The sequence below is a fragment of the Citrobacter sp. MGH104 genome, from assembly GCF_001034485.1.
GTDB lineage: Bacteria > Pseudomonadota > Gammaproteobacteria > Enterobacterales > Enterobacteriaceae > Citrobacter > Citrobacter freundii.
In genome coordinates this window covers 3,648,203-3,763,545 of record NZ_KQ089818.1, presented here as the reverse complement: position 1 = coordinate 3,763,545, position 115,343 = coordinate 3,648,203, and the positions used below count along the sequence as shown (strand labels likewise).

Below are 115,343 nucleotides of genomic sequence, written 5' to 3'. Positions count from 1 at the left end.
ATCTCTAGCCGAAAGTGGCATATAGGCGTATAAAATAATACAAATTGTATTATTTTATACAAAGTGAATCATTAGCTACAGGAGGTTTATTATGTCCGCGGACATTACACTGAACTCATCTGCTGGAAGCTTCCCGCCAGCAGGTCATTACTCGCACAGTACAACGGCTGGCGGTTTCGTCTTCATTTCTGGGCAATTGCCGGTCACTTTCGACGGCGAGAAAAAAGCGGATGCCTCTTTTGAAGATCAAACCCGGCTGGTGCTACAGAATATTGATGCTTGTCTGGCGGGTGCTGGAGTTTCCCGCCAGCATCTGGTGTCAGTTCGCGTCTATGTGACGGATATGAATCAGTGGCCGACGTTTAACAAAATCTATGGGGAGTGGATCGGTGATTTCCGTCCATCTCGTGCTGTAGCCGGTGTTGCGGAACTTCATTATGGTTTTGCGCTGGAAGTTGAAGCTATGGCGTTGGCCCCGCAAGCGTGACATTTAACAACATACAGGTGAACAACAATGACTGAAATGACACTGCCTGATTATAACGATGTTGCCGCTGCGGCAGCGCGCATCGCAGATTATGCTAACAAAACGCCGGTGATGACATCCCGAACGGTTAATGAAGAATTTGGCGCGGAAGTCTTCTTTAAGTGCGAAAACTTCCAGAGAATGGGCGCCTTCAAATTTCGCGGCGCTATGAATGCGCTACGCCAGTTCACACCACAACAACGTGCTGCGGGTGTCGTGACGTTTTCTTCCGGTAACCATGCGCAGGCCATTGCACTGTCGGCAAAATTATTGGGGATTCCAGCAACAATTATCATGCCGCATGATGCTCCGGTAGCTAAAGTTGCAGCAACAAAAGGCTATGGCGGAAAGGTGGTAACTTACGATCGCTATACTGAAGATCGTGAAAAAATTGGTCGGGACCTGGCAGAGAAACAGGGGTTAACGCTGATCCCCCCTTACGACCATCCGCACGTGATTGCAGGCCAGGGCACCGCCACAAAAGAGCTGATTGAAGAAGTGGGTCAGTTAGACGCCCTTTTCGTTTGTCTGGGCGGTGGCGGCCTGCTCTCAGGATCCGCTCTGGCGGCCAGACATCTGTCTCCTGACTGCATCGTCTATGGTGTTGAACCTGAGGCGGGTAACGATGGTCAACAGTCGTTTCGTAGCGGAAAAATTGTTCATATCGATACGCCCAAAACCATTGCTGACGGTGCTCAGACCCAACATCTCGGGAACTATACGTTTCAGATTATCCAGCAAAACGTGAACGATATTCTGACGGTTTCAGACGCTGAATTAATCACCTCAATGAAATTTATCGCTGAACGCATGAAAATCGTCGTAGAGCCGACCGGGTGTCTGGGTTTTGCTGCGGCCAGAGCGCGCAAAGCTGAACTTCGCGGCAAGAAAGTCGGCATTATCATCAGCGGCGGAAACGTGGATATCAGCCGCTACAGTGAATTTCTGGCCAGATGATAAACAGGGTATCTGTCATGCAGATACCCTAATGTTACTGTCTGTACATTGCCGTCTGGAAAAACGATCCCAGGTCACTGTAAACTGCTCGCAATCATGGCAACAGGCATCACCGCAGGAGACTGGCATGCCAAAAACCGACAATAACTCGCTTCTCAGCCAAATTGATACTATCGCCAGGGGATTGAGTGAGACCTTCTCTCCGTTTTGCGAAGTGGTGGTTCATGACCTCAAAAATCCTGAACATGCCATTTTATCCATCCATAATAATCTGTCCGGACGTCAACCCGGCCAGCCAGCAACCGAGCTTGGCCTGGCGAGAATCGCATCGCCTGACTTTCCCAGCATCATTGCGAACTACAGTAATCAGTTTGCCGATGGTCGCCCGGTGAAAAGTACCTCAATTGGCATCAAGGATGAAGAAGGCAGATACGTAGCAGCTCTCTGTCTGAATGTAGATATGACGCTGTTTCGTGGTATGCAGAGTGCTCTTGCGCGTTTTACTGAAACCGAAAACTCCCCCATTAAGGAACATATCGATCCCGGCAGTAACGAAGTCATCCGCCAGCGTATTGATGACTTTGCCGCTAAACGCGCTACGACGGCCCGAGCCCTTAAACCTCAAGACCGTAAGCTGCTGATTCAACAATTACGCCAGGACGGTTTGCTGAACGTACGCAAATCTATGGATACGGTGGCACAGCATCTGGGCGTATCAAGGGCCACCGCCTACCTGTATGCCCGCCAGTCAGTTCAGGCGGGTGAATAAACGGGTTCAGTTGAACTGCACCAGCCGCAGCATAAAAAGTCTGATCTTGATTACCGACACGAAGCGCTCCCGCTATACTTTGGCCCGCTTCGTATCCGATATAGCCACCAACCAGTAAACAACGCCCCGCCGCTGGGAAAAATAAACCTTTATTTTCGTAGGTATTTATTGGCACTGAGTCAATAAATGATTTATTTTTGTACATACATAGTGAGATTACGTTTTCCTCAAATAACACCATCAGCATTGATTAAACATCATAATAAAACAAACAAAATCTAACCCATTGATTTAGAGGAATAAAAATAAAGCTGAATTTATTGCATCAATAATACCTATGCAATATATATAAATAGAGTGATATCTAAATTATAATTCTTTTACATCCGGCTGATTGGTGAGGTAAGAATGCGGTTAATCGTAATGTTAGTAAGCTTTGTGCTCACCACCCAGCTCTGGGCAGGTGAACTTCCCCAGCCTTCCGGTACAGTTCTTTTAACGCTGTCCGGTAATATTGAAAATACAAATGCAGACGGGAAAGCCGTTTTTGATACCGCCAGCCTTGAGAAGCTGGGCATGGTCAGTTTCCAGACCACCTCCCCCTGGTATAATGGACGCACTACTTTTACGGGTATTCCACTACAAAAGCTCATGGATTACGTCGGCGCGAGCGGCTCGGTTGTAAAGGTCACTGCGCTCAATGACTACACCACCGTAATCCCTCTCAGTGATTTCAAAAAATACAATGCCATCCTTGCGTTAAAAATCAACGGAAAATATATGCGCATCCGTGATAAAGGTCCTTTATTCATTGTGTACCCCTATGACAGCATGCCGGAACTGAATAATCAGATTTATTATTCAAGGTCTGCATGGCAGGTCAGTAGTATGGATATTGAGTAAGCGTTCAGAGGAACATCATGAACAGAATACTGGCTGGCATCATCTTTTTTCTTTTTATATCTACCGGATATATCTCTTTCCTCGTGCATGAACGGCAACAAGAGTTACAGAAACTGACTCATTACACCGATTCCTGGTCTGCTGCTCAGCTGGTATCACAATATTACCGATTCGAGTCATTGCTGGGTCTTTACACTATCGATGATACGATGAATCTCGATGATGTACGCATGCGCCTCGACATTATGCTCAGCCAGAGTGATTTAATAAAAGAAGGTGACCTGGGGCGCTACATAGAAAGCAATATAGCCCACCGTGAGCTGGCGGTAAAACTTGAAAACACCCTTAGTTTTCTGGATGTTAATCTAGAGAAAATGAACCGTTCAGCACTCCAGGCTTATCTGAAAAAAATGCATACTCTGGATGCGCCACTGGGTCGTCTTTCATCTGGTGCGTTAAACAAAGATGTTAACTCGATCAATAACGCCAACCAAAAAATTCAAACGCTGTACTATATTTACTCAGCAACCTCGGTGCTGCTGATAATACTGAGTGCGATTCTGGGCGTGCTCATTTTCTATCAAAACAGAAATATTCTGCGGGCGCACCTGCAGGTCAAGAGTCTTGCCGAAGAACTGCAGAAATCTAAAGAAAAGCTGCAAATCCAGAATGCTAAACTGGAATATGACGTCTACCATGACTCTCTTACCGAGATGAATAATCGTCAACTATTCTGGAGCGATTTAAATAAAACAATTGAGATAGCAGAAAAAAATCACGATTCTGTGACTGTGATGTTGTTTGATTTAGATCGATTCAAAGAGGTAAATGATACGTATGGTCATGATGCCGGTGATATGTTGCTACGCCAGATATCAGACCGACTGGTTTCAATGAGTCTTACTTCGGATACGCTGTATCGCCTGGGTGGAGATGAATTTGCGTTTCTCTCAAGTGGCCTGACAGAAAGCCACGCCGTTTCGCGGGCCCAGAAAATATGTGAATTTATCAGCCAGCCCTACACTATTTATAACACGATTATCAACATAACCACCTGTGTTGGCATTGTTATCTCAGACACTGAACGCCGTTCCGACTATCTTTATAAATTTGCCGATCTGGCCCTTTATGAAGCCAAAGGTGAAGGCTCAGGTAAGATAAAAGTCTTCCGACAACGAATGTTAGAAAAGCTACAAGAAAGCAGAACGCTTGAGCATGATATGGCATTGGCAATAGTGAACAAAGAATTCGTGGTTTATTATCAGCCCATTGTTGACTCCTTCAGCCAGGAAATTTATAGCTATGAAGCCCTAATTCGTTGGCTCCATCCTCTAAAGGGCATCCTGTCGCCGGATAACTTTATTCCTGTTGCTGAAAAAACCGGAATGATTAATGAGATGGGGAAAGTAGTGCTTGAAATTGCCTGCAGGGAAGCTGCTTGTTGGGCGGTTCCTGCTAAAATTTCAGTAAATGTCTCCCCTGTCCAGCTAAGCAGCAAAGCCTTTGTCGGTATCGTACTGTCTATTCTGAAAGAAACTGGACTCCCAGCCGATCGTCTTGAACTGGAAGTAACAGAGTCCTCTCTCTTCACTGAGAGTACGACGCCGATGAATACGCTTAATAAGCTCAGAGCCCTGGGCGTAAAAATCTCCATCGATGATTTTGGTACCGGATATTCTTCTCTTTCGCGCCTGAGCAAGCTTGCCTTCGATAAAATTAAAATAGACAAGTCTTTTGTGCATTCAATATCCACACATGAAGATGCGCTTAATATCATCAAACTGATCACGGGCATGGCGAAATCCCTCAATATGAAGGCTGTTGCTGAAGGTGTTGAAACAAAGGAGCAACTAAAAAGCCTTCAGGCGCTGGGCTGCGATTTCGCCCAAGGATATCTGTTTGGTAAACCTCAACCTTGTGTCAATGAGGAAATCAGAAATGGTCAAGTTGTGCCAATAAACAACAGAAAAACGATGCCATGAAGATTTTCTATCAGGCTTCAACTGCCCGTAACGCGTTGAGCGGCAATGTCGACGCTAAACTCACCCTGACCTGAGGCTTAAAAAATGAGCACCTTTCATCAACTTACCGCCACCAGCCTGAATGGTCAGCTTATTTCAATGGCCGACTATGCAGGCAAACTGGTACTGGTGGTTAATACCGCCAGCCATTGTGGCTTTACGCCACAATATGCGGGCCTTGAAGCACTGTATAAGAAATACGACACACAGGGCCTGGTGGTGCTTGGTTTCCCCTGCAACCAGTTTGGTAAGCAGGAACCCGGTGGGGCGGACGAAATCGCGCAGACCTGCTACGTCAACTACGGCGTGAGTTTTCCAATGTTTGAGAAAGTGGAGGTTAACGGTGCCGCTACACACCCGGTATTTCGTTACCTGAAAGATGAATTACCCGGCATACTGGGTGGGAGGATCAAGTGGAACTTCACTAAATTTCTGGTCGGACGCGACGGAAAACCGCTTAAGCGTTTTGCCCCCTTCACCACTCCAGAAAAAATAGAAACCGTCATCCTTGATGCACTAAAAATCTAATGGTTGCTGTCATTCGAATATCACATTAATACTGTGGATATTCATTGGTTTTTATCTTCAGTAAGTCACCGTTTTAGCCAAAATAAGCGGCAATCTTCAGCTAAAGTTGGTAAATCCCCTGAACGGTTCTATAGTCTGGACTGCTTTTCATTACAGGGTTCACTAATGCGATTTAACGGACTGACTAAAGGTTTCTTCATTTTCATACTTGCCCTCGTGACCTGGGCGTTCTTCGATGTGCTGTCCCCCTACTTTTCCGCCATTTTGTGGGCCGCGATACTAACGACTATCTTTAACCCGGTAAAAAACAGACTGCGCAGCGCGCTTGGCGAACGCAACGGACTGGCATCGTTGATTACCATCGTCATTATCTGTCTGATTGTCTTTATCCCGCTGATGGTAATCCTGTCATCGCTGGCCATTGAACTGAACGTGGTGTACACCAAACTGCAACAGAATGACACGCAGTTCCCGGAGGTCGTCGCTTCTGTTCTTTCGTATCTTCCTGACTGGGCCAGAGGTTTTCTGGCAGAACACAATCTGGATGATGTCGCGCAGATCCAGAAAAAACTGTCCGATGTCGTGCTGCAGGGTGGACAATACCTCGCCGGCAGCGCGTTCCTGATTGGTAAAGGAACATTCGGCTTTGCTATTAGCTTTGGCATCATGCTGTATCTACTGTTCTTCTTACTGAAGGACGGACCGTACCTGGTGCGCCAGATTCTGGACTCATTACCGCTTTCTGATTTTGCCAAACAGCACCTGTTTGCAAAATTCGTCGGCGTGACGCGGGCAACCGTCAAGGGCACGGCGGTCGTCGCTTTGGTTCAGGGTATTCTTGGCGGCATCGCGTTTGCGATTGTAGATATCGACGGTAGCGTTCTGTGGGGCGCGTTGATGGCGTTTCTCTCCCTCGTGCCCGCCGTCGGTTCAGCGATCGTCTGGGTACCAGCAGCAATATTTCTGTTCGCCACGCATCAGCTATGGCAAGGGCTGTTTATCGTTGGCTTCTTCGTGATTATCGTCGGGCTGGTGGACAATATCCTGCGCCCGCTGCTGGTAGGTAAAGACACCAAAATGCCGGACTATCTGATTTTGATTACCACTCTCGGCGGCATGGAGATCTACGGTATTAACGGCTTTGTGATTGGCCCCCTGGTTGCCGCACTATTCATTACCTGCTGGAACCTGTTTTCCGGGCGTGACCATGAAGGTAACGTAGAAGGAATCGACGAAGCCTTTATGGAAGAAGGAAAAAATCCTCCAGATTTTTGATTGCAGGACGATAACAGAAGGCGGTTTAAGGACCGCCTTTTTTATTTTCACGCAAAATCATACGTTTCCTATAATTTCAATCATGCTTATTCATTAATCGTCGCAGAAGGAACTAATCAGTGCGAATAGCCACAATCACCAACTGGGCCTATAGCGCGACGGTATGTCTGACCATCGCTTCAGGCGTTGTCATGCTGATGGCATCCAGCGCCGATAACACAGAACGCCAGGTGGTAGAACAGCGTTATCAGTTCGATCAACTAACCGAAGAAGTCGAACTCGATGCCTGGTCGCTGTCCGACCTGGCGCGCGACTATGTTATTGCAAAAGACCCTGAGGTGCTCAACGCCTACCGTCAGAAAGAAGCGTCGCTGAAAGCCGTTGAGCATCGTCTTTCGAAGCTCAAAGACCTTGGTGCAACGGATGAAGAGCTGGCGCTATTGCATGAAGGGCTGCGGATTGCGGATGCTCTGCAGGATGAGCAGGCCGAGGCGCTTGCCAGCGTCGCGCGTGGAGAAGAGTCGCAGGCCATCGCCCTGCTGTACGGGAAAGCCTATGAACAGGAACTGGAGCGAGCCCAGGACCGGATAGATCATTTCCGCCAGTTACTCGATAGCCGCGTACGCAACACGATTGAAGATGCAACCCAGTCATCCCGCATGCTGCGGACGGCCTCTGAAGTGATGGTCGGTCTGACGGCGCTGCTGTTTTTATTCGTTCTCGGTTTCATTTTAAAGCGTCGTGTCCTGCGCCCCGTCGTGCGTTTGAGCGATGTCGTAAACCGTCTCGCATCGCAGGATTATGCCGTTGAGACGCCCAGCTTTAACCAGATAGACGAAATAGGCGACATGGCACAGGCGATCCGGATCTTCCGCGAGAACGGTCTGGCTCGTCAGAGACTGGAGAAGGAGCGAGATGCCGACTGGGCAATCCGCGATCTGCTGGCACGTATGACGCAGCGCCTGCAGGGTTGCGAGAATTTTGCCGATGTCATCAATGTGGCGGAACTGTTTGCACCAAATATTGCCCCTGGTATTGCCGGGCGGCTTTACATACTGGACCGGGAACCCTGGCAAATGCGCTGCGTTGCACAATGGCTCTCACCGCAGGGTAAAGCGGATGCGTTCCACCCGGACGAATGCTGGGCTGTGCGCCGCGGCCAGAGCCACCCTCCGGTACAAGGTGAACCCGATATCGCCTGCTACCATCTGCCGGATTCATGCCAGCAACATACCCTGTGCGTTCCGCTGATTGCCCAAGGAGAAGCCATCGGTCTGCTCTCATTCCAGAACCTTAGCGATGATTCCACCCCTTCTCGTGCGTATCTGGAGCTAATGGCAGAAGCACTCGGCCTCGCATTAGCCAACCAGCGTCTGCGTGACGCCCTGCTGGAGAAAGCGCTCTACGATCCGCTAACTGGTCTGCGTAACCGTCATCATCTGGAAGATACCTTACGCACTCAGATGAGCCAGGCCGTACGCAACAAGGAGCCGATCAGTTGCCTGATGATCGATATCGACCATTTTAAAAATATTAACGATCGCTTTGGTCACGAGGCGGGAGACAGCGTGATAAAAAGTATCGCCGCCACCATTCAGCGCGTGGTTCACGACAGCGGCATGGCCTTCCGCTATGGCGGTGAGGAGTTTCTGGTGCTGCTGGCCAATACGGATGAACAGGCCGCCAACCGCCTTGCGACGGATATTTATAACGGCGTACGCGAACTGTCGTTGCGCTTTGGCGTCTCTGAAATTGGTCACGTCGATGTTTCTATTGGCGTAGCCAGCTATCCGCAGCACGCCCAGAGCGACAACCTGCTGCGTGCTGCAGACGTGGCGCTGTATCGCGCTAAAGAGCTGGGACGTTCGCGCATCGTGAGCTTTGGCATGCTGGAGGCCAGTTGAACATGGCTTTACCTCAACGCCAGGCGGTGATATGTTAATTCAATGAACACAAAACACGATATCACCGCTTTTAATTACAACCTGTGGTGGCTGCCTTCTTAAAGGCGGTCAAAATGTGTTTTTCCCATTTTTAGATAACCGCCGAAAGGCGGTTATTTGCATTTAGAGACCCCTTTCGGTTTTATGACTAAGGAGTCTTACATGAACAATAAAACCATCATCCTCACTGGCGATCGTCCCACCGGCCCGCTGCATCTTGGCCATTATGTGGGGTCATTGCGCCAGCGCGCCGCGCTGCAACATGATTATCAGCAGTTTATATTGGTGGCTGACCTGCAAGGGCTAACCGATAACGGCAGCACACCGCAAAAGATCCGCGACAATATTCCCGAGGTACTTGCCGACTATCTTGCCGCAGGAATAGATCCTTCACTGACCACTATTTGTTTGCAATCGGCCCTGCCTGCCCTTGCGGAACTGACCGCGCTTTATATGAATATCGTCACCGTGGCTCGCGTAGAGCGTAATCCTACGGTTAAAAACGAAATTGCGCAGAAAGGGTTTGCCCGCTCGTTACCGGTTGGTTTTCTGGTTTATCCCATCAGTCAGGCGGCAGATATTACGGCCTTCAAAGCCGAAGTGGTTCCCGTCGGCGACGATCAGTTGCCAATGATTGAGCAGACTAATGAAATCGTGCACAAGATGAATAGCCTGTTACCGGCCCCCGTCTTATCGCACTGCAAAGCGCTGCTGAGTGAAACCAGCCGCCTACCAGGGATCGACGGGAATGCCAAAATGTCAAAATCGCTTGGTAACACATTGCTCCTGTCAGCCAGCGAAGAAACCATTCATCACGCGGTCAGTGCAATGTACACCGACCCCAATCATCTGAAAGTATCCGACCCGGGGCAAATCGACGGCAATATGGTATTCACTTACCTCGACGCTTTTCATCCGGATAAAGCAAAAGTGGCGGAAATGAAAGCGCATTACCAACGGGGTGGGCTGGGTGACCGGACATGCAAAAACGAGCTGGAGGTGTGCTTGCAGGAACTCATCGCCCCAATGCGCGAGCTGCGGGCAACCTACATTCAGGATAAAGGCATGCTGATGGCAATGCTCAAAAAAGGCAGCGAACAGGCGCACGAGATGACGCAGCAGACATTAAGAGAAGTGAAGCAAGGGCTGGGTTTGCCGGTGTTCTGAACTCGACCTATTACAGTCGGCCCAATAAATAAAGACAGCTCCCAACGAGTTACCTTCGCCGGGAGCTTTCAGAATCTTCCCCACGTTTTATCAGCAAAATGCACTAATGTTTTATTTCGAAATCAAAACCTCATTTCAGGCGATGGCCCCTCTGAGAAAAGGCATGGATTGTCGCCGAAGAGACTATGCTACTCAACGAGTGGCAAAAGGAAGCATTTCATCTGTATCTACAGACAAAGATGCCCGTTTTTCAATGTGAGTTAAACCAATGGAAAGTCGATCATTTATTCTCATATTAGTTCAAACTGGAGATGCTGTTATCATTACCCCTATAATAGGAGCATTAAATATATTATAACGCTCCTATTGAACCTACCGCTTTGGTTAGGTAATGCTTATAGTTTAAAACGTTAGAGAAATTTACTCGGCTAAATATCCACCATCAATTGGATAAACTCCTCCGGTACAGAATGCGGATTTGTCTGATAGCAAAAACAATATGAAGTCTGCTATTTCTTGCATTTTTGCCATCCTTTTCATAGGGTGGCTATTGGCGAAGCTATGTACGATATTTTCAGGAAGTGCACTCATTCGCGGGGTCTGGACATAACCAGGAGCGACTGCATTTACTCGAATTCCTTGACATGCAAATTCTAGCGCTGCGGTTTGGGTTAAACCAATTATACCATGCTTAGCCACGGTGTAAGGCGCTAATCCAGGAATGCCAACCAGGCCATTTACGGCAGATAAATTCACTATTGAGCCACCAAATTTCATCATCTGAGGTATTTCATATTTTAGGCAGTAAAAAACTCCGCTCAATGAGGTGGCAATAACCTTATCCCAGTTCTCAACTGTTTGCTCTGTTATGTTTTTACCATGATCACCTGTTAAGCCTGCATTATTTACAGCATAATCAAGTCTGCCGAAGCGTTCGATAACCTCATCGATCATTTGTCGTACTTGTTCGGGCTGTGATACATCACATCCGATCCCCATCGCTTGTTGACCCTGTGAAGATAATTGTTTCGCTTTTTGTTTAGCCTGCTCTGACGAACGGGCGACAATAATAACCTTAGCACCATGTATGTGTAATTGCTTTGCGACGGCCTCACCTATTCCTGTAGTGCTTCCTGTTATCACAGCAATTTTATTTTGGAAATTCATACGCCCCCCAAAGATGTAGAATTGAACCTTTCATCTGGGTTAGTATACAAATGAGCTGTGACAGTTTTTGTCAGTACTCTTTCTCCTCGCTAATCCCTTCTTTTACTCTCCATTTTTTCAATAAAACCGCCCTGCTTTCACTATAAAAGGAATCCAGTTGCTCAATTTCCTTAATTTTGTCAGTCCTAAAGTGGCGAAAATCATTTCTCATCTCACACCATGCAACCAAAAGCCAACATGACTCCATGTATACCAACCCAATGGGCCATATGACTCGAGAAGAGTAAGAGTCTTTCTTATCACAATACTTTATTTTGATTCTCTTTCGCTTTTTAATAGCATTGCGAATATCTTCAAAAAACATCTCATTTTTTTCTGAAGGACCAATCAGATAGGATTGACTTTCAATAAGATTTTTCAACTCACCGGAAATGACGGTATGTATTTTGGCAAGTGCATTCTTAGCGATAATTTTGAAATCATGGTCCGTATTATGAGAGACCCAATTCAATCCAAGCGTAATAGCATTGACTTCTTCATGAGACAGGTTTAAGGGTGGCAAATGAAAATCAGATTTAACGATATAACCAATTCCAGCACCACCTTCAATGCATACCCCTTGATGCTGCAGCGTTTTTATATCTCTGTAAAGGGAACGCACACTTATCCCTAATCTTTCTGAGAGTGTGGATGCAGTGATCGGATATCTTTGTGCCCTTAATATCTGTAGTAATTCGAGAAGCCTTTCTGTTCTAGTCATAGTGATAAATCCATCATGATCCTGAGACGATTTCTTAAAGCATCTATTAGATAAGCATCTTAGTACAAAGCAAGTGTAGATGGCTAAGTTGAACTGCCCCAAGGTCTGATACCGCGCTAAGTTCGTAATGCGTTCATCAGTGCGTCTGTTTTGAGGACACATTTCATCTCATTGCAGGTGGGTTGTAGCCATTCATCGCTTTTGTCGCCGGCAATACTGTGTCGGAAAGGCCACGGACTCCGACCAACTGCGGGGGATCTGTGGGGGATGAAATCAACGGCACGATCCGGAAAGAAGCGGAAAAGCAGCCCGTCCTGTGTCCACTCAGGCGCGGTACACTGGAGCCAACAATGGATATCCTTACGCATCACGCGATATGGACATGGAACCGCAAGGCGTCATTACAAAACATTCGTAAAGCTTTTCGGATAGTATATCGTGCTGTGGGTGTGAGTGAATTCAGGCAACGGGCAGATATCACCGCAATTTTTACTCTGAACTATCAATTATGAGTCCCCTTTAATCATCAATATTATTGTTGAGACCTGACAATGGTCATTACAGGCTTTATTTCTAATTTTCAGCACCAGATACCCGCTGATATTTATAGAACACATCTGTAATTTACTCCTTATTGGTGTAACGTGTAACTATATATTTCACGGAGTAACCAAATAATAGTAATTATGATTGCGTGTGAAACTATTAGTGTATTCATGACTGTGAGATAAGTAGATCGTTATCATATATTATCTTTATATTTCATGAAGATACAACCAAACCTCAAATTCATTTAATTTATTGAAACAATCGTTTAACCTGTTTTGATAGCTTTATTCTATTGATGATTTACTGACCGATCGATATTAACTTGTTTTAAGAGTAAAGGATGTTTGCAATACTTTTATGGCCGAAATATATTTCAACAAATAAATCAACATAAACAAATAGTAAACGGAGTCGCTAATGCACTTGAAATACAATATATCTAACGTTAACGCCAGAATCGGTCGATTCGTTCGTAGCAACCGACAAAAAATGAATATGAGCGCAGAAGAGTTAGCTGTTGAGTTAAATATATGTCAGCAGCATGTATCACGGTTTGAACGGGGGCAGTGCGCTTTTACGTTAGAGTTTATTCTGCGAATTCTGAACGTTTTTAACATAAGACTGAGTCATCTTGTCAGTGAAGTTTTCTATGAGGATTCACAGGTATTTAGCAAGGCCAGAAACATTATCCAAAACAATTCAATGACTAAGACCATTAATTAACGAGCTTGATTTTTTAAAAACAGCATTTACTGGACAATATTCTTCAAGAGAAACTAAATACAACATATTGCTTTTGTATTTCTCTAATTTTTACCGGGTGTGAATATCTAAAACCTGCTACGTGAAGAAAGTCATGCTCCGCATCGCCATGTTTACTTGAATAAAGTGAACATGGCGCTGCACAGGCGTTGTATTTTTAAATCCATAATTAGGAATATTACTTAAATGAAATTAAATAAACTACTGGTTGCTTTATCACTTACTTTTATTTCCGGCTCAGTCCTTGCGGCAGGTGGAGACACGGCCACGCTTAAAGTCACCGGAAAATTAGTGCCGGGCGCATGCGCCGTCAATCTGGATAACGCCGGTATTGTTGACTACGGAACAATGTTAATGACGAACCTGTCTGCAACTGAAGACAATCAACTGCCGGAAAAACGTATTAATATGGGTATTAAATGCAATTCCGAACGACTTGTTGCGTATACCCTTCATGATGAACGTCGAGATTCTCTCTATAATGGTGTGATTAAAAATGCCACCGTTGATGGCAGCGATATACCCGCAAGCAGCAATCAATTTGGTCTGGGGCTTACAAACGACGGTGAAACAAGACTGGGTGCATATACTGTTATTAACTGGTTCCCCGATATGACTTATTCGGGTAGCGCTGACAATCTGGTATTTATTGGGAAAAGAGGTAACAGCGACGACTGGTCACGCACGACTTCTGGCAGCACCGTAAACGGCGTGGATGTTGCGGCCAGATTACACACCTTAGGAAATCCTGATACATTAACCCCGGCAGCGTTCTCTGAATTGAAAATTCCATTATCTATTAAAGGAGTTCTTCGCAAAGGGGAAGAACTTAAGATTACGGACGAAACGAATCTCGACGGTGAGGCAACGATTTCTCTGGTTTACCTCTGATAATTCTCCGTAAATTAATACGATAAAATTAATTTTATCGACTCTGTTTATTACCGGGCCATGTTCTAATGGCCCGGTAAATATACTGGAATAACTACAATGCGTCAGCCATTTTTCTTCTGGAAAGTTCTTTTCATTCTTTCACTTTTCCTGATATGCGTCCCACAGGTTAGTATGGCCACCGGAATGCAGCCTGACAGTTCCCTTTTACTGATCCAGGAAAAGGAAAGCGGAGGCAGCATGAATGTCACCAATACAGACAATATCCCTTCCCTGCTTTACACACAGGTCATTAATGTTGACGGTGAGGATGACACGATTAAACTCCTGCCGACTCAGCCGGTAGTCCGGGTTGAAGGAGGTAAGACTCAGCAAGTTCGATTTATTCTTAAAACGGAAAAGCCGCTAATTACTGAGCATCTTAAACGTGTCATTTTCGAAGGTATCCCCCCAAAAATTCCCGGTAGTAACAAAATTGGTATTACCATACGTCAGAATTTACCCGTACTTATTCATCCAGAAGGATTACCGGAACGAAAAGATCCCTGGACGTTACTTACATGGCATAAAGAAGGCAATCAGCTGAAAGTTACTAATCCAGGCCCCTATGTCGTCCGCCTGGCCCAGCAGTTTGTCACACTACCGTCGAAGACACAATTTGACCTCGGGAGAACGTATTTACTGCCGGGCCAGCATATAACCTTATCATCAGCATCCTCGCTTACGGCTGATAACGAAGTACGTTTTGTTCCAGTCAGCCGTTACGGTGTTCAGGTGTCGGAGTTTATTGCTTCGCTAAATTGAAAGAAACTTTAGCGCCAGACCGGATGTCAGGTTTCAACGCTGAATATTTATTATAAAAACCTATTTCGCATCAGAACGATTTATATCCGAGCTCCTGCAAGGATAGCTATAAGGTTAATAAATGCCCTTTAATTTAATCAGAACATTGCCTGTTCACAGGTATGCATATTATTTATTTCTCGGTCTACTTGGTAGTTACAGTATGATGTTATCCGCCGAACCTTTACTATTTGATGACGGAAGATTAAAAAACCGTGGACTGGATGCTGGTCTGAGTCATTATTTTTCTCACGCCGCACGTTTTTCACCAGGCGAATATCCTGTTAGTTGGGTGATTAACGGGCGCAATAAACGTCAGCTTATGACGCGATTTAATGCGCAGGGCGAACCCTGTATAACCCCTGAAACATCCCGAAATCTCGGACTTGCGTATGAGTTTAATCAAGGATGTCTGGATTATCAGACGCTTTATCCCACAGCACAGTTAACGGCAGACCCGTATAAAAATCAGATTAGTTTTACAGTTCCGACATCTGCGCTGACGCCAGAAAGCATCTTATTACGGAAGGATATTATTCAGGGAGGCACATCGGGGCTGCTTAATTATAATCTGCAGTCGTCAACCACAGTTCAGTCCGGAAAGCACGAAACTTATCAACTGGGACTATTTGAATCAGGACTGAATCTGAATGACTGGCTGCTTCGCAGTCGTCATACGGTATCGTACAGTGACGGAACACGTCGTTCTCAGCGACTATATACTTATGTCCAGAAGACGTTTCAGTCGCTACAACAGACCTTTCAGGCAGGAGAGATATACGCTCGTCAGACGCTACTCGCCATTCCTGGATTAACGGGGCTTCAACTGTTTCCTGATAGTGCACTGCGTCCTGCTCGTAGCGGCGTTTCTGTTCAGGGAATAGCGCGTTCCGCGCAGGCTCGTGTTGAGGTTTATCAAAACGGACAGTTAATCGAGGCAACACAGGTTCCTGAAGGACCGTTTTCATTAGATAACATTTCCATGCTCAGCACGCAGTTTCCGCTGGATGTGAAAGTGACGGAACAGGATGGTCAGTTAACAACGTTTTCAGTACCTGTCACGGCCTTACAAACTCCGGCCGACGCTCCCCTTTATGGGTCTGTGGCACTCGGTAAAGTGCGCGAGACAGTTGCCAGCGATGAATCGGCCCCCTGGCTCATTACCGGAAGTCAGGGGATGCGGATTTCCCGACAGGCAACGCTAAGCGGTAGCGCTCTGGCCTCAGCACAGTATCAATCCGCGGCGGCATCCCTGAGTTTTATTCCGATACCGGCATGGTCACTGTCGCTGCAAACCACGATGGCACAGGAACAGTACACGCATCATGCGGGCAGCAAGGAAAGCCTCAGTCTCCGCTACCAGCTTAACCCTTCCGCCAGTATTCAGGCGGCCTGGACCACAACATCTGCGGGATTTCGTGAGCTCAGCGACGCTGTAAATCATACGACTTCCACAGCGAACAGTTACTACAATGTGGGAGGTAACTGGGCTCATGAACATTTAGGTCTGTTTTCGCTGAGTTACTCGACCTCCTCCGCGCGTGACCATGCCGCCACACCGAAATCATGGTATGCCTCATGGTCAAAAAACTGGCGCTGGGCTGGACATGGTCAGATTAACCTTTCGGCCACATGGCAACGTGTTTCTGGCTCCCGGACGAGTACGCAACGTGACGATGATGTCTTTTATATCCGACTTGGGCTGCCTCTGGGACACGATCGCGTAAATCTGTCCCTTCGTCGACAGGGCTCCCGGACTTATAACGATGTTCAGACCAGCGGACAATGGGACGATATGTCATATTCGTTATCGGCAGGACGGGACTGGCAAAATGCACAAAATACCATCAGCGGCAGTTTTGGGCAGAATTTGCATTATGCCCAGATGAGTGGGTATGCCAGCCAGACCGCCAATTATTGGGGGTATGGCGGTTCGCTAAGCGGTGGGATTTCCTTTAATCAGGAAGGGATACTTTTTTCACCTTATGCGATTCAGGAATCATACGGCGCGCTTTCATTAAATTCTCCGCTTTCCGGGATCAAAGTATCTACCCCGCAGGGCCCCGTCTGGACTGATTATCGCGGCAAAGCGCTGGTTCCCGGCTTAACACCGTGGCAGCCCTCTCGTCTCAATATTGATGTTAAAACGTTGCCCAGACATGTCGACTTAACCAATGGTGCCGCGGAGCTTACCGTTTCGCGAGGAGCCGTCGCATTCACACAATTCAGGGTATCAGACACCCGCAGGGTACTCATGACAGTCAGACGTATTGACGGAAAGCTTCTGTCTAAAGGAAAAGGGATCGTAGACAGCGATGGGCAGTACGTGACGAATTCTCTGGAAAAAGGCCTGGTTTTCTTTAGCAACCTGCAGCCCGGTGAGTCGTTCTTTGTGGGGGATGACAACGGTAGCCCCATGTGCCAGCTACAGTATTCCCTGCCCCCAACACCACCTCAGGATGGTTTATATGAAGAGTTAACGGGAGTATGCGAATGATTCGTTTAATATCATTGTGTTGCGGCATCTTTTTTATTGTCAGTCCGGTCGTTCAAGCGCAGTGCAATATTATTGCCAGCCAGTTGCGCCACGAATACGGCAAAGTCCGGTTTCAGGATACTGAGCCCACCGGGCAGGTACAATGGCAGCAGTTGCCCGCCCGTCAGGTACAGGTACAGGTGCGGTGTGATGTTCCTCAACCCATACATATCCGGTTTGATGACAATGACCGTCGAGGACTCGACTTCAGTTTCGGTGAGGAGGGACGGGCAACGGTGATGTTCAGTGAAGCTTTTGTCGATAATAAGAGCAGCCAGTTCGTTGTTCACCACGAGCTTAATAAATCGTCTGAATCACGGTCGCAGACCCCTATTGCTGTTCTCAACGGAGACACAGTTGAGCTCCAGCAGCATCATCAGCCCGTGAACGGGATGTCGGCCACTTTCCTGCTTACGGTTATTCCCCGTGTACAGGCCCGCAGCTTTCAGGTTTCAGATCAGCAGGCGTCAACATTGTCATTACGTATGACCGTACCAGAGAGAGAATAACTCGATGATTTCATTTTGGTTCAAGGAAATTTTTCAGCGTGTTATATACCACCAGTCAAGTGTTACAGGAAAGATGCGCCTGATTTCGCTTATTAAAAGCCGGATACATCGGTGGCTTTGTTGTGCCGGGGGGATATTTTGCCTGTTGATTACGAAGGCGTATGCGGAAAATACGGTGGATGTGAGCTTTTCAGCTGAAATGATCCCGGCGGCATGCCGGGTATCGCTGGATAATGGCGGCACTGTGGATTACGGTACGCTGAGTCTCTCATCGATCCGTTCTTCATCTCCCTATCTGTTGACGCCACGTGTTATCGGCTTGCATATACAGTGCGAGAGCCTGCGACAGGTGGCATGGATGGTCAATGATGAAAAAGCGGAAACCCGGGTCCGTAACCTGATAATTGACTCTCACGATGATAAGACATCTGGTCGGCATTCATCTGACACCCTCTTTGGACTGGGTGTTACCTCAGGTCAAAAACCGATTGGTGGTTACCTGATAACCGCATTAGCCGGGGAGAGCGCCGTGGAAGGCGATATCGCGTCATGGGGGTATCAGACGGGGGAACAAGAACGGAGCATGTGGCAATCAGCCGGGACAGCACTAACACTGATTTCAGGCATCATGAGACTGACTCCGGTGGATGCGAAAAATAATCCCGTGGCAATTCGTCAGTTGACAATCCCCCTCAGGATCTCTGCCGCCATTGCCTCCGATGGCCTGAGCTTACAGGATGAGACTGAGTTACAGGGCGAGGCCACAATCAGCCTGATTTATTTGTAATATTGGGACAAGAATAGTATCCCGCAACACATGTCTGTTGACTTATTTTGTAAAAAGACTACTTTTCAGGACATGAAGAAGATACTCATCATTGTTCCCGATGGCGGCATGCTGTTTGAATCCGCCGGTATTGCCGACATCATGATGCAGGCCAACCGCCTGCATCCCAAAAGCGCTACGGAAACCTGTTATCAGGTTCAGTTAGCCACAACGCAACCACATCAGGTGATCCATGGTCAGTCCGGCCTGAACCTACTGGCAGATCATCGCCTGCATGAGATAGATCCTCGCGAACCTCTCGATACCATCATTATCACCGGCAGAGGTCAAAATCCGCAGGAAGGAATTGCTGTGGTTGACTGGCTGCGCCTTGCCGCTCCCCATGCCCGCCGCATTGCATCCATTTGCGGCGGTGCGATGCTGCTGGCACAAACCGGGCTGCTGGACGGCAGACGAGCCACCACCCACTGGAAACTACTTGAAACCATGCAGGCAGAATTCCCTCAGGTGCGCGTCGAAAGCGGTCCGCTTTATATTCAGGACGAATACATCTGGACATCGGGTGGCGTGAGCTCCGGCTTTGATCTAACGCTAGCGCTGGTTGAAGAGGATTATGGTTTCAGTCTGGCGCGCGACGTCGCTCAAGACTTCGTCATGTACCTGCGCCGTCCTGGGGGCCAGCTGCAGTTTAGCCGCTACAACCTTCAGCATACCAGTACTCTGGGCCCGATTAACGATCTGCTGGTCTGGCTGCTTGAGAACCTCACCGCCGACCTCAGCGTGGATAAACTGGCGGAAAAAGTCGCCATGAGTCCACGTAACTTCACCCGCGTGTTTACCCGGGAAACAGGAGCTTCACCGGCGCGCTATGTAGCTGAAGCTCGTCTGGCCGCCGCCCGGCAGCGTCTGGAGCAGACCAACGAGACGCTGGAGCGTATTGCCGAACAAACGGGATTCGGCAGCAGCATCAACCTGCGACGACTATTCGAAAAACAGCTTCACCTGACCCCGGGCGAATATCGCCAGCGTTTTCATTGTCGTAAAATGGCCTAAAGTGATCCTTTTTTGTCGTTTACGCCAAGCAGTGATCGGCCTAAATTTATGCCAGAGACAACAGATAAGGAGTTGATCATGGTAAAGGTCGGTATTAACGGTTTTGGCCGTATCGGACGTAACGTACTGCGTGCTGCACTGGGTAACTCGGATATTCAGATTGTGGCAATCAACGATCTGACTGACAGTAAAACATTGGCGCACCTGCTGAAATACGATTCGCTGCTGGGTAAACTCGATGCCGACGTCGCCGCCAGTGAGGGGCAACTGGTCGTTAACGGTAATTCCATTACTGTTTTTAGCGAACGCGACCCAGCCAAAATCCCCTGGCGTCAACGTGAAGTCGATATTGTCATTGAAGCAACCGGCTTCTTCACTGAACGAGACAAGGCGGCAGTACATATCCACAGCGGTGGCGCAAAGCGCGTAATTATCTCTGCTCCAGGTAAAAACGATGATTTAACCATCGTGATGGGCGTTAACGATCATCTCTACTCGGCGGATAAACACTTTGTCGTCAGCAACGGTAGCTGCACCACCAACGGTCTGGCACCTGCCGCGCAGGTTTTGCACCAACATTTCGGTATTAAGCATGGTCTGATGAACACCACCCATGCCTACACCAACAGCCAGGCGCTGCACGACCAACCGGAAAAAGATCTTCGTGGCGCCCGCGCCGCTGCATTGTCGATAGTGCCCTACTCAAGCGGTGCTGCAAAGGCGCTTGGCAAAGTCATCCCTGAGCTGGATGGTCGCTTAACCGGTTATTCGCTGCGCGTACCAGTTCCGGTAGTGTCAATTGTCGACCTGACCGTCACGCTTGAGCGGGATGTAACGGAAGAAGAAGTCAATAATGCATTTCGTAACGCCGCCGCGACGGGGCCGCTGAAAGGGATCCTGGGCTATAGCGATGAACCGCTCGTTTCAAGTGACTACCAGGGTGACCCGCGTTCATCCATTATCGACGGCCTGTCAACGTTGGTAATTGGTGGCAATATGGTCAAAATTCTCGCCTGGTACGATAACGAATGGGGATTCTCCAATCGGCTCGTCGACCTGGCGCTGTTAATGGCAAAAAACGAGCGCTAACTCCTGCTTCCCACGCCCTCTTAAAATCCACGCCTGGCGTGGATTTTTTAACTCTGCCACGGCAGATTAAATGTGAGTTTGATGGCGGAGCAATTCCTCTCAACTTAGTCATTTTATTAATCTTACGGTTGCTACCATAATAAAAAGTCACTAAGCGAAGCCTATAACCCGCAGGCAATATGAGTAATGTGAACTTAATTGAGGATTCCGGTATGACCACCTTTCATCAACTTACTGCCACCAGTCTCAATGGCCAACCCATCTCGATGGCCGATTACGCTGGCAAACTGGTGCTGGTGGTTAATACCGCCAGTCATTGTGGATTCACGCCACAATAGCAGGCCTCGAAGTGCTCGATAAGAAGTACGCCGCACAGGGTCTGGTGGTGCTGGGTTTCCCCTGCAACCAGTTCGGTAAACAGGAACCTGGTGGAGCCGATGAAATCGCACAAACCTGTCACATCGACTACGGTGTGAGCTTCCCGATGTTTGAGAAAGTGGACGTCAACGGCGCTGGGACGCATCCGGTGTTTCGTTTCCTGAAAGATGAATTACCCGGCGTGCTGGGTGGATCAAGTGGAACTTCACTAAATTCCTGATCGGGCGCGACGGTAAGCCGCTTAAGCGTTTTGCCCCCTACACGACTCAAGAGAAAATAGAAGCCACGATCCTTGCAACGCTAAAAGACTGAGTGCTCATGTCATTCAAACCGTTCCCATTATGCCCCTGCCTGCTGCATGAATAAAAAACACGCTGCAAAATCAACAAAATATAATCAACTTGCTTAATTACTCTGCAATCGCGTGAGATCAGGAAGAAAAATGCCATTTCCCTCTTGCCTCATTCGGTCTGTGCCGCTAATATTCGTCCCCGTTGTCACCTACAACGTTGCGTTCATAGCTCAGTTGGTTAGAGCACCACCTTGACATGGTGGGGGTCGTTGGTTCGAGTCCAATTGAACGCACCATCTTGCGTCCGTAGCTCAGTTGGTTAGAGCACCACCTTGACATGGTGGGGGTCGGTGGTTCGAGTCCACTCGGACGCACCAAATCATCTCTTCGATTTGGTGCTATTTCCCTTCAAAACTATCGTTTTATCTTCGGTTTTATCGTTTCCTACGTTGCTACAATAGCAATGCGTTAAATCATTCTAAATTCCATGCTCAACGCGTATCATTCATCTTCTTCGTATAATGTCTTTCGTCAGAGCCCGGATACCATGCCCTCTTCCATTCTCCTGTTCGCCGCGGGCAGTTTACGCCCAGCATTTACCCCGCTGATAAGCCAGTTCACGCGCATGAGTGGAATAGACGTCAAGATTGAATATGGTCCGGCCGGTTTACTGCGCGAGCGTATTGAAGCGGGTGAACCGTGTGCGCTCTTTGCCTCCGCCAACCGGGAACATCCGCAAAACCTGCTGGTACGTAATAAAGCCGTCTCAACGCACACCTTTTGCTGGAACAAACTGAGCCTTGTCAGCAACCGAATCGGAACCTGGCTGGATTTACTCCGCGACCCAACGCTGCGACCAGGGACATCAACGCCCGGCTGCGACCCTTCCGGAGACTATACCTGGGCATTTTTCGACAATATGGATGTACTGGAACCAGGACTCGGGCGGCAACTTCGGGCGCGCGCTATCCCACTGGTTGGTGGCCGTGATACGGTAAAAATCCCGCAAGGAGAACTGGCGAGCGCCTGGATCCTGCGCCAGGGGCTGGCCGATCTGTTTATCGGTTACGCGCATTACGCACACGCGCTGCACGCGATGACCGACGTACATTACGTGGCTATTCCGGACGAGCACAATATTTGCTGCGAATACCAACTGGCGGTGCTTGATGCATCCAAAGAAGTCATGGCGCTGGTTGAATTCATACTTTCCCGCAGCGGTCAGGCGTTCCTTACCGCCGCAGGATTCTTACCGCTTAACGCCGAATAGAAAACAACGGTGCGATAAACGGCGTAGGGTGATTCTCCACGCTAAGTTTTCGCAGCGGTAAGCCATAGGCCAGAAACAGATTCTCTTCGGTCACAATGCTGTCCGTTGGCCCTGCCCGCCATTTACCTTCAGGGAGTAGCAGCAAAGTATGGGAAGCAACCTGCAACGCGTGAAGCGGATCGTGGGTCGAAAAGAGAATGCTGCATCCCTGTTGATGGGCCAAATCGCTGATGAGCTGGAGCACCACCTGCTGATTGGCGAGATCCAGCGCGGAACACGGTTCATCAAGTAACAACGTTTGACACTCAGTCACCAGAGCCCGGGCAATCATCACTAACTGTTGCTGCCCGCCAGAAAGTGAGCCAAATGAGCTGGAGGCAAGATGCGCAATACTCAACTGCTCTAATGCCTGCATTGCTCTTTGTTGATCCTGCTGGCTGGGTTGCGCAAAAAGCTTCACGTGCTGTGCTCGCCCCATCAGCACCACATCGCTGACCGTATAAGGAAACGGCAGATGGCTATGCTGTGCCACAATCCCTATCCCACCGTTATTTTCAATACTCCCGCCTAAAGCAGGCAGCGTGCCGGTTAGCGTATCGAGCAGTGTACTTTTGCCCAGGCCGTTTCGTCCGAGCACGGCCCAGATCTCACCTTTCTGGCAACAGAACGTTAGCGGCTCAAATAGCGGCGCGCGATACCCATAAGAAAGCCGATTTACGCGCAGTGCGGCAGGTATCATGATTTCTCCCGACGGCTGGTACGAATGAGCAAGAAAGCAAACAACGGCGCACCGAACAATGCGGTTATGATCCCCAGCGGTATCTCCGCGTGCATCAGGGTGCGGGCAATATCATCCACGACAATCATAAAACCGCCCCCCAACCAGAAGGCACACGGCAGTAGACGACGATGATCAACGCCCACCAGCAAACGCGCCAGATGCGGAATAACCAACCCAACCCAGGCAATACTGCCGCTGACCGCCACCTGAGCGGCGACCAAAAATGCGCAGCACACCAAAACGCTGCGTCGCAGAGGAACCACCGCCCCCCCCAGTGCTCTGGCATCTTTGTCATTGAGCGATAACAGGTTTATCCGCCAGCGTAGCTGGAACAAAACCGTCGCGGCGATACCGACTGGAACCGCCAATAGCAGTACTTTATGCCAGTTGGCCGTCGCGAAGCTCCCCAGCAGCCAGAACACAATATTAGGTAACGTCTCTTCGGTATCAGCCTGATATTGGATCAGGCTCACCAGCGCGGCAAAAAAGCCGCTCAAAATGATACCTGACAGGATCAACACCAGCGTATTCTCCAGCCCCTGTAACGCAGCAATGGCATACACCAGGATCAATGCCATCAGACCGAAGAAAAACGTTGACCCCATCATCAGCAAGGGCGAAAGACCGAGCAGGATGGCCAGCGTTCCGCCAAAGGCCGCCCCCGACGTCACACCGATAATATGCGGGTCGACCAGCGGATTATGAAATACTCCTTGCAACGTCGCCCCGCATAACCCCAGCGCGCCCCCCGCCAGCAGCGCCATCAGAATACGCGGTAATCTGACCGTCCAGATCACCTGGCTGGCTATTCCCTCAGCGTCGCTATAGTGCGTCAGGTGGTAAAACACCTCGCTTAACGACAGCGGATATTGTCCGAGGCATAGCGAACTGACGCCCAGCAACAGGACCACAACGATTAAGAGCGGTTGCTGGGGCAAAAAACGGTTACTTAGCTGCATCAGACTGCCAGTTCACACGATAAAAACGCTGATAGTAATCTTGCGCCTGCGCATCAACGTCCACATCTTTATAGGCATCCGGATACAGTTTTTTGGCCATCCACAGTTCACCGATCGCCAACGCCTCCGGCATCGGATAGCCCCAGGCTTTGGCGTATTCAGGCATCAACCAGACACGATGATTTTTCACCGCATCAATCCCCTGCCAGTTCGGATCGTTTTGGATCTGAGTTACCACCTGCGGATAGCGATCCTGGACAAAAATCACCTGCGGGTTCCACGCTAATACCTGCTCCAGCGCAACCTGACGGGCCCCTTTCACACTGGCAGCCGCCACGTTTAATCCCCCCGCGTGCTGCATCATCAGTCCGGTGTACTTACCGGAACCGTAAGTCATCAGGTCGGGGTTAGCCATATAAATACGGACTTTTTGCGCATCCGGGATGTTTGCAACCGGCGCATTGAATTTTGCTCGTGCCGCAAAAACGTAGTCGATTAACGTTTCAGCCTGCGGTTTGCGCCCCACGACATCCGCAATCAGGCGAATACCCTGCTTCAACCCTTCGTTGTAGACCTGCTCTTCATCGGCCATAGTCGGGTTCATTTTATTCTGTTGCCCGCCGGCATCTTTGCGCAATGAGATAGCCACGACCGGAATACCGGCGTTCTGAATCTGCTGGATCATCTCCGCGGGCGCATAGTTGGCGACAAACACCACCTGTGGATGAATTGCCAGCAGGCTTTCGATGTTCACGCTGGTGAGATCACCCGGCGTCGGCAATGTAGTAATCGTCGGCATAAAGCGCGCAAATTCAGGCCCGAGCTGTTTTTTCCAGCTCGACATCACGCCAACAATGTCCTGCTGGGCATTGAGCTGGACCAGAATATTCAACGTCTGGTGTTGCAGCACGACGACTTTGTCCACATGGTCAGGGATCGTGACCTGACGACCAAGCTGATCGGTGATCGTACGGTCGGCCTGAGCAGAAAACGCAAACAACATGCTGGCGCATACCAGCACAAAAGAGCGGAAAGTTAACATGGGATACCATCTGAATAGAGGAGTAAAAACGATATGTATTAAATTATATAACGTAATGACTGGCAACCCATTCGCGATAAATACCGCACTACACACGAGGAAGATCAATTTATGCCAGCAATAATAAAGCCGACGGTGATGACAACCGTCGGCTTTATGTCTTTTCTGCGGTATACGGGACTATTTCGTCGCCGCTTTGATGATCTGAAGCGCTTTGGCGAACTGATCCTGCGGAATCGTCAGCGGGTAAAGGAAACGAATAACGTTGCCATACTGACCGCAGGTCAGCAGCAGCAGTCCTTGCTCAAGGGCTTTCTTCTGCACGCGTTGTGCGGCGGAAGCGTTGGGTTCCCCTGTCACTGGATCACAGAATTCAGCAGCAATCATAGAACCTAAACCACGCACTTCGGCCAGTTCAGGACACCCTGCTTGCGCATCTGTCAGAGCGGCGCGCAGCTGTTCGCCGAGGGCCGCCGCACGCTGGCACAGCTGTTCATCATGAATAATGTCCAGTACTGCATGGGCCGCCGCGATCGACAGCGGGTTCCCGGCGTAAGTTCCACCCAGACCACCCGGCGCAGGTGCATCCATGATTTCGGCTTTGCCCACGACGCCAGACAGCGGCATACCGCCCGCGAGGCTTTTCGCCATGGTCATCAGGTCCGCTTTATCGGCGTAATGATCCATCGCAAACAGCTGGCCCGTACGGGCAAACCCGCTTTGTACTTCATCGGCTATCATCACGATGCCATGCTCGTCGCAAATACGGCGGATGGCAGCCACAAATTCCGGCGGTGCCACCACGAAGCCCCCTTCGCCCTGGACGGGTTCGAAGATAATCGCCGCAACCTGGGTTGGGTCGATATCGGCTTTAAACAGACGCTCAATCGCTTTTAGGGAATCCTCCGTGGAAATACCCTGTAATTCAGAAGGATACGGAGCATGGTAAACAGAGCCAGGGAACGGACCGAAACCTTTTTTATAGGGTGCCACCTTGCCGGTTAACGCCATCGTCATGTAAGTACGACCATGAAAACCACCGCCAAATGCGATAACGCCAGGACGCCCGGTATGTGCGCGTGCAATTTTCACCGCGTTTTCTACCGCTTCAGCCCCGGTGGTGAAGAATGTGGTTTTACGCTTGCCATCGATTGGCGCGACGGCGTTGATTTTCTCAGCCAAAGACACATAGCTTTCGTACGGGACAATCTGATAAGCCGTATGGGTAAAAGCCTGAAGTTGCGCTTCGACTGCCTGCACCAGGCGAGGATGGCGGTGTCCGGTGTTCAGCACGGCAATCCCGGCGGCAAAATCAATGTACTGATTGCCTTCGATATCGGTAATCGTGCTGTTTTCTGCCGACTGGGCATAAAAATCACACATTACACCCACGCCACGCGGAGTGGCATCCAGACGACGTTGTTGCAGGTTTTTATTGTTCATTCTCTACACCTTGTCCATTAATACATTTCGGTTGAATTACCCTTTAAATTTAGACGCCGTCTGGTACTTTAATCGAGAGCCAAATCGTTTTATTTTAAGGATCCAAATGCGTTCACTTGCCGGAGATGTGATCAAGCATGCATTTAGTCAGCAGACTGACGAAAAACTACATCGCCGCCTGTATGCCGCCATTTGTAGTTGCATCCTCGAAGGTAGCCTGAAACCGGCTACCCGAATGCCTCCGTCGCGTGACCTGGCAGGAGAGCTGATGCTATCGCGCAATACCGTCCTGCGGGTTTACGAGCAGTTGCAGGCCGAAGGTTATATTTCTGCGCGTACCAGTAGCGGCACATTTGTCACTGACAGCGTGCTGGACAATCTCAACCTGCGTCCCAATAAAGAACCTGTTGCTGCGGCTCTGGAGGATCACACCCGCTTATCTGCCCGCTGCCTTGAGCTGTTAGGTAATGCCAGCGCCAGTCCCCGTCAGTGGGGCGCGTTTATTCCAGGCGTACCTGATGTAGAGCATTTCCCACACCGGGTGCTCAAAAAAATTCAGGACAGGCTGGCAAGACGATTGCGCCCGGAGTTTCTCACTTACGATGCCGCAGGCGGTGTGAATGAGCTGAAAGAAGCGCTGGCGGACTATCTGCGCACCGCTCGCGGCGTGCGGTGTTCGCCGGAGCAAATTCTGATTACCGAAGGTATTCACCAGGCGCTGGATCTGGTGACCCGAACGTTATGCAACCCGGGCGATCACGCCTGGATTGAGGAGCCGGGCTACTGGGGAATCAAAAATATTCTGCGTATCAATGCGGTGAATTTTTCGGCTATCCCGGTTGATGAACAAGGTATGATCCCACCGGATGCAGGCGAAACACCGCCAAAACTGATTTTTGTGACACCGTCACATCAATACCCTCTCGGTTCGGTGATGAGCCTCAGTCGCCGCCGGCAACTTATCTTTCGCGCACGTGAAACGCGAAGTTGGATAGTGGAAGATGATTACGACAGTGAGTTCCGCTTTTCCGGCCAGCCGATCCCCTCTTTGCAGGGACTGGAAGAAGAGACACCGGTCATTTACATCGGGACATTCAGTAAGACTCTCTATCCCGCACTGCGACTCGGGTATGTCGTGTTACCTAAATCGTTGGCCGCTCCGCTGAAAAAGGTTCATAACGACCTCTATCGTGGTGGGCATCTGTTGATTCAGGCCGCGCTGGCGGAGTTTATTCGCGAGGGTTATTACGCAGCGCACATTCGGAAAATGCGCCAACTATACAGTCGTCGTCGCCAGATGCTGGTAGAGCTTATCAGCCGCCAGCTTGGTGAGCATTATCTTGGTTCCTTCAGCAGCAACGCCGGGCTGCATATGATCTTACAGTTACCCGCAGGGAGCGATGACGCGGTCATTGCCCAACAAGCGAATGCGCAAGGGTTGTTGGTGCGCCCGTTATCACGCTATTACGTGAATGAAGAGAAACGCAGCGGCCTGTTGCTGGGGTTTGCAAGTATTGAAGAGCATGAAATGTCGGCGGCGTTTACCCGACTCGCGGATATTATCAGGGTAAACACCGTGTAAGCACTGCCGGATGGTGGTGCAAGCACCTTATCCGGCATACTGTTTAATGTGATGCTTTTTTAATCCCAGCCAGATCTTCATGGCTTACTTCGCCATTCCCTTCACCCCAGGTCTTACGCACGTAATTAATCACGTCGCGCATTTCGTTGTCACTTAACATGCCTCCGTAAGCGGGCATCTTGAAGGAGACGCTGCCACGCGTTGTCGGTGTTTCTGCGCCGTGGGCAATCACTCTGAACAGCGGCGTCGGGTCATCAACCATGACCAGCGGATTGTTGACCAAAGAAGGTGCGTTATCATCCGTACCTTTCCCTTCCAGACCGTGACAAGTTGAACAGTAACGGTTATAGGTCACTTTTCCCGCCTCAGGTGAATTCGACCAGGATGCTGTAGTCGCAGCAGCACGCACCGTTTCAGGCTTCGCGCTTTTCAGACTCAGCAGATATTGGGCGATCGCCGTGGCATCTTCGTCGGTCAGATACTGTGTACTCTGCGTGACGACTTCAGCCATCGAACCTGAAACCGCAGCATGCTTGCTCTTACCGGTCAGCAACAGCGATTTTAACGCCTGCTCAGACATTCCGCTGCCCCGCAGCGAAGGTGCATACCAGCCGTCAATCATCGCTCCGCTCAGGTACTCGGCATCTGCATGAGTATAGGCTTTTTCATTCATCGCCATGCCTCTCGGTGTATGGCAAGAACCGCAGTGCCCGGGACCTTCCACCAGATAAGCGCCCCGTTTTATCAGGGCTGCGTTTTCATCTGGTTTCGCGCTATCTACTGTCGTCGCTGGCGCGTCGGTAAACAGCCAGTTCCAGATATGCAGTGGCCAGCGGGCGGAGAGTAGCCACGGAATGGCATTCTCTTTATTGGGTTGCGCAGACGGTGTGACATCATGCATAAAATAGCGATACAGCGCCTGAACATCCTCGTCAGAAAGTTTTGCATAAGAGGGATAAGGCATGGCCGGATAGAGCGGATGACCGTCTTTGGCAATTCCCTGGCGTACCGCCTTTTCAAAATCCTCGTATGAGTAATTACCAATACCCTGTGCCTTGTCTGGGGTTATGTTGGTCGAATAAATATCCCCCACCGGAGTAGGAAACTTTTTGCCCCCCGCCATCGCCGCACCACCTTCAGCGGTATGACAGGCGACGCAGTCTGAAATTCGCGCGATGTATTCACCGTTAGATTCAGCAGCGCTTACCGAAGCGGTAAATAAACAGGCGGCGAGAATGGTTACGTTACGCATAGATCACCCCATATCCTTGAGTTCATTAACCGCACGCCATGCCTGATCGATTGCTGTGTGGGCATAAGCACTCCAGTCAGAATCTGAGTTAGCGATGGCAATGCGACCGACTGGCTGACGCGCCCGCTCGATAATTTCTGGCATTTTATCCATATCATCGAACAGTGAATTGGCGTAGTACGCATAGCCATGCGCCCAGCGGTTAACGGTAATGGCGGAGATATCGCGTTGATTATCAAAGCCTGTTGAGCCAAACATCTCCTGCAACTGGGAGCGAATCATCTCCTCATGCGCCGCAAAAGTGGTCCCCAGCAAATAGGCTCGTCCCAGGCGGAACTGCTCTCTGGCCGATAGGTTACTGCCCGGATAGGTCGGCACATAGACCATGTGAATGACCATCGGATCGTCCGGGGAGGCAGGATGCTGATACCCACCAATACTGACCGGATAGTCGAGCTTAACCCGGCTGTAAGGTGCCGCTGGAGAATAAAATTCATGTACGCCAAGCTGTTTGAACGCCTGCCAGTTTTTGACCACCACGTTGGTGTACACCAGCGGAGCCTTGACGTTCAGTTTGAGATCCGCCTGCTGCTGTTCCGGCATCTCAGGCACCAGATACGGGATCATCATATTATAGCCTGCCATGATAGTGTTCTTACCGCGCACACGGTGCATTTTACCGTCACGCAGATAGGTCACCACAACGCCATCCTGCACGTTGGCCGCATTAATCACTGTACTGTTCAGGCGCAGGCGCGTGGTGTTTTCTGGTAGATCCAGCTTTTCATAATGCAATCTGGCGAGAACAGAGTCTTCCATCGTGTTACCCGGTAGCGCATCCGGCAGCATATACCTGACTAACAGTCGGGCCAGACCGGCGTTACCGTCCGGGAAATGGTAAACATACGGCTCTTCGAGGTCGGCCAGCGACTCTCCGTCCAACGGCGGTAACCCCATCCCTTCCATGCCGGGTAAGGCGCACGCCCTGGCATCGCTGCAGGAGATGCCTTCAATGCCGATGGCAAAGAAGTCATTGGAACGCTGCTGAAAATAGAGCAGCGCCATTTTGCTCAAACCCACTTTTGTTGCTAAAAATTCACTGTAGCTGTGGGTATCAAGCCATTCCATTTTCTCATCGACCGTCATACCCGGAAGGTAATCGCCAGGGCGCACATGCAGGTCGATCAGCGCTTTTCTGTCGTTCTCACCTAGCGGAAAATCATTGATAAAGTCTTCAATTTTACGGCCATTGAGCCTGTCCGGCGGAATATCATCAGATACCGCGCGGCCCGGATCGCCGCTGACGATTTTTGTTACGCCAAAATTCTTCTTGTCGAAAAAAACCCCGCGACTGAGCTGCCAGTCGGGGTAGAAGTTTACGTCAAAACTCTCTTTTAACCGCGTGACGCTGACGCCCACGGTTTCCATCAGTTTTTGTACTTCAGGGCTGAAATTATGCGCGGGTGACTGGAATGCTTCGCTGCCGCCATAACCGAGTAATTTCTTGCCCGAGCTGGTAAATTCATTACGTTTGGCGTGTCCGCCAAAATCGTCATGGTTATCGAGGATCAGGACCCGGCTATTTTGCCCGGCAACTTGACGCCAAAAACAACCGGCAGCTAACCCGCTAATCCCGCCCCCAACAATCACCAGATCGTACTCTTCCTCAACGGGCAGAGCGTTTAAATCAAAATGCTTCTGCTCGCGGCCTAGCGCATGCGCCATTTCAAATGATCCAGGATGATTACCCCGCAGCCCTGTCAGCGCAGGAGGATAATAATTTCCATCTATAAATGCGTTTCCCTTTCCTGTCGCCCTGACCCACTCCAGCGGGGTAAGTCCCGCCGCAATAGTCACCGCGACGCCGTTGAGAAAATCACGTCTGGTAATTGCCATTAACTTTTTTCCTTATTGCTACACACTGCCTTTAATACGACACAAATAAGAGAAATACCCCCTTCTTATTTATAAAGGGGTACAACCGACTACTTCACTGGCTTTAACTCTTCATCCAGTTTTTTAGAATCATAATAATCACCCTGCCAGGTGATTTTTCCTGCTTTAACATGAATATAGCTTACGCCTTCAAATTTGATCGGATTATTTGTCGGCAGACTCCCTGCCCATTCACCACTATTTTTGCCTGAAAATTCCCAACGAAAGGCCACGGTGTCTTCGTCGTAGACGGGTTTTCCAACCATTTTCCAGTTCAGATCTGGCACCGCCTTAATAAAAGCGCCGATAACCTCTTTTTCCGCTTTTTCTCTGCCGTTTATCGGTTCGCCCGCGGCGGCATCATAATAAACAGCATCATCCGCAAGATATTGAGCGGCTCTTGAAGCATCATGCGCATTCCACGCCGCCATATATTCTTTTACGGTATTCAGCGATGTACTTTCTGCAAGGCTATAGCCAGAGAGCATCACTAATGAAAGAACCGCAATTTTTACTGTTTTCATCGTAATCCTCTCTATTCAGAAATGTCACACATGATATGTTTCACCCGAGTGTATTCTTCGAGCGAATAGGATGAGAGATCTTTGCCATAACCCGATTTTTTGAACCCGCCGTGCGGCATTTCGGCGCACAGAGGAATGTGATTGTTAATCCACACCGTGCCAAAATCGAGGTCAATGCTGAAGCGCTGCGCGCGACCATGGTTACTGGTCCAGACGCTGGCGGCAAGACCATACTCCACATCATTCGCTTTGTGTAGTGCCTCTTCGTCAGTAGAAAACGACTGAATGGTCATTACCGGACCAAATACTTCATGCTGAATAGCTTCATCATTTTGATGCAATCCGGAGACAATCGTCGGCTCAAAATAGAAGCCCGGACCTGGCCCGGCGCGCCCACCGGTTTCAATTTTTGCATGTGCCGGTAAACGCTCAATAAAACCTTTCACCTGCTCCAGTTGATTCCGGCTATTCAATGCGCCGTACAGCGCATTCTGATCTTCTGGCGGCCCAAATTTGATACTTTTTGTTTTCTGGATCAGTTTTTCCAGAAACTCAGCATAGATGGATTGCTCTACCAGGATCCGCGTAGCCGCTGTGCAATCCTGCCCGGCATTGAAAAAGCCTGCCGTAGTGATTGTCGCAATCGCCTTATCCATATCCGCATCGGCGAACACGACTGCAGGCGCTTTTCCACCCAATTCCAGGTGTGCTCTAGTCAGGTTTGCCGCCGCCGAAGCCGCAACCTGCAAACCCGCGCGGACCGAACCGGTAATCGAAACCAGTGAAGCCTTCGGGTTTGAAACCACCAGCGAACCGGTGCTGGCTTTGCCCAACACGACATTAAACGCCCCTCTCGGGAACAATGGTGCTGCCAGTTCAGCTAACAGCAGCGTACTGACTGGTGTGGTATCGCTTGGCTTTAACACGACCGTGTTGCCTGCCGCCAGCGCTGGTGCAATCTTCCACACCGCCATCATGAACGGGTAGTTCCACGGCGTCACTTGCCCAACGATACCCAGCGGTTCACGACGGATGGTCGATGTAAACCCGGCGGAATATTCTCCGGCCGCCTTCCCTTCAAGACAGCGCGCCGCGCCAGCAAAAAAACGGATGGCATCGCAGGATGCCGCAATCTCCTCTTTCTCAATAAAATGGCGAAGCTGACCGGTTTCCTGACTCTGCGCGGTTACCAGTCGCTCAACGTTGCGTTCAATCTCATCAGCTAGCAGCAATAACGCCTTTTGCCGCTGTGCTGGCGTCGATTTTCTCCAGATGCTAAACGCCGCCTCCGCTGCTGAGTAGGCTTGCTCTACCTCCGCCTCGTTAGCGTTGGGAGAAATTGCGTATGTTTCACCATCAACCGGACTCACCAGTTCGAAGCTATCTTCGCTGCTGCCTGCTACATAGTGCCCATTAATAAAATGCTTCAGGGTTTTCATGCTTGTCTCCTGCCAATTAATACATAAAGAATCTTATGTAATATATATATTGTAAAATTTTTTCAAATGCGCAACATTGACACTATGATAAGCCTCGCATTTTTAACTTAATTTTCACATTTGCAAGGTAAGGCTTTTCATTGCCAGCTGACGCGTTATGCTCAGCTCATCATGAGGTTATCGGGACACACATCCGCTTGTGCAGTGACGTTGCGCCCAGGCATGTAAAATAACTCGGCCATTCTTACCTTCCTTGCCCGACGGGCATGTGTTAAAAATGGTCGTTGTTTCAGGGAATTGAGTACAGAAAAGATTATGATTACTCACGCGGTCATATTTGCGCCTATCGGGCAGGTCAGTCGTTCAGACCAGATAGTCCAGCGCCTTTCAAATGCCATTATCACAGGGTTGCTGGAGCCAAAAGAACAGCTTCCCAACGAAACTGATTTGGCAAAAATGATGGGTGTCTCACATATCACTATCAGAGAAGCGCTAAACACGCTTCGGGCTAATAATCTTATCCATACGGTTCGTGGTCGTAATGGCGGGAGCTTCGTTTGCGAAAATATCGATGGCAAAAATAGCGCCCTGCACCCGTTCAAAGCGATCAGTACGGATTATCTGTCTGATCTGGGTGAAATGCATTGCGCCATTATTAGCCATAGCGCGAGGCTGGCTTCCCGACGGATGACCGGTGCGGATATCGCCAAATTTCGCGAGTTTGTCGAGGTACTCAGAAAGGCAAACTCACCTGAGCTGATGACCCAGGCCGATATGCGTTGTCTGCTGGCGATTGCCGCCAGTTCGCATTCAGCGCGACTGGCCAATCAGGAGCTGCAAGTTCAGGCTGAATGGGCATCACTTGTGGCGATACTTTATCGCACAGACAGTATTCATGCGGAAATTATCGCGCTTTATTCAGCGCTGGCCGATGCACTGGCTGCTCACAACGAGGCAGAGTCAGTACAGTTTGCTACACGGATCATCGACACGTTTACCTACTACCTTATTGAAAAAAAGCTGAAATATAACTCGAACTGACAATCAGTGAAGGCAGGACAGACAATGAGCTCTTCGACATCCCTAAGCGCATTAATCCGTAAAATTGATGACATAACTGTTTCTACCGTAGATTCTACCGTTGCGCTAGCGAGGAGCATCCATGAGGCGATTTCAGGGATACAAAAGGCCTCAGCCGAGGTCGTTCTCGACCCATCAGTAAGATCCACCGTTCAACAGCACATCAAGCGCACGCTCAGTGACAACCATTACTGTTCAGGAGCGGGATTCGCCAGCCATATTGAGAGCACCGCAAACACAAAAGAGTACTGGTTGCTGGAGTGGTGGTATAAGAAAGATAATGGTTTGAGCCAGGCGCATCTGGATTTGGATCAGGCCACGCAACAACGACTGGATTTCAGAACCTTTGAGTGGTTTAAGCATTCTCCTCCGGCTGGCAAAGCCTATAGCCACGGTCCCTACGTCGACTATATTTGCAATATCTCCTATACCCTAACGTCAGCCGTCCCGGTCTACTACAACGACCAGTTTCTCGGTGTTGCCGCGGTCGATTTGCTGGTCAGTCAGATAGAAGCCGAACTGCTCTCCTGCGCTCATCCTGATTATGTGATTCTGACCAATCTGGAAAACAGGATCATTTTCTCCAGTTGGCCACGTTTTCGCGTGGGTGAATTGCTGTCACCTGCAAATAGTACCGTGGTGTATCAGAGCGACTACTTTATCCTTTATCACTATCAAAACTAAGGGCCCGAAGGCCCTTAGTTTTTAGTTATCCTGCCCCATATTGAGCTTACTGGCGTACGCAATGGCGTCGTTTTCCGGCGCCGCTGAACGACCAAACGGACGGGTCAGGAACATATAAATAAGTCCCGAGCCAACGACAATCGCCAGGCCGAACAGGACCGTCCAACGGTCAATGAAGTCGCTGCTGTCTGCCGGTTGCGCCAGTAACCAGATCCCGCACAATCCGTAAGCTAACGCCAGCACATTCACGATTACGCCCCAACCGCCAATGGTCCACTCCCCCGCCGGTTTCCAGCCTTTCAGGCGCTGACGCAGCGCGGCCAGCACAACCATCTGGAACGAGATGTAAATCCCGATAACAGCAAACGCGGTGATACGCGACAGGTTATCTGGCTGGAAATAAACCCAAACACAGATGATCACTGGCAGTAGGCAACTGACGACCATGGCATTATCCGGAACACCATTTTTAGAGATTTTGGCCATCCATTCACTTCCCGGCAGCATTCTGTCGCGGGAGAAAGAAAAGATAAGACGGCTTAACGCAGCCTGGAGAGACAAAATGCACGACAACATGGCGATAATCGCGACGACGATAAAGACAGTCGCGCCGGTTTCACCCAGAGCTTCATTAAGGATTGCCGGGATCGGATCGGACGTTTTGCCATTCACGATGCTGACCAGATTCGGTGAAGCCAACAGATAACCCATAACAGAAATAATGGCGGAAATCGCGCCGAATACGATGCTTAAAATCATCGCCACTGGGATCTTTTTACTGGGATTCTGCACCTCTTCCGCAACGTTACCGCAGGCCTCAAAGCCAAAGAACATAAACAGTCCCATCAGCGCAGCAGACATAAATGCGGTGGAATAGCTGCCGTCATGAGCCAGCACACCCATCGAGTCAAAAATTACAGAGAACGGCTGCGAACGGTGGAAAATCAGCAGATAAATCCCCAGCGCGATCACGCTGACAATTTCACACCAGAAACCAATTTTCGCCACCCGGGCCAGATTTTTAGTCCCGGACATATTAACCGCCATCATCAACAGCAGCAGCAGAACGGAAGTCACCAACATCGTGGCTGGAGTCTGACCATAATGGAAGAGTGATTCAACAAACGTTGATGTATATTCCGCGATCGACGTAATGGTGACCACCAGTGCCCACAGGTAGATCCAGGCGGCGATCCACGCATATTTCTTGCCCCACAACCTTCTGGCCCAAGGGTAAAGCCCGCCGGTTATCGGATACTGGGAAGCGACCTCACCAAACACCAGCGCCACCAAAAGTTGCCCACATGCGACGATTAAAATCCACCATACTGCAGGCGGCCCCGCCAGCGTTACGGCCAGCGCAAACAGCGAGTAGACGGCGGTAAGCGGCGACAGGTAGGTAAAACCCAACGCAAAGTTTGAAATTAAACCGATCGATCTATTGAACTGTTCTTTGCCATCTTTTTGAAAATTATCGTTTTTCTTATCAGGTGTCTGTTCCATATAGCTTTCTCTTTTGTGGAATAGTCGCAGGGTTGAACAATTAATGTATAAAAGATATTAAGTTATATGTATAGTGATTTTGTCGCAGATTTGTTAAAAATGATCGCGCATCACGTTAATGAAAAAGTGGAAATAAAACGGTAGAGAGAGCGAGAATTTTGCGGTATTTACAACCAACAATTCTTTAGCAATTGCGAACCGTGGGCCACTTTGGCGGATAAATACGCACAGCGGATTGCGTTCGATGCTAAGTAGCAAGAATCGCTGCTGTTAAGCAACATTTTTGCAATATAATAACGTGATGTTAAACGCTGAACCTGAGCAGGTGAATGATGGAAATTGATCTCGATAATCTGGTCTTTGATGGACTGGAAGAAGCGCAAGAGCGTAACGCTGAACGTCTGGAAGATGCAGACAAGAAAGCGCAAGAAATTATTGCTGATAATGATTGCGGTGACGCCTGCAAAATCTGATTTCCGAACCGGCGCAATGCCGGTTTTTTTTTACCTCCTGGCTATGCCCTCTCGCCTGGCTACATATCGCATTGCGTTTACCCATTGTTAACACCTTTTTCACTAATAACATTTTGTAAATAGATAAGAATTTTTTCTTATTTTGTCCTGAACCTGAGTTATGGGAGCGTAAAAAGCACAAACCAAAAAAAACGACAGGGACTTACAAAATGATGGTAACAAAAACTCACAGCGCGAAAAAAACACTGCTGGCACTCGGCATCCTGCTGGCATCAGGCATTAGCGTCTCACAGGCTCAGGCCGACCAACTGGCCGATATCAAAGCCGCAGGCGTAGTAAAAGTCGCAACATTTGACGCGAACCCGCCGTTTGGCTCCATCGATGCCAAAACGCATAAGATTGTCGGCTACGACGTCGATTTTGCCGAAGCGCTGGCCAAATCTCTTGGTGTAAAACTGGAACTGGTGGCGACCAATCCGGCAAACCGAATTCCGTTATTACAATCTGGTAAAGCCGATTTAATCGTTGCGGATATCACGATCACGCCTGAGCGGTCGCAGGTAATAGATTTCTCCGTCCCCTATTTTGTTACCGGCCAGCAGTTTCTTGTGCCAGCAAAATCCCCGGATAAGCTCGATCAATACAGCAAAGCACGCATCGGCGCGGTAAAAGGCACTACTGGTGAACAGGCACTGCATCAGCGCTTCCCGCAGTCGCGCGTACTGGCCTATGACGATATCCCGCTGGCGTTAACCGCACTGCGCAACGGCAATGTTCAGGCCATCACCCAGGACAGCACGATTCTGGCCGGTTTATTAGGCGGTGCGCCGGATAAAGCAGATTTCAAAATTCTACCGGACCTGCTGAGCAAAGAAGAGATTGGGGTGGGGGTGAAAAAAGGTGAGCCAGCGTTGTTAAAAGCCGTCAACGATGAACTTTTGAAGCTGGAATCTACCGGGCAGGCGGCCAAAATTTATGATGTCTGGTTTGGTCCTGAAACCAAAAGTCCACAAGCCCGCGCCTTTAAAATAGAAGCCAAATAATATGCTCTCAGCCCTTTTTAATCGATCCGCAGCTTCGGCTGCGGATTTTACCCATTTGCGTCAGGCGAGCGTCGAACTACGCAATGTGGTTAAAGAGTATGGCGCTCAAACTGTACTTAACGGCGTCAACCTGGCAGTTGAGCCCGGTGAAGTGGTGACCATTCTGGGGCCTTCCGGCTCTGGAAAGTCCACTCTTATACGTCTTATCAACCAGTTGGAGTCGCTCAGCGATGGCGAAATCTTCATTGATGGTAAACCAATTAGCCAGTTGCGCGGGGCGGCATTACGCCAGCTACGCAGCCGTATCGGTTTCGTATTTCAGCAATTCAATCTCTATTCGCATCTGACTGCACTGCAAAACATCGCGCTGGCGCTGGAATATGTTCACGGCTGGAATAAGACGGAAGCAGATCGTCGGGCACTTGAGTTGCTGGAAAAGGTGGGACTGGCGGAAAAAGCCAATGCCTATGCCGCACAGTTGTCCGGAGGACAGCAGCAGCGCGTGGCCATCGCCCGCGCGCTGGCTTCATCACCGCAAATTATTCTGTTTGATGAGCCCACCTCCGCGCTGGATCCTGAAATGATCGGCGAGGTATTGCAGGTGATGAAAAATCTCGCCCACAGCGGTATCACCATGATCGTCGTGACCCACGAAATGCATTTCGCCCGCGAGATTGCCGATCGTGTGGTTTTCATCGATGGTGGCGATATTCTTGAAGTGGCCCCGCCGGAGGATTTTTTCGTCCAACCACAGCACCCGAGAACCCAGCGTTTCCTGAAAAAAGTGCTCGACCCGTTACACCAGGAGTTATCATCATAATGCATGCAATGAACTGGCAGGGAGTGCTGAGCGGGCAACCCCTGCAATGGATAATTTCTGGTTTTCTTACCACGCTTTGGGTGACGCTGGCAGGTATCGTGCTCGCCACGCTCATTGCCATCTCACTGCTCAGCCTGCGACTGACGGGCAATCTTCTCGCTAAAACGATGGTCGGGGTGTGGGTCTCGGTGTTTCGCAATACACCTTTACTGGTGCAACTGATGTTCTGGTATTTTGCCGCATGGAACTGGTTTCCCCGTGACGTCATTAGCTTCATCAATGCTGATCATCCATGGTCAATTCTGCCGGGTGATGTCTGGTGGTTAACGCCGGAGTTTATCTGTTCAGCATGGGGACTGGGCGTATTTACCTCAGCATTTTTGGTCGAAGAGATCGCCTCAGGTTTACAGGCAGTTTCTGCCGGACAACGCGAGGCTGCCGTGGCGCAGGGGTTTTCATCCTGGGCGATATTTCGTCACATTCTACTGCCTCAGGGACTGGCAAACGCCTGGCAACCCATTGTTGGGCAATATCTCAACCTGATGAAGCTTTCCTCGCTTGCCAGCGGTATTGGATTTGCTGAGCTCACCTACCAGGTACGGCAAATTGAGAGCTACAACGCGCACGCGCTGGAAGCCTTTGCCGTTGGCACCGCACTCTATCTGTTTACCGGCATCGTGCTGGGTATGTTGCTTACGCGTCTTGGGCCGCGGCCGGCGGCGGGTAAATCGTCAAAGGTAAGAATGCGCATCTTCAGCGTCAGGAGCATACTGCATGATCGCTAATATTTCGGTCATTACCGACAATCTTGACTATCTCCTGTGGGGACGTGTGGCTGAGGGGCAACCCGGCGGTGTACTGCTCACTTTGCTGATGGCTATCGGTGCGGCTTTGCTGGCGCTGCCTGGCGGGATCGTTCTTGCCTGCTGCGCCTGGCGATTTCCAGGCGCGGTTCGCAACGGGTTGTTTATCTGGGCGGAATTTATTCGCGGCATTCCGCTCATCTTTGTGATTTTCTGGATGTGGTATTTGCTACCCATGCTGACCGGAAGCGATCTGCCCGGTGCCGTTACCGTGACGCTGGCGCTGGCATGGTTCACCGCCGCTTCGGTGATGCACTCGGTGTATGCTGGAATTAGCGCACTGCCTGGTGGGCAATATGAAGCGGCAGTCGTTCAGGGGTTTCGCCCGGATCAGGCCCTGTGGCTTATCTTGCTGCCGCAGGTGCTGCGTAACGTACTGCCGTCGTTGACGGGGATTTTCATTGGGCTACTGAAGGACACGTCACTGGCATTTATCGTTAACGTACCGGAACTCACGACGGTTGCCGGTCAGGTTAACAGCCGGGTGCAAATCTACCCGGCAGCCATTTTTATCTTTACCGGACTGGTCTATTACCTGCTGTGCTTTAGCCTGGAGAAAATCACCCAGCGCCGCTTCGCACTAAAATGACCTCTCGGCTCAACATTCCACAAACTGATGGTCTTCGTTGAGCCGATATTTCACGCCCGCCCGAATGTTTTTTTCCCCTTCAACGGCAAGCGCAAAACGCATTCTCTCGCCATCGTGATAAGCCAGCGCCGCACATCCGCCGGGACCGAGCGTTATCGAATCTACAGCACCGGTACTGGCAACAACGGCGTTCTTTCCGCTGGCAATAATGTGGATATTGTCCGCGCAGTTAGCGATTTTCGCCTCTGCGCCAAAACAGGCTACCTGGGTTAAATCACCGCTACTGGCAATCCGGTTTCGGTCGCCAAGCGAACTGATGCGTACGCGCATGCCGGTACTGGCGATACGCGTTCCGTCGCCCACACTGCTGATACGCGCCGAATTTCCCGCAATCGCTATTCGCCCACGATCGCCTGAACTGCCGATATGCGTGTTATAGCCTACACTGCCAATCCGTGCGCTGTAACCGGCACTGGCGATCTGTGCGGCATACCCGGCGCTGGCAATTTTAACGTTGTCACCCGCACTGCTAAATCGGGCATAATCTTCCGCACTCGCCAACGGACGACTGGTTTCCTCCGCTGCTTGCTCACAGGAAATATTCCCCATTGCGTCAATATCCTGCTGAGCAAAACTCGCCTCTTCCCGCCATTTCGACCAGCCGTATTCCACCAGGCTATTTGCCCAATCGGTATACCCTTCCCGCTGGAGCGCGCGATGAACATCGGCATAGCTTCCTCCTGCGGGAAACGCGCGTAGAAACCAGCGATACATGACGGGCCCAACACGCCAGGCCCGTAAGTCACTTCGTGTAATCATCATCGCTTAATGCCGGTGGTAGCCATCCACCATACACTTGAAGGTTTCGCCCGGCGTGCGGCCCGTAGTGCAAAGATAAAGATGCCCAAAAATGAAAAACAGACTGACAATTGCCAGCGCAAAGTGCGCCTGAAGCAGCCAGTAACGCACACCAGGAAACAGATCTCCGACGACCGTCGGGTAAAGCGATAACAACCCAGAAATCAGCAGTAGTGGCAGCAACCCATACATCACGCCAACGTAGGCCGCTTGCTGTAGCGGATTGAATTTAGAACGCGGCGATGCCGGGAATGGGTGTGACTCGCCCTGCATAATGCCAAACAGGTAAAAACGTGTTTGTCTTTGCGCGCGAGCGATCCAGCCCTGACGTTGAATAATATAGTGATGTCCGTTGCCGCCAATCAGGTTGATCAGCACAAAACCAACCCAGCAGGCGAGTAGCAAAAAGCCGCAAACCTCATGAACGGTAAGCAGGCTTTTCATTACCGGTGCGCTGACGGCAGAGAAGTGATTGACCAGGCCACTGACCAGAAGTAGCAAAAACAGCAGCGCATTCGACCAGTGCCACAAACGAACAGCCTTCGAATATAAATAGACCTTCTCACCGTGCCCTGCCGACGTTTTATGTGCCGCCCGAAAGCGCAGCATGGCGTGAAGCGCCAGCACCAGCCACATTCCCACCAGCATTAACCCGGCAACGACTAACCACACGGGCCAGTAGTCCGGTGAAAACAGGGGAACATACTGCGCAAGCTGGGCGTGAAACTGTTCGGCATTTTGCGACGCGTTCATACATTTTCCTTTTTAATCAAATGTTGACCGAACCGACGATACAGATGGGGTTTCCCGGCGCCTGCAAGTTGATATTCGTAATACTTGTTTTCTCGCAACCAGGTCTGAATTTCCGGGCTATCTTCACGGCCAAAAATCAGCGCATGTTCCGGGCAAGCGTTAACGCAGATCGGTGGAAAACCTTTCGCCAGGCGTGATTCAGCGCAAAAGTCGCATTTATCCGCCACTTTGGTATGCGGGTTGAGATAACGAACCTGATAAGGACACGCACCAATACAGTAACTGCAGCCGATACAGGAAGACGTATCTACTCGCACAATACCGTTCTCATCCCGCCAGGAGGCACCGGTCGGACACACCTCAATACAAGGCGCATCATCACAATGCTGGCAGGATTGACGGAAGTAGTGATACAGCGTTTCGTTGTCGTTGTCCGAGACTGGAATATGCGCTATCGACAAACGGCTGCCCTGGGCAGGAACATGGTTGGTTTTCCTGCAGGCCCGCGCGCAGATATTACATCCGTTACACAGTGATTCGTCGTGAATCATGACGTAACGAACGGCTTTAGGGCTCCTGGTACTCGCTAACAGATTTTGACCTGGGCCGGTGAAAAAAATCACCGTCCCCATGCCAATGACAAATTTTCGTCGGGTGAAGGACATCGGGTTATCCTCTAAACTGTGACAGTGGTCGTCCACACGTTCCATGACATCAACCTGAATAATTCATGGGTTCTGATACTGCTCAACCTCAAGCCATTCACACAGGCCGTACGCTTTGCCATAACTCATAAAACGTTCGCTAAACAGATAAGGTTCCGCATTTGACGATTCCACAGTACGTATATCTGCGTAATCGGGATGCGTTTCCATAGCCGTTAGCGCCGCTGTAATCTGCTGAGATTCAAAGCTATACGGCGGTTGCGTCAACATGGCGACCTTATAGGGGCGAGGATACGTGCGGCCGTCGAAGCGTACCGCCTCGGCAATCGCACGGCAGATGTCGTTTTCCACCACCTGCACGCACATGTCGGCGTAGTTTGCCGTCATGGTTTGCGTTGAGTAGAAATAGACATCTTCCGCGCCCTGCACACGGGTGATATCCGCGTTAATTGCGTCCTGACACAGCACATCCAGCAGCACGGATAGATCGGTTTCAGGGACGGAATAAGGTGGCTGCAGAAACACGCTGCGCCCCACCAATTGCCCCGATGCCGAATGCTGGCGGATAAAATCTGCCACAATCGACTCCGGGCTGGCAGGATCCTGAACCTGCGGCGCAGTCACCTGCTCTACCGACGGGTGAAACGCCTGCAGCCAGTGTCTCTTTTGACTATCAACCTCGTCAGGAAGCGCCTCTACGGGTGCCAGAACGTTGCTCACGTTAGTCATCTCACGTTCCTTACGCTGGCAACAGATCTTGCGCCGCCAAATCAGCTGCCACGTCTTCAAGTCCGAGTCGGTTCAGGGTTTCACGCGTTGGGCAACCCAGCTCTGGATCCCAGCCCATTTCCTGATAGAACATCGTCAATGACTGACGCATATCCTCCCTGTCCATCTTATCGGTTCCTTCAGTGAAGACCGGGATCTTCGGATCTTTATCGAATACCCAGGAGCAGATGAGATCGTGCTCATTGCGCATATCCTTGGTTTGCATCAGTTTGACCGTATAAGCGCGATGCAGGGTAAAGATGCGTTCAGCGGCCAGGTCCAGACTCGCCTGCGTGGTTTCATCACCGGTGACTGCCTGGAAGAACTTCGCCTCCAGATCCAAGTCTCCGCGATAGTTACGGCTCTTGAGTGGTGAAACCGTCATCGGCCAAACCCAGTTACACAACGTAACCGCGTTATGCAGACAGACTTTCAGCAGCGTCCATTTGGCATATTTGATCTTGGCAGCATTGATCGGGGTGTAGTTTTTGGTTTCATCGTAGGCATCCTGTGAACCAAACAGCTCGCCCGCCACTTCGCGCTGCAATTTCAACGGCAAACCGGAGCCGATGAAGTTGATATGGGTGTGCGCCATGCAGTCACGGTTAAACATACAGTTGGTGATCGCCCCCACCTGCGCTGAAGCCTCGTTCGCATGGTGAACAGGAAAACCGAACGGCGACCACAGTTTATTTTTGGCATAACCCCAGTACTCTTCGCCCAAATCCCAGCGTTCAGCAATGGCATACGAGCCGTCCGCAAGGTGACTGAGTTCCCCCACGCGATGCGCCAACCGATAGTAGAAGTCTTTAATAAAATTAGGATCACCCGCTTCCAACTGATCCCAGCGGATTTCCGCATACTCTTCAGCCGGCAGTACGCGCTTAAAGACGCCTTTCGAATAGCAATAAGTAAAATCACGGTGCAACTGGCCGTAGTTACACCAGATACCGTAATCGTCAAACAGGTTCAGACCAATCAGGTTTCCCACCACGCGCCCATCGTCTTTATCGTCAAAATCTTTCGGGCCATGGGGGAAAATGGTGGTGTGTACAAAGTTCGCCACACAAGTGTTGCCGCCGGTACTCGGCACGCCAAAATCTTTCACCCGCGGAACATTGAGCTGCGACATACAACGAATAGGGCATGAATGACAGCCGCTCATTTTGACCGTGTATTTTTCTGCGGCTGGCCCCAGATCGAACACCGATTTATAGGTACGGAAACCTACCGTATTTTGGTTGCCCGGCGGGATTTCCCCGGTTTCGATTGGTCCGCCTTCTGCTGCGCCCCAGAACAGCCCTTTACGCGCCGTCCAGCGCGAGTTTGGCGAAGAGTATTCTGCCCAGGCCTGCGGGGTGCTTGGCACAACGTGGTTGTTGTTAGCGCCGATGAGCTCGGTCATCATGTAGTCATTGAGCCGCTTCATCTCTTTGCGATCGGCAATATTGACGCCTTTGGTCCCTTCTACCGCAATAGCCTTCAGGTTTTTCGAGCCCATTACTGCGCCGGTACCAGCTCCGCCGCTGTGGTTGCGACTGTTGATCATGCAGGAGAGCGGCACCAGATTTTCCCCTGCCTGGCCTATCGCGGCGACGCAGGTTTCCGGGCTGGTGATGCGACAAATTTCTTCAGTTGTGGCGCGCGTCCCCTTACCCCACAGGAAATCGGCTTTTTCGATGCTAACCTTATCGTCTTTAATGTTGATCCAGACCGGTGATGCGGACTTGCCTTCAATAATAATGGCGTCGTAACCGGCGAATTTCATTTGCGCGGCAAAGAATCCCCCCATATGGGCATCCACGACTAAATTGCCTTTGGTAAATGTCGATAAGGAGGTGATATTGACGCGGGAGCTACAGGGAGCGCCAGAACCCGTTAATGGTCCGGTGGCAAAAACCAGCTTATTCCCTTCATCAAAAGGCATGGTGCCTGGCGGGACTTCGTCGTACATAATTTTATAACCAAAGCCCATCCCACCGACAAATTTTTTAAATTTACTGGAATCTTCAAGGGTGATATTACCCGTGGTGAGATTGACCCGTAAAATAGTACCTGTCCAACCATTAGCCATCATGTTTTCCTTTGCAAGAAGGTTTAATAGATATACCCGCCATTCTTCAGGCAGCTTTTTTATCCAAAACTGCGGTATTTTTGGCAATTAATGGCGCGAATCAGGTATGCCTGCTATCTATCAAACAGTAATATCTTTCCACTCGATAATTTTTAATGCCCCAGTCGGACAAGCATTGGCGCATTCCCCGCATAACACACATTTTGAGGACTTTTTCGTTTCGGTATTTACGGTCGCCATCATCCACGGGCAGGCTGTGGTACACGCGCTACAGCCAATACAGCGTTTGTGGTCCACCGCAATACAACCGTCTTCCTGTTTCCAGGTAATTGCACCTATTGGGCAAACCTTCATACACTGCGGATCTTTGCATTGCCGGCAGGTATCTGCGGTATAGTTTAAATCGCCATACAGCCCACCACCGGACCCGACACCATCATCGCCAAAGAAGAAATTGCGATGGATTTTTATCCGGGAAAAGAAGGTACCCACCGCACCATCGTTATAATTGGTACAGGAAATTTCACAGCGGTGACAGCCCGTACAGCGAGCTCGCTGGGTCACCAGAACCCCTTTAGGCGTATTGATAAGCCCAACAGTCCCACTATCGACATCTTCCTGCTTACAACCAAAAAGGGATAACAGCGCGGGAGCAATCGTTAATCCCGCCAGTCCTTTTCCTGATATCCGCAGAAAGTCTAGTCGCGTTAAACCACAATCTAAAAATGGACGATCAACCTGGTTCATTTATTTCGCATCCTCTTCGCAAATGCTGTGGTAGCAACACCTTCAGGCTAATTTAAACCAGCGCAGCTCAAGCCATATCGGGCGGTTAATGTTGCCAACAACACGTAAATTTTTGCCCTAACCTGATCGCATAAATGACGGTGGTTAAACTGAATGAATCTAATCCTTTAGGGTTAGGCGCAGAAATAATGTGGTTATTCAGCATGCATAGTCTTGATCGTCATCAATTAAAAAACGGAAGGGATATAATTAATGCGGAGTGAGATTTATTATCATTAAGATAAATTGAAATAGCACTTCATATGTATTGCAAATATTTGTGACTCCACTCTCATATATATTTTTATATATCATCCGATATACAATTAAATATATAGCGAGTTTGATAGCGTTAATTGCAACACTAAATTATAATTATTGATAGATTAACGTAATGAGAATAAGAGGACGGCGAGAGAAACTACCGCCCTCTTTTTGCGGATTATCCGGCCAATGCTTTAATTACGGTCTCAATAGCCTGTTTTTCTAACTCACTGCGCTTCACACGCTGGTTCGCAAGGGTGGTTCTCAGTACTCCCGCAATGACGATATGCTTAGGCTCTTGTCCCAGATCGCGCATTTCCAGCACTACTTTACCGACTACTCTGCACATTTCACGGTACAACTCGTCGTCTTTCGTCTGATTTCCCATTTTTGCCCGCTCGTCATTAACTCAAACCAACAGCATATATCACTCTGAGTATTTAGACAAAATTCAATGAAAATCAAAGAAATGTCATCATTCTACTGAACTCTCTGAAGTCGATTTACAAGCTCAGCAAGACTTCCCGCCTGCATTTTTTCCATCACCCGCGCCCGGTGCACTTCAACCGTACGCACGGCAATATTCATGGCATCAGCAATTTCCCGATTCATTAATCCTTTTGCTACCAGATGCGCCAGTTCCCGTTCTTTTGGCGTAAGCTGTTGATAGCAGCAGATGATCTCTTGTCGCGAGAACGCCGCTGCCGAGACCTGCAAGGCATGTTCTAATGCTGCCTGAAGCGGCACGGCTGACACCGGTTTTTGCAAAAAATCGACCGCGCCACGTTTCATTTGCTCAACCGCCATCGGCACATCGCCATGCCCGGTGAGAAAGACCACCGCCAGCGTGCTTGCTTTCTGACGCATGATTTCATGCACAGCGTGCCCATCCAGTACCGGCATACGCATATCCAGCAGCAGTACACCCACCTGGTGCAGATTTGCCTCAGCGAGGAATTGCTCACCTTGCTCCCAGCAAGACACGTCATATCCCAGACTTTCCAATAAAAACGCACAGGCCTGGGTGACGGCAATGTCGTCATCCAGCAGATGAATTATCGCCACTACGGCCTCCTTCCCGATTTGGTTTAAAATATAATGTCACTCTCGCCCCCGCTTTTCCGTCCGGGGCCTGCTGATTGTTGATCTCAATATCTCCGTTTGCGTAGCGCACCAGTCGCTGACAAATGACCAGTCCTAGTCCCATGCCTTCTTTGCGAGTGGTCATAAACGGCTGAAACGCCTGATACAACTGCCCCTCGTCAATTCCTCCGGCATTATCCTGCACCTGAATACTCACACCACCATCCTTATGCAGGGCGCTAAACCATACTGTGGTAGCCCCGGCCTGGGCGGCATTGAGTACCAGATTGGCCAGCACCTGCTCAAGAAGAACGCTTGGCAGCGTCAATGTTAACGCCTTGCTGACCTGTGTGTGCAGCGTTACCGCCGGGAATTGCTGGGGCATGCGCAGTAATTGCCAGACGTGATGGATAGCATCGTGAACGTTGATGGCTTGCCAGTCATCGGGAAGTACCGGATTGCCCTGTGCCTGGCTGACCCACTGCCGGAGATTGCGCAGCGTATCGGCCCCCCTTTGTGCCTGGGCGTCGATGTGCTCAAGCGCGGGCAGCAACGGATGCTGTTCATCCTGACCGCGCAGGCGAATCAGACAGCCTTGGGCATAATGACGGATAGCTGACAACGGCTGATTGAGCTCATGGGCAAAACCGGAGGTCATCTCCCCCAGCACGCTCATTTGTCGGGCAGTCTCCAGCGCCTGTTCCTGTTTGTGCAACAACACGTTGTTCCGCTCTAGCTGCCTGCCGCGTCGGCGAACCAACAGCATTACCCAGATGTAATTGAGCGTCAGCAACAACAGCACGATGGCCGCCGCTCCCATCGCCAGCCGATGTTGAATAAACCAGCTTTTGACATCCAGCCACAGCTGACGCTGCTGCGGATGCTGGCGGACATCACGCAACAACGCTTCCACCTCGCGGGTCGAGGCGGGCGCTCCCCAGCGAAATGTCGCGTTTTGCGGTGCATTGAACAACACCCGCGTGACGCGATCGGCCAGCTCGTCACTCACTGCAGGTAGTGCGGCAAATGACCAGTCAGGATAGAGCGGTGTACTGGTCAGACAGGGAATTGAGGTCGGATGGTTCAACACGGTCATAAAATCGGTTTTACGAATGAGGCCTTCTTCATCCATTTTTTCCAGCAGGCACACCGGCACGATCACCGCCTGCACGGCTTTTTCACGTAATAAATAGAGTAAGGCATCGGCGGGAAATCCGGTAAACGTCAGACGTAAATCGCGTTCAGGGCGCAGACCGTCATCACTGAGCGCTTTATATCCCAGCAAATAGCCGCCAAACGCCTGAGCATCAATGGCGCCAACCGTTTTGCCGATCAGATCGTGTGGGGAGGTTATCCCGCTGTCGCGTCTGACGAGGATCGCGCTGCCGATCACGTTACTGGTGGCTTTCCCACCACGGGTGGAGCGTAGCGAAGCCAGCCAGCGCAGCGCAGAACGGCTGTTTAGCTGAACAAACTGCGCCGGATTAGTGACAACAAACTGCACCGTTCCACGATTCACCGCCTCCTGCATCTGTCGCAGGTCCAGCGGTTGAATATGAAACTGCTCACCGGGGATTTGCTGATTCAACAAGGTTTCCAGCGGCTGCCAGTGATTACGTGTAGAAACCTCCCCGCGCATCGCCAAAACGCCAATGTTCCATGTCTGCGCCCTGACCGCGCCGCTTAGCATCCACAGCGACGCCAGCACTGTCAGACATCTTACTACGTTGCGTCCCACTCAATTGTCCCTGTCAATTATGTTGTTTTAGATCAACAACAAGCCGGGTATGTGGTTAACCACAATAGAGTATACCCCGTCACGATTTTTACACTGTAAATCATTGAGATTCTTTATTCATCACACGCAAATCAACGGCGTGACCAATGTTTCGTTGTTGCATCGTGACGGGAGAAAATATGGACAGCAGTAAACGGCAGTTTCTCCAGCAACTGGGCGTCCTGACCGCTGGCGCATCACTGGTACCGCTGGCTCAGGCACAATTTCCCTTTTCGCCTGAACGCCATGAAGGCTCACAACAGCATCGCTACGCCATGCTGGTTGACCTGCGACGCTGTATTGGCTGCCAGGCCTGTACCGTCAGTTGCGCCATTGAAAATCAGACACCACAGGGCGAATTTCGTACCCTCGTCAACCAGTATCAAGTACAGATTGAAGGTCAGCAAAGCGTCACCAACGTCCTGCTGCCACGACTGTGCAACCATTGTGATAATCCCCCTTGCGTGCCCGTTTGCCCGGTACAGGCCACTTTCCAACGCGAAGACGGCATCGTAGTGGTCGACAACACACGCTGCGTTGGCTGCGCCTATTGCGTGCAGGCCTGCCCTTATGATGCGCGATTCATCAACCATGAAACGCAAACCGCCGATAAATGTACCTTCTGCGTTCACCGCCTCGAAGCGGGGCTGCTTCCGGCCTGTGTAGAATCCTGCGTCGGCGGCGCGCGCATCATTGGTGATATTAAAGATCCACACAGCCGCATTTCACAAATGCTGCATGAACACCATGACACCATCAAAGTCCTGAAGCCGGAAAGCGGTACGTCTCCTCACGTGTTCTATCTGGGACTGGATGAGGCATTTGTCACCCCATTGATTGGACGTACTCAACCCGCTCTCTGGCAGGAGGTTTAAATGAACCATTCACTAATTATCGACGAGGTTCTGGCCCATCCCCAGGACGTAAGCTGGTTACCCTGGGCCGTACAATATTTCTTTTTCATCGGCATTGCCGCCTGCGCCGCACTGTTTGCCTGCGTTCTCCACTGGCGCAAAAAAGAAACGGCAGATCTGGAGAATCTGACGCTGTTAATCGCCCTGACCTGCGCGATTACCGCACCGCTGGCGCTGACCGCTGATCTACACCAAACCGCCCGCGTCTGGCATTTCTATGCGTATCCGACGCCCTGGTCCTGGATGCCGTGGGGCGCACTGTTCTTACCGCTGTTTACCGGTTTTTTAGGTCTGTGGTTTCTGGCGCAGCACGTTAAACGGCTAACGCTAAAAAGTTACAACGTCACAAAATGGTTAGCACTTGGTAGCGCGCTGTCCGCCATCGGATTGCTGGTTTACACCGGCCGTGAAGTGTCGGTGGTGCAGGCGCGGCCCATCTGGTTCAGTTACGCCTTTCCGGTTGCGATGTTCCTCAGCGCGCTGCAAACGTTTCTTGCCCTGCTTATTGCCACGACAAATAACAAGGACGTACTGCCGCGTAAGCTAGCGTGGGGGCAAATGGTCACGTTGATCGCACTGGCTATCGTGGTGTTGATCTGGGCGAGCGGTAATACGCTTTCCGGTTCGGCTATCCGCCAATGGCTGGATGTGGCTTCTTCAGCACAACACTACGCTATCGGTTGGGTTGCGTTATGGCTTGTTTCACTTGTTCTTTGCGGGTTGGTTGTACGTTACCCCTTGTCGCTACCGCTGCGCATATTACTCGCTTTTAGCGCCATGGCGCTGTGCTGGCTAATGCGCTGGACGTTACTCATCCAGGTGCAGACCGTACCGAAATTTAACGCGCAGTTTAATCCCTACACCCTGCCCGGCGGCACCGATGGCTGGCTGGCCATTGTGGGTACTTTCGGCCTGTGGATAGCACTGATTATTATTGTTCGTGAAGCCCTGAACGCGATCGGAAGGAGAATGCAACATGGCTAATTTAACCCGTCGTCAGTGGCTTAAAGTGGGCCTTGCCGTAGGTGGCATGGTGACTTTTGGCCTGAGTTATCGGGATGTGGCAAAGCGCGCGATAGACGGTTTGCTGGACGGAACCTCGGGCAAAATTACCCGTGACCGCATCTTTGCAAACGCGCTCATCCCTGAAGCCAACGCCCGGCCGCACTGGCAGCAAAACCCGCAGCAGGTGATCTCAATGACACAGTGTTTTGGTTGCTGGACGCAGTGTGGCGTGCGGGTTCGCGTTGACACTGAGCAAGGCAAGGTGCTGCGCATTGCGGGCAACCCTTATCATCCGTTGTCGCACGAGCACCATATAGACGCCTCCGTCCCCTTTACCACGGCAATGGAACAGTTGGCCGGGGAGTCAGGTCTTGACGCACGTTCCACCGCCTGCGCCCGTGGTGCAACTTTACTCGAAGGTCTATACAGCCCGTTACGTATTCTGGAGCCCATGAAGCGCGTCGGTAAGCGCGGTGAGGGAAAATGGCAGCGCATCAGCTTCGAACAGCTGATCAAAGAGGTGGTGGAAGGCGGAGATCTGTTTGGTGAAGGCCACGTTGATGGTCTGAGAGCCATCTACGATCCCGCTACACCGCTTGATGCGAAACATCCCGGCTTTGGCCCAAAATCCAATCAACTGCTGGTCACTAATACCAGCGATGAAGGACGTGATACCTTTCTACGTCGCTTCGCACTGAACAGTTTCGGCAGTAAAAATTTCGGTGCTCATGGCGCTTACTGCGGTCTGGCCTATCGGGCCGGTTCCGGCGCGTTAATGGGCGATCTGGATAAAAATACCCACGTGAAACCCGACTGGGATAACGTCGAATTCGCGCTGTTTATGGGCACCTCTCCGGCGCAATCCGGCAACCCGTTTAAGCGCCAGGCCCGCCAGTTGGCCAGCGCCCGTTTACGTGACGACTTCCGCTATGTTGTGGTAGCGCCCGCCCTGCCATTAACCACGGTGCTGGCTGACGATCGCGGCCACTGGCAGCCCGTACGACCGGGAAGCGACTCCGCGCTGGCGATGGGGATGATAAGCTGGATTATCGATAAACAACGCTATAACGCTGATTATCTCGCCATTCCCGGCGTGCAGGCCATGCAGCAGGCAGGAGAAAAAAGCTGGACTAACGCCACTCATCTTGTGATTACCGATGAAATTCCAACGCTTGCCGGACAACACCTGACCCTCGCCCATCTGAGCACAAACGCCGCCCAGGAGCCGGTGGTCGTCAACGAGGCCGGTGAGATTGTCGCCGCCAACAGTTGCCCGCGTGCGCAACTGTTTGTTACCCGCGAGGTGACGCTGGCTGACGGGCAGACGGTAACGGTAAAAAGCAGTTTCCAGTGTCTGCGAGAGTCCGCAGAGAAACTGTCGCTAACGCAGTACAGCCAGCAGTGTGGGGTGTCAGAAGCAGACATTGGCGCTCTGGCCGACGCATTCACCCGCCACGGACGTAAAGCGGCAGTAATTACGCACGGCGGAATGATGGCAGGCAATGGATTTTATAACGCCTGGTCGGTAATGATGCTCAATGCGCTGATTGGCAACCTCAGTCTTGAAGGCGGTGTGTTTGTTGGTGGCGGCAAATTCAATGGTGCCACCGACGGTCCGCGCTACAACATGGACAGCTTCGCCGGGAAGGTAAAGCCGAAAGGGTTAAGCATCGCGCGCAGTAAAACCGCTTATGAGTCTTCCGAAGAGTACCGCAATAAGGTAGCTGCCGGACAATCCCCCTTCCCGGCTAAGGCCCCGTGGTATCCGTTTGTCGCAGGTCAGCTTACCGAACTCCTCGTCTCAGCGCTTGAAGGTTACCCTTATCCGCTGAAAGCCTGGATCTCAAACATGACCAACCCGTTTTACGGCATTGCGGGATTACGTGGCGTGGCGGAAGAAAAGCTCAAGGATCCTGCTCGCTTGCCGCTGTTTATCGCGATTGACGCCTTTATGAACGAAACCACGGCGCTGGCAGATTACATCGTGCCGGATACCCACAACTTCGAAAGCTGGGGATTTAGCGCTCCGTGGGCAGGCGTGGCCAGCAAAGCCACCACCGCGCGTTGGCCTGTCGTCAGACCTGCGACCAGCCTCACGGCTGACGGTCAACCGGCCTCGATGGAATCTTTCTGTATCGCAGTGGCAAAGCGCATTGGGCTACCCGGATTCGGCGACAATGCGATTACCGATCCGCAAGGTAATCACTATCCGTTGAATCGTGCGGAAGATTACTACCTGCGCCTCGCCGCCAATATTGCGTTTATGGGCAAAGCCCCGGTTGCAGAGGCACAGCCGGAAGACATAGCGCTGACCGGAGTACAGCGGATCATGCCTGTGATGACCCAAACGCTGAAACCCGATGAAATCAGCCGAGTTGCGTTTATCTACTCCCGCGGCGGGCGCTTTGCGCCGGACATCAGCGGGCGAGTTGATAACCGCGTCGGCAATGCCTGGGAAAAACCGCTCCAAATCTGGAATGCGAACGTCGCCGCGCACCGTCATGCAATTACCGGCGAGCGCTACAGCGGCTGCCCGACCTGGTATCCTTCACGTCTGTCTGATGGACGTGCGGTCGAGGAGTTGTTCCCGGAACAAGAGTGGCCGTTGAAACTGATTTCCTTTAAATCCAATACCATGTCCAGCGCCACGGCGGTTATCCCGCGCCTTCATCATCTGAAACCGGTTAATCTGGTGGCGCTCAATCCGCAGGATGGTCAGCGGTATGGTTTAGCACACGGCGATATCGTGCGTATCACCACCCCTGGCGGTCAGGCGCAAGCGCAGATAAGTCTGCTGCATGGCGTCATGCCGGGCGTGATCGCCATTGAACACGGTTACGGGCATAAAGAGATGGGCGCAGCTCAGCATACGCTCGACGGCAAGCCAATGGCATTTGATGCACAGATAAAGTCAGGGATTAATCTCAATGATTTGGGCTTTGCGGATCCTACCCGGCAGGTTGCCAATACCTGGCTTGACTGGGTGTCGGGTGCGTCGGTGCGTCAGGGGTTGCCAGCGAGAATTGAGCGTATATAACTTTAGCGCCGGATGACAACGCTAACGCGATTTATCCGGCCTATGACGTTCAAAGTCATTGGCTATAGAGATAACTCCAACAGAAGTTACTCAATGACGGCAAAGTTGGGTCAAAAGAGGTTTTCTGGCACAAACTAATAAAGTAAGGAACAAATCACATGCTGTCTTCGCTTACGGTTTGGTTGCTGATAATGATTCATTAGGCGATTCAGTATCAAATGGCAGAGTTGGTGAAATAGAGTTAATTATTGATAAAAGCCGAATTTTATAATTCATTTATCCGATAAATAGATAAACCCTTGAATATTTAAAACCTAAATTTCACATGCGGAATTTAGGTTTTTTTTGTGTAATTTGAGAACATAGTCACATTAATTAAATGTGAAATAGTTTGATATCATACACCAATTAGTCTGGATATTTAAAATAGGGACTTAATCTATGAACTTCTGGGATGAAGATAAGCAAGGCTTTTTATTATCTCCTGGAGATAGAACAAGTTGCGGTGGTTATATTTTGGAAAATACTGATCTCCCTCGTATCAGAGGAATTAACATAGCATGCGAAGGAGATGAATACATATGCGGCCTTGATGGTCAACGATACAAAATTGAAGGCGGCGTACCAAATGGTTCACATATAGAGGTAGGTAGAAATTTAATTAGAAATACCTTCAAGAATGCCTTTGATGATGACATCGATTATGAAGGTCGAAAAATAACACCAGCCTCAGAGAGACTGAGGAAAATGCAGGAAGAATCAGGTTTACAAAGACGTTCATATAATTCACTTAGAAATTTCAATGAAATATATGAACGCGATGATTTTATTGGTTCTGCAGGAGGTATAATACCTGGACGAAAAACAATCATTTCTGGAGATAAGGACAATAAATTCTTAACTTCAAATTTCAGCACAAGTTTTCGAACACTGATTCCCAGGCATTTATTTGATACTTACGCAAGGATGGGGAAAGATTTATCAAGTTATGAAACAGAAATAATATGTCTCCTTGCAGGCTCCGCACACAGTAGAGGTGCATGCAAATGTCATTGCAGGTTTACACCACGTTTTAATTTAACATACAGATATGATGAATATCTTTTGTCCAGTTTTCAGTCAGTAAATAACACCAGTAATTCAATACCGGAGACACCACCTGTACGGCATCAACACCCCTCTGAAGCAAGACAATCGGTTGAACCCGGTTTTTGTGTCGTGCCAGATCAAACATCACCTAAGAAATATGAGTGTGAGTTAATAGTCAATCCACCATCGGGAGTAAGAGAGTTATACCGCCAACTAAATCTAGAAAGAGGAAAAAAACCAGGTTCAATATTGATTGTTGCTGATCCTGAAAAAATTGATACCGATAAAATAAATCATATTAAAGTTGCCAGAGATAAAATTGATCTGGCTTTAGCACCATTAACAAATGAAGAGGCTAAACTTCTATTTGAAAACAGAACCCCGGTAGATATATTCGCATCAAATTTATACAGTGATGCGCTAGGAACAAGTGGCGACATTTTGGGTTATATAAAGGACGCGGGAGGAAACTATTATGAAGAAATTAATAAAAAATTAAATCAAATTCAGGGTCTATACCAAAGAACTTATAGCGAAAATGCTGGTCGTATTTCTGGTGAGGAATTTTTTGGTCAGCGAAAGCGGTTGTTTAAAGAGCTTGATGCTATTATGAATAGATTATCAAAAGAGCAATTAGATCTAAAACAATATGATAATATAAAACAGGCACTAGGACTATCAACAAAATCAATTATACATAAATGGGATCAAACTGGTATAAATGATATTGAAGGGTATGCAAGTTATATAGAAAAATCCGCAAAGTTATTTAAAATAATGAAAACCGTAGGTTATGTTGGTGTCGGCCTCGATTTTGCTAGTTACACTACAAATGTATACGATGCTTGCGCAAAAGGCCGTGAAAGTGAATGTAGAAAAGCCGCTATCTCTGAATATAGTAAGTTTGGTGGTAAACAAACTGCAAGTATGTTTGCCAGTGGTGCTGCTGGCACAGCTTCCAGAGCTGTTTGCATGTGGGCAATGGGTTTTGCTAGCGCAGAATTTGCAGGCGCTGGTGCTGCATTATGTTTAGCGATCGGCACTGGTGCTGGAATCTTAGCAGGTAAAGGTGCTGAAAAATATGGAGAAAAAGCAGGAGAGTATGTGGGAGAAATTATAATTAATAGTCCAGAAAAGCTTACCTACTCGCCCGAGACATTTATGGAAGAATCAGGAATCCTTATATATGAAAAGTTATTTGATAGAAAATTACGCTAATTTACAAGGTTTGATAGGAATAAGTTTTATGTTTTTAATGCTAGCAATAATCTTTATATCTTATGTTATTAATGGTTATAATTACAAGATAATTGCAAAAGCATATGAGAATAAATTTGGTTTGCTTCCTCAAACAGCACGACTGGCAAGAGGGGCGAGTTTGATTGGCACTCCTGCGGCATATTTCGCAAAAATAGATTTTATTATGGGGAGCCTTATATTCCCATATAATAGAGTAATCAATCATGATATGAGTATTGAATCTTATAATTATATTAGAAACCTTCCAGGTCATTTGACTACCGGGTTTAAAATAGAAGCAGCCCTATGGCTTGCTGAGTTAATATTAGCGATGGCTTTTATGCTAATAGAGTTTATTGTTTAAAAACAGGGACTCCGGTGGAGTCCCTTTTTAACTTTTATTTCAATGTGCCATATGTTTGAACAACAATCCAGCCATATGGTTAACCGGATCGATTGACGTCAACGTTCCGGTCCATCCTGTATGACTATAGGTTTCTGAAATGGTTAACACACCGGACGTTGACGGCATCGATGCGTTACCGTTCATACGCCACTCGGCAAAAAGCGGATTAGTTGTTTACCGGGATCACCGCGCCTTTATATTTAGTACGGATCCAGTCCTGGATCTCTTTTGAGTGCAGGACATCAACCAGCGCCACTATATCCTTCTTCTTCTCGTCGCCACGATGCACGGTAATGATGTTGGCGTACGGGTTGTTTTCACCGCTTTCAACGGCAATCGGATCTTTCACCGGATCCAGCCCGGCGTCGATGGCGTAGTTGGCGTTAATCACCACCGCATCGCCTTCGTCGTTGTTATACATCTGCGGTAACAGCGCGGCTTCCACGTTTGGCAGGAACTTCAGCTTTTTCGGGTTTTCGACGATATCGCTAATGCGCGCGGTTACTTTATCCACGCCCGGCTTCAGCTTAATAACACCCTCTTTTTCGAAGATCGACAGAATACGGCCTTCCTCAGATACCGCATCGCGCATGATGACTTTGCCGCCTTCCGGTAGTTCTTTAAGCGATTTCACTTTTTTCGAATAGATACCAATTGGCTCAATGTGAATTGCTCCGGCGCTGACGAAGTCATACGTTTTATCGCCCGCATGATCTTTAATCACACTGTTCAGGTACGGAATATGCTGGAAGTAGTTAGCGTCAATCTCACGACCAGCCAGCGCGGTGTTCGGCAGAATGTAATCCTGGAACGGTTTAATCTCCAGATCGATCCCCTGTTTCGCCAGAATCGGTTTGGCCTGTTCAAGGATCTCCGCGTGCGGCACGTTAGATGCACCAACGGTCAGAGTGTCTGCCCAGGAGGCAAAGCTCAGAGCGCTTAAGGTTGCTGCGGCGAGTAACGTCAGTGATTTTTTCATGATAATGGTTTCCGTATTTTATTAGCGTTTATCTAACAGAGAGGTGATCACATCGCCGCAAAGCTGGATGATGAAGACAATGAGCAAAATCGTCACCGTCGCCACCAGCGTGACGTCGCTGTGGTTGCGCTGGAATCCTTCCAGATAGGCCAAATTCCCTAAACCACCGGCACCAATTACCCCTGCCATCGCGCTGTAGCTAACCAGCGCAATTAGCGTCACGGTGATCCCGGACACCAGAGCAGGAGAGGATTCCGGCAGTAAAACCCGAAAAATAAGCGTGCTCAGCCGTGCGCCCATCGAACGTGTCGCTTCAATAACGCCTTTATCCACTTCACGCAGAGCGATTTCGACCAGACGTGCATAAAACGGCGCTGCACCGACGATCAGCGCAGGCAACGCGGCATTGGCGCCGAGAATGGTGCCTACCATCGCTTTGGTAAACGGGATCAGCAGCACGATCAAAATGATGAATGGGATTGAACGAAAGATATTCACCACCAGCGAAATAGCGCTATATACCGCTCGGTTGGGGAACAATCCGCCGCGCGCGGTCAGGAACAATGCCAGACCAAGCGCGATGCCCAGAATAAAGGTCGCAGCACCCGAAAGAGCTGTCATATACAGCGTTTCCTGGGTTGCCGCTAACAGTTGCTCCCACTTCAGATGGGGGAACAGTTCTTCAGCCATGTTGAATCACCTCGCCTTCAATGTCGCTCTGGCGCAGGTCGGCCAAAATATTGTTCAATTGTTCCTCAGAGGCCACCACGTGCACCCAAAGTTGACCAAACACACCGTGTGCGGTTTGCGCCATTTTGCCGTGCAAGATATTGAATGGCAGGCCATAGTGCAGGGTCAACTCGCCAACCACAGGCCGGTGCGTGCGTTGCCCGGTAAACGTAAGCTTGATAACTACGCCGCCAAGCTCGCTTGCCAACTGCGGATTAAACTCGTCTTCCTCGGTGTACTGGCTCACCTGACGAACGAACTGTCGGGTGATCGGCTGCTGTGGATGGGTAAAGACGCTGAGTACGTCGCCTTCCTCAACAACTTTGCCATTTTCCATTACCGCCACGCGATCGCAGATTTTGCGTACCACGTGCATTTCATGAGTGATCAGCACAATGGTCAATTTGAAGCGACGATTAATATCGAGGAGTAAATCGAGGATCTGATCGGTAGTTTGCGGATCCAACGCCGAGGTGGCTTCGTCACACAGCAGGACATCCGGATTGTTCGCCAGCGCGCGGGCAATTCCTACACGCTGTTTTTGCCCGCCGCTGAGCTGGGACGGATACGCATTTTCACGACCGCTCAGCCCAACCAGCGTAATCAGTTCAGCAACCCGCTGTTTGATTGACGCTTTGGACGCGCCAGCGATTTGCATAGAGAAAGCAATATTTTCGCTAACGGTCCGTGACCACAGCAAATTGAAGTGTTGAAACACCATGCTGATTTTCAGTCGTGCCTGGCGTAACGATTCCCCACGGGCGGCAGAGATATCGTGGCCGTTAATCATCACGCTGCCGGAGGTCGGTTTTTCCAGCCCATTGAGCAAACGAATTAAGGTGCTTTTACCTGCCCCGCTGTAACCAATAATGCCGTAAATCTGTCCCTGTTCAACCGTCAGGTTGACGTTATCGACAGCGGTGATGGCAAGCCTTCCTGGCGTAAACACTTTCGAAATATTTTTCAGGACAATCATGTCGTTTGGGTATCCGCTGCTGCTTATTGTTCTTCTGCTATCGCTTTTGGCTGTTTAGCAGTATAGATGTCCAAACGAGTGTAATCAGCGGAATTGTCTTTTAAAATGAATTAAAAAGCATTTGATATAACATTTAGATATATATGTCGCGAACACTGAACAGATATCCGTTCTATCCCAGCCACGATGATGGAAAAACTCCTGACATTTTTGTTCACTGTTTTTTTTATCTCAACCCATCTCAATTTATAACTGAATCGAGCAAGCCAGCATCTTTTAAATGAGACATAGGAAATTGCAAAACTAATACATGACTGTGCTCACAAGATATCTTGCGTTAATTGTAAACATATAAAAATAAAGAACGTGTAATCCACTTTTTATTATTCTCAATAATTTGGTTTTGCTTCCGGTTTACAGCATGATCTGTGATTCATTTCACCACATGGCAACATTACTATAAATACAATTCAGCAAAATACACGGAGGCTTTAATGTTTAAAGAAGAAAGGCGTACATCTATTCTTAACTTACTCATCAAAGATCATAGTGTCAGCGTGAGAAAACTCGCCGTTCTTTTTAATGTTAGCCAGGAGACTATACGTTCAGATCTTTGTTATTTTCAGAAAACAGGAATGCTTTTGCGTTGTTACGGTGGTGGTATTGTTAACCGCCAGGCATTAAGCAAGTTGATAACAGAAAATAAAATTGATATCTCCGGCACAATTTCAACTCCGGCAAACAAAGATTTTCGATTACATAGAGAAGGCACGAAAATGTCGGGAAAAGTTTGTATATTAGGTTCATTTAATATTGATGTATCGGCTACCGTCCCTTGGCTTCCGCAAAGCGGTGAATCAATCCTCGCAAGCCAGTTCGGTTTTTATCCAGGAGGTAAAGGTGCTAATCAGGCATTGGCCGCAAATAATGCTGGCACCGACGTCCACTTTATTTTTAAAGTAGGTAAAGATCAGTTTAGCTCTTTTGCCCTCAATCATATTATCCAATCTGGTATAAATTCATATTGTGCTTATCAGACTGATGATGCACCCACCGGAAGTGCATTAATTTATGTTTCAGAGCAGGATGGTGATAATATCATTGCTATCTATCCTGGTGCCAATATGATGCTAACCAGACACGAAATTAATGAACAGCAGGGTCATATATCTGAAGCTAACGTTTTGCTAATGCAGCTGGAGACTAATATCGATGCTATTGAAGAATTTGTTCGCTTGGGTAAATTAGCAAACAAGACAATTATTTTGAATCCGGCACCTTATACCAAAAATGTTAGCCGTTTATTACCTTCAATAGATATTTTAACACCTAACGAAACAGAAGCATCATTTTTATCGGGTATTACAATATTAAATATTGATGATGCTCAAAAAGCAGGGAATATCATTCTTCAATCAGGCGTTGAGAAGGTCATTATCACTCTCGGCGCACAAGGATCATTACTGTGCGAACGCCACCGTACTTTGTTTATCCCAGCCTGGAGTGCCGTCGTCAAAGATGCTGCGGGCGCGGGTGATGCATTTAATGGCGCACTGGCCGCCTCACTTGCCCGTAAATCAGACCTTGTATCAGCCATTCAGTATGCCTCTGCCTTTGCTTCACTGGCAGTTGAACAAGAAGGCGCATCGAGCATGCCGCAGCATGAGCTGGTACTACACCGGATGCGCACTCAATCGCATGATATTATTAATATCAAATAATAGGATCTCAGTATGAAAATTTTATTTATCGGTGAGTCATGGCATATTCATATGATTCATTCTAAGGGATATGACAGCTTCACATCCAGTAAATACGAAGAAGGCGCTGACTATCTCTTATCCTGTCTGCGCCAGCAAAATATCACTATCGACTACATGCCAGCGCATATTGTACAAACCCGCTTCCCGCAGACGGTAGAGGAACTTGATATATACGATGCTATCGTGATTAGCGATATAGGCAGCAATACCTTTTTGTTGCAAAACAAAACTTTTTATCAGATGAATATCATCCCGAATGCGTTAGCGCTGATTAAAGAATATGTCTCAAATGGCGGCGGTCTGTTAATGATTGGTGGATACCTTTCCTTCACCGGCATTGAAGCGAAAGCAAATTATAAAAACACCCTGCTGGCCGAAGTTTTGCCTGTCGAAATGCTGGAGCATGATGATCGCGTTGAAATTCCGGAAGGATGCTGCCCAATCAACACGGAGGAACAGCATGTCATTACGCAAGACCTGACACAGTGGCCCCCCTTGCTCGGTTATAACAAATTGCGTGCCAAGGTAAGCAGCATCACGTTGGTCAAAATAAATGACGACCCACTATTAGTTCTCGGTGAGTACAATAAAGGCAAAGTCGGCTGTTTTGCCAGTGATTGCGCACCGCACTGGGGAAGTCCGCAATTTATGCAATGGGAACATTACAAGTCATTCTGGTGTAACGTTCTGCAAGCAATTAAAAAATAAACGCCAATCTGCAGGTGATTATTGAATCACCTGCCCTTTTCCCTCCGTATCGGTTAAAAATATGCAAAGTCACTACAAATATGGTGAAATGTTTTGCGATAGCATATTAACCAGCTATCGTATTTATGGCGACCCGGCATCTCAATTAATGCCATTAATTATCTTACACGGCGGTCCATCAGGCGGTTTTGATTATCTATTAAATTATCATGAGCTGTCTGATGATGGACGCATGGTGATATTTTACGATCAATATGGCTGTGGTCGTTCGACGCATTTTCCGCTGGCGGATGCCTCATTCTGGACAATAGAACGTTATCTTCAGCAACTTCGCCAATTAATCAGTCATCTGAATATTGGTCAGCGATATTCATTACTCGGACATTCCTGGGGAGGTATGCTGGCAGCAGAGCACGCCTGCACGCAACCGGAAGGGTTGAGTGGTGTGATATATGCCAGCGCTCCCGCCAGCATCCCACTTTGGCAAAGCGAAGTACTGCGATTGTTTACAGAACTCACGACTGGCGCTGATGCAATGTCAGACGATGCCATTATGCAGGCAAAAATCTATCAGCATCCGCCTGAACAACTTATTGCCTACTACAAAAAACATGTTTATTCCCTGGCGCAAGAACCGCTGCATATTCAGCGTTCTGATGCGCAATTTGCCGCCGATCCCACCGCCTACCATGTGCTATGGGGCGCGAATGAACTTGCGGTGAATGGCTTGCTGGCGCAGTGGGACATCACCCGTTCATTGCACAAGATTCGATGCCCAGGATTAGTCCTTCATGGTGAGTATGATCAGGCGACATCACAGGTCGTTCAACCGCTTATTACCCATATAACCCACTGTCGGGGTGTCACGATTCCTGACAGCAGCCATAACCCACATGAAGAAAATACCGAGCCTTGCCTCACTGCTGTCCGTGAGTTTTTACGAGGCCTTGATTAACACGAATTGAGGTGTTTACTATGAGTAAAATAAAAAAGTTATCTCTCACAGATTTGGTGCTGTACGGGCTGGTGTTTATGGTGCCGATCGCGCCGGTTTCTCTCTATGGCGTCGTATATAATTTATCTCATGGCATGGTCGCACTCGTGTATATTATTGGCGCTATCGCGATGTTTTTTACCGCCCACAGCTATTCAACATTATCAAAGCACATCTCATCCTCCGGGTCGGCTTATACCTATGCAGGCGTGTGCATCAACCCCGCTGTGGGTTTTCTCACCGGATGGATTTTGTTGCTGGATTATCTGTTATTCCCTACGCTGGTTGCCGTCCTGGGCGGTGTTGCTGTTCATGCAATACTTCCGCAAATACCGATTTGGGTATGGCCGTTAATTTATGTGGCTATCGGAACGGGCATAAATTATTTGGGAATACAACAAACGGCTAAATTCGACAAACTGCTGGTCTTTATTCAACTCGGTATTCTGGCCATTTTTGTGGTGCTGATTTTGCGACTGCTGATGCTTGATAGCAGCCACGTGTCATTTTCTTTCAAACCTTTTTTTGATTCTCAGTGGTTTACCCCTGGCTTAATTGCTACCGCGATCTCTGTTGCGGCGCTCAATTTCCTCGGATTTGATGCCATTAGTACCCTAAGTGAAGAAAGCGAAGGCGGCGGGAAAGCAGTCAGTAAGGCAACCCTTCTCGCCCTTATCCTGGCCACCGTGCTGTTTATTATTGTGGTGACCTTTGCCGCATTCGCTACGGGTAAAATCGACAGTTTTGCGGAAGGTACAGAAACTAACGAGGCTTTTTTCACGATTGCAGGCGATGTTGGCGGCATCTGGCTTAAAGTTGCATTTTCTATCATCGTAGCGTTCGTTTGCGCAGTCGGGAATATCATTACGGCGCAAACCGCCGTATCGCGCGTCCTGTTCTCTATGGGGCGAGATAAAATGTTACCCACATTTCTGGCGCATGTGCACAGTAAAAGAAAAACACCTGACTATGCAATTCTGTTCACCGGGGCTGTGACACTATTCCTTAGTTACTTGTTTTCCGGGAAAATTGAATCCATATCCACCCTTGTCAACTTCGGTGCGCTTTTCGCATTCTTTATGGTGAACCTGAGTGTCTTCGTGCTCTACAACGTAAAGATGAAACAGCATCGTCGTTTTGTCCCTCATGTGATTTCTCCTGTGCTGGGGATGGTCGTCATTGGTTATGTCTGTCTGAATATGAACATTCACGCGCTGACGCTCGGAGTTATCTGGTCTGTAATCGGTCTGGCGGTTCTGTGGTATCGGAAAGCGCATAAGCAGGACATCCATATCGATCTTGAGGGGCGAAAGCTGCTCGACTAAGGCTGAATGCTGAGTTTGCAACACGTTATTTTTTTCTTGTTGCGCAACACCGTCTGAAGTTGGGCGGTGTTTTGTTAACCAACCCGAAACAATTTAATGCTGATTCTTTGTAAAAGTGCACAGAAGTGTTTTGAAACGCTGTTTCCATTTTCCTTTTTGATAATTTTCAGCGTATAATGCGCGCCAATTGTCTCTTGAATGGTTTCAGCACATTGACCTGTAAAACTCAACGACTACAAAAATCACCATCCCGTTGGGCTGAAACACAAGCACACATTCCTCTGCACGCTCTTTCGATGTCACCTATCCTTAGAGCGAGGCATCACAACTTTCGTAACTCAGGTTTAGCTTCCCGTCCGTGCGCGGCGGGAGCCAGATTTCCATATCCTTCTCAACTTAAAGACTAAGACTGTCATGAAAAAGACGAAAATTGTTTGCACCATCGGTCCGAAAACCGAATCCGAAGAGATGTTAACCAAAATGCTGGACGCGGGCATGAACGTCATGCGTCTGAACTTCTCTCACGGCGACTATGCAGAACACGGTCAGCGCATCAAGAATTTGCGCAACGTCATGAGCAAAACCGGCAAGAAAGCAGCAATCCTGCTCGACACCAAAGGTCCGGAAATCCGTACCATCAAACTGGAAGGCGGTAACGACGTTTCCCTGAAAGCGGGCCAGACCTTCACCTTCACCACCGACAAATCTGTCGTAGGCAACAACGAAATCGTTGCTGTTACTTATGAAGGCTTCACGAAAGATCTGTCCGTCGGCAACACCGTTTTGGTTGACGATGGTCTGATCGGCATGGAAGTTACCGCCATCGAAGGTAACAAAGTTATCTGTAAAGTGCTGAACAACGGCGACCTGGGCGAAAACAAAGGTGTTAACCTGCCGGGCGTTTCCATCGCACTGCCAGCACTGGCTGAAAAAGACAAACAAGACCTGATCTTCGGTTGCGAGCAAGGCGTTGACTTCGTTGCAGCGTCCTTTATCCGTAAACGTTCTGACGTCGTTGAAATCCGTGAGCACCTGAAAGCGCACGGCGGCGAAAACATCCAGATCATCTCCAAAATCGAAAACCAGGAAGGCCTGAACAACTTCGACGAAATCCTCGAAGCGTCTGACGGCATCATGGTTGCACGTGGCGATATGGGCGTTGAGATCCCGGTTGAAGAAGTTATCTTCGCGCAGAAGATGATCATCGAAAAATGTATCCGCGCACGTAAAGTCGTTATCACTGCGACCCAGATGCTGGATTCCATGATCAAAAACCCGCGTCCGACCCGTGCAGAAGCCGGTGACGTAGCGAACGCCATCCTCGACGGTACCGACGCAGTAATGCTGTCTGGCGAGTCAGCAAAAGGTAAATACCCGCTGGAAGCCGTTACCATCATGGCGACCATCTGTGAGCGTACTGACCGTGTGATGACCAGCCGTCTGGACTTCAACAACGACAGCCGCAAACTGCGCATCACCGAAGCCGTTTGCCGTGGCGCGGTTGAAACTGCTGAAAAACTGGACGCGCCGCTGATCGTCGTCGCAACCCAGGGTGGTAAATCTGCTCGTGCAGTACGTAAATACTTCCCGGATGCTACCATCCTGGCGCTGACCACCAACGAAACTACCGCGCGTCAGCTGGTGCTGAGCAAAGGCGTTGTTGCACAGGTGGTTAAAGAAATCAGCTCTACCGATGATTTCTATCGCCTGGGTAAAGAAGTCGCTCTGGAAAGCGGTCTGGCTCAGAAAGGTGACGTTGTGGTTATGGTTTCTGGTGCACTGGTTCCGAGCGGCACCACCAACACTGCATCCGTTCACGTGCTGTAATAATTCCATCGCGAATTAATTTGCTTAAAAAAGCGCCCTGGTGGCGCTTTTTTTATTTAATCGATAGCCACAATTAATAAAAAATCAAATCGGATTTCACTATCTAATCCGTGATTATCTAAGATGAATCCGATGGAAGCTTTCTGTTTTCACTCGGTTTTTTAGCCGTTTTTGCACAATTCGATGCTTCTTTGAGCGAACGATCAAAAATAAGTGCATTCCCATCAAAAAAATATTCTCAACATAAAAAACTTTGTGTAATACTTGTAACGCTACATGGAGATTAACTCAATCTAGAGGGTATTAATAATGAATCGTACTAAACTGGTACTGGGCGCGGTAATCCTGGGTTCTACTCTGCTGGCAGGTTGCTCCAGCAACGCTAAAATCGATCAGCTGTCTTCTGACGTTCAGACTCTGAACGCTAAAGTTGACCAGCTGAGCAACGACGTGAACGCAATGCGTTCCGACGTTCAGGCTGCTAAAGATGACGCAGCTCGCGCTAACCAGCGTCTGGACAACGCAGCTACTAAATACCGCAAGTAATAGTATCTGTGTAATAGAAATGGCACACGTTGTGTGCCATTTTTTTGCATATATACCCACACAAAATATAAGGATATTCTTATGAACCGTATTAATAAACTGGTTTTAGGTGCAGTTATTCTGGGATCTACTTTGCTGGCAGGCTGCTCCAGCAACGCTAAAATCGATCAGCTGTCTTCTGACGTTCAGACGCTGAGCGCAAAAGTTGATCAACTGAGCAACGACGTGAATGCTATGCGTACCGACGTTCAGGCAGCTAAAGACGATGCAGCTCGCGCTAACCAGCGTCTGGACAACAAAGTTACTCACATCCGTAAATAATTAAACGCGGAAAATAAAATGGCGCACAGTGTGCGCCATTTTTTTTGCTCTGAATTCCCCTTCCCTGTTATTGCGTAGCGCGCACCTCAGCATCTTCTCCCGGCACACCATTTTGCGCAGACTTCACTTCTGGCCCATTGCTCGCGACCGATGCTTGCCCGGCAGTGACGGTGACCGGATAACCTGCACGACGATACAACGCCCTTTCCACCAGACTGTTATCCACCGCTTTATTGTCTTTAAACTGGGTAAAGCCGGCTGGTAACACATACGGCATGGTCTGGACGTTTTGTTCCTCTTCAGGCGACAGCGGTCGATGCACTTCGACATACCTCATACCGTTCGGCTCTATCGAATATTTTATCGGCTCATTAATCACCCTGACCGGCGTGCCTGTGCGGACCTGAGCAAACAACGCTTTGATATCCGGCGCGTTCATGCGAATACACCCAGAACTCACTCGCAGGCCCACGCTGTCCGGTGCGCTGGTGCCATGGATCAGATATTCACCGTTTCCATGCGCCAGACGCAGTGCAAAGCGTCCTAACGGGTTATTTGGTCCGGCAGGTACAACAGGCGGTAATGTGATGCCACGCTCCAGAGAGCGTTTACGGATGCCTGGTGTAGGGGTCCAGGTTGGATTCGGGATTTTCTGCCCAACCCGGGTTTCCATTACCGGCGTTTCCAGCCCCTGCAAACCGATACCAATCGGGAATACCTGAACAATATTCTCTCCCGGCGGGAAGTAATACAGACGCAGTTCCGCCAGATTCACAATAATGCCTTCGCGTGGTGCATCCGGTAGCAGTAATTGTGAGGGAATAGTGATCAGCGTTCCGGGTTTAGGTACGGGGGCAATAGTATTGTTGGCTTCAAGGATCAGCATTGCAGCGGTATCAAACTTACGGGCTATCGCCTGTAGGTTTTTATCGCCTTCCTGCACGGTGTAGGTTTGGTTTTGCCCAACAAGGCGGCTGTTCGCCTGGGGCAAAGGATAATCGACCGCCCATGCGGCCTGAATAGCGCTGTAGGCGCCGATTAGCATTAACGTAATAACAGACGCGCGTTTCATACTCACTCACCCCCCTGGCGTTCTTGCCGGACGGCGGCGAGCGCCCGATCCGGCCTACGAGTCACTGCGTTGCCTTACACGAACGCTTTCAAGTCGGTCTGAAAGTTGACGTGTTTTATCAGTTTAGCTAAGAGTTGCGGCTTTGGCGCGAATAGCCCGAATCATCGCCTCCAGCCCTTGTGAACGAGACGGTGTGAGATGCTGTGCGAGCGCCATTTTTTCAAACCACGGGCGCACATCAAAATTCACAATATCCTGGGCCGTCATGCGATCATACAAAATAAATACCACGGCAATAAGCCCTTTCACAATTGCCGCATCACTGTCGCCCTGTAATTCAATAATCCCTTCGCCATTCTGACGCATAACAATCCATACCTGGCTTTGGCATCCCTGAATGCTATTTTCCGGGCAGCGTAAGTCATCGTTTAGTTCCGGCAAACGCTGACCCAGTTCAATAATGTAAAGGTATTTATCTTCCCAATTAGCGCAACGCAGAAAATTACGCAACAACTTTTCTTTATCCGGTAGCGCAGCCATAACGCCTCCCTGTTAGCCCAGTAAATGGTGAATACGCTTGAGGCCCGTTACCAGGCGATCCACTTCTTCATGGGTGTTATACATTGCAATCGACGCCCGGCACATCGCGGGAACGTTATAAAAGGCCATCAGCGGCATTGCGCAGTGATGCCCCGTCCGCACGGCGATGCCATAGTTATCGAGAAAACTCCCGACGTCATAGGCGTGATGCTTGCCGAGGTTAAACGCAATCACACCCAGACGGTTATCCGGTCCGTAGATTGTTAAATCCGGCACATCCGCCAGCTGTTCCAACGCATAGCGCATCATGAACTGTTCATATTCGCTGATTTCAGTCAGCCCCAGCGCTGAAACATATTCAATAGCCGCGCCGAGTCCGATAATGCCCCCGGTGTTTGGCGTTCCGGCTTCAAACCGCCAGGGCGCTTTGGCCCACGTCGTTCCCTGACTCAAACTCACCGTCGCAATCATTGAACCACCGCCTTCCCACGGCGGCATCTCCTGCAGCAGCGACTCTCTGGCATACAGAACGCCAATACCGGTTGGACCGTAAAGTTTATGCCCGGAGAAAACATAAAAATCGCAATCCAGCGCCTGCACATCCACCTGATGATGCATCACCGCCTGCGCGCCATCCACCAGCACTTTCGCGCCGTATTGATGCGCCAGCGCGATCATCTCACCCAACGGGGTTTCCGTGCCCAGCACGTTAGATACGTGGGTAATCGCCAACAGCTTCGTGCGATCGTCAAACAGCGTCGGCAGCGTTTCAAGCTGCAACGTACCATCGGCATTGAGCGGGATAACGCGCAGTTCTGCACCTACGCGTGCACACAGCATCTGCCAGGGCACAATATTGGCATGGTGCTCCATTTCGCTGATGATAATGTTATCGCCCGCCCGCACATTGCTGCTGCCCCAGCTGTTCGCCACCAGGTTAATGCCCTCCGTCGTACCGCGAACAAACACCAGCTCTTCGGCGGAGCGGGCGTTAATAAACAGCGAAGCGAGCTTGCGCACATTCTCCATTTTTTCCGTAGCCTGAGCGCTCAGCGTATGGATACCGCGGTGGACCGCCGCATAGCCGTGACGGTAGAACTCGGCTTCGGCATCAATCACCTGGTTCGGCTTTTGCGCGCTGGCCGCGCTATCCAGATACGCCAACGGTAAACCATTCACTTCACGCGTCAGAACCGGAAAATCGGCCCGCACTTTTTCAATGGGAAATGTCATGCTATGCCTCCCGGCAAGCGTTGGGCGATCCGTGCCAGTACCTGTTGTTTCAGCGTTTCCTCGCCCAGGGCTTCCGTTAGCTCAGCGGCAAACGCATAGAGAATCATTTGTTGGGCATCTTGCTGGCCGATCCCGCGCGAACGCAAATAGAACATCTGCTCGTCGTCGATCCGCCCTACCGTCGCCCCGTGACTGCATTTCACGTCGTCGGCATAGATTTCAAGCTGCGGCTTGGTATCCACTTCCGCCAGTTTACCAAGCAGCAAATTATTGTTGGTCATCTGGCCATCGGTTTTAATAGCGTGTTGAGCGACGTTGATCAGGCCATTGAATACCGCCCGCCCCTTATCGCTGACGATCGTTTTATGCAGCTGGCGGCTGTTGCAATATCCTTTGTTATGCTCAAGCCAGGTGCGGGTGTCGCAGACTTCATTTTTCACCGGCATTGCCAGGCTGTTGAGCCGAAGCGTGGTGTTTTCGCCGTTAAGCTGGGTGCTGGTGTTATGACGCAGCACCGCATCACCGAGTAAAAAACTGTGGCTGGCGGCCGTGGCATCCGCCCCCAATTGAATGTCATTGTGCGCGAAATGGTGGCTCTGTGGGTTCTCAAACGCCAGTTTGATGTGGCGCAAGTGCGCATTCGCCGCGACATTCATGGTTAAACGTGCGCCGGTGAAATGGCGAAGCTCGCTGAGGCTGACATAGTGTTCAATAACGGTGGCTTCTGCGCCTTCCGCCAGCTCCAGATGGTGGCGATAGTGCGCCGTGTTCACCTCATCGCCCGCCAGCCCCTGGGTAATGTGCAGCAGCAGCAGCGGTTTCGCTGGGCGCTGGTTACGCTTAACCTGAATGTGAGTGACGCTACGCGACAGGCTTTCGGTCAGGTGCAGAAACACTTCCGGTTGGATAGCCGCTGGCAGCATCTGGCGCGCATCGTCAATGGTAATGTCAAAACCACTACCTTCCGCTCTGTCGCTCAGCGTTGGAGAGAATTGCCCGTCGACAAATACCAGTCGTATGGCATCAATTGCCGGCGCTAACGCTTCACACTGGGCTGACGTTATCTCAGTGACATGACTGACAAACTGGCTATTGGTTAACCCCTCCAGCGGCGTGTATTTCCAGTCCTCATGCTTACGCGTTGGCAGCCCCAGACGCAGCATCTGCTGCAGATGCTGCTGGGCATGTTGCGAGCGCGTCTCACCTTGCGTTTCAAACAGATGGTGCCACTGTTGCAGCACGTTACTGCTGTTCGCTAAGCCAGCCATAACCTTGCTCCTCAAGTTGTTTGACCAGCGTAAAATCACCGGACTTCACTATTCGCCCCTGGTAGAGAACGTGAACATAATCGGGTTTGATATAGTCCAGGATGCGTTGATAATGGGTGACGATAATGAATGAACGTTGCCCGTCGCGTAGTGAGTTCACGCCGTCTGCGACGATTTTCAGCGCATCGATATCCAGCCCGGAGTCCGACTCATCCAGAATGCACAACTGAGGCTCCAGCACCGCCATTTGCAATATGTCATTACGCTTTTTCTCACCGCCGGAGAAACCAACGTTGACCGAACGCGTGAGCAAATCTTCCGGCATCTTCAGCAACGCAATTTTTTCTTCCATCAGATCCTGGAAGTCAAACCTGTCCAGCGACTCTTCACCACGGTAGGTGCGCACCGCATTCAGTGCCGTTTGCAGGAAAAACTGATTACTGACGCCGGGGATTTCCACCGGATACTGGAATGCCATAAAGATCCCTTCGCCGGCCCGGTCTTCCGGTGACAGTTCCAGTAAATCCTTACCGTTGAATTCTACCGTCCCGCCGGTGACTTCATAGTCATCACGTCCGGCCAGGGTGGCGGAAAGCGTACTTTTCCCGGAACCATTTGGCCCCATAATGGCGTGCACTTCTCCGGGGCGAATTTCAAGACTCAGCCCACGCAGGATCGCCTTATCTTCCACACTGACCTGTAAATCTTTGATGCTTAACATGTGCTTTCCTTAAATTTTAACCGACGCTGTGTTCAAGACTTATGGCGAGAAGTTTTTGCGCTTCCACGGCAAATTCCAGCGGCAGTTCAGAGAACACGTCTTTACAGAAACCATTCACGATCATCGAAATGGCATCCTCTTCGCTGATACCGCGCTGCAGGCAGTAAAACAGCTGATCTTCGCCAATGCGCGACGTCGTGGCTTCGTGCTCGAGCTGGGCGCTGTTGTTACGACACTCCACATATGGGAATGTGTGCGCTCCGCAATCCGCCCCGATCAACATCGAGTCACATTGGGTATAGTTGCGGGCATTGGCGGCGGTCGGCATGATTTTCACTAAACCGCGATAGCTGTTCTGGCTGTGTCCGGCGGAGATCCCTTTCGAGATAATGGTCGATTTGGTGTTTTTACCGATGTGGATCATCTTGGTGCCTGTATCGGCCTGCTGATGACCACTGGTCAGGGCCACGGAGTAGAATTCGCCGATAGAGTTGTCGCCACGCAAAATGCAACTTGGGTATTTCCAGGTAATGGCCGAGCCGGTTTCCGACTGCGTCCACGACATTTTGCTGTTTTCACCTTCGCACAGAGCGCGCTTGGTGACGAAGTTCAAAATGCCGCCGGTGTTACCATCCCCGGGGAACCAGTTTTGCACCGTCGAGTATTTCACTTCGGCATCTTTGTGGATGATGACTTCTACCACCGCCGCATGCAGCTGGTAGCTGTCGCGCACCGGAGCCGAACAGCCCTCGATATAGCTGACGTAGCTGCCCTCATCCGCGACCAGAATGGTGCGTTCAAACTGCCCGGTTTTTTCTGCATTGATACGGAAATAGGTCGACAGTTCCATGGGGCAACGCACGCCTTTCGGTACATAAATAAACGTACCGTCAGATGCCACCGCTGCATTCAGCGCGGCAAAGAAGTTGTCATTACCTGGAACCACGGTGCCCAGATATTGTTTTACCAGCTCAGGATGATCGTGAATCGCCTCACCGAACGAACAGAAAATAATGCCCTGTTCCGCCAGTTTGTCGCGATAGGTGGTCGCCACCGATACCGAGTCAAAAATAGCATCAACCGCCACCTCTTTGCCTTCACGGACCGGTACGCCAAGCTGTTCAAAGGCATCCTCGACCTCTTTACTTAAAAACGCATTCGCCCCCGTTTGCTGCACCGCTCCCGGCTCAGATGCGCAGGTTTCATCGCAGTTACCGCAGGACGGTGCGGAATAATAGCTGTACTCCTGATAATTCAGCTTGTCGTAGTGCGCTTTTAGCCAGTGCGGCTCTTCCATGGTCAGCCATGCCCGAAAGGCATTCAGGCGGAATTCCAGCATCCAGTCGGGTTCATTACGTTTTGCCGAAATCGCGCGCACGACCTCTTCGTTGATCCCTTTCGCCAACTCATCGGTTTGCAGTTGGGTGAAGAAGCCCTCTTTGTAATTAAGGTGCCCGCCAGCCCAGGTGTTGACATCGTCAGTTGCTTCAGTATTACGAGACATAGTACCGCCTATACCCCAAAACTTTCGCCACAGCCGCATTCGTTCTGGGCTTTCGGGTTATGAAATTTAAATAACTGATTTAATCCTTCGCGAACGAAATCGACTTCTGTGCCGTCGATGAACGGCATCGCCTGTAAAGGCACATACAGTCTGGCGCCATCCGTTTCAAACAGGAGATCGTCTTTTTGGGCCTCGCGCACGGTATCCAGCACGTAGCCGAATCCCGCGCATCCCGTTTGCTTCACGCCCAGGCGTACGCCCAACATGTCGGGTTGCTTTGCCACCAGTTCACGGATATGCGCCGCAGCCGCAGGTGTTAACGTCAGTCCACGCCAGGCAAAATCGTCCGGGTTAAATGTTCCTGAATGCAATTCCATAGGGTTACCTCGAGTCACTAGCTTTTAAGCTATAACAACATGTTAGTGATAATGATTATCACTTCAACCCCTCAACAGCAGGGGCATTCGGGTTAACCGCCCTTTTTGACTACTTTTACTAAGCATAGACCCTGCAGCGAGGGTTTACAGGAATGGAATTATTTGTTCAATGCATTGATTAATAATGGATTATAGAAATCTAATCGTTCAGGCAGGTCAAAGATTAAAAGATGTATAGATAATGTCTATTTAAGGGATAGGTAGGGATAAAAACAGGGAAAACAACTATTCAAATAATATGCTAATGACAAAAAACCCTTAAGTCTGCTTGCTGGCAGGCTTAAGGGTTCCGGCCCCATCCGGCGCTTATCTCCGGCACTCACGATGGCTTAGCTCTTGAAGGGGCGATAAGAAGAATCTCATACACCGATAAGTTTTTTTTAACACAAATTGCGGTTTGACTATTTTATGAGCACGTTTAGCTACCTTTTTAGCATTGCGCCGCCCCACTAAGCGCATCCAGCAGCAAACGTAGCCCCGCAGGCTGATGCTCCCGAGAAAGGTATAAACCATAAATTGGCAAGCATTTAGGTTGAAGTTCTGGCAGTAATCGAATTAACGCTCCCTGCGCCAGCCCTTCCTGCGCTTCCAGTTCTGGCACCAACGCGATTCCCATTCCTGCCACCGCCGACTCGCAGAGCAGCGAAGAGATCCCTGCACTCAAATTCCCTTTGATTGCAACGGAGACAGACTGCCCCTGGGCATCCAAAAAGTGCCAGGATTGTCCGGCAAAACCGCTGTAGTACAGGCAATTGTGCCGAGTGAGATCGTCGACTGTCTCAGGCGTGCCATGTTGATGCAGATAATCTGCGGACGCGCAAAGTACCGATTTACAGTCGCCCAACCGACGGGCGATGGTTCCTGGCTCGGGATTATCCGTTATGCGGATCGCCACATCGATGCGTTCCCCCACAAGGCTTACCGGTTGATTATTGATCTCCACCTCAATACGTAATTGCGGATATTGCTCCATAAACGCCGGCAGAACCGGAGCAAGAATATGCATGGCGGTAAAATGGGCGCAGGCCACACGTAGCGTGCCTGAGGGAATTTGCGCGCCACTGGCGGCACCAATATCCAGCGAAAGTTGCGCCAGAGAACGCGTTTTCAGTAATGCCTCTTCACCCGCTGGCGTGATCGTTAAGCGACGCGATGAGCGATGAATAAGCCTTGCGCCTGCCCATTTCTCCATCTCGTCGAGGTAACGACTGACCATCGGACGGGAAAGCCCCAATGCACGTGCAGCGGCGCTCAGACTGCCCAAATCACAGATATGGTTAAATACCGTTGCCGCCATCACTCTGTCCATTGCATCCCATCCGATCGTTTTATGAAACTCAGCATGTCCTAATGAGGGAATTCTAACAGATACGAATATGCTTAAAATACGGGAACTATCAAAAGACAATTCCCTGCATAAGGTTACCTGGTATGAAAGTTAAATCTCTGGCCCTGCTGTTACCTCTGTTTGCGTCTTCAGCTTTCGCCGCACCGCTACAGCTGGACGTCTATAATCCGCAGGAGAAGGGTATTTTCCCGGTCTCTTCGACGCTGGTGTCTGGCCCCAAAGAGGCGATTTTGTTTGACGCCCAGTTCAGCACCAAAGATGGCGAACAGCTGGTGCAGATGATTCGCGCCAGCGGTAAAACGCTGAAGGCTATCGTGATCACTTCCGGCGATCCGGATTTCTATTTCGGTCTGCAACCTATCGTCAACGCTTTCCCACAGGTAAAAGTTCTGGCAACACCGCAGGTGGTAGACCATATCCGCGCCACCAAAGAGGCCAAACTGCAGTTCTGGGGCCCGCAAATGAAGGACGGCGCGCCAACATCGCTCACCGTTCCGCAGGCGACGACGCAAACGCAGTTCACGGTTGATGGTGAACCGCTGGAACTGCGTCACTCCAACGATTATGCAGCGTATATCTGGATCCCGGCGAATCGGGCCATTATTGGCGGCACAGGCGTGGCTTCAGGTATTCATGTCTGGACGGCGGATACACAGTCTGAAGAACAGCGTAGTGCATGGCGTAACGTACTGAGCGAAATGCAGAGCTTACAGCCCACTCAAGTGGTCCCGGGTCATTACATTGGCAAACGCCCAACCGGCGATAAAGCTATTCGCTTCACCCAGGACTATTTGCAGTCGTTTGAGCAGGCGTTAGGGGAGAAGAAAGGATCGGATTATGTGATTAAAACCATGACGGCAGCATGGCCAGGTCTGGCAGACGCAAGCTCGCTGGAACTAAGTGCGAAGGTTAACAGCGGTGAGATGAAGTGGTAATGAAGATTTAAGGCCAAAATAACCCCGAACACGTGTCGGGGTTTCGTTACGATAAGCATACCGGAATCAATGAACGCCCATGCGCCAGGCAAAATAGATCTCTTCTTTCAGTTCAGTTGAAGAGAGCGCCAACAGATCTGCAAACTCCAGCTCAAGCTGTTTTAGCCTTTTCAGGTACTGAGCCGGTGAAAGATCGGTTTTATCACGACGTAAAAATTCTATTGCCAGTTGGGCAGGGTCTAATTGGGTAGACATATCATCCTCGCTTGTGTTCAAAACCTGCACAGTATAACACCATTCCCTGTGCAGATAATGACCAAAAGCAATATGCATCACAAAATTGCGGTCGTCAGACGCGACGTACAGCACAATCGTCCCTGCTCATCGAAGATCTCTATTTGCCAAACCTGGTGACGAGAGCCGGTATGTAACGCGCGACATACGCCCCTGACGTGCCCTTCCCGCGCAGAACGGATATGGTTGGCGTTGATCTCCAGGCCCACCACTTTCTGCTCACCCTGAGTACACAGGTATCCCGCTACCGAACCAATACTTTCCGCCAGCACCACGGATGCGCCGCCGTGCAGCAACCCAAAGGGTTGTTTGGTGCGATGGTCCACCGGCATTGTAGCTTCCAGCGTATCGTCACCAATGTGCACAAAACGAATATCGAGCAGCCCAACCATATTTCCTTCACCCATGGCATTGAGCGCCTCGAGTGTGACTTCACGTTTCCAGATCATCCTATAATCTCCAGCAGTGCCTGTAATGGGTGGCGAACGCCCGTACCTTCAACGCGTTTAACCTGACTGCGACAGGAGTACCCGGTAGCCAGACAACGGTTACGTGGCAATCGTTGCATTGCCTGGTGCCATGATAACTCATAGATCCCCAATGAGTTTTGGTGATTCTTCACTTCGTGGCCGTAGGTGCCAGCCATACCACAGCATCCCACGCTGACGTTCTCCAGCTTTGCGCCAAAGCGAGCAAAAATAGCCGCCCACTGTGCAGGAGCGCCCGGCAAGGCCGTCACTTCGGTACAGTGACCAAAGAAATACCACGGTTCACCGCCAACAGCGACTGGCTGCTGTGCTTCCACAGCTTTCGATAACCATTCGTTGGCTAGCAACACATGGAAATCCCCCCGTTGTTCACCCAGCACCATCTTGTATTCATCGCGATAACAAAGCACCAGCGCCGGATCAACACCCACCATCGGAATATTCAGCTTCGCTACCCGGTTAAGAAACTCGGATGTCTTTTTCGCCGTTTTGGCAAAACGGTTTAAGAAGCCTTTAATGTGCTGCGCCTTGCCGTTTGGCGAAAACGGCAGCAGTACCGGCTGCATGCCCAGCTTCTCTACCAGACGTATAAAGTCAGCAACCACCTGCGCATCGTAATAGCTGGTGAAAGGGTCCTGCACCACCAGCACCGTACGGGCTTTTTGCTCAAGGCTGAGTAATTCGAGCTGTTCCAACGTCATATTGGCGGAGCGATGCCCCACCAGTTGGCGTTGCAGCGACGGTGCAGACAACAGAGGTAAATCAACCATTCCAATGTGCTTTTTAGCTAGGTTTCGCACCAGCGGCTGGTTGATGAAGAAGTTAAACGTTTTGGGCGCTCGTGCCATTAACGGCGCATAGCTCTCAACGGTCGCCACCATGTGATCGCGCAACGGGCGCAGATAACGCGTGTGGTACAGCTGGAGGAAGCGCGAACGGAACTCCGGTACATCAATTTTAATTGGACACTGGGTGGAACAGGCTTTACACGCCAGGCAACCTGACATCGCCTCTTTTACTTCGTGTGAGAAATCGTATTCACCCTTGCGCGCATGCCAGCTGTTGCGGGTACGGGCAATCAGCGAACGTAAACTGGCGCGTTTTTCCGGTAGCTCTTTTTCCAGCTGTATTGGGTCAATCCCGCGATCCGCTAACAAACGCAGCCATTCACGCACTAACGTGGCTCGCCCTTTTGGCGAATGAATACGGTTGAGGCTGATTTTCATCGACGGACACATAGGGCTTTTCGCATCGAAGTTAAAGCATAACCCGTTGCCGTTACACTCCATTGCCCCGCGCCACTCCTGGCGTACGGCCAGAGGGATCTGACGGTCATACGTTCCGCGTTTCACCGCGTCCACTTTCATCATCGGCGCATCTACGTCTTCCGGTGGACAGATTTTCCCAGGATTCAGCCGGTTTTGCGGATCAAACACCGATTTCACTTTGCGCAGTTCGCGATACAGCTCCTCGCCGAAGAACGCCGGGCTATATTCTGCACGAAAACCTTTCCCATGCTCGCCCCACAGCAAACCGCCATATTTCGCCGTCAGCGCCACAACATCATCAGAAATGCGTTTCATCAGCACTTCCTGCTGCGGGTCACACATATCCAACGCCGGTCTGACATGCAGCACGCCTGCGTCTACGTGACCAAACATGCCGTAACTCAGGGCGTGGCTGTCGAGTAGCGCGCGGAACTCGGCAATATAGTCCGCCAGATGCTCCGGCGGAACGCAGGTATCCTCGGCAAACGGAATTGGCTTCGCGGAACCTTTTGCATTGCCCAGCAGACCGACTGCCTTTTTGCGCATGGCGTAAATTCGTTCGACTCCCGCCAGTTCGGTACACAGCTGCCAGCCAATGACACCCGCTTCCTGACGAGCGATTAAGCCATCCAGACGTTCACACAGTGCGCTGACCTGCGAATTAATCAATACTTCGTCGTCACCGGCAAACTCTACAATGTTCAGACCCAGCATCTCTTTATCAGGTACATCGGTAATCAATTCACTTACCGAGTGCCAGACGATATCTTCCCGCGCCAGATTGAGTACTTTGGAGTCAACAGTTTCTACCGACAATGCGCGTGCTTCCACCATCACCGGGGCATTACGCAACGCCGAGTCGAAAGAGTCGTACTTGACGTTAACCAGTTGTCTAACTTTTGGTAGCGGGGTGATATCCAGACGGGCTTCGGTGATAAACGCGAGCGTACCTTCAGAGCCGGTGAGAATGCGGGTTAAATCAAATTCGGTCATCTCATCGTTAAAGACGTGCCGTAGATCGTACCCGGTCAGGAAGCGATTAAGTTTCGGGAATTTATCCATGATCAGCTGTCGGTTATCGCGACAACGTTCATAAACGGTCTTATAGATGCGGCCAATGGTGGTATTGCTTTTCCCCAGCATTTCGGCAAGCTCGATCGGCATTGGCTGAGTATCAAGAATATCACCGCCCATCAGCACCGCACGGATGCCCAACACATGATCGGAAGTTTTACCGTAAACCAACGATCCTTGCCCGGACGCATCGGTGTTGATCATCCCGCCGAGCGTTGCCCGGTTACTGGTGGATAATTCCGGGGCAAAGAAATAGCCGTAAGGCTTCAGAAACTGGTTGAGCTGATCTTTTATCACCCCGGCTTCTACCCGCACCCAACCTTCTTGCGGGTTGATTTCAATAATGCGACTCATATAGCGGGACATATCAACAATAATGCCCTGGTTCAGCGCCTGACCGTTGGTCCCGGTGCCGCCGCCGCGCGGGGTAAAAATCAACGACGAGAAAAGCGGTTCTGCCGCCAGACGGGCGATTAGCGCCACATCTGCGGTTGAACGAGGGAAAACGACAGCATCAGGTAGCAGCTGATAAATACTGTTATCCGTCGACATTGTTAGACGATCGGCATAGCTCGTTGCCGTATCGCCCGTAAATCCTTGCTGCTCCAGTGCCTGCAAAAAGTTGAGCACCAGTTGAACGACACCTGGTGCCTGAGAAATTTGTGGAATCATTATAGTGACCCTTTCCTGCGGTCTGTGTTGTGAATTTAATCGTTTGCGTGTTGCTTTGTTTGTTGTATCACATTTTTTTCTAATACGCTCAGCAGATTTACAGGCAGAATCCGCCTGTTCAAAACCGCTGAAATTGCTCATCATTACAGGGTGTCATTTAAGTATTCACGTCGCGTCAACGTTCTGGCGCAAAGACAAAGGTGAAAAGTATTTATGGTAAATTTCCGTCAGCCCAGGGATATTGCACAAGTGCTGCTATCGGTGCTGTTTTTAGCCATCCTGATTGTGGCCTGTCTCTGGATTGTTCAGCCCTTTATCCTCGGTTTTGCCTGGGCAGGAACGATTGTCATTGCAACCTGGCCTATCCTGCTACGCTTACAAAAATTGCTCTGGGGACGCCGTTCACTTGCCGTACTGGTGATGACGCTGTTGCTGGTGCTGTTGTTCATCATCCCCATCGCGCTGCTGGTTAACAGTATCGTCGATGGCAGTGGGCCGCTGATCCATGCCGTAACCGCAGGTGATATGACACTACCGGATCTGGCATGGTTGAACAGCATTCCACTGGTGGGTGCCAAAATGTATGGCGCATGGCACAGCTTACTGGATATGGGCGGTTCGGCGATTATGACCAAGGTTCGTCCTTATATCGGCACCACCACCACCTGGTTCGTCGGTCAGGCCGCGCATATCGGCCGCTTTATGATGCACTGTGGCCTGATGCTGCTGTTCAGTGCCCTGTTGTACTGGCGCGGTGAACAAGTCGCATTAGGTATTCGTCACTTCGCCTGCCGTCTTGCCTCAAAACGTGGAGATGCTGCCATTCTGCTGGCAGCACAAGCCATTCGCGCCGTCGCATTAGGCGTTGTGGTCACCGCTCTGGTACAGGCAGTGCTCGGGGGTATTGGTCTGGCGGTAACCGGTGTGCCGTATGCCACACTGCTGGCGGTATTGATGATCCTGTCATGTCTGGTGCAACTGGGGCCGCTACCGGTACTGATTCCGGCCATTATCTGGCTATACTGGACGGGGGATTCAACCTGGGGCACCGTGTTGCTGGTGTGGAGCGGCGTGGTCGGAACACTGGATAACGTGATTCGACCGATGCTGATTCGCATGGGTGCCGATTTGCCACTGCTCCTGATTCTCTCCGGAGTCATCGGCGGATTGATTGCCTTCGGCATGATTGGTCTGTTTATCGGTCCAGTAGTACTGGCCGTTTCCTGGCGTCTGTTCTCCGCCTGGGTAAACGAAGCCCCTGCGCCAGGTACCAATCCGGATGAAATCCTCGAAGAAATTGCTGAAATCGAACGCAATAAGTAATCCAACATCAGGCGGCAACGCCGCCTGATTGTTTAACAATACTAATCAATCCCTCCCTCTTACGGGATTAGAACCAACTTCATCCCTCTTTCAATACTCATTTGTGTCGCAAATTCTTTACAGTTTTTAAACTATTGAGATGAATCTGATCGACGTAAAAAATCAGTATGCCTACTATTAGCCCATGGCTTTAGATCAACACATTGATTTATAAGCATGGAAATCCCCTGAGTGAAACAACGAATTGCTGTGTGTAGTCTTTGCCCATCTCCCACGATGGGCTTTTTTTTGTCCTTCGCACGCCACTCCACCAACCTTAACGCACCAACACATTATCTTCCCCGTCAAGGACCAAATAATATTGCACAAAATACTGTGACTCTCTTCAAGCCGAAATATCCACAGCAATGTTATTACTATTCCACCGTCTTTTATGAAGCGACCAAATAATGAACGCATTAGAGCTACAGGCGATCCGCCATATTTTTGCTATGACGGTGGAAGAAAGCGCCAGGTATATCGCGCGCGATGACAATGTTGTCGCCTGGCAACAATGGGAAAAGGGTGAAAGAGAAATTCCAGACGACATTGTCCGCATTTGTTCAGAAATGAAAGCCAAGAGGAAGTTAAGAATTAATGCAATTATCGACAAAATAAATAACCGCATTGGTAATAACACCATGCGTTTTTTCCCCGATCTGAACGCTTTTCAGGCGGTTTATCACCACGATGGTTTTCTCGACTGGAAAATCTATCAGTCGGCAGCTGTTGAACTCTATGCTCACGATCTCGAGCGTATGTGTTAAGAGATCGCAACGCCATACCTATTTAGCCTCTTCGCTGAGTAACACATTATGAAAAACACCTATTTCTCCACTGCGATAGGGCTGTACCTAAATTACCTGGTGCACGGCATGGGGGTCATTCTGATGAGCCTCAATATGTCTTCACTGGAACAACAGTGGCAAACCAATACCGCGGGCGTCTCGATTGTTATTTCCTCACTCGGTATCGGCCGCTTAAGCGTTTTATTAGTAGCAGGGATGCTTTCCGATCGCTATGGTCGCAGACCATTTATTATCCTTGGTATGACCTGCTACCTGATTTTCTTTATTGGCATCATAAATACTCACAGTATTTTTCTTGCCTATGCTTTTGGTTTTTTAGCGGGAATGGCAAACAGTTTTCTCGATGCCGGAACCTATCCCAGCCTGATGGAGGCATTCCCCCGTTCACCCAGCACGGCCAATATTTTGATAAAAGCCTTCGTCTCCAGCGGTCAGTTCCTGCTGCCAATGATTATCAGTCTGCTGGTATGGGCCGAAATCTGGTTTGGCTGGTCCTTCCTGCTGGCGGCAACCGTTATGATACTCAACGGTGTGTTTTTATTTCGCTGTCGGTTTCCGCCACATCCCGGGCCTCATACCGTCATCCGGGCTCAACCGGCTGAACGGGAAACCGGACAACCTGAACATCGTTGCTCCCTGCTCGACCTTGCCAGTTACACCCTGTACGGCTACATCGCAATGGCGACATTTTACCTGGTAAGCCAGTGGCTGGCGCAATACGGACAGTTTGTCGCCGGAATGCCCTATACGTTATCTATCAAACTGTTAAGCATTTATACCTGCGGCTCTCTACTGTGCGTGCTGATCACCGCCCCGCTGGCGCGAAAAGCAGAACGCGCGACATCGATGCTGATGCTGTATACGTTTATCTCATTTGTCGCACTGCTGATGGTTTGTCTGCATCCGACACCTATCGTTGTCATTATCTTTGCGTTTGTCATCGGTTTTTCTTCCGCAGGGGGCGTTGTGCAAATCGGTTTAACGCTGATGGCCGCACGCTTTCCGCATGCGAAGGGCAAAGCGACCGGTATTTACTACAGCGCCGGCAGCATTGCGACCTTCACCATTCCATTGATAACAGCAAAACTCTCTGAAACCAGTATTGCTCACATCATGTGGTTTGATACTGGCATAGCCGCTGTTGGATTCCTGTTGGCGTTGTTTATTGGTTATCGCAGCCACATCACGTCAAAACATCAGCTAAAGATGATACAAGCCGTAAAATAAGCGTGGATGCAATATTGTTCCCCTCTTCTGCAAAATAATTGACTTCAGTTTTAAAACATCAGCAAAACACTGGCTGGCAGAGTTCGATTTCACAGTGTGTTATGCAATATACCTGGTAACTTAAACGCCATGCTATGTAGGTTCTGTGGCTGCCGCCCAGTATATTAATTACAAGGTCGCCGCAATTTAAACAATATCGACGAGCACAGAACAATTTTAAAATCCGCAAGGAGTTGTGAAAATGTCTCAAAGCAAGACCTTTAATACGCCATTTCTTTTGGCGATAATCTGTATTTATTTAAGTTATTTCCTACACGGCATTAGCGTCATTACACTGGCGCAAAATATGACCTCTCTTGCAGAAAAGTTTTCCACCGACAATGCAGGAATTGCCTATTTGATTTCAGGCATTGGTCTGGGGCGACTGGTGAGCATCTTATTCTTTGGCGTGCTCTCAGATAAATTTGGTCGTCGGGCTATCATTCTGTTAGGCGCTATTCTTTATATACTGTTCTTCTTCGGTATTCCCGCCAGCCCTAATCTGATGATTGCCTTTATTCTGGCCGTTTGCGTTGGCGTGGCAAACTCGGCACTGGATACCGGCGGGTACCCGGCGTTAATGGAATGCTTCCCTAAAGCCTCTGGCTCAGCCGTTATCCTGGTGAAAGCTATGGTCTCGTTTGGGCAGATGATCTACCCCATCGTCGTCAGCACCATGTTGCTCAACCATGTCTGGTACGGCTATGCGGTCATTATCCCGGGTGCGTTGTTTGTCGTCATTACCTTGATGCTGCTAAGAAGTCGCTTCCCTGGCCAGATGGTGGATGCTGGCATCGCGAAAGATCTGCCACAGATGAACAGTAAACCGTTGGTCTGGCTGGAAGGTGTGGCATCCGTCATGTTTGGTGTTGCTGCCTTTTCGACTTTTTACGTCATCGTAGTCTGGATGCCCAAATATGCGATGGCCTTTGCCGGCATGGCAGAATCTGACGCACTGAAGACAATCTCTTACTACAGTATGGGATCATTAGTCTGCGTATTTATTTTTGCCGCTCTGTTAAAAAAATGGGTTCGGCCTATTTGGGCAAATGTGTTTAACGCCGGGCTGGCAACCATCACCGCAGCCGTCATCTACTTATATCCCTCTCCGCTGGTGTGTAACGTCGGTTCATTTCTCATTGGATTCTCTGCCGCTGGCGGTATTTTACAGCTCGGTGTCTCGGTGATGTCTGAATTCTTTCCCAAGAGCAAAGCCAAAGTCACCAGTATTTATATGATGATGGGTGGCGTAGCCAACTTTATTATCCCATTAATCACCGGATACCTCTCTAACATTGGTCTGCAGTACATCATTTTGCTGGACTTTGCATTTGCTCTGCTGGCCTTCATCACCGCCATCATCGTCTTTATTCGTTACTACCGCGTATTTGATATCCCCCAAAATGATGTGCGGTTGGGCGAACGTTATTTTCAATAAATTGTTTAGAAGGAGTATCAAATGGACGTAACAGCTAAATATGAACTAATTGGATTGATGGCCTACCCTATCAGACACAGTCTGTCGCCTGAAATGCAAAATAAGGCATTAGAAAAAGCGGGATTGCCATTCACTTATATGGCATTTGAAGTCGATAACTCAACGTTTGCTAATGCAATTGCCGGGCTGAAGGCCTTAAAGATGCGTGGTACAGGGGTCTCAATGCCCAACAAGCAGCTAGCATGTGAATATGTTGATGAATTAACACCTGCCGCCAAACTGGTCGGTGCAATTAATACTATCGTCAATGATGATGGTTACCTGCGTGGTTACAATACCGATGGCACGGGTCATATTCGTGCAATTAAGGAAAGTGGTTTCGATATCAAAGGTAAAACCATGGTACTGTTGGGCGCAGGCGGTGCGTCGACAGCCATTGGTGCACAGGCAGCGATTGAAGGCATCAAAGAAATTAAACTCTTTAACCGCCAGGATGAGTTTTTTGCCAAAGCGCAGGAGTTTGCCAAACGCGTCAATGAAAACACCGACTGCGTGGTCACTGTTATCGATCTCGCAGATCGCCAGGCTTTTGCTGACGCACTTGCCAGCGCGGATATTTTAACCAACGGAACAAAAGTCGGCATGAAGCCGCTGGAAAATGAATCTCTCGTGACCGACGCTTCCCTGCTACGTCCGGAACTGCTGGTAACCGAATGCGTCTACAACCCGCATATGACCAAATTATTGCAGCAGGCACAAAGTGCTGGTTGCAAAACAATTGATGGTTACGGCATGTTGTTATGGCAAGGGGCTGAACAGTTCAAGCTCTGGACCGGGAAAGATTTCCCGCTGGAGTATGTGAAACAGGTTATGGGTTTTGCCGCCTGACGGGCAAGCATTTGTAGAATAGTTAAAGGGTAATCAATGAAAACCGTAACCGTAAGAAATCTCGTTATTGGCGATGGTGCGCCGAAGATCATTGTGTCGCTGATGGGTATAGACATCGCAACGGTAAAAAGCGAAGCGCTGGCCTATCGCGAAGCGGATTTCGACATTCTGGAATGGCGCGTTGACCATTTCGGCGATGTCTCTTCCACAGATGCCGTGCTGGAAGCGGCTCGCGCCATCCGCGATGTGATAGCGGACAAACCGCTACTTTTCACCTTCCGCAGCGCCAAAGAAGGCGGTGAACAGGCACTGTCTGTCGAAAACTATATTGCACTTAACCGCGCGGCGGTAGACAGCGGTCTGGTGGATATGATCGATCTGGAACTGTTTACCGGAGACGAACTGGTCAAAGCGACCGTCGAGCATGCGCACGCGAAAAATGTCTTTGTGATTATGTCCAATCACGATTTTCATAAGACACCAGCTGCAGAAGAGATTGTCCAGCGCCTGCGTAAAATGCAGGAACTAGGCGCAGACATCCCCAAAATTGCCTTGATGCCGCAAAATAAAGCGGATGTTCTGACTCTGCTTAGCGCCACGCTGGAAATGCAAGAACGCTATGCCGATCGCCCGATAATCACCATGTCGATGGCTAAAACAGGGGTGATTTCACGTCTGTCTGGTGAAGTTTTCGGTTCAGCGGCAACCTTTGGGGCAGTAAAAAAAGCCTCCGCTCCAGGACAAATTTCGGTCACCGACCTGCGTACTGTATTGACAATATTGCATCAGGCTTAATTACAGATATATCCATATTAATATAAGTAATACCCTACCCCAGATATTCGTCTAACCACGGATATCTGGCCGATGATTAAACTTTATTAAATAACTCACAATATTATTGTCGAATATAGCGACAGGTAGTCGCACGCATATAATCTGGAGTTCACATGAAATTTTCAAGACCAAATCGTATAGATGGTCGGGTACCCGTATTATCCGCAGCAGATGCAGTTAATTATATTCCTGATGAAGCAACTCTTTGTGTATTAGGTGCAGGTGGCGGTATTCTCGAAGCAACAACATTAATTAACGCGCTGGCTGAAAAATATAAAAACTCTCAGTCACCACGAAATCTAGCGTTGATTAGCCCTACAGGTCTGGGTGACCGTGCCGACCGGGGAATTAGCCCGCTGGCACAGGAAGGCTTAGTCAAATGGGCATTATGCGGACACTGGGGACAATCACCACGAATCTCCGACCTGGCGGAACAAAATAAAATTGCCGCCTATAACTATCCTCAGGGCGTATTAACCCAAACCCTGCGTGCATCGGCAGCCCACCAGCCAGGGATCCTCAGTGATATCGGCATCGGTACATTTGTTGACCCTCGCCAACAGGGCGGTAAGCTGAATGAAGTGACCACCGAAGATCTGATAAAATTGGTGGAAATTGATAACAAAGAGTACCTGTATTACAAAGCCATTGCGCCAAACATCGCCTTTATTCGCGCCACCACCTGTGACAGCGAAGGCTATGCCACCTTTGAAGATGAAGTTATGTATCTTGATGCGCTGGTGATTGCCCAGGCCGTACACAATAACGGCGGCATCGTTATGATGCAGGTGCAAAAAATGGTGAAGAAAGCCACTTTGCATCCGAAGTCGGTACGTATTCCCGGCTATCTGGTCGATATTGTGGTCATCGACCCCGACCAAACGCAACTGTACGGTGGTGCGCCGGTTAACCGCTTTATCTCTGGCGATTTTGTGCTCGATGACAGCCAACAAACTGCCCTGCCGCTCAATCAGCGTAAACTGGTGGCCCGACGCGCCCTGTTTGAAATGCGCAAAGGTGCGGTCGGCAACGTTGGCGTAGGTATTGCCGATGGCATTGGTCTCGTCGCGCGCGAAGAAGGCTGTGCTGACGATTTTATTCTGACAGTCGAAACGGGTCCGATTGGCGGCATCACCTCTCAAGGCATTGCTTTCGGTGCCAACGTCAACACTCGCGCCATTCTGGATATGACGTCCCAGTTTGACTTCTATCACGGTGGCGGGCTGGATGTGTGCTATTTAAGTTTTGCCGAAGTGGATCGCCACGGCAACGTCGGCGTACACAAATTCAATGGCAAAATCATGGGTACCGGCGGTTTTATCGATATTAGCGCCACTTCCAAAAAAATTATTTTCTGCGGCACGTTAACTGCCGGAAGTCTGAAAACGGAAGTTGCGGACGGTAAGTTAAATATCGTGCAGGAAGGTCGGGTGAAAAAATTCGTTAATGAATTACCTGAAGTGACTTTCAGCGGAAAAATTGCCCTCGAACGTGGACTTGATGTGAGTTACATCACTGAACGCGCTGTATTTACGTTAAAAGCAGATGGTCTTCATTTAATCGAAATAGCACCGGGAGTCTCTTTACAGGAAGACATCCTGGACAAAATGGATTTCACACCGATTATTTCCCCAGACCTGAAATTGATGGACGAAAGATTATTTATCGATGCCTCGATGGGCTTTGTATTACCCGACGCAGCCAATTAAAAGGAGTACCCTGATGGACTTTTCATTAACTGAAGAACAAGAACTGTTGCTTGCCAGCATTCGTGAGCTGATTACCAGCAATTTCCCGGAGGAGTATTTCCGTACCTGCGATCAGACGGCGACTTATCCGAAGGAATTTATGCGAGCCCTTGCGGACAACGGCATTTCGATGCTGGGCGTTCCGGAAGAGTTTGGCGGCATACCGGCTGATTACGTCACCCAGATGCTGGCGCTGATGGAAGTGTCAAAATGTGGCGCGCCCGCTTTTTTGATCACTAACGGTCAGTGCATCCACAGCATGCGACGTTTTGGCTCCGCCGAGCAGCTGCGTAAAACAGCAGAAAGCACCATGGAAACGGGCGATCCGGCGTATGCGCTGGCATTAACCGAGCCGGGAGCAGGCTCCGATAATAATAGTGCCACCACCAGCTACACCCGCAAAAATGGCAAGGTGTATCTCAACGGACAAAAAACGTTTATCACCGGCGCTAAAGAGTATCCGTACATGCTGGTACTGGCTCGCGACCCGGAGCCGAAAGATCCGAAGAAAGCCTTTACGTTGTGGTGGGTGGATTCTAAGAAACCGGGCATTAAGGTTAACCCGCTGCATAAAATCGGCTGGCACATGTTAAGCACCTGCGAAGTCTATCTTGATGACGTTGAAGTGGACGAAAGCGATATGGTCGGCGAAGAAGGCATGGGCTTCCTCAACGTAATGTACAACTTCGAAATGGAACGCCTGATCAACGCCGCGCGCAGCACGGGTTTTGCCGAATGCGCCTTCGAAGATGCCGCCCGCTACGCTAACCAGCGCATCGCATTTGGTAAGCCGATCGGTCATAACCAGATGATCCAAGAAAAACTGGCGCTGATGGCAATCAAAATTGAAAACATGCGCAATATGGTGCTGAAGGTCGCCTGGCAGGCCGATCAGGAACAGTCGCTGCGAACCAGTGCGGCACTGGCAAAACTGTATTGTGCACGTACGGCAATGGAAGTGATTGACGACGCAATTCAGATCATGGGCGGACTGGGTTACACCGATGAAGCACGCGTATCCCGATTCTGGCGCGATGTCCGCTGTGAGCGCATTGGCGGTGGTACCGATGAAATCATGATTTACGTCGCGGGTCGCCAAATCCTAAAGGATTATCAGAATAAGTAAGCGGTATAACTGACCGGATAGCGCAGATACGCTATCCGGGACGGTGCGGGAGAATCAAACTTCAGGCATCAAGCATTCCTGCTCAGCAAGGTTATTTTTAAACTGCTTACGATAATCGCTGGGAGTACACCCCACATGCCGCTGAAAAAGTTTGGCAAAATGATCGACGTTTTCATACCCTACCCGCCACGAAATTTCCGCCAACGAGGCCTCCGTATTGGTCAGGGAAAATTTCGCTTCTGTCATTCGCCGTTGAATAACATAATTGATGGGTGATATACGATACTCGCGGGTAAATTCATGGCAGATATAGCTCACGCTGGCGCGGAATTTTTTAGATAACTGTTCGAGAGTAATTTTTTCGCGGAAGTTGTTATTTAAATAGACCAATACATCTTTAATTAAGACATCTTTTTTAATATATCCCTGTTCAGAGCGGTAAGCATTTTTAAAGTTTTCGTAATATAACACGGTTAATGCATACGCGAATGCGTCATAAGCGGAAGACGTCAGGTTGTTCTTGCTCTGCGGGAGCATCACCCCCAGCTCATTAAAAATACTCTTAATAACCTCTTTACCCTGGCTGACGCTAATGACCGGACACGAGTGCATCTGCAATAGCTGATTGTCCTGCCAACTGTTAAACCGGAAACCGTAGAGTGCGCAGGTGTAAGTGGTAGCAGGTGCGCTGCTATCAGATGCAACCGCATGCAATCGCCCTTGCTCAATCACCACAATGTCCCCGGCATGCGCGACATACAGCGAAGAGTCGATGATTAATCTTGCAACCCCCTTTTTAACATAGATAAGCTCCGTTTCATTATCATGAACATGATGTCCGGACTCCCAGTTAGGATCATCGCTAATGACGAATCGGGAAAATCTCGGCGTTTTCCCCTGCTCAAAAAGGGTCTCAATGGCATTATCAAAGCAGCGTTGATACATGACAACCTCCACCTAAAGGCAGTAATTTTGTGAATAATGAATATCGAAAAGTGGAAACGATAATAACGTTATACAACGTTATTCCTTGCTGGCGAAACAAAATTATTTGCGTCGACTGCAAGATGATACCTCCTGCCTCATTGCGTTGTTTTCCACGTTTATTTCCGTTTGATAAAAAACGAAAAGAATAAATGTTATTAATTCAACATTAACAATTTACATATCAGAAACAAATTAAGCGTAAAAACGATAAAAAACATGATGCATTTCGCAATTATCCTTCCCTGGTTTGTTTGCTCTTTTTTCTCTTCAGTACACAAGGCCGAGCTCTCGTTTATAAAACAAGCATTCCCGCAGCACTTTTTTTTTGCAAGATTGTTGGGAATGAAAACAGATTGCCCCGTCGAAAACTGTCCCCTCTCTGCCGCAAACTATTTTCAGTTAATTTTCCCTACTGTGGATGACTGGAGATGCCATGAAAATAATAACCTGCTTTAAGTTGGTGCCTGAAGAACAGGACATTGTTGTTACCCCACAGCATTCGCTTAACTTTGACCGGGCCGATGCCAAAATCAGCCAGTTTGATCTGAATGCGATTGAGGCCGCGGCGCAACTGAGTGCGGAGGGTGATGAAATCGTCGCTTTAACCGTGGGCGGATCGCTACTGCAAAATTCCAAAGTGCGTAAAGACGTGCTGTCACGTGGACCGGACAGTTTGTTCATGGTGCAGGATCCGCAATTGGAGCATTCATTGCCCCGCGACACCGCTCAGGCGCTGGCCTGCGCGGCCAAAAATATGAATTTCGACCTGATGCTGTTCGGAGAAGGATCGGGGGATATCTATGCCCAACAGGTTGGCTTACTGGTTGGCGAACTGTTGCAACTCCCGGTGATTAACGCCGTCAGCAACATCCAACGTAACGGCGACCGCATTGTGGTTGAGCGCGTGCTGGAAGACGAGGTTGAAGTGATCGACCTGCCGCTCCCCGCCGTACTCTGCGTAACCTCGGATATCAACACGCCGCGTATTCCCTCAATGAAAGCCATTCTCGGCGCGGGTAAAAAGCCCGTCACACCATGGCAAGCCAGCGATATTGGCTGGACGCCTGCGTCACCGTTAGCGGAACTGGTAAGCCTCACCGTACCGCCACAAACGGAACGTAAGCATATCATTCTGGAAAATGACTCGGCTGAAGCCATTGCCGAACTGGCTGAACACCTGAAAAAAGCCCTGAACTAAGCTCAACGGAGAGAAATTGTCATGAGTAAATTAGCTAACGTATGGGTGTTCAGCGATAACGTAGAACGCTACGCAGAATTAATGACCGGCGCACGTCAGTGGGGTGAGCATGTCCATCTTATTGTACAAGGCAGCGAACAGGCTAATCAGGTTAAACCTCTGGGTGCCGATGAAATAATCGTGCTCGAAGCCCCCTCCGGTTTACAGCGTGTAGAAAATTACGCCGAAACCATCGCGGCGCTGATGCAAGAACACGCCGGAATGCTGTTGATGCCAGCCACAAAGCGCGCGAAATCACTTGGGGCACGGTTAAGCATCCAACTCAATGCCGCGATGGTGAACGACGCAATATCGGTGACTCTTGAGGATGGCACAGTGTTCGCAGAGCACCGAATGTATGGTGGGCTGGCATTCGGCAAAGAAAAAATCAAAAGCGCGCTGGCAATTATCACTCTTGCCCCTGGCCTGCTTGAACCTGTAGCGGAAAACGCCTCGTACAACTGCCCTGTTGTCCCAGTAGCTTACATCGCACCGCTTCATGAAATTATGTGCCAGGAACGTCGCGCTAAATCCGTGAGCAGCGTGGACCTCAGTAAAGCCAAACGTGTGGTTGGCGTGGGTCGCGGCCTGGTTGCGCAACATGATCTGGAGATGGTGCACCAGTTGGCATCGGTACTGGGGGCAGAAGTGGGCTGTTCACGCCCGATCGCCGAAGGCGAAAACTGGATGGAGCGCGAACGCTACATTGGCGTTTCTGGTGTGTTACTGAAGTCAGACCTTTATCTGACGTTGGGCATTTCAGGACAAATTCAGCATATGGTTGGCGGTAACGGCGCGAAAATCATTGTTGCTATCAACAAAGACAAGAAAGCCCCTATTTTCAATTATGCCGATTACGGCCTGGTAGGCGACATCTACAAAGTTGTTCCGGCCCTTATCGAACATCTCAGCCGCTAATCCCCCCATTTAACGCACATCTCCCGCTGCCCTTACAGCGGGAAGGGAGCATAAAGCATGTCAGATGAAAAATTTGATGCCATTGTGGTCGGTGCTGGCGTGGCGGGTACGGTTGCAGGCTACGTTATGGCTCTGTCCGGACTGGACGTGCTGGTCATTGAGCGCGGAAACAGTGCAGGCAGTAAAAATATGACCGGCGGAAGACTCTACGCGCATAGCCTTGAGCGCATCATGCCAGGGTTCGCGCAGGAGGCGCCGCTCGAGCGTAAAGTCACCCGCGAAAAAATCTCCTTTCTGACCGAAGAAAGCGCCGTCACTCTCGATTTCCATCGTGAAAAAGCTGACGCACCAACGCAGGATTCGTATACCGTTTTGCGCAACAGACTTGACCCATGGCTAATGGAAAAAGCGGAACAAGCTGGCGTGCAGTTCATCCCCGGTGTGCGCGTCGATGCTCTGATCCGCGAAGGTAATAAGGTCACCGGAGTCCAGGCCGGTGACGATATCCTGGAAGCCAATATTGTCATCCTGGCCGATGGCGTCAACTCTATGCTGGGGCGGTCCCTGGGGATGGTTCCTCCCTCTTCTGCACATCACTATGCCGTTGGCGTAAAAGAGCTGATCGGCTTACCTCCAGCGGTCATTGCAGATCGCTTCAACCTTTCAGGTAATGAAGGCGCGGCCTGGCTGTTTGCAGGCTCACCGTCTGATGGATTGATGGGAGGAGGTTTTTTGTATACCAACCAGGACTCCATCTCTCTGGGGCTGGTGTGTGGTCTGGGGGATATTGCCCATGCCACAAAAAGTATTCCACAAATGCTGGAAGACTTTAAGCAACATCCAACTATTCGACCATTGATTGCCGGTGGTGAATTACTGGAATATTCCGCGCATATGGTGCCGGAAGGCGGTCTGGCAATGGTTCCAAAGCTGGTCGATGACGGTGTGATGATCGTCGGTGATGCCGCCGGTTTCTGTTTGAACCTGGGTTTCACGGTGCGAGGTATGGATTTGGCCATCGCTTCCGCAGAAGCCGCTGCCCAAACAGCCATTGCAGCAAAAGAACGACAGGATTTCTCTGCCAGCAGCCTGATGGCCTACAAACGCGCGCTTGAACAAGGCTGTGTGATGCGTGATTTACAACATTTTCGCAAGATCCCGGCGTTGATGGAAAACCCACGTCTGTTCACCCAGTATCCGCGTATGGTGGCCGACATCATGAGCGATATGTTCACCGTTGACGGACGTCCAAATCAACCGGTTCGCAAGATGATTATGTCCCATGCCAAACAAATCGGACTGATGAACTTACTGAAAGACGGTATCAAGGGGGCAACTGCACTATGAGTCAGGACAATACTGTTAACGTTGACGTCAAACTGGGCGTCAATAAATTCAATGTCGATGAAGGCCACCCGCACATCATCCTGGCCGAACATCCAGACCTTAATGAATTTCGCAAGCTGCTGAAAGCCTGCCCCGCCGGGCTGTATAAGCAGGACGAGAGTGGAAACATTCATTTTGATTCTGCTGGTTGCCTGGAGTGCGGAACGTGTCGAGTACTGTGCGGCGACACGATCCTCGACCAATGGGAATATCCGGTCGGAACATTTGGCATTGATTTTCGCTACGGCTAACGGATTTTGCCTGTAGTACACCGGTTCGGCCACGCCGGCCATCCGGTCAGATGTATGCCGAAATCATCCAGGGAATAACTTCATGAGTATCACACTAACGTTTAACGCCGAACGTCGCGAAGTCTGGCGGCAACAGGGTTTATGGGGAGATGCTTCGCTTGGCGATTACTGGAACCAAACTGCCAGAGCCATGCCAGATAAAATCGCCGTGGTTGATAACCATGGCGCTTCATACACCTATGCTGCACTCGACAGCGCGGCCAGCAGTCTGGCAACCTGGTTTTTAGCCTGCGGTATTCAACCTGGCGATCGCATTGCCTTCCAGCTACCGGGCTGGTGCGAGTTTACGATTATCTACCTGGCCTGCCTGAAAACCGGGGCCGTTTCCGTACCGCTGCTGCCAGCATGGCGTGAAGCAGAGCTGGTATGGGTGCTGAATAAGTGCAAAGCGAAGATTTTTTTCGCACCGACGCTGTTTAAACAGACCCGACCGGTCGATCTGATCCTGCCCTTACAAAACCAGTTGCCACATCTGCAACAGATCGTTGCCGTGGATAAACTGGCTCCGGCAACGGCCTCGCTAGCGCTCAGCCAACTGCTTTTAGCTCCGCCATTAACCCAAACGATTAATGTTCACGCCGATGAACTGGCGGCGGTGTTGTTTACCTCCGGTACCGAGGGAATGCCAAAAGGCGTAATGCTGACCCACAACAACATCCTTGCCAGCGAGCGCGCCTACTGTGCCCGCCTTAATCTCACCTGGCAGGATGTGTTTTTAATGCCAGCACCACTGGGACACGCTACCGGTTTTCTGCATGGCGTTACCGCACCGTTTTTAATCGGTGCACGCAGCGTATTGTTAGATATTTTCACCCCAGCCGCCTGTCTTGAACTGCTGGAACAACAACGCTGTACCTGTGTGCTCGGCGCAACGCCCTTCGTCTACGACATGTTGTGTAGCATGGACAAACGGCCAAGCGATCTCTCATCGCTACGCTTTTTCTTATGTGGGGGCACAACCATTCCACAGAAGATTGCCCGTGACTGCCAGCATCTCGGCATAAAATTATTAAGCATTTATGGCTCGACAGAGAGTTCCCCGCATGCGCTGGTCAATCTCGATGATTCGCTTTCTCGCATGATGGATACCGACGGATATGCTGCTGCAGGCGTCGAAATTAAAGTCGTCGATGAAGCGCGCAATACGTTGCCTGTGGGTGTAGAAGGCGAAGAAGCCTCACGCGGTCCCAATGTGTTTATGGGCTATCTCGATGAACCCGAACTCACCGCCCGTGCGCTGGATCAAGACGGCTGGTATTACAGCGGCGACTTATGCCGAATGGACGATGCGGGGTACATCAAAATCACCGGACGGAAAAAAGATATCATTGTCCGCGGTGGAGAAAACATCAGCAGCCGCGAAGTTGAGGATATTTTATTGCAGCACCCCCGCATTCACGATGCCTGCGTTGTCGCGATGCCAGACGAACGCTTAGGTGAAAGGTCATGTGCTTATGTGGTGCTAAAACCGCCGCATCATTCGCTGTCACTGGAGTCAGTGGTAGCCTTTTTTAGTCGCAAGCGGGTGGCAAAGTACAAATACCCTGAGCACATTGTGATCGTGGAGAAATTACCACGCACAGCATCCGGTAAAGTACAAAAATACCAACTGCGTCAGGATATTATTCAGCGTTTGAGCGTGGAGAGTGTTGCAGGATAAAGTGCCGGATGGCGACGCTAGCGTATCTTATCCGGCCTACGTTGAATAGGCCGGATAAGGCATGATGTTACTTGTTCAGTTCAGCCAGACTTAGCCAGGTCTGTACGACAGTGTCCGGGTTCAGCGACAGGCTGTCGATCCCCTCTTCCATCAGCCAGGCCGCAAAGTCTTCATGGTCAGATGGGCCCTGACCGCAAATACCCACGTATTTGCCCTGTTTCTTGGCTGCACGAATCGCCATTGACAGCAGCGCTTTCACCGCGTCGTTACGCTCATCAAACAGTTCAGAAACCACACCAGAGTCACGATCCAGACCCAGCGCCAACTGCGTCATGTCGTTTGAGCCGATGGAGAAGCCGTCGAAGTACTCGAGGAACTGCTCGGCCAGCAAGGCGTTAGACGGGATCTCACACATCATGATGATCTTCAGTCCGTTCTCACCGCGTTTCAGCCCCTGGCGTGCCAGCTCTTCCACCACCGCTTTCGCCTGGGCAACGGTACGTACAAACGGTACCATCACTTCAACGTTAGTCAGGCCCATGTCGTTACGGACACGTTTTACTGCGTCACATTCCAGCGCGAAGCAGTCGCGGAAGCTATCGGCAACATAACGGCCCGCCCCACGGAAGCCCAGCATCGGGTTCTCTTCATGCGGTTCATAACGCTCACCGCCGACCAGGTTGGCATATTCGTTGGACTTAAAGTCAGACATACGCACGATGACGCGTTTAGGATAAAACGCCGCCCCCAGCGTCGCGATCCCTTCCGTCAGACGACCAACGTAGAATTCACGCGGAGAATCGAAACCTTTCATCATGGCGCGGATTTCATTTTGCAGCTCAGGCGTCTGGTCATCAAACTCCAGCAGTGCACGCGGGTGTACGCCAATCATGCGGTTGATGATAAATTCCAGACGCGCCAGACCGACACCTTCGTTTGGCAGGCAGGCGAAGTCGAAAGCGCGGTCCGGGTTACCGACGTTCATCATCACCTTCAACGGCAGATCCGGCATGGTCTCCACGCTGGAACTCTTCACGCTAAAATCGAGCATGTCAGCGTAAACATAACCGGTGTCGCCTTCGGCACAAGAGACAGTAACCTTCTCACCATCTTTCATGCGCTCGGTCGCATCGCCACAGCCCACCACGGCTGGGATCCCCAGCTCACGGGCAATGATTGCCGCGTGACAGGTACGACCGCCACGGTTGGTGACAATCGCCGCTGCTTTCTTCATGATCGGTTCCCAGTCCGGGTCGGTCATGTCGGTAACCAGTACGTCGCCTGGTTCGATACGGTTCATTTCGCTGATGTCCTGGATGACTTTGACCGGACCCGCGCCAATGCGGTGACCGATGGCACGACCTTCAGCAATAATTTTACCCTGCGCATGCAGCGTATAACGCTCCATCACCTGGCCACGAGAACGCACGGTTTCCGGGCGCGCCTGCACAATGAACAGCTTACCGGTATGACCGTCTTTCGCCCATTCGATATCCATCGGGCGACCGTAGTGCTTCTCGATCTGCACCGCCTGCTTGGCCAGTTCCTGCACTTCTTCGTTAGTCAGGGAGAAAATGTCGCGTTGTTCCTGCGGCACATCTTCGATCGTTACCTGCTTACCGTGTTCCTGGGTCGGCGCGTAGATCATGCGGATTTTTTTCGAACCCATGGTGCGACGAACGATAGCCGGACGGTTAGCCGCCAGCGTCGGTTTATGCACGTAGAATTCATCCGGGTTAACGGCCCCCTGCACGACCATCTCGCCCAGGCCCCATGCAGAGGTGATAAACACCACCTGATCGAAACCGGATTCGGTATCGATGGAGAACATGACGCCGGAAGACGCGAGGTCAGAACGCACCATCCGCTGCACACCCGCAGAGAGCGCTACGCCACGATGGTCATAACCCTGGTGGACACGATAAGAGATCGCGCGGTCGTTAAACAGCGAAGCAAATACGTGTTTGATGGCAACCAGCACGGCATCAAATCCCTGGACGTTGAGGAAGGTTTCCTGCTGACCGGCAAATGACGCATCTGGCATATCTTCTGCGGTAGCGGAAGATCGCACAGCAAAAGAGGCATGGGCATCGTCCGCTGACAGCTGCGCGTAGGCATCGCGGACGGCATTTTCCAGCTCCGGCTGGAAAGGAGTGTCGATAATCCACTGGCGGATCTGCGCGCCGGCTTTTGCAAGCTCGGTGACATCGTCAATATCCGTTTTATCCAGCAGCTCATAAATGCGCTGGTTTACACCGCTCTGGTCCAGAAACTGGTTAAACGCGTCGGCGGTCGTTGCAAAACCATTCGGTACGGAAACACCCATACCTGAAAGGTTAGTAATCATTTCACCCAGGGAGGCATTTTTGCCCCCAACTCTGTCTACATCATTCATGCCGAGTTGGTTATACCAAAGCACCAGCGGTGACGAGCCATTGTTGGACATCGAACAATCCTTATATTTGAACGAGGTTAGGAAACTCAATTTTGCGTAATTATCTTTGCATATTTACTCCAGCGAAAAAAACGGTGAATCGTTCAAGCAACTTTATTTTTTATTTTTTCAGATTGTTTCCGCATTTGCGCAAACCCGCGAGCCACAGGGGATCTCCACAAAAACTACCGGTATAAACATTTGTTCCGAAAAATGAAATGTACTTTTCATTAATTATAAAAATACCGTTTCATTTTATAAAAAAGATGCAGCAATATTCGCTTCTGGCGAATTTTAATTTATGCTTTCAGAGAATTATGTCTGCCCAGGATGAGCAAAATGGATAATGCTGTTGATCGTCACGTATTTTATATTTCTGATGGTACGGCCATCACCGCCGAGGTCTTGGGTCACGCGGTGATGTCGCAATTTCCGGTCACGATCAGCAGCATTACGCTGCCGTTTGTGGAAAATGAGAGTCGTGCGCGCGCGGTTAAAGACCAGATTGACGCGATCTACCAACAAACTGGCGTGCGCCCTTTGGTGTTTTACTCCATCGTCCTGCCAGAAATTCGCTCAATCATTCTGCAAAGCGAGGGATTTTGTCAGGATATAGTGCAGGCACTGGTTGCCCCACTACAACACGAGATGAAGCTCGACCCTACACCTATCGCCCATCGCACGCACGGTCTGAATCCCGGTAACCTCAACAAGTACGACGCGCGCATTGCCGCCATTGACTACACCCTCGCCCACGACGACGGTATTTCGTTGCGCAACCTCGATCAGGCCCAGGTGATCCTGCTTGGTGTTTCTCGTTGCGGCAAAACCCCGACCAGTTTGTATCTGGCCATGCAGTTTGGTATCCGCGCCGCCAACTACCCCTTTATTGCCGATGATATGGATAATTTGGTGCTGCCCGCCTCCCTGAAGCCGTTGCAGCATAAGCTGTTCGGTCTGACTATCGACCCTGAGCGCCTGGCGGCCATCCGCGAAGAGCGCCGTGAGAACAGCCGGTACGCTTCGCTGCGCCAATGCCGAATGGAAGTTGCTGAGGTAGAAGCGCTGTACCGGAAAAACCAGATCCCATGGCTGAACAGTACCAATTATTCGGTAGAAGAGATTGCTACCAAGATCCTCGATATCATGGGACTGAATCGCCGCATGTACTAGAATGCTAGTGCATTGGTTCGATTTTTTGTTATTATGCTCGCCACCAGGCAGGATGAGTGTGATATTGTGATGTACATCACTTCCCGGTAGTCCTGCCGTTGAAGCAACAAATTTCTGAGACAAGTAATGAACAGAACCGATGAACTCCGTACTGCGCGTATTGACAACCTGGTCACTCCAGCAGAGCTTGCGCAACGGCATCCTGTTTCATCCTCCGTCGCCCGTCATGTTACGGACTCCCGACGTCGGATAGAAAAAATTTTAAATGGTGAAGACCCCCGTTTACTGGTGATCGTAGGTCCCTGCTCGATTCACGATCTTGATGCCGCGATGGAATACGCGACACGATTACAGGCGCTGCGCACAAAGCACCAGGCGCGTCTGGAAATCGTGATGCGTACCTATTTTGAAAAGCCACGCACCGTCGTGGGCTGGAAAGGCCTAATTTCCGACCCGGATTTGAACGGCAGTTATCGTGTAAACCACGGTATTGAACTGGCGCGAAAACTGCTGTTGCAGGTCAACGAACTGGGCGTCCCCACGGCGACTGAATTCCTCGACATGGTGACCGGCCAGTTTATTGCCGATTTAATCAGTTGGGGAGCTATTGGCGCGCGCACCACCGAAAGTCAGATCCATCGTGAAATGGCCTCCGCGCTCTCCTGCCCGGTCGGTTTTAAGAACGGAACGGATGGCAACACGCGCATCGCCGTCGATGCGATTCGCGCCTCCCGCGCCAGTCACATGTTCCTCTCGCCGGATAAAACCGGTCAGATGACCATTTATCAGACCAGCGGTAACCCTTACGGGCATATCATCATGCGTGGCGGTAAAAAGCCGAATTATTATGCTGAAGATATTGCCGCCGCCTGCGATACCCTGCACGAATTTTCCCTGCCTGAGCATCTGGTGGTCGATTTTAGCCACGGCAATTGCCAGAAGCAGCATCGTCGTCAGTTGGACGTTTGTGACGACGTGTGCCAGCAAATTCGTAACGGTTCGACGGCAATTGCCGGGATCATGGCGGAGAGTTTCCTGCGTGAAGGTACGCAAAAAATCGTTAGCGGCCAGCCGTTGGTTTACGGTCAGTCTATTACCGACCCGTGCCTGAACTGGGAAGATACTGAACTGTTGGTTGAAAAACTCGCCTCTGCGGTTGATAGCCGTTTTTAATGCTGTTCACCGGGCAATATCACTTTGCCCGGTGCTAATCCTTTGTTTTTCCCCAATTGTTGTGCAAAAAACGTTCTCGTCACAATTATTTCACAAAAACGCTTGCCGCAAATTTGCAGTTTGATGATAATGATTATCATTGTTACATTGATTGTTATTTTTAAACACTATGTCACGTATGGATAACACAACGGCTACGCCTACAAAAGACACAACACCGCCTTCCGTCGCGCCAAACGAGCGACGAATTGACAGTAAAACCCTGCTGGGTAACGAAGGACGCGTGATCATAGAGCATGATGGTCAGCACTACCTGCTGCGCCAGACGCAAGCCGGAAAACTCATTCTGACTAAATAAACAACACATTTCGCCAGCCACCCAGGTCATACCCAGGCAGCCAGCGCTTTTCGATTTCCTAATGGAGAGTTGCTATGCCTTACCTGCACACCGCTTCCCTGCGCCCATCGCTGTTGGCGCTGGCGATTGTCAGTAACCTGCCCATCGTAGCCTATGCGGCGGTCGAGGATATGACCGTCACCGCCACCGGCAATGCCCGTAGTGCCTTTGAAGCGCCGATGATGGTCACCGTGATTGATGCCACCGCCCCGGAAAACCAGACCGCCAGTTCGGCAGCCGATCTGTTGCGGACGGTTCCGGGTCTAACCCTCGATGGAACGGGTCGTACCAACGGCCAGGACGTGAATCTGCGCGGCTACGATCGACGTGGCGTTCTGGTACTGGTTGACGGCGTTCGTCAGGGAACTGACACCGGACACCTGAACAGCACCTTCCTCGACCCGGCGCTTATCAAACGTATCGAAGTCGTGCGTGGCCCTTCCGCACTACTGTACGGTAGCGGCGCGCTGGGCGGCGTGATCGCCTATGACACTGCGGATGCCAAAGATCTGCTGGAAGCCGGACAAAACAGCGGTTACCGCGTGTTCGGTACCGCGGCAACTGGCGATCACAGCCTCGGTATGGGCGCCAGCGCATTTGGGCGCACCGATACGCTGGACGGACTGCTTGCATGGTCGAGTCGCGATCGCGGTGATTTGCGCCAGAGCGACGGTACTACAGCGCCAAACGATGAAGCGATCAACAATATGTTGGCGAAAGGTAGCTGGAAAATTGACAGCGCCCAGACGTTGGCCGGCTCGCTGCGATACTACAACAATGACGCCCGGGAACCTAAAAACCCACAAACCAGCGCGGCAGATGCCACCAGCAACCCGATGACCGACCGTTCCACCATCCAGCGTGATGCGCAACTGACCTACTCGCTTGCTCCGGCGGACAATGACTGGCTGAACGCGGATGCCCGTATCTACTGGTCCGAAGCGCGTATTAATGCACAAAACGTGGATAACACCGGCGAATTTCGCAAACAGACCACCAAAGGCGGTAAACTCGACAACCGCACCCGCCTGTTTACCGACTCTTTTGCTTCTCATCTGCTGACCTACGGCGGCGAATATTATCGTCAGGAACAACAACCGGGTGGTTCAACCACCGGTTTCCCGGAGGCAAAGATCGATTTCAGCTCCGGCTGGCTACAGGATGAAATCACCCTGCGCGACCTGCCGGTTACGCTGCTGGGCGGTACCCGTTATGACTCTTATCGCGGCAGCAGCGACGGCTATGAAGATGTTGATGCTGACAAATGGTCGTCCCGCGCCGGACTCACCGTTACGCCAGCCGACTGGCTGATGCTGTTCGGTTCATACGCTCAGGCCTTCCGTGCGCCAACCATGGGCGAAATGTATAACGATGCGAAACACTTCTCGATTGGTCGTTTCTACACTAACTACTGGGTTCCAAACCCTAACCTGCGCCCGGAAACCAACGAAACGCAGGAATACGGATTTGGCCTGCGCTTTGACGATCTGCTGATGGCGAGCGATGCGCTCGAATTTAAAGCCAGCTATTTCGACACCAAAGCAAAAGATTACATCTCCACCAGTGTTGACTTCGCCGCTGCGACAACCATGTCCTATAACGTTCCCAATGCCAAAATCTGGGGCTGGGACGTGATGGCGAAATATACCGCCGACCTGTTCAGTCTCGACATGGCCTATAACCGCACACGCGGCAAAGATACTGACACAGGTGAATACATTTCCAGCATTAACCCCGACACCGTCACCAGCAAACTGAATGTGCCGGTTGCGCACAGCGGTTTCTCCGTAGGCTGGATTGGGACATTTGCTGACCGTTCAACGCATATCAGCAGCACCTACGCTAAACAGCCTGGCTATGCAGTAAACGATTTTTACGTGAGCTATCAGGGCCAACAAGCACTGAAAGGCATGACCACCACGCTGGTACTGGGCAACGCCTTCGACAAAGAGTACTGGTCGCCGCAAGGCATTCCGCAGGATGGTCGTAATGGCAAAATTTTCGTGAGTTATCAGTGGTAATCACTTTTCCCCGGTTCGCCGGGGCCGCAATCTGGAAGGAAGAGACAATGAATCATTACACACGCTGGCTGGAACTGAAGAAAGAAAATCCCGGAAAATACGCACGTGACATTGCAGGATTGATGAATATTAGCGAAGCCGAACTGACCTTTGCGCGCGTCGGCCATGACGCCTGGCGCTTACGTGGCGAAGTCCGCGAAATCCTCGGCGCACTGGAAGCGGTTGGTGAAACCAAATGCATTTGCCGCAACGAATATGCGGTGCATGAACAGGTTGGCGCTTTTACCAATCAGCACCTGAACGGCCATGCCGGGCTGGTTCTTAATCCGCGTGCACTCGACCTGCGTCTGTTCTTAAATCAGTGGGCAAGCGCTTTTCATATCAGTGAGACCACCGCCCACGGCGAGCGTCAGAGCATTCAATTCTTTGACCATCAGGGAGACGCACTGCTGAAGGTTTATACCACACAAAATACCCTCGTTGAGGAATGGGCGGCGTTGCTGACCCGTTTCATCTTTGCAGAAAACCCGCCGCTGGTGCTGCAACCCGTCAACAATTCTGTGCCTGCCGCCGTCACTGTCGACGCACAGACCGTTGATCAAGAGTGGCGAGCGATGACCGATGTCCATCAGTTCTTCGGTCTGCTGAAACGCCACGATCTCACCCGCCAACAGGCGTTTAATCTGGTTGGCGACGATCTGGCCTGTAAGGTTTCTAATAGCGCACTGGCGCAATTACTCGACACCGCGCGTCAGGATGGCAACGAAATTATGGTTTTTGTGGGTAATCGCGGCTGTGTACAGATATTTACCGGCGTAATAGAAAAACTGGTGCCGATGAAAGGCTGGCTGAACATCTTCAACCCAACCTTTACCCTGCATCTACTGGAAGAGAGCGTGGCGGAAACGTGGGTGACGCGTAAACCGACCGCCGATGGTCACGTCACCAGTCTGGAGCTGTTTGCTGCCGACGGCACGCAAATCGCCCAGCTGTATGGTCAACGTACGGAAGGCGAGCCGGAGCAGACGCAATGGCGCGCACAGATTGACGCACTGACGCCGAAAGGACTGGCCGCATGAAAAAACTGCTGGCCCTGATCGCGCTGCTGCCCTTCGCGGCGCTGGCTGCGCCCGAGGAACGGGTTGTTGCGCTCGGTGGCGATGTCACCGAGATTGTCTACGCACTGGGAGCACAACCCTCCCTTGTGGCGAGAGACAGCACCAGCCAGTGGCCTGTTGCGGCAACCGCGTTACCTGATGTTGGTTATTTGCGCCAGCTCAACGCCGAAGGGATCCTAGCTACCCGCCCTACGCTGGTCCTTGCCAGCGCGCAGGCACAGCCCTCTTTAGCACTAAAACAGCTTGAGCAGAGCAACGTCAAGGTTGTCACGATCCCAGCAAGCAACGATCTTAACGCGATTGATGAAAAAGTTCGGGTTATCGCTGCGGCTACTCATCGGGAGGCCGACGGAGAAACTCTGCGCGCAACGTTACGTCAGGAACTGGCGACGCTCCCGTCGTCTGAACTTAATAAACGTGTGCTGTTTATTCTCAATCATGGCGGGATGACCGCAATGGCGGCGGGCCAGCAAACCGGAGCCGATGCGGCGATTCGTGCCGCAGGTCTACGCAACGCCATGCAGGGCGTTAATCGCTATCAGCCGCTGTCACAAGAAGGCGTCATTGCCAGCCAACCCGATCTGGTGGTGATTTCGCAGGACGGCGTTAAGGCGATGGGTGGCGAAGATAACCTGTGGGCGCTACCGGGACTTGCGCAAACACCTGCCGGAAGGAATAAACAGGTATTGCAGGTTGACGTTATGGCGCTGTTGGGCTTCAGCGTTCGCACGCCACAGGCTATTTTGCAGCTTCGTGCTAAAGCGGAGCAATTGCCCTGATGTCCCGGCGGATCACCTGTTCGTTGTGGATGTTGGCATTGATGCTGGTTGCAATGACGGTTCTGGCTACCGGTTTTGGCGCGTTGCGCCTGCCGGTAAGTCTGCTCTGGCGTGATGGCGATGAGGCACTGCGTCAAATCTGGATCACGATTCGCCTTCCCCGCGTCCTGCTGGCGCTGGTGATTGGCGCCTCTCTGGCGCTCGCTGGCTGCGTGATGCAGGGACTGTTTCGCAATCCGCTTGCAGACCCTGGATTACTGGGAATAAGCAGCGGCGCCGCCTGCGCTGTGGCCCTGTGGGTGGTGCTGCCTGTCTCTTTGCCCGCGCTGATGATGTTGTATGCTCCAATGCTGGCCGCTTTTTTCGGCGCGCTAGCGGCAACAGTAGTGATTTTTATCCTCAGCCAACAGCGCGACGGTTCGCTCTCCCGCCTGCTGCTGGTCGGCATTGCCATCAACGCGCTCTGCGGGGCGGCGGTTGGCGTACTGTCGTGGGTCAGTAACGATGCGCAACTGCGCCAGCTGTCGCTATGGGGAATGGGAAGTCTGGGGGCCGCACAGTGGCCCACGCTGTTGGCTGTCACTTCGCTGACAACCCCGACAGTGCTGATCATCTGGCGACTTGCTCCGGCGCTGAATCTTCTGCAACTGGGTGAGGAAGAGGCGCATTATCTCGGCGTTGATGTACGTACAATCCAGCGTATTTTGCTGCTTTGTAGCGCATTACTGGTTGCCTCAGCCGTGGCGGTAAGCGGGGTGATTGGCTTTATCGGGTTGGTAATCCCACATTTAATACGTATGTGGCTCGGCTCAGACCATCGGGCCGTTATTCCGGGTTCCGTGCTGGCGGGCGCGTTTTTATTGCTGATTGCCGACACCCTGGCTCGTACGGCGGTTGCGCCTGCGGAGATGCCGGTCGGTCTGTTGACCAGTCTTCTCGGCGCACCGTGGTTTTTATGGCTTATTTTTCGTCAGCGAGGAGCGCATGGCTGAACATTTCATCGCTGAAGGGCTTCACTATCACGTAGCTGGCAGAGCGGTGATTGACGACGTATCGCTCGCCCTTACAAAAGGTGAACTGGTTGCGCTCATCGGCCCAAACGGTGCGGGGAAATCCACCCTGCTGCGCCTGCTGACCGGTTTTCTCAAACCAGCAACCGGGCGTTGCGTGCTGGCGGGCAAACCGCTGCATGAATGGTCTACCCAGACCCTGTCGCGGCATCGGGCAGTGATGCGCCAGCAAACACAGTTGGGATTCGACTGGCCGGTAGAGGCCGTCATCGCGATGGGCCGCGCGCCGTGGACCCAACAGCAGGAGCCCCGGCTTATCGCTCAGGTGATGGAAATGACCGGATGCACACCGTTGGCGGGTCGGCAATACGCCGCGCTTTCCGGCGGCGAGCAACAGCGAGTACAGTTAGCCCGTGCGCTGGCACAACTCTGGTGCGACGGTGCGCCTCGCGGTTGGTTATTCCTTGATGAACCGACCTCCGCGCTGGATCTTTACCACCAGCAGCATCTGTTGCGCATGCTAAAAACGCTTACCTCTTCGGGAGAGCTGCATGTGTGCATTGTGCTTCACGATCTGAACCTCGCCGCACTGTGGGCAGACAGAATAGTGCTGCTGCACAACGGCAGGCTGGTATCGCAGGGAACACCGGAAACTGTGTTACAGGCCGATGACCTGAAGCGCTGGTACGGTGCTCAGGTACACGTTGGCCAGCATCCGGCCAACGCCTCCCCGCAGGTATTTCTGGCCCCTTAGCTTGAACAACTCACTTCCAGCCGTTTGCCCCAGTCAGGTGGACGGCTGACATAGTCATCATCACGATCGGCAAACGGGGTACGCAACGCCTGGTGCAACCGATGCAGCTCGGCGTAATCCCCCTGTTCTGCCTGACTAATCGCCCGTTGCGCCAGCCAGTTACGTAATACCATCGCCGGGTTAGCCGCCTTCATCTGGGTTTGTCTGACAGCATCGGCAATATTGTCTTGCTGAAGGCGCGAGCGATACCGCGTGAACCAGTCGTCAAACGCTGCGCGGTCGATAAACTCATCGCGCAACGGAGATTGCGCACTGTGTTGTTCCGTTTGGCTGAGCATGCGAAACGTTCGCGTATAGTCGCTTCTTTCCCGCGACATCAGACTAAACAGCTCGCTAAGCAGTTCGTTATCGTCTTTCTGCTCGCTAAAGAAGCCGAGCTTTTGCCGCATCCGCTGACCGTAGCGAGTTAACAGCGCCAGCTGGTAACTGTCCAGCGCATCATTGAGCGCCTCGACCGGGATAAACGGCGACAGGGTTTGCGCCAGACGTTGCAGGTTCCACAACGCGGCGGCCGGCTGATTATCGAAACTGTATCGCCCCTGGTTGTCAGAGTGGTTACAGATATAATCGGGTACGTAATCATCAAGAAAACCGAATGGACCGTAATCCATCGTCAGACCCAGAATCGACATGTTGTCCGTATTCATAACACCATGCGCAAACCCTACCGCTTGCCAGTCAGCGATTAACGTCGCAGTACGCGTGACAACATCGTTAAACCACAGCTGATATTTATCGGCGTCTTCCTGCCATTGCGGCCAGTAATGGCGAATCGCAAAGTCAGCCAACTGGCGCACTTTTTCCGGCTCCCGGCGATAGTAAAAATGCTCAAAATGGCCAAACCGCATATGGCTTTGCGCCACGCGGATAAGCATCGCTCCCGCTTCGACCGTTTCGCGATACACCGGCGTGTCGCTGGTGACAATCGACAATGCCCGCGTGGTCGGTATTCCCAGGTAGTGCATCGCTTCGCTAGCAAGGCTTTCGCGAATGGTCGAGCGCAGCACGGCGCGCCCATCCCCCATGCGGGAATACGGTGTGAGTCCGGCGCCTTTCAGGTGCCAGTCAAACGTTGAACCATCCGCGAGCTGTTGTTCGCCCAGCAGGATCCCACGTCCGTCGCCAAGCTGACCTGCCCAGACGCCGAACTGATGTCCACTATAAACCTGGGCTAAAGGCGACATCCCGGGAAGCAGCGATTCGCCTCCCCAAACGCCCGCACCAGTTGAAATATCAAATAGCGCCGCAGGAATAGCTAATTGCTCCGCCAGCGCATCGTTATGCCAGATAAGGCGCGCATTTTTCAAAGGGGTGGGTGAAAGCGCGGTATAAGTTGCTGGTAGTTCATCACGCCAGCGAGTGGTAAAAGACAGGGTCATAGGGCCTCCTGCCTCTAGTGTAGACTGTTAATAGCCTGTTAAACACCAGCAAATAAAAGGGTTATATCTTAGCAAGCGAAATTATCTGCGCAGGAGGCACTGCAGGCCACAATCCTCCCTGCATGGCACTGAATCCTACAGGCAAAACGCGCTCCAGCATCTCTTGTGTATCAATTCCGCTAATGATTATTGACTCACAGCTGGGAGATAGTTGCGCCAGAATAGCCCGCATAAACGGCTCAAACGAAATATGTGCAATCCTTTGTTGAACAAAGTTTTTATCCAGAACGACGCGTTTGAACAGGCCGTCAAAAATTGCCCGGGTTGATATACCGCCAGCACCATAGTTTGTCAGGACTAATGGAAATCGCGCAGCAAGTGCGGCCAATGTTGGATTATCTTTACCTTTGTTTAACTCCGGATAGCTTTCATTAATAGTCAGCTCCAGAAATGAAAATCGTTCAACTTGTGAAGCAAGTTCAGTATCTGATAATAAAGTATTAGCAATTGCTGGCGTTAAATTAATCCAGGCAAATACTTTTCGCTGAATAAAAAAATGTTGGCACGTTTCGATTAATTCTAGTTTTTCTACAAATAAACGACATTGTTCGTCGTCTGACATCCGAGGTAGGACCAGCTCGGTGGGTATACGCACATCCCCATGTGCACTGGCGAAATTGGTGATGATGTCGACGAATTCAAGATCGCCTTTTTCGCTTCTCGCAGGAAGAAAAGAGAACTCAGAATGGTAAAGATTATCCAGTGAAACAATCATCGTGCCAGCCCCGCTGCATGGGTGTTATCCGGCATCCTGTAGCAAAGGATGAAGAAATACGTTACTGCTGATGCAAGTAGAGGCCCTTTCATTTTTCCCTTTTTAGCCGGTAAATCGAATCCTTTTTTTTAGCTTATCCTGATTATAAGCGAATATCCAGCTTTGCACTTTTTAATATCTCGGAATAAATCATATTTTTAGCAAGATACGCTCTTAATGTTCATGGGTATTGTCTAACCAAAAGCAGAAATAAAAGTTAACTTTCAAACGGTGATGTCGAGGCTGCCACTCGATGGCAGCCTCGGAGTTGTGAGGATTAAATACGTCGCGCCTGCCAAAAGTTTTTACGCCAGTAAACGTTATCCAGAGACGAGCGCATCACTCCACGGCTGGTTGAAGCATGAATAAATTGATTATTGGTATCGTAAATACCGACATGCAGACCGCTTTCCCCAGACCCGGTTTTAAAGAAAACCAGATCGCCGGGCAGCAAATCGTCTTTATCAATTTCGGTACCAATCTTTGATTGCGTACGCGTATCGCGTGGGAGTTGCAGATCGAATTTATCGCGCATCGTCATCAAAACAAATCCAGAACAATCCACCCCGCTACGACTCATACCACCATAACGATAGGGTGTGCCATGCCAGGTTTGTAGCTGATCATTAAGACCGGCAATAACGGCGATTGAATCCGACAAGCGGGCATTTGGCGCAGGCGCACGATGGCTGCTGCAGCCCGCCAAAAACAATGCTGTGATTAAAAGGAGCCAAAAGCGCATTCAGTACGAATCCTCTGAATTTTATTTTTATACCAATTTAGCGTGGAAATTATATGCTTTTCAAGAACCCATTTAACTTAAGTGGTTGATATGAGCATTCTATGCCCTTCAATATCCAAACGTCGGAAGTTGACACCATAGGCCGCAGACAGATTGGCCGGCGTCAGTACCGCATCTCGAGAACCACTGGCAAGCAGTTTCCCACGTTTGAGTAGCCAGGCTTTATGCGCATGGCGTAAGGTGTGATTAAGGTCGTGACTACTCATCACAATCGCTATGCCCTGCAAACACAGCTGACTCAACAATCGATCCAGTGCGTTTTGTTGCGCGACGTCCAGACTGTTCATCGGCTCATCCAGGAGTAAAAGCTGACCTAATGGATTCGCTTGTGGGCAAATCTGCAGGATAACCGCAGCCAGGCGCACACGCTGCCACTCACCGCCGGAGAGTTGGTTCACGCCGCGCCCCAGTTTATCTCCCAGGCCGAGCGCATCGGCGACCTCCTGTAACAGATCGGTACGTGCTTTGTCGGGTTGATGCAGCGTCAGAAAATGCCAGACCGGCATCGCAAACGGCGGATTTTGCTGTTGCGCAAGATAGGCACGATATTGCGCCAGCCTGGCAGCCGGCCATTCCTCCAACGGCATATCACCAAAAGTGATGCTGCCCTCTCCGTTCGTCAGACCCGCCATACGCGCCAACAGCGTACTTTTTCCGGCACCGTTTGGTCCCACTAAATGCAGGATCTCTCCTGCTTTTATCTCACCAGAAAGCGGGCCAAGACGGGTCGATTCCGCGACGTCCTGTAGCTGCATCAATCGAGACATTAGTTTGCCAGCGCCTGCTTGATGGTTTGCACCAGAATGGGATCCTCAGGCGTCATATCCGGTGAGAATCGTTGCAGCACTTTTCCATCGCGACCCACTAAAAACTTCTCGAAATTCCACAGAATATCGTCCGGGTAGAGCGGCGCACGACCTTTGCTCGCCATTCGCTCATAGAACCCACTGTCCGCAGGTGCAACGGCCGTTGGTGCGGCATCAATCAGCTTCTGATACAGCGGATGGCGTCCCTCGCCGTTGACGTCAATTTTGCTGAACATCGGGAAAGTTACGCCCCAGGTGGTACTGCAGTACGTTTTTATTTCCTCTTCGCTGCCCGGCTCCTGGCCCAGAAACTGATTGCAAGGGAAACCAAGAACGCTGAAGCCCTGTTGGTGCCAGGTTTTCTGCAGATTCTCCAGTTGCTCGTACTGCGGCGTCAGTCCACATTTTGAAGCAACGTTGACAATTAACAGCACATTTCCGGAATACGGCTGCAGTGAGGTAACCTCGCCGTCGATGGTCGTCACTTCTGTATCGAGGATAGTGTTTTGCATAGCATCTCCAGAACAACAGGTGGATTTTCAGTTTTTAATCATAGACCGAACCAACGCGTTCTAGCGCGCGGCTTTTAACAATAACCAGATAAATACCGGTGCGCCCATGGTGGCCGTCACCACGCCGATAGGTAACTCAGCCGAGGCCAGCACCAGACGCGCGACAACATCAGCAAACAGTAATGCGATTGCACCAGCCAACGCACAACCTGGCAATAAAACACGGTGATCGGTGAGGCCGCACAGTCGCAAAATATGCGGTATCACAAGCCCAATAAAACCAATCGCCCCTGCCAGAGCCACGCTCACGCCGACCATCCAGCCCGTGGCGACCACCAGCAGGTTGCGCCAGAACCATAGTGGCAGCCCCAGCTGACGAGCAGACGTCTCTCCTAATGCCAGCATATTCATCGGCTGCGACTGACAGCAGATCCACACCAGTACCGGAATCAACGCCACCATGAGCCAGGCCTGATGCCAGTCTACGCCACCGAAGCCCCCCATCATCCAGTACATCAGCTGTCGTAAGTCAAATGAGGTGGAGAAGTAGATGGCCCATGTCATCAGCGCGCTACAGATAATCCCCAGCGCCACCCCTGCCAGTAGCAGACGGCTGGTAGACAAATGACGGCGGGCGAAACGTAGCAGTATGAGCGTGATAATCAGCGCCCCGGCAATGGCGCAAAGGCCCAATGCCCAGCCGGGAAGTTGCCCCTGCCCCAGCAGCACCGCCGCGATAAGCCCGACTCCCGCGCCGTTAGACACGCCTAATAATCCCGGCTCGGCGAGCGGATTTTCAAAGAGAGCTTGCATCACTGCGCCTGATAAGGCCAACGCAGCGCCTACCAGCAAAACGGCAAGGGTACGGGGAAGTCGGATTTGCCAGACGAACAGATCGCCGCGGGCGCTGAACCAGTCGCCGGGAGCGATCCATTGTTCTCCTGCGCACAAGCTTAGAATCGTTGCCAGTAGCATAAGTACTGACAGTGACAGTATCCAGCGCACATTTCGACGCTGCTGTTGATGGGCGAAAGTCAGCATGTTTTCCATTCTGCTGAAAAGAGATGAAGGTGATTCTACGGTGCTGATTCGGTAGTGAAAAGGAAAAAGGCCGCAGAGCGGCCTTTTTAGTTATATATCATGGTTTGCGCTGCCGCTTTGATGGCAGAGCAAGTGACTTAACGGATCGTTAAATCACTCTTCTTTGGGCGTTGCGTTTTCGACCCGGCTTTTTAACTTCTGTCCGGGTCTGAAGGTCACCACGCGCCGTGCTGTAATGGGAATATCTTCGCCCGTTTTCGGGTTACGGCCCGGACGTTGATTCTTATCACGCAGATCGAAGTTACCAAAACCAGAGAGTTTTACCTGCTCACCATTTTCCAGAGCACGACGGATCTCTTCGAAAAACAGCTCGACCAGTTCTTTGGCATCCCGCTTGCTAAGCCCAAGCTTATCAAACAGATATTCTGACATTTCAGCTTTTGTAAGCGCCATAGGTTCAATCCCTCAATGATGCCTGGAATCGCTCTTTTAATGCCTCTACACATTTGGCGACGGTAGCGGCAATCTCCTCTTCTTCAAGTGTACGGCTGGTATCCTGAAGGATCAGGCTGATAGCGAGGCTCTTATAACCCTCCGCAACACCCTTACCGCGGTACACGTCAAATAAGTTTACGCCAACTACCTGATTTACGCCAACTTTCTTACACTCGGATAAAATATCCGCAGCGGGAACGTTTTCGGCCACAACAACCGCGATGTCGCGACGGTTCGCCGGGAAGCGAGAAACTTCACGCGCCTGAGGCACCACGCGGTCTGCGAGCTTATTCCACTCCAGTTCAAACACCAGAGTGCGACCGTTCAGATCCAGTTTACGTTCCAGTTCAGGATGAACAACCCCAATGAAACCAATACGTTCACCTTTCAGATAAATCGCCGCAGACTGACCCGGATGCAGTGCTGGATTCGCTTCAGCTTTGAACTGAATGTCTGCCAGTTTGCCGGTCAGGTCGAGAACCGCTTCCAGATCGCCTTTCAGATCATAGAAATCAACGGTCTCTTTTGCCAGATTCCAGTGTTCATCATGACGGTTACCGCAGATCACGCCCGCCAGCATCAGATCCTGACGGATCCCGAGATTGGCCTGTGTATCCGGTACGAAACGTAAACCCGTTTCAAAAATACGTACGCGGTTCTGCTGACGGTTCTGGTTATACACTACCGTAGACAGCAAGCCGGTCCACAGGGACAAACGCATAGCCGACATATCAATAGAGATTGGGCTTGGCAACAGCAGTGCTTCTTCACCCGGGTGCAGCAGCGACTGGACTTTCGGATCGACGAAGCTGTAGGTAATTACTTCCTGGTAGCCTTTGTCATTCAGCATGGTTTTTACACGTTTCAGCGACAAATCCGCTTCACGATGCGTACCCATGATAAGACCCGCCTGAATCGGCGTGTTCGGGATATTGTCATAACCGTATACACGGGCGACTTCTTCGACCAGGTCTTCTTCAATTTCCATATCGAAACGCCAGCTCGGCGCGACCGCTTTCCACTCATCCTGCCCTTCCGTCACGTCACAACCCAGACGACGCAGAATGTCGCTCACCTGCTCATCCGCAATATGGTGTCCGATCAGACGATCCAGTTTGCTACGACGAAGCGTAATGGTTGCGCGTTTTGGCAGCGTGTCTTCGTTCGTCACGTCAATGACTGGACCCGCTTCGCCGCCGCAGATATCGATCAGCAGGCGCGTTGCACGTTCCATGGCCTTATGTTGCAGAGCCGGATCAACACCACGCTCATAGCGGTGAGAAGCATCGGTGTGCAGACCGTGACGACGTGCGCGACCTGTAATAGACAGCGGGCTGAAGAATGCACATTCCAGCAGGACGTTTTGCGTTTCATCATTCACGCCGGAATGTTCGCCACCAAAGATGCCGCCCATCGCCAGCGCTTTGTTATGGTCCGCAATCACCAGCGTATCCGCATTCAGCTTCGCTTCGCTGCCATCCAGCAATACCAGGGTCTCACCCTCTTTTGCCATACGGACAACAATTCCGCCTTCAATGCGGTCTTTGTCGAATGCGTGCATCGGCTGGCCCAGTTCGAGCAGCACATAGTTAGTCACGTCAACCACGGCATCGATTGAACGAATACCGCAACGACGCAGTTTTTCTTTCATCCACAGCGGGGTCGGCGCTTTAACATTGATGCCTTTAACCACGCGGCCCAGATAGCGTGGACAGGCTTCCACGGCTTCAACCTGAATCGGCAGGACGTCGCTAATGGTTGCCGCTACAGGCGCGATTTCCGGCTCAACCAGCGGAGCTTTGTTCAGCACAGCAACATCACGTGCGACACCGATAATGCCTAAGCAGTCGGCGCGGTTCGGCGTGACGCTGATTT

The 115,343-nt window shown here is 50.5% G+C and carries 105 protein-coding genes, 2 tRNA genes, 1 other RNA gene and 3 pseudogenes (1 of these 111 cut by a window edge); 65 read left to right on the top strand and 46 right to left on the bottom strand.

What is annotated here, in order from left to right; genetic code table 11:
• The first annotated feature begins 91 nt into the window (after nucleotides 1-91).
• The 9 genes from SK34_RS17750 (at nucleotide 92) to trpS (ending at nucleotide 10,089) form a co-directional block, all read left to right on the top strand.
• Nucleotides 92-487, top strand: coding sequence for a RidA family protein (locus SK34_RS17750; RefSeq protein ID WP_003029233.1), 396 nt, complete (start codon nucleotides 92-94; stop codon nucleotides 485-487).
• Nucleotides 488-514: 27 nt separating this feature from the next.
• Nucleotides 515-1,483, top strand: coding sequence for a threo-3-hydroxy-L-aspartate ammonia-lyase (locus SK34_RS17745; protein ID WP_048233674.1), 969 nt, complete (start codon nucleotides 515-517; stop codon nucleotides 1,481-1,483).
• Between the two features lie 127 nt (nucleotides 1,484-1,610).
• Entirely contained in the window at nucleotides 1,611-2,252 is a 642-nt protein-coding gene (locus SK34_RS17740; protein WP_003029239.1) for a helix-turn-helix transcriptional regulator, read from the top strand.
• A 408-nt stretch (nucleotides 2,253-2,660) separates the two neighbouring features.
• Nucleotides 2,661-3,155, top strand: coding sequence for a putative pterin-binding protein (locus SK34_RS17735; protein ID WP_003029241.1), 495 nt, complete (start codon nucleotides 2,661-2,663; stop codon nucleotides 3,153-3,155).
• 17 nt (nucleotides 3,156-3,172) lie between these two features.
• Nucleotides 3,173-5,137 carry a putative bifunctional diguanylate cyclase/phosphodiesterase gene (locus SK34_RS17730; protein WP_044712333.1) on the top strand — a complete coding sequence of 655 codons (1,965 nt, stop codon included), beginning with the start codon at nucleotides 3,173-3,175 and terminating at the stop codon, nucleotides 5,135-5,137.
• Between the two features lie 84 nt (nucleotides 5,138-5,221).
• Nucleotides 5,222-5,704: a glutathione peroxidase gene (locus tag SK34_RS17725; RefSeq protein WP_003843523.1), complete on the top strand. Its 483-nt coding sequence runs from the start codon at nucleotides 5,222-5,224 to the stop codon at nucleotides 5,702-5,704.
• A gap of 165 nt (nucleotides 5,705-5,869) precedes the next feature.
• Nucleotides 5,870-6,979, top strand: coding sequence for an AI-2E family transporter (locus tag SK34_RS17720; RefSeq protein ID WP_044712332.1), 1,110 nt, complete (start codon nucleotides 5,870-5,872; stop codon nucleotides 6,977-6,979).
• Between the two features lie 119 nt (nucleotides 6,980-7,098).
• On the top strand, nucleotides 7,099-8,883 hold the full coding sequence (locus SK34_RS17715; protein ID WP_048233671.1) for a diguanylate cyclase: 1,785 nt from the start codon (nucleotides 7,099-7,101) through the stop codon (nucleotides 8,881-8,883).
• A 201-nt stretch (nucleotides 8,884-9,084) separates the two neighbouring features.
• Nucleotides 9,085-10,089 (top strand): tryptophan--tRNA ligase, encoded by a 1,005-nt coding sequence (gene trpS, locus SK34_RS17710; RefSeq protein ID WP_048233669.1) that lies wholly within the window; start codon nucleotides 9,085-9,087, stop codon nucleotides 10,087-10,089.
• 420 nt (nucleotides 10,090-10,509) lie between these two features.
• Here the strand turns inward: trpS and SK34_RS17705 are convergent, their stop codons facing one another.
• The 3 genes and pseudogenes from SK34_RS17705 to SK34_RS25210 form a co-directional block, all read right to left on the bottom strand.
• Nucleotides 10,510-11,256 carry an SDR family NAD(P)-dependent oxidoreductase gene (locus SK34_RS17705; RefSeq protein WP_003029256.1) on the bottom strand — a complete coding sequence of 249 codons (747 nt, stop codon included), beginning with the start codon at nucleotides 11,254-11,256 and terminating at the stop codon, nucleotides 10,510-10,512.
• A gap of 70 nt (nucleotides 11,257-11,326) precedes the next feature.
• The gene (locus SK34_RS17700; protein WP_003836487.1) at nucleotides 11,327-12,016 is read right to left on the bottom strand and encodes a helix-turn-helix transcriptional regulator; all 690 of its coding nucleotides are present in this window, start codon (nucleotides 12,014-12,016) and stop codon (nucleotides 11,327-11,329) included.
• 134 nt (nucleotides 12,017-12,150) lie between these two features.
• Nucleotides 12,151-12,324 (bottom strand): annotated as a pseudogene (locus SK34_RS25210) (DNA methylase); the annotation flags it as partial.
• A 658-nt stretch (nucleotides 12,325-12,982) separates the two neighbouring features.
• Between SK34_RS25210 and SK34_RS17695 the strand changes: the two are divergent.
• The 12 genes and pseudogenes from SK34_RS17695 (at nucleotide 12,983) to SK34_RS17635 (ending at nucleotide 22,975) form a co-directional block, all read left to right on the top strand.
• Complete coding sequence (locus SK34_RS17695; RefSeq protein ID WP_003836489.1) at nucleotides 12,983-13,288, top strand: helix-turn-helix domain-containing protein; 306 nt, start codon at nucleotides 12,983-12,985, stop codon at nucleotides 13,286-13,288.
• 225 nt (nucleotides 13,289-13,513) lie between these two features.
• On the top strand, nucleotides 13,514-14,218 hold the full coding sequence (locus SK34_RS17690; protein ID WP_048233667.1) for a DUF1120 domain-containing protein: 705 nt from the start codon (nucleotides 13,514-13,516) through the stop codon (nucleotides 14,216-14,218).
• A 99-nt stretch (nucleotides 14,219-14,317) separates the two neighbouring features.
• On the top strand, nucleotides 14,318-15,022 hold the full coding sequence (locus SK34_RS17685; protein WP_003029264.1) for a fimbria/pilus chaperone family protein: 705 nt from the start codon (nucleotides 14,318-14,320) through the stop codon (nucleotides 15,020-15,022).
• A gap of 121 nt (nucleotides 15,023-15,143) precedes the next feature.
• A complete protein-coding gene (locus tag SK34_RS17680) occupies nucleotides 15,144-17,558 on the top strand; it encodes a fimbrial biogenesis usher protein (protein WP_172960245.1) in 2,415 nt (804 codons plus the stop codon).
• Nucleotides 17,555-18,106, top strand: coding sequence for a DUF1120 domain-containing protein (locus SK34_RS17675; protein ID WP_048233663.1), 552 nt, complete (start codon nucleotides 17,555-17,557; stop codon nucleotides 18,104-18,106). The genes SK34_RS17680 and SK34_RS17675 overlap by 4 nt, the downstream gene beginning before the upstream one ends.
• A gap of 4 nt (nucleotides 18,107-18,110) precedes the next feature.
• Nucleotides 18,111-18,893: a DUF1120 domain-containing protein gene (locus SK34_RS17670; protein WP_032941311.1), complete on the top strand. Its 783-nt coding sequence runs from the start codon at nucleotides 18,111-18,113 to the stop codon at nucleotides 18,891-18,893.
• Between the two features lie 72 nt (nucleotides 18,894-18,965).
• Nucleotides 18,966-19,946 carry a GlxA family transcriptional regulator gene (locus SK34_RS17665; protein ID WP_048233661.1) on the top strand — a complete coding sequence of 327 codons (981 nt, stop codon included), beginning with the start codon at nucleotides 18,966-18,968 and terminating at the stop codon, nucleotides 19,944-19,946.
• A 78-nt stretch (nucleotides 19,947-20,024) separates the two neighbouring features.
• Nucleotides 20,025-21,035: a type I glyceraldehyde-3-phosphate dehydrogenase gene (gap, locus tag SK34_RS17660; RefSeq protein ID WP_016150174.1), complete on the top strand. Its 1,011-nt coding sequence runs from the start codon at nucleotides 20,025-20,027 to the stop codon at nucleotides 21,033-21,035.
• 212 nt (nucleotides 21,036-21,247) lie between these two features.
• Nucleotides 21,248-21,725, top strand: a pseudogene (locus tag SK34_RS24720) (glutathione peroxidase).
• A 199-nt stretch (nucleotides 21,726-21,924) separates the two neighbouring features.
• A tRNA-Val gene (locus SK34_RS17645) sits at nucleotides 21,925-22,001 on the top strand.
• A 4-nt stretch (nucleotides 22,002-22,005) separates the two neighbouring features.
• Nucleotides 22,006-22,082 (top strand) — tRNA-Val (locus SK34_RS17640).
• Nucleotides 22,083-22,252: 170 nt separating this feature from the next.
• Nucleotides 22,253-22,975 carry a substrate-binding domain-containing protein gene (locus SK34_RS17635; protein ID WP_048233659.1) on the top strand — a complete coding sequence of 241 codons (723 nt, stop codon included), beginning with the start codon at nucleotides 22,253-22,255 and terminating at the stop codon, nucleotides 22,973-22,975.
• On the opposite strand, the gene SK34_RS17630 is transcribed toward SK34_RS17635, so the two are convergent.
• The 4 genes from SK34_RS17630 to puuE all read right to left on the bottom strand — a co-directional run bounded on the left by SK34_RS17630 (nucleotide 22,962) and on the right by puuE (nucleotide 27,200).
• Entirely contained in the window at nucleotides 22,962-23,714 is a 753-nt protein-coding gene (locus SK34_RS17630) for an ABC transporter ATP-binding protein (protein WP_046670615.1), read from the bottom strand. The two genes, SK34_RS17635 and SK34_RS17630, sit on opposite strands and share 14 nt — an antisense overlap.
• Nucleotides 23,711-24,715 (bottom strand): FecCD family ABC transporter permease, encoded by a 1,005-nt coding sequence (locus tag SK34_RS17625; RefSeq protein WP_048233658.1) that lies wholly within the window; start codon nucleotides 24,713-24,715, stop codon nucleotides 23,711-23,713. Before SK34_RS17625 ends, SK34_RS17630 begins: the two co-directional genes overlap by 4 nt.
• Complete coding sequence (locus SK34_RS17620; RefSeq protein WP_048233656.1) at nucleotides 24,702-25,757, bottom strand: ABC transporter substrate-binding protein; 1,056 nt, start codon at nucleotides 25,755-25,757, stop codon at nucleotides 24,702-24,704. The genes SK34_RS17625 and SK34_RS17620 overlap by 14 nt, the downstream gene beginning before the upstream one ends.
• Before the next feature lie 180 nt (nucleotides 25,758-25,937).
• Complete coding sequence (puuE, locus tag SK34_RS17615; protein ID WP_048233655.1) at nucleotides 25,938-27,200, bottom strand: 4-aminobutyrate transaminase; 1,263 nt, start codon at nucleotides 27,198-27,200, stop codon at nucleotides 25,938-25,940.
• Between the two features lie 106 nt (nucleotides 27,201-27,306).
• Here puuE and pdxR point away from each other — a divergent pair, with 106 nt between their 5' ends.
• The gene (gene pdxR, locus SK34_RS17610; protein ID WP_048233653.1) at nucleotides 27,307-28,782 is read left to right on the top strand and encodes a MocR-like pyridoxine biosynthesis transcription factor PdxR; all 1,476 of its coding nucleotides are present in this window, start codon (nucleotides 27,307-27,309) and stop codon (nucleotides 28,780-28,782) included.
• A 43-nt stretch (nucleotides 28,783-28,825) separates the two neighbouring features.
• On the opposite strand, the gene SK34_RS17605 is transcribed toward pdxR, so the two are convergent.
• The 4 genes from SK34_RS17605 to SK34_RS17590 all read right to left on the bottom strand — a co-directional run bounded on the left by SK34_RS17605 (nucleotide 28,826) and on the right by SK34_RS17590 (nucleotide 33,932).
• Nucleotides 28,826-30,034: a c-type cytochrome gene (locus tag SK34_RS17605; protein WP_044699939.1), complete on the bottom strand. Its 1,209-nt coding sequence runs from the start codon at nucleotides 30,032-30,034 to the stop codon at nucleotides 28,826-28,828.
• A 3-nt stretch (nucleotides 30,035-30,037) separates the two neighbouring features.
• A complete protein-coding gene (locus SK34_RS17600) occupies nucleotides 30,038-31,930 on the bottom strand; it encodes an NAD(P)-binding protein (RefSeq protein ID WP_003843507.1) in 1,893 nt (630 codons plus the stop codon).
• An 89-nt stretch (nucleotides 31,931-32,019) separates the two neighbouring features.
• Nucleotides 32,020-32,493 carry an ester cyclase gene (locus tag SK34_RS17595; protein ID WP_053064284.1) on the bottom strand — a complete coding sequence of 158 codons (474 nt, stop codon included), beginning with the start codon at nucleotides 32,491-32,493 and terminating at the stop codon, nucleotides 32,020-32,022.
• A gap of 11 nt (nucleotides 32,494-32,504) precedes the next feature.
• Nucleotides 32,505-33,932 (bottom strand): gamma-aminobutyraldehyde dehydrogenase, encoded by a 1,428-nt coding sequence (locus SK34_RS17590; RefSeq protein ID WP_048233651.1) that lies wholly within the window; start codon nucleotides 33,930-33,932, stop codon nucleotides 32,505-32,507.
• 315 nt (nucleotides 33,933-34,247) lie between these two features.
• Between SK34_RS17590 and SK34_RS17585 the strand changes: the two genes are divergently transcribed.
• Nucleotides 34,248-34,973, top strand: coding sequence for a FadR/GntR family transcriptional regulator (locus SK34_RS17585; RefSeq protein WP_003029304.1), 726 nt, complete (start codon nucleotides 34,248-34,250; stop codon nucleotides 34,971-34,973).
• Between the two features lie 24 nt (nucleotides 34,974-34,997).
• The gene (locus SK34_RS17580) at nucleotides 34,998-35,696 is read left to right on the top strand and encodes a cache domain-containing protein (protein WP_048233649.1); all 699 of its coding nucleotides are present in this window, start codon (nucleotides 34,998-35,000) and stop codon (nucleotides 35,694-35,696) included.
• Nucleotides 35,697-35,717: 21 nt separating this feature from the next.
• Here the strand turns inward: SK34_RS17580 and SK34_RS17575 are convergent, their stop codons facing one another.
• A complete protein-coding gene (locus SK34_RS17575) occupies nucleotides 35,718-37,199 on the bottom strand; it encodes an APC family permease (RefSeq protein WP_003029313.1) in 1,482 nt (493 codons plus the stop codon).
• A gap of 332 nt (nucleotides 37,200-37,531) precedes the next feature.
• Between SK34_RS17575 and SK34_RS24715 the strand changes: the two genes are divergently transcribed.
• The 5 genes from SK34_RS24715 to SK34_RS17555 all read left to right on the top strand — a co-directional run bounded on the left by SK34_RS24715 (nucleotide 37,532) and on the right by SK34_RS17555 (nucleotide 40,987).
• Complete coding sequence (locus SK34_RS24715; RefSeq protein ID WP_003832695.1) at nucleotides 37,532-37,672, top strand: hypothetical protein; 141 nt, start codon at nucleotides 37,532-37,534, stop codon at nucleotides 37,670-37,672.
• A gap of 209 nt (nucleotides 37,673-37,881) precedes the next feature.
• Complete coding sequence (locus SK34_RS17570; protein WP_044712313.1) at nucleotides 37,882-38,715, top strand: ABC transporter substrate-binding protein; 834 nt, start codon at nucleotides 37,882-37,884, stop codon at nucleotides 38,713-38,715.
• Nucleotide 38,716: 1 nt separating this feature from the next.
• Complete coding sequence (locus tag SK34_RS17565; RefSeq protein WP_044712312.1) at nucleotides 38,717-39,535, top strand: amino acid ABC transporter ATP-binding protein; 819 nt, start codon at nucleotides 38,717-38,719, stop codon at nucleotides 39,533-39,535.
• Complete coding sequence (locus SK34_RS17560; RefSeq protein WP_048233647.1) at nucleotides 39,535-40,320, top strand: amino acid ABC transporter permease; 786 nt, start codon at nucleotides 39,535-39,537, stop codon at nucleotides 40,318-40,320. The genes SK34_RS17565 and SK34_RS17560 overlap by 1 nt, the downstream gene beginning before the upstream one ends.
• Nucleotides 40,310-40,987, top strand: a complete 678-nt coding sequence (locus SK34_RS17555) for an amino acid ABC transporter permease (RefSeq protein ID WP_003029326.1) — start codon at nucleotides 40,310-40,312, stop codon at nucleotides 40,985-40,987. Before SK34_RS17560 ends, SK34_RS17555 begins: the two co-directional genes overlap by 11 nt.
• Nucleotides 40,988-40,996: 9 nt before the next feature.
• Here the strand turns inward: SK34_RS17555 and ydhT are convergent, their stop codons facing one another.
• The 9 genes from ydhT to ttrS form a co-directional block, all read right to left on the bottom strand.
• Entirely contained in the window at nucleotides 40,997-41,761 is a 765-nt protein-coding gene (gene ydhT / locus SK34_RS17550; protein WP_373887507.1) for a protein YdhT, read from the bottom strand.
• A gap of 51 nt (nucleotides 41,762-41,812) precedes the next feature.
• Nucleotides 41,813-42,598 (bottom strand): thiosulfate reductase cytochrome B subunit, encoded by a 786-nt coding sequence (gene phsC / locus SK34_RS17545; RefSeq protein ID WP_003029330.1) that lies wholly within the window; start codon nucleotides 42,596-42,598, stop codon nucleotides 41,813-41,815.
• Nucleotides 42,595-43,263 (bottom strand): 4Fe-4S dicluster domain-containing protein, encoded by a 669-nt coding sequence (locus tag SK34_RS17540; RefSeq protein ID WP_003029332.1) that lies wholly within the window; start codon nucleotides 43,261-43,263, stop codon nucleotides 42,595-42,597. The genes phsC and SK34_RS17540 overlap by 4 nt, the downstream gene beginning before the upstream one ends.
• 63 nt (nucleotides 43,264-43,326) lie before the next feature.
• Entirely contained in the window at nucleotides 43,327-43,992 is a 666-nt protein-coding gene (locus SK34_RS17535; RefSeq protein WP_003836542.1) for a YdhW family putative oxidoreductase system protein, read from the bottom strand.
• A 10-nt stretch (nucleotides 43,993-44,002) separates the two neighbouring features.
• Nucleotides 44,003-46,105 carry an aldehyde ferredoxin oxidoreductase gene (locus tag SK34_RS17530; RefSeq protein WP_016150154.1) on the bottom strand — a complete coding sequence of 701 codons (2,103 nt, stop codon included), beginning with the start codon at nucleotides 46,103-46,105 and terminating at the stop codon, nucleotides 44,003-44,005.
• Between the two features lie 120 nt (nucleotides 46,106-46,225).
• A complete protein-coding gene (locus SK34_RS17525) occupies nucleotides 46,226-46,852 on the bottom strand; it encodes a ferredoxin-like protein (protein WP_032949174.1) in 627 nt (208 codons plus the stop codon).
• A 481-nt stretch (nucleotides 46,853-47,333) separates the two neighbouring features.
• Entirely contained in the window at nucleotides 47,334-47,543 is a 210-nt protein-coding gene (gene fumD, locus SK34_RS17520; RefSeq protein ID WP_003029345.1) for a fumarate hydratase FumD, read from the bottom strand.
• Between the two features lie 92 nt (nucleotides 47,544-47,635).
• Nucleotides 47,636-48,220: a tetrathionate respiration response regulator TtrR gene (gene ttrR / locus SK34_RS17515; protein WP_003029348.1), complete on the bottom strand. Its 585-nt coding sequence runs from the start codon at nucleotides 48,218-48,220 to the stop codon at nucleotides 47,636-47,638.
• Nucleotides 48,195-49,928 carry a tetrathionate respiration histidine kinase TtrS gene (gene ttrS / locus SK34_RS17510; RefSeq protein ID WP_156178944.1) on the bottom strand — a complete coding sequence of 578 codons (1,734 nt, stop codon included), beginning with the start codon at nucleotides 49,926-49,928 and terminating at the stop codon, nucleotides 48,195-48,197. The genes ttrR and ttrS overlap by 26 nt, the downstream gene beginning before the upstream one ends.
• A 227-nt stretch (nucleotides 49,929-50,155) precedes the next feature.
• On the opposite strand from ttrS, the gene ttrB reads away from it, so the two are divergent.
• The 5 genes from ttrB to SK34_RS17485 all read left to right on the top strand — a co-directional run bounded on the left by ttrB (nucleotide 50,156) and on the right by SK34_RS17485 (nucleotide 57,663).
• Entirely contained in the window at nucleotides 50,156-50,890 is a 735-nt protein-coding gene (ttrB, locus tag SK34_RS17505; protein WP_032949168.1) for a tetrathionate reductase subunit TtrB, read from the top strand.
• Nucleotides 50,891-51,913: a tetrathionate reductase subunit TtrC gene (gene ttrC / locus SK34_RS17500; protein ID WP_048233641.1), complete on the top strand. Its 1,023-nt coding sequence runs from the start codon at nucleotides 50,891-50,893 to the stop codon at nucleotides 51,911-51,913.
• Nucleotides 51,906-54,971 carry a tetrathionate reductase subunit TtrA gene (gene ttrA / locus SK34_RS17495; RefSeq protein WP_048233638.1) on the top strand — a complete coding sequence of 1,022 codons (3,066 nt, stop codon included), beginning with the start codon at nucleotides 51,906-51,908 and terminating at the stop codon, nucleotides 54,969-54,971. Before ttrC ends, ttrA begins: the two co-directional genes overlap by 8 nt.
• Nucleotides 54,972-55,412: 441 nt before the next feature.
• Complete coding sequence (locus SK34_RS25005) at nucleotides 55,413-57,278, top strand: PAAR domain-containing protein (protein ID WP_053064283.1); 1,866 nt, start codon at nucleotides 55,413-55,415, stop codon at nucleotides 57,276-57,278.
• Entirely contained in the window at nucleotides 57,247-57,663 is a 417-nt protein-coding gene (locus SK34_RS17485; protein ID WP_048233634.1) for a hypothetical protein, read from the top strand. Before SK34_RS25005 ends, SK34_RS17485 begins: the two co-directional genes overlap by 32 nt.
• A 42-nt stretch (nucleotides 57,664-57,705) precedes the next feature.
• On the opposite strand, the pseudogene SK34_RS24710 reads toward SK34_RS17485, so the two are convergent.
• The 4 genes and pseudogenes from SK34_RS24710 to SK34_RS17470 form a co-directional block, all read right to left on the bottom strand.
• Nucleotides 57,706-57,855, bottom strand: a pseudogene (locus SK34_RS24710) (penicillin binding protein PBP4B); the annotation flags it as partial.
• Nucleotides 57,856-57,871: 16 nt separating this feature from the next.
• Nucleotides 57,872-58,684 carry a MetQ/NlpA family ABC transporter substrate-binding protein gene (locus SK34_RS17480; protein ID WP_016150148.1) on the bottom strand — a complete coding sequence of 271 codons (813 nt, stop codon included), beginning with the start codon at nucleotides 58,682-58,684 and terminating at the stop codon, nucleotides 57,872-57,874.
• Between the two features lie 21 nt (nucleotides 58,685-58,705).
• Nucleotides 58,706-59,374 carry a methionine ABC transporter permease gene (locus SK34_RS17475; protein ID WP_003029361.1) on the bottom strand — a complete coding sequence of 223 codons (669 nt, stop codon included), beginning with the start codon at nucleotides 59,372-59,374 and terminating at the stop codon, nucleotides 58,706-58,708.
• Nucleotides 59,367-60,389 (bottom strand): methionine ABC transporter ATP-binding protein, encoded by a 1,023-nt coding sequence (locus SK34_RS17470; protein WP_048233633.1) that lies wholly within the window; start codon nucleotides 60,387-60,389, stop codon nucleotides 59,367-59,369. Before SK34_RS17470 ends, SK34_RS17475 begins: the two co-directional genes overlap by 8 nt.
• A gap of 494 nt (nucleotides 60,390-60,883) precedes the next feature.
• Between SK34_RS17470 and SK34_RS17465 the strand changes: the two genes are divergently transcribed.
• From SK34_RS17465 to SK34_RS17435, 8 genes are all read left to right on the top strand, one after another.
• Nucleotides 60,884-62,110, top strand: a complete 1,227-nt coding sequence (locus tag SK34_RS17465) for a PfkB family carbohydrate kinase (protein WP_016150146.1) — start codon at nucleotides 60,884-60,886, stop codon at nucleotides 62,108-62,110.
• A gap of 12 nt (nucleotides 62,111-62,122) precedes the next feature.
• A complete protein-coding gene (locus tag SK34_RS17460; RefSeq protein WP_048233631.1) occupies nucleotides 62,123-62,860 on the top strand; it encodes a glutamine amidotransferase in 738 nt (245 codons plus the stop codon).
• A 61-nt stretch (nucleotides 62,861-62,921) separates the two neighbouring features.
• Nucleotides 62,922-63,815 (top strand): proline iminopeptidase-family hydrolase, encoded by an 894-nt coding sequence (locus SK34_RS17455; RefSeq protein ID WP_048233628.1) that lies wholly within the window; start codon nucleotides 62,922-62,924, stop codon nucleotides 63,813-63,815.
• A 20-nt stretch (nucleotides 63,816-63,835) separates the two neighbouring features.
• A complete protein-coding gene (locus SK34_RS17450; RefSeq protein WP_016150144.1) occupies nucleotides 63,836-65,179 on the top strand; it encodes an APC family permease in 1,344 nt (447 codons plus the stop codon).
• Nucleotides 65,180-65,355: 176 nt separating this feature from the next.
• Entirely contained in the window at nucleotides 65,356-65,586 is a 231-nt protein-coding gene (gene ynhH, locus SK34_RS25205) for a protein YnhH (RefSeq protein WP_418219450.1), read from the top strand.
• Between the two features lie 7 nt (nucleotides 65,587-65,593).
• A complete protein-coding gene (gene pykF, locus SK34_RS17445; RefSeq protein WP_003029366.1) occupies nucleotides 65,594-67,006 on the top strand; it encodes a pyruvate kinase PykF in 1,413 nt (470 codons plus the stop codon).
• Nucleotides 67,007-67,315: 309 nt separating this feature from the next.
• On the top strand, nucleotides 67,316-67,552 hold the full coding sequence (gene lpp, locus SK34_RS17440) for a murein lipoprotein Lpp (RefSeq protein WP_003029373.1): 237 nt from the start codon (nucleotides 67,316-67,318) through the stop codon (nucleotides 67,550-67,552).
• A gap of 81 nt (nucleotides 67,553-67,633) precedes the next feature.
• Nucleotides 67,634-67,873, top strand: coding sequence for a major outer membrane lipoprotein (locus SK34_RS17435; protein WP_048233626.1), 240 nt, complete (start codon nucleotides 67,634-67,636; stop codon nucleotides 67,871-67,873).
• Nucleotides 67,874-67,940: 67 nt separating this feature from the next.
• Here SK34_RS17435 and ldtE read toward each other — a convergent pair whose 3' ends face one another.
• From ldtE to SK34_RS17395, 8 genes are all read right to left on the bottom strand, one after another.
• On the bottom strand, nucleotides 67,941-68,945 hold the full coding sequence (ldtE, locus tag SK34_RS17430) for a L,D-transpeptidase LdtE (protein WP_003029376.1): 1,005 nt from the start codon (nucleotides 68,943-68,945) through the stop codon (nucleotides 67,941-67,943).
• A gap of 123 nt (nucleotides 68,946-69,068) precedes the next feature.
• Complete coding sequence (gene sufE / locus SK34_RS17425) at nucleotides 69,069-69,485, bottom strand: cysteine desulfuration protein SufE (RefSeq protein ID WP_048233625.1); 417 nt, start codon at nucleotides 69,483-69,485, stop codon at nucleotides 69,069-69,071.
• A 12-nt stretch (nucleotides 69,486-69,497) separates the two neighbouring features.
• Nucleotides 69,498-70,718, bottom strand: coding sequence for a cysteine desulfurase SufS (gene sufS / locus SK34_RS17420; RefSeq protein WP_048233623.1), 1,221 nt, complete (start codon nucleotides 70,716-70,718; stop codon nucleotides 69,498-69,500).
• Entirely contained in the window at nucleotides 70,715-71,986 is a 1,272-nt protein-coding gene (gene sufD / locus SK34_RS17415; RefSeq protein ID WP_048233621.1) for a Fe-S cluster assembly protein SufD, read from the bottom strand. Before sufD ends, sufS begins: the two co-directional genes overlap by 4 nt.
• The gene (gene sufC, locus SK34_RS17410; RefSeq protein ID WP_003029383.1) at nucleotides 71,961-72,707 is read right to left on the bottom strand and encodes a Fe-S cluster assembly ATPase SufC; all 747 of its coding nucleotides are present in this window, start codon (nucleotides 72,705-72,707) and stop codon (nucleotides 71,961-71,963) included. The genes sufD and sufC overlap by 26 nt, the downstream gene beginning before the upstream one ends.
• A gap of 16 nt (nucleotides 72,708-72,723) precedes the next feature.
• Nucleotides 72,724-74,211: a Fe-S cluster assembly protein SufB gene (sufB, locus tag SK34_RS17405; RefSeq protein ID WP_048233620.1), complete on the bottom strand. Its 1,488-nt coding sequence runs from the start codon at nucleotides 74,209-74,211 to the stop codon at nucleotides 72,724-72,726.
• 8 nt (nucleotides 74,212-74,219) lie between these two features.
• Nucleotides 74,220-74,588, bottom strand: coding sequence for a Fe-S cluster assembly scaffold SufA (sufA, locus tag SK34_RS17400; RefSeq protein WP_003029385.1), 369 nt, complete (start codon nucleotides 74,586-74,588; stop codon nucleotides 74,220-74,222).
• Between the two features lie 490 nt (nucleotides 74,589-75,078).
• A complete protein-coding gene (locus SK34_RS17395) occupies nucleotides 75,079-75,957 on the bottom strand; it encodes a LysR family transcriptional regulator (RefSeq protein ID WP_008323864.1) in 879 nt (292 codons plus the stop codon).
• A gap of 122 nt (nucleotides 75,958-76,079) precedes the next feature.
• On the opposite strand from SK34_RS17395, the gene SK34_RS17390 reads away from it, so the two are divergent.
• A complete protein-coding gene (locus tag SK34_RS17390) occupies nucleotides 76,080-76,931 on the top strand; it encodes a Vmh family MBL fold metallo-hydrolase (RefSeq protein WP_048233618.1) in 852 nt (283 codons plus the stop codon).
• Nucleotides 76,932-76,997: 66 nt separating this feature from the next.
• Here the strand turns inward: SK34_RS17390 and SK34_RS17385 are convergent, their stop codons facing one another.
• From SK34_RS17385 to ydiJ, 3 genes are all read right to left on the bottom strand, one after another.
• On the bottom strand, nucleotides 76,998-77,186 hold the full coding sequence (locus tag SK34_RS17385; protein WP_003030540.1) for a YdiH family protein: 189 nt from the start codon (nucleotides 77,184-77,186) through the stop codon (nucleotides 76,998-77,000).
• 77 nt (nucleotides 77,187-77,263) lie between these two features.
• The gene (menI, locus tag SK34_RS17380) at nucleotides 77,264-77,674 is read right to left on the bottom strand and encodes a 1,4-dihydroxy-2-naphthoyl-CoA hydrolase (protein ID WP_003030541.1); all 411 of its coding nucleotides are present in this window, start codon (nucleotides 77,672-77,674) and stop codon (nucleotides 77,264-77,266) included.
• Nucleotides 77,671-80,727 carry a D-2-hydroxyglutarate dehydrogenase YdiJ gene (gene ydiJ, locus SK34_RS17375; protein WP_003836595.1) on the bottom strand — a complete coding sequence of 1,019 codons (3,057 nt, stop codon included), beginning with the start codon at nucleotides 80,725-80,727 and terminating at the stop codon, nucleotides 77,671-77,673. Before ydiJ ends, menI begins: the two co-directional genes overlap by 4 nt.
• 213 nt (nucleotides 80,728-80,940) lie before the next feature.
• On the opposite strand from ydiJ, the gene ydiK reads away from it, so the two are divergent.
• The 9 genes from ydiK to SK34_RS17335 all read left to right on the top strand — a co-directional run bounded on the left by ydiK (nucleotide 80,941) and on the right by SK34_RS17335 (nucleotide 90,201).
• The gene (gene ydiK / locus SK34_RS17370) at nucleotides 80,941-82,050 is read left to right on the top strand and encodes an AI-2E family transporter YdiK (protein ID WP_048233615.1); all 1,110 of its coding nucleotides are present in this window, start codon (nucleotides 80,941-80,943) and stop codon (nucleotides 82,048-82,050) included.
• Nucleotides 82,051-82,234: 184 nt separating this feature from the next.
• Nucleotides 82,235-82,342: antisense sRNA RprA (gene rprA / locus SK34_RS24140), an RNA gene on the top strand.
• A 157-nt stretch (nucleotides 82,343-82,499) separates the two neighbouring features.
• The gene (locus SK34_RS17365) at nucleotides 82,500-82,856 is read left to right on the top strand and encodes a YdiL family protein (protein WP_003836596.1); all 357 of its coding nucleotides are present in this window, start codon (nucleotides 82,500-82,502) and stop codon (nucleotides 82,854-82,856) included.
• A 48-nt stretch (nucleotides 82,857-82,904) separates the two neighbouring features.
• Entirely contained in the window at nucleotides 82,905-84,125 is a 1,221-nt protein-coding gene (locus tag SK34_RS17360; RefSeq protein ID WP_048216520.1) for an MFS transporter, read from the top strand.
• Between the two features lie 241 nt (nucleotides 84,126-84,366).
• Nucleotides 84,367-85,602: an MFS transporter gene (locus SK34_RS17355; RefSeq protein WP_048216521.1), complete on the top strand. Its 1,236-nt coding sequence runs from the start codon at nucleotides 84,367-84,369 to the stop codon at nucleotides 85,600-85,602.
• 21 nt (nucleotides 85,603-85,623) lie between these two features.
• Nucleotides 85,624-86,490 carry a quinate/shikimate dehydrogenase gene (gene ydiB, locus SK34_RS17350; protein WP_003836604.1) on the top strand — a complete coding sequence of 289 codons (867 nt, stop codon included), beginning with the start codon at nucleotides 85,624-85,626 and terminating at the stop codon, nucleotides 86,488-86,490.
• Nucleotides 86,491-86,526: 36 nt separating this feature from the next.
• A complete protein-coding gene (gene aroD, locus SK34_RS17345) occupies nucleotides 86,527-87,285 on the top strand; it encodes a type I 3-dehydroquinate dehydratase (protein WP_003836605.1) in 759 nt (252 codons plus the stop codon).
• 155 nt (nucleotides 87,286-87,440) lie between these two features.
• Nucleotides 87,441-89,036 (top strand): acyl CoA:acetate/3-ketoacid CoA transferase, encoded by a 1,596-nt coding sequence (locus tag SK34_RS17340; protein WP_048233614.1) that lies wholly within the window; start codon nucleotides 87,441-87,443, stop codon nucleotides 89,034-89,036.
• Nucleotides 89,037-89,049: 13 nt separating this feature from the next.
• Nucleotides 89,050-90,201 (top strand): acyl-CoA dehydrogenase, encoded by a 1,152-nt coding sequence (locus tag SK34_RS17335; RefSeq protein WP_003836610.1) that lies wholly within the window; start codon nucleotides 89,050-89,052, stop codon nucleotides 90,199-90,201.
• 54 nt (nucleotides 90,202-90,255) lie between these two features.
• Here SK34_RS17335 and SK34_RS17330 read toward each other — a convergent pair whose 3' ends face one another.
• Complete coding sequence (locus SK34_RS17330) at nucleotides 90,256-91,146, bottom strand: AraC family transcriptional regulator (RefSeq protein ID WP_003836612.1); 891 nt, start codon at nucleotides 91,144-91,146, stop codon at nucleotides 90,256-90,258.
• A 475-nt stretch (nucleotides 91,147-91,621) separates the two neighbouring features.
• Here SK34_RS17330 and SK34_RS17325 point away from each other — a divergent pair, with 475 nt between their 5' ends.
• The 5 genes from SK34_RS17325 (at nucleotide 91,622) to fadK (ending at nucleotide 96,700) form a co-directional block, all read left to right on the top strand.
• On the top strand, nucleotides 91,622-92,386 hold the full coding sequence (locus SK34_RS17325; protein WP_032935920.1) for an electron transfer flavoprotein: 765 nt from the start codon (nucleotides 91,622-91,624) through the stop codon (nucleotides 92,384-92,386).
• 21 nt (nucleotides 92,387-92,407) lie between these two features.
• Nucleotides 92,408-93,343: an electron transfer flavoprotein subunit alpha gene (locus SK34_RS17320; RefSeq protein WP_048233613.1), complete on the top strand. Its 936-nt coding sequence runs from the start codon at nucleotides 92,408-92,410 to the stop codon at nucleotides 93,341-93,343.
• Nucleotides 93,344-93,400: 57 nt separating this feature from the next.
• Nucleotides 93,401-94,690: an FAD-dependent oxidoreductase gene (locus SK34_RS17315; protein WP_048233611.1), complete on the top strand. Its 1,290-nt coding sequence runs from the start codon at nucleotides 93,401-93,403 to the stop codon at nucleotides 94,688-94,690.
• Complete coding sequence (locus SK34_RS17310) at nucleotides 94,687-94,980, top strand: ferredoxin family protein (RefSeq protein WP_003836621.1); 294 nt, start codon at nucleotides 94,687-94,689, stop codon at nucleotides 94,978-94,980. The genes SK34_RS17315 and SK34_RS17310 overlap by 4 nt, the downstream gene beginning before the upstream one ends.
• An 82-nt stretch (nucleotides 94,981-95,062) precedes the next feature.
• On the top strand, nucleotides 95,063-96,700 hold the full coding sequence (gene fadK / locus SK34_RS17305; protein ID WP_048233609.1) for a medium-chain fatty-acid--CoA ligase: 1,638 nt from the start codon (nucleotides 95,063-95,065) through the stop codon (nucleotides 96,698-96,700).
• Nucleotides 96,701-96,767: 67 nt separating this feature from the next.
• Here the strand turns inward: fadK and ppsA are convergent, their stop codons facing one another.
• Entirely contained in the window at nucleotides 96,768-99,146 is a 2,379-nt protein-coding gene (gene ppsA / locus SK34_RS17300) for a phosphoenolpyruvate synthase (RefSeq protein WP_003030548.1), read from the bottom strand.
• Nucleotides 99,147-99,473: 327 nt separating this feature from the next.
• Between ppsA and ppsR the strand changes: the two genes are divergently transcribed.
• From ppsR to SK34_RS17260, 8 genes are all read left to right on the top strand, one after another.
• The gene (ppsR, locus tag SK34_RS17295; RefSeq protein ID WP_003030553.1) at nucleotides 99,474-100,307 is read left to right on the top strand and encodes a posphoenolpyruvate synthetase regulatory kinase/phosphorylase PpsR; all 834 of its coding nucleotides are present in this window, start codon (nucleotides 99,474-99,476) and stop codon (nucleotides 100,305-100,307) included.
• A gap of 126 nt (nucleotides 100,308-100,433) precedes the next feature.
• Nucleotides 100,434-101,480: a 3-deoxy-7-phosphoheptulonate synthase AroH gene (gene aroH, locus SK34_RS17290; protein WP_003030555.1), complete on the top strand. Its 1,047-nt coding sequence runs from the start codon at nucleotides 100,434-100,436 to the stop codon at nucleotides 101,478-101,480.
• A 169-nt stretch (nucleotides 101,481-101,649) separates the two neighbouring features.
• On the top strand, nucleotides 101,650-101,838 hold the full coding sequence (gene hemP, locus SK34_RS17285) for a hemin uptake protein HemP (protein ID WP_003030556.1): 189 nt from the start codon (nucleotides 101,650-101,652) through the stop codon (nucleotides 101,836-101,838).
• Nucleotides 101,839-101,912: 74 nt separating this feature from the next.
• Entirely contained in the window at nucleotides 101,913-103,898 is a 1,986-nt protein-coding gene (locus tag SK34_RS17280; RefSeq protein WP_048233607.1) for a TonB-dependent hemoglobin/transferrin/lactoferrin family receptor, read from the top strand.
• A gap of 47 nt (nucleotides 103,899-103,945) precedes the next feature.
• Nucleotides 103,946-104,977 (top strand): hematinate-forming heme oxygenase ChuS, encoded by a 1,032-nt coding sequence (chuS, locus tag SK34_RS17275; protein ID WP_048233606.1) that lies wholly within the window; start codon nucleotides 103,946-103,948, stop codon nucleotides 104,975-104,977.
• On the top strand, nucleotides 104,974-105,795 hold the full coding sequence (locus SK34_RS17270) for a heme/hemin ABC transporter substrate-binding protein (RefSeq protein ID WP_048233604.1): 822 nt from the start codon (nucleotides 104,974-104,976) through the stop codon (nucleotides 105,793-105,795). The genes chuS and SK34_RS17270 overlap by 4 nt, the downstream gene beginning before the upstream one ends.
• Nucleotides 105,795-106,787, top strand: a complete 993-nt coding sequence (locus tag SK34_RS17265) for a FecCD family ABC transporter permease (RefSeq protein ID WP_048233601.1) — start codon at nucleotides 105,795-105,797, stop codon at nucleotides 106,785-106,787. Before SK34_RS17270 ends, SK34_RS17265 begins: the two co-directional genes overlap by 1 nt.
• Nucleotides 106,780-107,559 carry a heme ABC transporter ATP-binding protein gene (locus SK34_RS17260; RefSeq protein WP_003836641.1) on the top strand — a complete coding sequence of 260 codons (780 nt, stop codon included), beginning with the start codon at nucleotides 106,780-106,782 and terminating at the stop codon, nucleotides 107,557-107,559. Before SK34_RS17265 ends, SK34_RS17260 begins: the two co-directional genes overlap by 8 nt.
• Here SK34_RS17260 and selO read toward each other — a convergent pair.
• From selO to pheT, 8 genes are all read right to left on the bottom strand, one after another.
• Nucleotides 107,556-108,998 carry a protein adenylyltransferase SelO gene (selO, locus tag SK34_RS17255; RefSeq protein WP_048216528.1) on the bottom strand — a complete coding sequence of 481 codons (1,443 nt, stop codon included), beginning with the start codon at nucleotides 108,996-108,998 and terminating at the stop codon, nucleotides 107,556-107,558. The two genes, SK34_RS17260 and selO, sit on opposite strands and share 4 nt — an antisense overlap.
• Before the next feature lie 61 nt (nucleotides 108,999-109,059).
• Nucleotides 109,060-109,773, bottom strand: a complete 714-nt coding sequence (locus tag SK34_RS17250; RefSeq protein ID WP_003836643.1) for an EAL domain-containing protein — start codon at nucleotides 109,771-109,773, stop codon at nucleotides 109,060-109,062.
• A gap of 316 nt (nucleotides 109,774-110,089) precedes the next feature.
• Nucleotides 110,090-110,554, bottom strand: a complete 465-nt coding sequence (locus SK34_RS17245; RefSeq protein ID WP_003836644.1) for an NlpC/P60 family protein — start codon at nucleotides 110,552-110,554, stop codon at nucleotides 110,090-110,092.
• A 77-nt stretch (nucleotides 110,555-110,631) separates the two neighbouring features.
• Complete coding sequence (btuD, locus tag SK34_RS17240) at nucleotides 110,632-111,381, bottom strand: vitamin B12 ABC transporter ATP-binding protein BtuD (RefSeq protein WP_003030567.1); 750 nt, start codon at nucleotides 111,379-111,381, stop codon at nucleotides 110,632-110,634.
• Nucleotides 111,381-111,932: a glutathione peroxidase gene (locus tag SK34_RS17235; RefSeq protein ID WP_003030569.1), complete on the bottom strand. Its 552-nt coding sequence runs from the start codon at nucleotides 111,930-111,932 to the stop codon at nucleotides 111,381-111,383. The genes btuD and SK34_RS17235 overlap by 1 nt, the downstream gene beginning before the upstream one ends.
• 60 nt (nucleotides 111,933-111,992) lie before the next feature.
• On the bottom strand, nucleotides 111,993-112,973 hold the full coding sequence (gene btuC / locus SK34_RS17230; RefSeq protein WP_003832584.1) for a vitamin B12 ABC transporter permease BtuC: 981 nt from the start codon (nucleotides 112,971-112,973) through the stop codon (nucleotides 111,993-111,995).
• Nucleotides 112,974-113,126: 153 nt separating this feature from the next.
• Nucleotides 113,127-113,426, bottom strand: a complete 300-nt coding sequence (ihfA, locus tag SK34_RS17225) for an integration host factor subunit alpha (protein WP_003030571.1) — start codon at nucleotides 113,424-113,426, stop codon at nucleotides 113,127-113,129.
• Between the two features lie 4 nt (nucleotides 113,427-113,430).
• Nucleotides 113,431-115,343, bottom strand: the 3' portion of a protein-coding gene (gene pheT / locus SK34_RS17220; protein ID WP_003030574.1) for a phenylalanine--tRNA ligase subunit beta. It continues 475 nt past the right edge of the window; the window shows 1,913 of its 2,388 coding nt (coding positions 476-2,388); the start codon falls outside the window, past its right edge — the gene reads right to left on this strand; it ends in the stop codon at nucleotides 113,431-113,433.

Excerpts from the sequence above, each read along its gene's own strand:
- trpS (WP_048233669.1), top strand. The coding sequence starts at position 9,085 with ATGAACAATAAAACCATCATCCTCACTGGCGATCGTCCCACCGGCCCG.
- SK34_RS17670 (WP_032941311.1), top strand. The coding sequence starts at position 18,111 with ATGATTTCATTTTGGTTCAAGGAAATTTTTCAGCGTGTTATATACCAC.
- SK34_RS17250 (WP_003836643.1), bottom strand. The coding sequence starts at position 109,773 with ATGATTGTTTCACTGGATAATCTTTACCATTCTGAGTTCTCTTTTCTT.
- SK34_RS17460 (WP_048233631.1), top strand. The coding sequence starts at position 62,123 with ATGAAAATTTTATTTATCGGTGAGTCATGGCATATTCATATGATTCAT.
- ppsR (WP_003030553.1), top strand. The coding sequence starts at position 99,474 with ATGGATAATGCTGTTGATCGTCACGTATTTTATATTTCTGATGGTACG.
- ydiB (WP_003836604.1), top strand. The coding sequence starts at position 85,624 with ATGGACGTAACAGCTAAATATGAACTAATTGGATTGATGGCCTACCCT.
- SK34_RS17455 (WP_048233628.1), top strand. The coding sequence starts at position 62,922 with ATGCAAAGTCACTACAAATATGGTGAAATGTTTTGCGATAGCATATTA.
- SK34_RS17320 (WP_048233613.1), top strand. The coding sequence starts at position 92,408 with ATGAGTAAATTAGCTAACGTATGGGTGTTCAGCGATAACGTAGAACGC.
- SK34_RS17450 (WP_016150144.1), top strand. The coding sequence starts at position 63,836 with ATGAGTAAAATAAAAAAGTTATCTCTCACAGATTTGGTGCTGTACGGG.
- sufB (WP_048233620.1), bottom strand. The coding sequence starts at position 74,211 with ATGTCTCGTAATACTGAAGCAACTGACGATGTCAACACCTGGGCTGGC.
- SK34_RS17675 (WP_048233663.1), top strand. The coding sequence starts at position 17,555 with ATGATTCGTTTAATATCATTGTGTTGCGGCATCTTTTTTATTGTCAGT.
- SK34_RS17570 (WP_044712313.1), top strand. The coding sequence starts at position 37,882 with ATGATGGTAACAAAAACTCACAGCGCGAAAAAAACACTGCTGGCACTC.
- sufC (WP_003029383.1), bottom strand. The coding sequence starts at position 72,707 with ATGTTAAGCATCAAAGATTTACAGGTCAGTGTGGAAGATAAGGCGATC.
- btuC (WP_003832584.1), bottom strand. The coding sequence starts at position 112,973 with ATGCTGACTTTCGCCCATCAACAGCAGCGTCGAAATGTGCGCTGGATA.
- SK34_RS17595 (WP_053064284.1), bottom strand. The coding sequence starts at position 32,493 with ATGAAAACAGTAAAAATTGCGGTTCTTTCATTAGTGATGCTCTCTGGC.
- SK34_RS17575 (WP_003029313.1), bottom strand. The coding sequence starts at position 37,199 with ATGGAACAGACACCTGATAAGAAAAACGATAATTTTCAAAAAGATGGC.
- SK34_RS17725 (WP_003843523.1), top strand. The coding sequence starts at position 5,222 with ATGAGCACCTTTCATCAACTTACCGCCACCAGCCTGAATGGTCAGCTT.
- SK34_RS17260 (WP_003836641.1), top strand. The coding sequence starts at position 106,780 with ATGGCTGAACATTTCATCGCTGAAGGGCTTCACTATCACGTAGCTGGC.
- sufS (WP_048233623.1), bottom strand. The coding sequence starts at position 70,718 with ATGACATTTCCCATTGAAAAAGTGCGGGCCGATTTTCCGGTTCTGACG.
- SK34_RS17695 (WP_003836489.1), top strand. The coding sequence starts at position 12,983 with ATGCACTTGAAATACAATATATCTAACGTTAACGCCAGAATCGGTCGA.
- gap (WP_016150174.1), top strand. The coding sequence starts at position 20,025 with ATGGTAAAGGTCGGTATTAACGGTTTTGGCCGTATCGGACGTAACGTA.
- SK34_RS17665 (WP_048233661.1), top strand. The coding sequence starts at position 18,966 with ATGAAGAAGATACTCATCATTGTTCCCGATGGCGGCATGCTGTTTGAA.
- SK34_RS17485 (WP_048233634.1), top strand. The coding sequence starts at position 57,247 with ATGAAAAGTTATTTGATAGAAAATTACGCTAATTTACAAGGTTTGATA.
- ydhT (WP_373887507.1), bottom strand. The coding sequence starts at position 41,761 with ATGTATCGCTGGTTTCTACGCGCGTTTCCCGCAGGAGGAAGCTATGCC.
- SK34_RS24715 (WP_003832695.1), top strand. The coding sequence starts at position 37,532 with ATGGAAATTGATCTCGATAATCTGGTCTTTGATGGACTGGAAGAAGCG.
- SK34_RS17605 (WP_044699939.1), bottom strand. The coding sequence starts at position 30,034 with ATGCGTAACGTAACCATTCTCGCCGCCTGTTTATTTACCGCTTCGGTA.
- fadK (WP_048233609.1), top strand. The coding sequence starts at position 95,063 with ATGAGTATCACACTAACGTTTAACGCCGAACGTCGCGAAGTCTGGCGG.
- SK34_RS17435 (WP_048233626.1), top strand. The coding sequence starts at position 67,634 with ATGAACCGTATTAATAAACTGGTTTTAGGTGCAGTTATTCTGGGATCT.
- ttrA (WP_048233638.1), top strand. The coding sequence starts at position 51,906 with ATGGCTAATTTAACCCGTCGTCAGTGGCTTAAAGTGGGCCTTGCCGTA.
- SK34_RS17625 (WP_048233658.1), bottom strand. The coding sequence starts at position 24,715 with ATGCAGCTAAGTAACCGTTTTTTGCCCCAGCAACCGCTCTTAATCGTT.
- SK34_RS17325 (WP_032935920.1), top strand. The coding sequence starts at position 91,622 with ATGAAAATAATAACCTGCTTTAAGTTGGTGCCTGAAGAACAGGACATT.
- SK34_RS17600 (WP_003843507.1), bottom strand. The coding sequence starts at position 31,930 with ATGGCAATTACCAGACGTGATTTTCTCAACGGCGTCGCGGTGACTATT.
- hemP (WP_003030556.1), top strand. The coding sequence starts at position 101,650 with ATGTCACGTATGGATAACACAACGGCTACGCCTACAAAAGACACAACA.
- SK34_RS17705 (WP_003029256.1), bottom strand. The coding sequence starts at position 11,256 with ATGAATTTCCAAAATAAAATTGCTGTGATAACAGGAAGCACTACAGGA.
- SK34_RS17720 (WP_044712332.1), top strand. The coding sequence starts at position 5,870 with ATGCGATTTAACGGACTGACTAAAGGTTTCTTCATTTTCATACTTGCC.
- SK34_RS17580 (WP_048233649.1), top strand. The coding sequence starts at position 34,998 with ATGAGCTCTTCGACATCCCTAAGCGCATTAATCCGTAAAATTGATGAC.
- SK34_RS17280 (WP_048233607.1), top strand. The coding sequence starts at position 101,913 with ATGCCTTACCTGCACACCGCTTCCCTGCGCCCATCGCTGTTGGCGCTG.
- SK34_RS17535 (WP_003836542.1), bottom strand. The coding sequence starts at position 43,992 with ATGACTAACGTGAGCAACGTTCTGGCACCCGTAGAGGCGCTTCCTGAC.
- SK34_RS17685 (WP_003029264.1), top strand. The coding sequence starts at position 14,318 with ATGCGTCAGCCATTTTTCTTCTGGAAAGTTCTTTTCATTCTTTCACTT.
- ynhH (WP_418219450.1), top strand. The coding sequence starts at position 65,356 with ATGCGCGCCAATTGTCTCTTGAATGGTTTCAGCACATTGACCTGTAAA.
- lpp (WP_003029373.1), top strand. The coding sequence starts at position 67,316 with ATGAATCGTACTAAACTGGTACTGGGCGCGGTAATCCTGGGTTCTACT.
- SK34_RS17480 (WP_016150148.1), bottom strand. The coding sequence starts at position 58,684 with ATGAAAAAATCACTGACGTTACTCGCCGCAGCAACCTTAAGCGCTCTG.
- SK34_RS17270 (WP_048233604.1), top strand. The coding sequence starts at position 104,974 with ATGAAAAAACTGCTGGCCCTGATCGCGCTGCTGCCCTTCGCGGCGCTG.
- aroD (WP_003836605.1), top strand. The coding sequence starts at position 86,527 with ATGAAAACCGTAACCGTAAGAAATCTCGTTATTGGCGATGGTGCGCCG.
- SK34_RS17555 (WP_003029326.1), top strand. The coding sequence starts at position 40,310 with ATGATCGCTAATATTTCGGTCATTACCGACAATCTTGACTATCTCCTG.
- SK34_RS17310 (WP_003836621.1), top strand. The coding sequence starts at position 94,687 with ATGAGTCAGGACAATACTGTTAACGTTGACGTCAAACTGGGCGTCAAT.
- ldtE (WP_003029376.1), bottom strand. The coding sequence starts at position 68,945 with ATGAAACGCGCGTCTGTTATTACGTTAATGCTAATCGGCGCCTACAGC.
- SK34_RS17395 (WP_008323864.1), bottom strand. The coding sequence starts at position 75,957 with ATGGACAGAGTGATGGCGGCAACGGTATTTAACCATATCTGTGATTTG.
- SK34_RS25005 (WP_053064283.1), top strand. The coding sequence starts at position 55,413 with ATGAACTTCTGGGATGAAGATAAGCAAGGCTTTTTATTATCTCCTGGA.
- fumD (WP_003029345.1), bottom strand. The coding sequence starts at position 47,543 with ATGGGAAATCAGACGAAAGACGACGAGTTGTACCGTGAAATGTGCAGA.
- SK34_RS17245 (WP_003836644.1), bottom strand. The coding sequence starts at position 110,554 with ATGCGCTTTTGGCTCCTTTTAATCACAGCATTGTTTTTGGCGGGCTGC.
- SK34_RS17470 (WP_048233633.1), bottom strand. The coding sequence starts at position 60,389 with ATGATTGTCCTGAAAAATATTTCGAAAGTGTTTACGCCAGGAAGGCTT.
- SK34_RS17630 (WP_046670615.1), bottom strand. The coding sequence starts at position 23,714 with ATGATACCTGCCGCACTGCGCGTAAATCGGCTTTCTTATGGGTATCGC.
- SK34_RS17465 (WP_016150146.1), top strand. The coding sequence starts at position 60,884 with ATGTTTAAAGAAGAAAGGCGTACATCTATTCTTAACTTACTCATCAAA.
- chuS (WP_048233606.1), top strand. The coding sequence starts at position 103,946 with ATGAATCATTACACACGCTGGCTGGAACTGAAGAAAGAAAATCCCGGA.
- SK34_RS17330 (WP_003836612.1), bottom strand. The coding sequence starts at position 91,146 with ATGTATCAACGCTGCTTTGATAATGCCATTGAGACCCTTTTTGAGCAG.
- sufA (WP_003029385.1), bottom strand. The coding sequence starts at position 74,588 with ATGGAATTGCATTCAGGAACATTTAACCCGGACGATTTTGCCTGGCGT.
- pdxR (WP_048233653.1), top strand. The coding sequence starts at position 27,307 with ATGCGTTCACTTGCCGGAGATGTGATCAAGCATGCATTTAGTCAGCAG.
- SK34_RS17735 (WP_003029241.1), top strand. The coding sequence starts at position 2,661 with ATGCGGTTAATCGTAATGTTAGTAAGCTTTGTGCTCACCACCCAGCTC.
- SK34_RS17390 (WP_048233618.1), top strand. The coding sequence starts at position 76,080 with ATGAAAGTTAAATCTCTGGCCCTGCTGTTACCTCTGTTTGCGTCTTCA.
- phsC (WP_003029330.1), bottom strand. The coding sequence starts at position 42,598 with ATGAACGCGTCGCAAAATGCCGAACAGTTTCACGCCCAGCTTGCGCAG.
- btuD (WP_003030567.1), bottom strand. The coding sequence starts at position 111,381 with ATGTCTCGATTGATGCAGCTACAGGACGTCGCGGAATCGACCCGTCTT.
- puuE (WP_048233655.1), bottom strand. The coding sequence starts at position 27,200 with ATGAACAATAAAAACCTGCAACAACGTCGTCTGGATGCCACTCCGCGT.
- menI (WP_003030541.1), bottom strand. The coding sequence starts at position 77,674 with ATGATCTGGAAACGTGAAGTCACACTCGAGGCGCTCAATGCCATGGGT.
- SK34_RS17700 (WP_003836487.1), bottom strand. The coding sequence starts at position 12,016 with ATGACTAGAACAGAAAGGCTTCTCGAATTACTACAGATATTAAGGGCA.
- SK34_RS17265 (WP_048233601.1), top strand. The coding sequence starts at position 105,795 with ATGTCCCGGCGGATCACCTGTTCGTTGTGGATGTTGGCATTGATGCTG.
- ydiK (WP_048233615.1), top strand. The coding sequence starts at position 80,941 with ATGGTAAATTTCCGTCAGCCCAGGGATATTGCACAAGTGCTGCTATCG.
- SK34_RS17335 (WP_003836610.1), top strand. The coding sequence starts at position 89,050 with ATGGACTTTTCATTAACTGAAGAACAAGAACTGTTGCTTGCCAGCATT.
- SK34_RS17635 (WP_048233659.1), top strand. The coding sequence starts at position 22,253 with ATGCCCTCTTCCATTCTCCTGTTCGCCGCGGGCAGTTTACGCCCAGCA.
- SK34_RS17540 (WP_003029332.1), bottom strand. The coding sequence starts at position 43,263 with ATGTCCTTCACCCGACGAAAATTTGTCATTGGCATGGGGACGGTGATT.
- SK34_RS17620 (WP_048233656.1), bottom strand. The coding sequence starts at position 25,757 with ATGTTAACTTTCCGCTCTTTTGTGCTGGTATGCGCCAGCATGTTGTTT.
- ihfA (WP_003030571.1), bottom strand. The coding sequence starts at position 113,426 with ATGGCGCTTACAAAAGCTGAAATGTCAGAATATCTGTTTGATAAGCTT.
- SK34_RS17385 (WP_003030540.1), bottom strand. The coding sequence starts at position 77,186 with ATGTCTACCCAATTAGACCCTGCCCAACTGGCAATAGAATTTTTACGT.
- sufD (WP_048233621.1), bottom strand. The coding sequence starts at position 71,986 with ATGGCTGGCTTAGCGAACAGCAGTAACGTGCTGCAACAGTGGCACCAT.
- aroH (WP_003030555.1), top strand. The coding sequence starts at position 100,434 with ATGAACAGAACCGATGAACTCCGTACTGCGCGTATTGACAACCTGGTC.
- SK34_RS17340 (WP_048233614.1), top strand. The coding sequence starts at position 87,441 with ATGAAATTTTCAAGACCAAATCGTATAGATGGTCGGGTACCCGTATTA.
- SK34_RS17315 (WP_048233611.1), top strand. The coding sequence starts at position 93,401 with ATGTCAGATGAAAAATTTGATGCCATTGTGGTCGGTGCTGGCGTGGCG.
- SK34_RS17365 (WP_003836596.1), top strand. The coding sequence starts at position 82,500 with ATGAACGCATTAGAGCTACAGGCGATCCGCCATATTTTTGCTATGACG.
- ttrB (WP_032949168.1), top strand. The coding sequence starts at position 50,156 with ATGGACAGCAGTAAACGGCAGTTTCTCCAGCAACTGGGCGTCCTGACC.
- SK34_RS17355 (WP_048216521.1), top strand. The coding sequence starts at position 84,367 with ATGTCTCAAAGCAAGACCTTTAATACGCCATTTCTTTTGGCGATAATC.
- pykF (WP_003029366.1), top strand. The coding sequence starts at position 65,594 with ATGAAAAAGACGAAAATTGTTTGCACCATCGGTCCGAAAACCGAATCC.
- sufE (WP_048233625.1), bottom strand. The coding sequence starts at position 69,485 with ATGGCTGCGCTACCGGATAAAGAAAAGTTGTTGCGTAATTTTCTGCGT.
- SK34_RS17750 (WP_003029233.1), top strand. The coding sequence starts at position 92 with ATGTCCGCGGACATTACACTGAACTCATCTGCTGGAAGCTTCCCGCCA.
- SK34_RS17690 (WP_048233667.1), top strand. The coding sequence starts at position 13,514 with ATGAAATTAAATAAACTACTGGTTGCTTTATCACTTACTTTTATTTCC.
- SK34_RS17565 (WP_044712312.1), top strand. The coding sequence starts at position 38,717 with ATGCTCTCAGCCCTTTTTAATCGATCCGCAGCTTCGGCTGCGGATTTT.
- selO (WP_048216528.1), bottom strand. The coding sequence starts at position 108,998 with ATGACCCTGTCTTTTACCACTCGCTGGCGTGATGAACTACCAGCAACT.
- SK34_RS17740 (WP_003029239.1), top strand. The coding sequence starts at position 1,611 with ATGCCAAAAACCGACAATAACTCGCTTCTCAGCCAAATTGATACTATC.
- SK34_RS17590 (WP_048233651.1), bottom strand. The coding sequence starts at position 33,932 with ATGAAAACCCTGAAGCATTTTATTAATGGGCACTATGTAGCAGGCAGC.
- ydiJ (WP_003836595.1), bottom strand. The coding sequence starts at position 80,727 with ATGATTCCACAAATTTCTCAGGCACCAGGTGTCGTTCAACTGGTGCTC.
- SK34_RS17530 (WP_016150154.1), bottom strand. The coding sequence starts at position 46,105 with ATGGCTAATGGTTGGACAGGTACTATTTTACGGGTCAATCTCACCACG.
- SK34_RS17525 (WP_032949174.1), bottom strand. The coding sequence starts at position 46,852 with ATGAACCAGGTTGATCGTCCATTTTTAGATTGTGGTTTAACGCGACTA.
- SK34_RS17745 (WP_048233674.1), top strand. The coding sequence starts at position 515 with ATGACTGAAATGACACTGCCTGATTATAACGATGTTGCCGCTGCGGCA.
- SK34_RS17235 (WP_003030569.1), bottom strand. The coding sequence starts at position 111,932 with ATGCAAAACACTATCCTCGATACAGAAGTGACGACCATCGACGGCGAG.
- ttrS (WP_156178944.1), bottom strand. The coding sequence starts at position 49,928 with ATGCTAAGCGGCGCGGTCAGGGCGCAGACATGGAACATTGGCGTTTTG.
- ppsA (WP_003030548.1), bottom strand. The coding sequence starts at position 99,146 with ATGTCCAACAATGGCTCGTCACCGCTGGTGCTTTGGTATAACCAACTC.
- SK34_RS17730 (WP_044712333.1), top strand. The coding sequence starts at position 3,173 with ATGAACAGAATACTGGCTGGCATCATCTTTTTTCTTTTTATATCTACC.
- ttrC (WP_048233641.1), top strand. The coding sequence starts at position 50,891 with ATGAACCATTCACTAATTATCGACGAGGTTCTGGCCCATCCCCAGGAC.
- SK34_RS17585 (WP_003029304.1), top strand. The coding sequence starts at position 34,248 with ATGATTACTCACGCGGTCATATTTGCGCCTATCGGGCAGGTCAGTCGT.
- SK34_RS17560 (WP_048233647.1), top strand. The coding sequence starts at position 39,535 with ATGCATGCAATGAACTGGCAGGGAGTGCTGAGCGGGCAACCCCTGCAA.
- SK34_RS17360 (WP_048216520.1), top strand. The coding sequence starts at position 82,905 with ATGAAAAACACCTATTTCTCCACTGCGATAGGGCTGTACCTAAATTAC.
- SK34_RS17680 (WP_172960245.1), top strand. The coding sequence starts at position 15,144 with ATGCCCTTTAATTTAATCAGAACATTGCCTGTTCACAGGTATGCATAT.
- SK34_RS17475 (WP_003029361.1), bottom strand. The coding sequence starts at position 59,374 with ATGGCTGAAGAACTGTTCCCCCATCTGAAGTGGGAGCAACTGTTAGCG.